This is a genomic window from Pseudotabrizicola sp. (assembly GCF_030656345.1).
Taxonomy (GTDB): domain Bacteria; phylum Pseudomonadota; class Alphaproteobacteria; order Rhodobacterales; family Rhodobacteraceae; genus Pseudotabrizicola.
Genome location: NZ_JAUSNR010000014.1, coordinates 1 through 96,017, shown reverse-complemented (window position 1 = coordinate 96,017; position 96,017 = coordinate 1). Strand labels below are relative to the sequence as shown.

Annotated in this window: 100 protein-coding genes, 3 pseudogenes and 2 riboswitches; of the genes and pseudogenes, 59 read left to right on the top strand and 44 right to left on the bottom strand. The window is 63.6% G+C overall.

What is annotated here, in order from left to right:
- The 5 genes and pseudogenes from Q7J44_RS07950 to Q7J44_RS23270 all read left to right on the top strand — a co-directional run.
- The coding region (locus Q7J44_RS07950; RefSeq protein ID WP_304878698.1) for an aldehyde dehydrogenase family protein at nt 1-1,194 on the top strand (1,194 nt) is incomplete at its 5' end.
- A gap of 9 nt (nt 1,195-1,203) precedes the next feature.
- A pseudogene (locus tag Q7J44_RS07945) lies at nt 1,204-2,376 on the top strand (pyridoxal phosphate-dependent aminotransferase); the annotation flags it as partial.
- Nucleotides 2,377-2,452: 76 nt separating this feature from the next.
- Nucleotides 2,453-2,896 (top strand): amino acid ABC transporter permease, encoded by a 444-nt coding sequence (locus tag Q7J44_RS23275; protein ID WP_370692973.1) that lies wholly within the window; start codon nt 2,453-2,455, stop codon nt 2,894-2,896.
- A gap of 11 nt (nt 2,897-2,907) precedes the next feature.
- A complete protein-coding gene (locus Q7J44_RS07940; RefSeq protein WP_304878697.1) occupies nt 2,908-3,654 on the top strand; it encodes an amino acid ABC transporter ATP-binding protein in 747 nt (248 codons plus the stop codon).
- A 183-nt stretch (nt 3,655-3,837) separates the two neighbouring features.
- Nucleotides 3,838-4,188, top strand: a complete 351-nt coding sequence (locus tag Q7J44_RS23270) for a hypothetical protein (RefSeq protein WP_370692972.1) — start codon at nt 3,838-3,840, stop codon at nt 4,186-4,188.
- Nucleotides 4,189-4,468: 280 nt separating this feature from the next.
- On the opposite strand, the pseudogene Q7J44_RS07930 reads toward Q7J44_RS23270, so the two are convergent.
- The 4 genes and pseudogenes from Q7J44_RS07930 to repA form a co-directional block, all read right to left on the bottom strand.
- Nucleotides 4,469-5,253 (bottom strand): annotated as a pseudogene (locus tag Q7J44_RS07930) (DNA-binding protein); the annotation flags it as partial.
- A 166-nt stretch (nt 5,254-5,419) separates the two neighbouring features.
- On the bottom strand, nt 5,420-6,625 hold the full coding sequence (repC, locus tag Q7J44_RS07925; protein WP_304878699.1) for a plasmid replication protein RepC: 1,206 nt from the start codon (nt 6,623-6,625) through the stop codon (nt 5,420-5,422).
- Nucleotides 6,626-6,838: 213 nt separating this feature from the next.
- Nucleotides 6,839-7,771: a plasmid partitioning protein RepB gene (gene repB / locus Q7J44_RS07920; protein WP_304878696.1), complete on the bottom strand. Its 933-nt coding sequence runs from the start codon at nt 7,769-7,771 to the stop codon at nt 6,839-6,841.
- Nucleotides 7,755-8,960: a plasmid partitioning protein RepA gene (gene repA, locus Q7J44_RS07915; RefSeq protein WP_304878695.1), complete on the bottom strand. Its 1,206-nt coding sequence runs from the start codon at nt 8,958-8,960 to the stop codon at nt 7,755-7,757. The genes repB and repA overlap by 17 nt, the downstream gene beginning before the upstream one ends.
- Nucleotides 8,961-9,909: 949 nt before the next feature.
- Between repA and Q7J44_RS07910 the strand changes: the two genes are divergently transcribed.
- The 5 genes from Q7J44_RS07910 (at nt 9,910) to Q7J44_RS07890 (ending at nt 15,475) form a co-directional block, all read left to right on the top strand.
- On the top strand, nt 9,910-10,272 hold the full coding sequence (locus Q7J44_RS07910; RefSeq protein ID WP_304878694.1) for an aspartate/glutamate racemase family protein: 363 nt from the start codon (nt 9,910-9,912) through the stop codon (nt 10,270-10,272).
- Nucleotides 10,273-10,808: 536 nt separating this feature from the next.
- The gene (locus Q7J44_RS07905; protein WP_370692971.1) at nt 10,809-11,567 is read left to right on the top strand and encodes an ABC transporter ATP-binding protein; all 759 of its coding nucleotides are present in this window, start codon (nt 10,809-10,811) and stop codon (nt 11,565-11,567) included.
- Nucleotides 11,568-12,383: 816 nt separating this feature from the next.
- On the top strand, nt 12,384-13,115 hold the full coding sequence (locus Q7J44_RS07900) for a trans-aconitate 2-methyltransferase (RefSeq protein ID WP_304878693.1): 732 nt from the start codon (nt 12,384-12,386) through the stop codon (nt 13,113-13,115).
- 22 nt (nt 13,116-13,137) lie between these two features.
- Nucleotides 13,138-13,830 (top strand): GNAT family N-acetyltransferase, encoded by a 693-nt coding sequence (locus Q7J44_RS07895; protein ID WP_304878692.1) that lies wholly within the window; start codon nt 13,138-13,140, stop codon nt 13,828-13,830.
- A 208-nt stretch (nt 13,831-14,038) separates the two neighbouring features.
- Nucleotides 14,039-15,475, top strand: coding sequence for a cell wall metabolism sensor histidine kinase WalK (locus tag Q7J44_RS07890; protein WP_304878691.1), 1,437 nt, complete (start codon nt 14,039-14,041; stop codon nt 15,473-15,475).
- Nucleotides 15,476-15,497: 22 nt separating this feature from the next.
- Here Q7J44_RS07890 and Q7J44_RS07885 read toward each other — a convergent pair whose 3' ends face one another.
- The 6 genes from Q7J44_RS07885 to Q7J44_RS07860 all read right to left on the bottom strand — a co-directional run bounded on the left by Q7J44_RS07885 (nt 15,498) and on the right by Q7J44_RS07860 (nt 20,907).
- Nucleotides 15,498-15,902 carry a response regulator gene (locus tag Q7J44_RS07885; protein WP_304878690.1) on the bottom strand — a complete coding sequence of 135 codons (405 nt, stop codon included), beginning with the start codon at nt 15,900-15,902 and terminating at the stop codon, nt 15,498-15,500.
- 305 nt (nt 15,903-16,207) lie between these two features.
- Nucleotides 16,208-16,867 (bottom strand): aspartate/glutamate racemase family protein, encoded by a 660-nt coding sequence (locus tag Q7J44_RS07880; RefSeq protein WP_304878689.1) that lies wholly within the window; start codon nt 16,865-16,867, stop codon nt 16,208-16,210.
- 4 nt (nt 16,868-16,871) lie between these two features.
- Complete coding sequence (locus Q7J44_RS07875; protein WP_304878688.1) at nt 16,872-17,708, bottom strand: ABC transporter permease; 837 nt, start codon at nt 17,706-17,708, stop codon at nt 16,872-16,874.
- The gene (locus Q7J44_RS07870) at nt 17,708-18,571 is read right to left on the bottom strand and encodes an ABC transporter permease (protein WP_304878687.1); all 864 of its coding nucleotides are present in this window, start codon (nt 18,569-18,571) and stop codon (nt 17,708-17,710) included. Before Q7J44_RS07870 ends, Q7J44_RS07875 begins: the two co-directional genes overlap by 1 nt.
- Nucleotides 18,572-18,632: 61 nt before the next feature.
- Nucleotides 18,633-19,898: a PotD/PotF family extracellular solute-binding protein gene (locus Q7J44_RS07865; RefSeq protein ID WP_304878686.1), complete on the bottom strand. Its 1,266-nt coding sequence runs from the start codon at nt 19,896-19,898 to the stop codon at nt 18,633-18,635.
- 31 nt (nt 19,899-19,929) lie between these two features.
- The gene (locus tag Q7J44_RS07860; RefSeq protein WP_304878685.1) at nt 19,930-20,907 is read right to left on the bottom strand and encodes an ABC transporter ATP-binding protein; all 978 of its coding nucleotides are present in this window, start codon (nt 20,905-20,907) and stop codon (nt 19,930-19,932) included.
- 237 nt (nt 20,908-21,144) lie between these two features.
- On the opposite strand from Q7J44_RS07860, the gene Q7J44_RS07855 reads away from it, so the two are divergent.
- The 3 genes from Q7J44_RS07855 (at nt 21,145) to Q7J44_RS07845 (ending at nt 24,418) form a co-directional block, all read left to right on the top strand.
- Nucleotides 21,145-21,858 (top strand): GntR family transcriptional regulator, encoded by a 714-nt coding sequence (locus Q7J44_RS07855; protein ID WP_304878684.1) that lies wholly within the window; start codon nt 21,145-21,147, stop codon nt 21,856-21,858.
- Entirely contained in the window at nt 21,858-22,691 is an 834-nt protein-coding gene (locus tag Q7J44_RS07850) for a GNAT family N-acetyltransferase (protein ID WP_304878683.1), read from the top strand. Before Q7J44_RS07855 ends, Q7J44_RS07850 begins: the two co-directional genes overlap by 1 nt.
- Nucleotides 22,692-22,963: 272 nt before the next feature.
- Complete coding sequence (locus Q7J44_RS07845) at nt 22,964-24,418, top strand: cobyric acid synthase (protein WP_304878682.1); 1,455 nt, start codon at nt 22,964-22,966, stop codon at nt 24,416-24,418.
- Here Q7J44_RS07845 and cobO read toward each other — a convergent pair.
- Nucleotides 24,415-25,050 carry a cob(I)yrinic acid a,c-diamide adenosyltransferase gene (gene cobO / locus Q7J44_RS07840; protein ID WP_304878681.1) on the bottom strand — a complete coding sequence of 212 codons (636 nt, stop codon included), beginning with the start codon at nt 25,048-25,050 and terminating at the stop codon, nt 24,415-24,417. The two genes, Q7J44_RS07845 and cobO, sit on opposite strands and share 4 nt — an antisense overlap.
- Nucleotides 25,051-25,086: 36 nt before the next feature.
- Nucleotides 25,087-25,295: riboswitch (cobalamin riboswitch) on the top strand.
- Between the two features lie 98 nt (nt 25,296-25,393).
- On the opposite strand from cobO, the gene Q7J44_RS07835 reads away from it, so the two are divergent.
- Genes Q7J44_RS07835 through cobJ form a run of 7 tightly spaced genes read left to right on the top strand, consistent with a single transcriptional unit; the run spans nt 25,394 to nt 33,301 of the window.
- Nucleotides 25,394-25,756, top strand: coding sequence for a DUF1636 domain-containing protein (locus Q7J44_RS07835; RefSeq protein ID WP_304878680.1), 363 nt, complete (start codon nt 25,394-25,396; stop codon nt 25,754-25,756).
- On the top strand, nt 25,753-26,814 hold the full coding sequence (gene cobW, locus Q7J44_RS07830) for a cobalamin biosynthesis protein CobW (protein ID WP_304878679.1): 1,062 nt from the start codon (nt 25,753-25,755) through the stop codon (nt 26,812-26,814). The genes Q7J44_RS07835 and cobW overlap by 4 nt, the downstream gene beginning before the upstream one ends.
- Nucleotides 26,815-26,820: 6 nt before the next feature.
- The gene (cobN, locus tag Q7J44_RS07825; RefSeq protein ID WP_304878678.1) at nt 26,821-30,051 is read left to right on the top strand and encodes a cobaltochelatase subunit CobN; all 3,231 of its coding nucleotides are present in this window, start codon (nt 26,821-26,823) and stop codon (nt 30,049-30,051) included.
- Nucleotides 30,048-31,223: a precorrin-3B synthase gene (locus Q7J44_RS07820; RefSeq protein WP_304878677.1), complete on the top strand. Its 1,176-nt coding sequence runs from the start codon at nt 30,048-30,050 to the stop codon at nt 31,221-31,223. The genes cobN and Q7J44_RS07820 overlap by 4 nt, the downstream gene beginning before the upstream one ends.
- Nucleotides 31,207-31,836: a precorrin-8X methylmutase gene (locus tag Q7J44_RS07815; protein WP_304878676.1), complete on the top strand. Its 630-nt coding sequence runs from the start codon at nt 31,207-31,209 to the stop codon at nt 31,834-31,836. The genes Q7J44_RS07820 and Q7J44_RS07815 overlap by 17 nt, the downstream gene beginning before the upstream one ends.
- The gene (locus tag Q7J44_RS07810) at nt 31,833-32,570 is read left to right on the top strand and encodes a precorrin-2 C(20)-methyltransferase (protein WP_304878675.1); all 738 of its coding nucleotides are present in this window, start codon (nt 31,833-31,835) and stop codon (nt 32,568-32,570) included. Before Q7J44_RS07815 ends, Q7J44_RS07810 begins: the two co-directional genes overlap by 4 nt.
- Nucleotides 32,567-33,301: a precorrin-3B C(17)-methyltransferase gene (gene cobJ / locus Q7J44_RS07805; protein WP_304878674.1), complete on the top strand. Its 735-nt coding sequence runs from the start codon at nt 32,567-32,569 to the stop codon at nt 33,299-33,301. Before Q7J44_RS07810 ends, cobJ begins: the two co-directional genes overlap by 4 nt.
- On the opposite strand, the gene Q7J44_RS07800 is transcribed toward cobJ, so the two are convergent.
- Nucleotides 33,277-34,023, bottom strand: coding sequence for a cobalt-precorrin-6A reductase (locus tag Q7J44_RS07800; RefSeq protein WP_304878672.1), 747 nt, complete (start codon nt 34,021-34,023; stop codon nt 33,277-33,279). The genes cobJ and Q7J44_RS07800 overlap by 25 nt on opposite strands.
- Here Q7J44_RS07800 and cbiE point away from each other — a divergent pair.
- From cbiE to Q7J44_RS07760, 8 genes are read left to right on the top strand one after another with little or no spacing between them, the layout of a single operon-like run.
- Entirely contained in the window at nt 34,022-35,203 is a 1,182-nt protein-coding gene (cbiE, locus tag Q7J44_RS07795) for a precorrin-6y C5,15-methyltransferase (decarboxylating) subunit CbiE (protein WP_304878670.1), read from the top strand. The genes Q7J44_RS07800 and cbiE overlap by 2 nt on opposite strands.
- Nucleotides 35,200-35,565: a cobalamin biosynthesis protein gene (locus Q7J44_RS07790; RefSeq protein WP_304878668.1), complete on the top strand. Its 366-nt coding sequence runs from the start codon at nt 35,200-35,202 to the stop codon at nt 35,563-35,565. The genes cbiE and Q7J44_RS07790 overlap by 4 nt, the downstream gene beginning before the upstream one ends.
- On the top strand, nt 35,562-36,344 hold the full coding sequence (cobM, locus tag Q7J44_RS07785; RefSeq protein WP_304878666.1) for a precorrin-4 C(11)-methyltransferase: 783 nt from the start codon (nt 35,562-35,564) through the stop codon (nt 36,342-36,344). The genes Q7J44_RS07790 and cobM overlap by 4 nt, the downstream gene beginning before the upstream one ends.
- Nucleotides 36,341-37,660 carry a cobyrinate a,c-diamide synthase gene (locus Q7J44_RS07780; protein ID WP_304878664.1) on the top strand — a complete coding sequence of 440 codons (1,320 nt, stop codon included), beginning with the start codon at nt 36,341-36,343 and terminating at the stop codon, nt 37,658-37,660. Before cobM ends, Q7J44_RS07780 begins: the two co-directional genes overlap by 4 nt.
- 1 nt (nt 37,661) lies before the next feature.
- Nucleotides 37,662-38,387 carry a uroporphyrinogen-III C-methyltransferase gene (gene cobA, locus Q7J44_RS07775; protein ID WP_304878662.1) on the top strand — a complete coding sequence of 242 codons (726 nt, stop codon included), beginning with the start codon at nt 37,662-37,664 and terminating at the stop codon, nt 38,385-38,387.
- Between the two features lie 59 nt (nt 38,388-38,446).
- The gene (locus Q7J44_RS07770) at nt 38,447-39,127 is read left to right on the top strand and encodes an energy-coupling factor ABC transporter permease (RefSeq protein WP_304878660.1); all 681 of its coding nucleotides are present in this window, start codon (nt 38,447-38,449) and stop codon (nt 39,125-39,127) included.
- A gap of 52 nt (nt 39,128-39,179) precedes the next feature.
- Nucleotides 39,180-39,941 carry a precorrin-6A synthase (deacetylating) gene (gene cobF / locus Q7J44_RS07765; protein WP_304878658.1) on the top strand — a complete coding sequence of 254 codons (762 nt, stop codon included), beginning with the start codon at nt 39,180-39,182 and terminating at the stop codon, nt 39,939-39,941.
- The gene (locus Q7J44_RS07760; protein WP_304878656.1) at nt 39,934-40,896 is read left to right on the top strand and encodes a phosphotransferase enzyme family protein; all 963 of its coding nucleotides are present in this window, start codon (nt 39,934-39,936) and stop codon (nt 40,894-40,896) included. The genes cobF and Q7J44_RS07760 overlap by 8 nt, the downstream gene beginning before the upstream one ends.
- A 36-nt stretch (nt 40,897-40,932) precedes the next feature.
- On the opposite strand, the gene ligD is transcribed toward Q7J44_RS07760, so the two are convergent.
- Both ligD and Q7J44_RS07750 read right to left on the bottom strand, forming a co-directional pair.
- On the bottom strand, nt 40,933-43,458 hold the full coding sequence (ligD, locus tag Q7J44_RS07755) for a DNA ligase D (protein WP_304878654.1): 2,526 nt from the start codon (nt 43,456-43,458) through the stop codon (nt 40,933-40,935).
- A 3-nt stretch (nt 43,459-43,461) separates the two neighbouring features.
- Entirely contained in the window at nt 43,462-44,298 is an 837-nt protein-coding gene (locus Q7J44_RS07750; RefSeq protein ID WP_304878652.1) for a Ku protein, read from the bottom strand.
- Nucleotides 44,299-44,438: 140 nt separating this feature from the next.
- Between Q7J44_RS07750 and Q7J44_RS07745 the strand changes: the two genes are divergently transcribed.
- The 3 genes from Q7J44_RS07745 (at nt 44,439) to Q7J44_RS07735 (ending at nt 45,751) form a co-directional block, all read left to right on the top strand.
- Nucleotides 44,439-44,615 (top strand): hypothetical protein, encoded by a 177-nt coding sequence (locus Q7J44_RS07745; protein ID WP_304878650.1) that lies wholly within the window; start codon nt 44,439-44,441, stop codon nt 44,613-44,615.
- Nucleotides 44,616-44,624: 9 nt separating this feature from the next.
- A complete protein-coding gene (locus Q7J44_RS07740; RefSeq protein ID WP_304878648.1) occupies nt 44,625-45,422 on the top strand; it encodes a Ku protein in 798 nt (265 codons plus the stop codon).
- Nucleotides 45,423-45,508: 86 nt separating this feature from the next.
- Nucleotides 45,509-45,751 carry a DUF2934 domain-containing protein gene (locus Q7J44_RS07735; RefSeq protein ID WP_304878646.1) on the top strand — a complete coding sequence of 81 codons (243 nt, stop codon included), beginning with the start codon at nt 45,509-45,511 and terminating at the stop codon, nt 45,749-45,751.
- An 83-nt stretch (nt 45,752-45,834) separates the two neighbouring features.
- Here Q7J44_RS07735 and Q7J44_RS07730 read toward each other — a convergent pair whose 3' ends face one another.
- Entirely contained in the window at nt 45,835-47,181 is a 1,347-nt protein-coding gene (locus Q7J44_RS07730) for a mechanosensitive ion channel domain-containing protein (RefSeq protein WP_304878644.1), read from the bottom strand.
- Nucleotides 47,182-47,192: 11 nt separating this feature from the next.
- Nucleotides 47,193-48,182, bottom strand: coding sequence for a DNA topoisomerase IB (locus Q7J44_RS07725; RefSeq protein WP_304878642.1), 990 nt, complete (start codon nt 48,180-48,182; stop codon nt 47,193-47,195).
- Nucleotides 48,183-48,495: 313 nt separating this feature from the next.
- Between Q7J44_RS07725 and Q7J44_RS07720 the strand changes: the two genes are divergently transcribed.
- Nucleotides 48,496-49,059, top strand: coding sequence for a type 1 glutamine amidotransferase domain-containing protein (locus Q7J44_RS07720; RefSeq protein ID WP_304878640.1), 564 nt, complete (start codon nt 48,496-48,498; stop codon nt 49,057-49,059).
- Between the two features lie 103 nt (nt 49,060-49,162).
- Here the strand turns inward: Q7J44_RS07720 and Q7J44_RS07715 are convergent, their stop codons facing one another.
- From Q7J44_RS07715 to Q7J44_RS07660, 12 genes are all read right to left on the bottom strand, one after another.
- Nucleotides 49,163-49,456, bottom strand: coding sequence for a DUF2934 domain-containing protein (locus tag Q7J44_RS07715; RefSeq protein WP_304878638.1), 294 nt, complete (start codon nt 49,454-49,456; stop codon nt 49,163-49,165).
- Nucleotides 49,457-49,570: 114 nt separating this feature from the next.
- Entirely contained in the window at nt 49,571-49,936 is a 366-nt protein-coding gene (locus Q7J44_RS07710) for a DUF1622 domain-containing protein (RefSeq protein ID WP_304878636.1), read from the bottom strand.
- Between the two features lie 65 nt (nt 49,937-50,001).
- Entirely contained in the window at nt 50,002-50,469 is a 468-nt protein-coding gene (locus Q7J44_RS07705; RefSeq protein ID WP_304878634.1) for a hypothetical protein, read from the bottom strand.
- A gap of 119 nt (nt 50,470-50,588) precedes the next feature.
- Complete coding sequence (locus Q7J44_RS07700; protein ID WP_304878632.1) at nt 50,589-51,311, bottom strand: BON domain-containing protein; 723 nt, start codon at nt 51,309-51,311, stop codon at nt 50,589-50,591.
- A gap of 124 nt (nt 51,312-51,435) precedes the next feature.
- The gene (locus tag Q7J44_RS07695; RefSeq protein ID WP_304878630.1) at nt 51,436-53,610 is read right to left on the bottom strand and encodes a xanthine dehydrogenase family protein molybdopterin-binding subunit; all 2,175 of its coding nucleotides are present in this window, start codon (nt 53,608-53,610) and stop codon (nt 51,436-51,438) included.
- Nucleotides 53,607-54,575 (bottom strand): xanthine dehydrogenase family protein subunit M, encoded by a 969-nt coding sequence (locus Q7J44_RS07690; RefSeq protein ID WP_304878629.1) that lies wholly within the window; start codon nt 54,573-54,575, stop codon nt 53,607-53,609. Before Q7J44_RS07690 ends, Q7J44_RS07695 begins: the two co-directional genes overlap by 4 nt.
- Nucleotides 54,572-55,087 (bottom strand): 2Fe-2S iron-sulfur cluster-binding protein, encoded by a 516-nt coding sequence (locus Q7J44_RS07685; protein WP_304878628.1) that lies wholly within the window; start codon nt 55,085-55,087, stop codon nt 54,572-54,574. Before Q7J44_RS07685 ends, Q7J44_RS07690 begins: the two co-directional genes overlap by 4 nt.
- A gap of 91 nt (nt 55,088-55,178) precedes the next feature.
- Nucleotides 55,179-56,723 (bottom strand): sorbosone dehydrogenase family protein, encoded by a 1,545-nt coding sequence (locus Q7J44_RS07680; RefSeq protein WP_304878627.1) that lies wholly within the window; start codon nt 56,721-56,723, stop codon nt 55,179-55,181.
- Between the two features lie 39 nt (nt 56,724-56,762).
- Nucleotides 56,763-57,194: a DUF2231 domain-containing protein gene (locus tag Q7J44_RS07675; RefSeq protein WP_304878625.1), complete on the bottom strand. Its 432-nt coding sequence runs from the start codon at nt 57,192-57,194 to the stop codon at nt 56,763-56,765.
- A gap of 208 nt (nt 57,195-57,402) precedes the next feature.
- Nucleotides 57,403-58,788, bottom strand: a complete 1,386-nt coding sequence (locus Q7J44_RS07670) for a ferric reductase-like transmembrane domain-containing protein (protein WP_304878623.1) — start codon at nt 58,786-58,788, stop codon at nt 57,403-57,405.
- A 76-nt stretch (nt 58,789-58,864) separates the two neighbouring features.
- A complete protein-coding gene (locus tag Q7J44_RS07665) occupies nt 58,865-59,548 on the bottom strand; it encodes a DUF421 domain-containing protein (RefSeq protein WP_304878621.1) in 684 nt (227 codons plus the stop codon).
- A gap of 117 nt (nt 59,549-59,665) precedes the next feature.
- Nucleotides 59,666-59,983, bottom strand: a complete 318-nt coding sequence (locus Q7J44_RS07660; RefSeq protein ID WP_304878619.1) for a hypothetical protein — start codon at nt 59,981-59,983, stop codon at nt 59,666-59,668.
- 488 nt (nt 59,984-60,471) lie between these two features.
- Here Q7J44_RS07660 and Q7J44_RS07655 point away from each other — a divergent pair, with 488 nt between their 5' ends.
- From Q7J44_RS07655 to Q7J44_RS07590, 14 genes are all read left to right on the top strand, one after another.
- Nucleotides 60,472-61,578, top strand: a complete 1,107-nt coding sequence (locus tag Q7J44_RS07655) for a hypothetical protein (protein WP_304878616.1) — start codon at nt 60,472-60,474, stop codon at nt 61,576-61,578.
- 60 nt (nt 61,579-61,638) lie between these two features.
- Entirely contained in the window at nt 61,639-62,250 is a 612-nt protein-coding gene (locus Q7J44_RS07650) for a LysE family transporter (RefSeq protein ID WP_304878614.1), read from the top strand.
- Between the two features lie 53 nt (nt 62,251-62,303).
- Nucleotides 62,304-62,405: riboswitch (TPP riboswitch) on the top strand.
- Between the two features lie 46 nt (nt 62,406-62,451).
- Nucleotides 62,452-63,261, top strand: coding sequence for a bifunctional hydroxymethylpyrimidine kinase/phosphomethylpyrimidine kinase (gene thiD / locus Q7J44_RS07645; protein ID WP_304878612.1), 810 nt, complete (start codon nt 62,452-62,454; stop codon nt 63,259-63,261).
- Nucleotides 63,254-64,219, top strand: a complete 966-nt coding sequence (locus Q7J44_RS07640; protein WP_304878611.1) for an FAD-dependent oxidoreductase — start codon at nt 63,254-63,256, stop codon at nt 64,217-64,219. Before thiD ends, Q7J44_RS07640 begins: the two co-directional genes overlap by 8 nt.
- Nucleotides 64,209-64,406 carry a sulfur carrier protein ThiS gene (gene thiS / locus Q7J44_RS07635; protein WP_304878609.1) on the top strand — a complete coding sequence of 66 codons (198 nt, stop codon included), beginning with the start codon at nt 64,209-64,211 and terminating at the stop codon, nt 64,404-64,406. Before Q7J44_RS07640 ends, thiS begins: the two co-directional genes overlap by 11 nt.
- Nucleotides 64,407-64,409: 3 nt before the next feature.
- On the top strand, nt 64,410-65,171 hold the full coding sequence (locus tag Q7J44_RS07630) for a thiazole synthase (RefSeq protein ID WP_304878608.1): 762 nt from the start codon (nt 64,410-64,412) through the stop codon (nt 65,169-65,171).
- Complete coding sequence (locus tag Q7J44_RS07625; protein WP_304878606.1) at nt 65,168-65,764, top strand: thiamine phosphate synthase; 597 nt, start codon at nt 65,168-65,170, stop codon at nt 65,762-65,764. Before Q7J44_RS07630 ends, Q7J44_RS07625 begins: the two co-directional genes overlap by 4 nt.
- On the top strand, nt 65,761-66,714 hold the full coding sequence (locus Q7J44_RS07620) for a HesA/MoeB/ThiF family protein (RefSeq protein ID WP_304878604.1): 954 nt from the start codon (nt 65,761-65,763) through the stop codon (nt 66,712-66,714). Before Q7J44_RS07625 ends, Q7J44_RS07620 begins: the two co-directional genes overlap by 4 nt.
- Before the next feature lie 11 nt (nt 66,715-66,725).
- Complete coding sequence (locus Q7J44_RS07615) at nt 66,726-67,676, top strand: ABC transporter substrate-binding protein (protein ID WP_304878602.1); 951 nt, start codon at nt 66,726-66,728, stop codon at nt 67,674-67,676.
- Nucleotides 67,673-68,347 (top strand): thiaminase II, encoded by a 675-nt coding sequence (tenA, locus tag Q7J44_RS07610; protein WP_304878600.1) that lies wholly within the window; start codon nt 67,673-67,675, stop codon nt 68,345-68,347. The genes Q7J44_RS07615 and tenA overlap by 4 nt, the downstream gene beginning before the upstream one ends.
- On the top strand, nt 68,344-69,099 hold the full coding sequence (locus tag Q7J44_RS07605) for an ABC transporter ATP-binding protein (RefSeq protein WP_304878598.1): 756 nt from the start codon (nt 68,344-68,346) through the stop codon (nt 69,097-69,099). The genes tenA and Q7J44_RS07605 overlap by 4 nt, the downstream gene beginning before the upstream one ends.
- Nucleotides 69,086-69,742: a TenA family protein gene (locus Q7J44_RS07600; protein WP_304878596.1), complete on the top strand. Its 657-nt coding sequence runs from the start codon at nt 69,086-69,088 to the stop codon at nt 69,740-69,742. The genes Q7J44_RS07605 and Q7J44_RS07600 overlap by 14 nt, the downstream gene beginning before the upstream one ends.
- The gene (locus Q7J44_RS07595; protein WP_304878594.1) at nt 69,739-70,464 is read left to right on the top strand and encodes an ABC transporter permease; all 726 of its coding nucleotides are present in this window, start codon (nt 69,739-69,741) and stop codon (nt 70,462-70,464) included. Before Q7J44_RS07600 ends, Q7J44_RS07595 begins: the two co-directional genes overlap by 4 nt.
- Nucleotides 70,465-70,553: 89 nt before the next feature.
- On the top strand, nt 70,554-71,051 hold the full coding sequence (locus tag Q7J44_RS07590; RefSeq protein ID WP_304878592.1) for a cell wall hydrolase: 498 nt from the start codon (nt 70,554-70,556) through the stop codon (nt 71,049-71,051).
- A 42-nt stretch (nt 71,052-71,093) separates the two neighbouring features.
- On the opposite strand, the gene Q7J44_RS07585 is transcribed toward Q7J44_RS07590, so the two are convergent.
- The 5 genes from Q7J44_RS07585 to Q7J44_RS07565 all read right to left on the bottom strand — a co-directional run bounded on the left by Q7J44_RS07585 (nt 71,094) and on the right by Q7J44_RS07565 (nt 76,253).
- Complete coding sequence (locus Q7J44_RS07585) at nt 71,094-71,903, bottom strand: DeoR/GlpR family DNA-binding transcription regulator (protein WP_304878590.1); 810 nt, start codon at nt 71,901-71,903, stop codon at nt 71,094-71,096.
- An 83-nt stretch (nt 71,904-71,986) separates the two neighbouring features.
- A complete protein-coding gene (locus Q7J44_RS07580) occupies nt 71,987-73,066 on the bottom strand; it encodes an ABC transporter permease (protein ID WP_304878588.1) in 1,080 nt (359 codons plus the stop codon).
- Nucleotides 73,063-74,610 carry a sugar ABC transporter ATP-binding protein gene (locus Q7J44_RS07575; protein ID WP_304878586.1) on the bottom strand — a complete coding sequence of 516 codons (1,548 nt, stop codon included), beginning with the start codon at nt 74,608-74,610 and terminating at the stop codon, nt 73,063-73,065. The genes Q7J44_RS07580 and Q7J44_RS07575 overlap by 4 nt, the downstream gene beginning before the upstream one ends.
- Nucleotides 74,607-75,251, bottom strand: coding sequence for a DUF2291 family protein (locus Q7J44_RS07570; RefSeq protein WP_304878584.1), 645 nt, complete (start codon nt 75,249-75,251; stop codon nt 74,607-74,609). Before Q7J44_RS07570 ends, Q7J44_RS07575 begins: the two co-directional genes overlap by 4 nt.
- A gap of 60 nt (nt 75,252-75,311) precedes the next feature.
- Nucleotides 75,312-76,253, bottom strand: a complete 942-nt coding sequence (locus Q7J44_RS07565) for a D-ribose ABC transporter substrate-binding protein (protein ID WP_304878582.1) — start codon at nt 76,251-76,253, stop codon at nt 75,312-75,314.
- Between the two features lie 338 nt (nt 76,254-76,591).
- On the opposite strand from Q7J44_RS07565, the gene Q7J44_RS07560 reads away from it, so the two are divergent.
- From Q7J44_RS07560 to Q7J44_RS07545, 4 genes are read left to right on the top strand one after another with little or no spacing between them, the layout of a single operon-like run.
- Entirely contained in the window at nt 76,592-78,058 is a 1,467-nt protein-coding gene (locus Q7J44_RS07560; RefSeq protein ID WP_304878580.1) for an L-fucose/L-arabinose isomerase family protein, read from the top strand.
- Nucleotides 78,059-78,071: 13 nt separating this feature from the next.
- Nucleotides 78,072-78,896 (top strand): transketolase, encoded by an 825-nt coding sequence (locus Q7J44_RS07555; RefSeq protein WP_304878578.1) that lies wholly within the window; start codon nt 78,072-78,074, stop codon nt 78,894-78,896.
- Nucleotides 78,896-79,858 (top strand): transketolase family protein, encoded by a 963-nt coding sequence (locus Q7J44_RS07550; RefSeq protein WP_304878576.1) that lies wholly within the window; start codon nt 78,896-78,898, stop codon nt 79,856-79,858. The genes Q7J44_RS07555 and Q7J44_RS07550 overlap by 1 nt, the downstream gene beginning before the upstream one ends.
- Entirely contained in the window at nt 79,855-81,309 is a 1,455-nt protein-coding gene (locus Q7J44_RS07545; RefSeq protein WP_304878574.1) for an FGGY family carbohydrate kinase, read from the top strand. The genes Q7J44_RS07550 and Q7J44_RS07545 overlap by 4 nt, the downstream gene beginning before the upstream one ends.
- Nucleotides 81,310-81,357: 48 nt before the next feature.
- Here the strand turns inward: Q7J44_RS07545 and Q7J44_RS07540 are convergent, their stop codons facing one another.
- Complete coding sequence (locus Q7J44_RS07540) at nt 81,358-81,588, bottom strand: hypothetical protein (protein WP_304878572.1); 231 nt, start codon at nt 81,586-81,588, stop codon at nt 81,358-81,360.
- A gap of 107 nt (nt 81,589-81,695) precedes the next feature.
- Between Q7J44_RS07540 and Q7J44_RS23265 the strand changes: the two are divergent.
- Both Q7J44_RS23265 and Q7J44_RS07530 read left to right on the top strand, forming a co-directional pair.
- Nucleotides 81,696-81,833 (top strand): annotated as a pseudogene (locus tag Q7J44_RS23265) (LysR family transcriptional regulator); the annotation flags it as partial.
- Nucleotides 81,834-81,975: 142 nt separating this feature from the next.
- Nucleotides 81,976-82,572, top strand: coding sequence for a LysR substrate-binding domain-containing protein (locus Q7J44_RS07530; RefSeq protein WP_304878568.1), 597 nt, complete (start codon nt 81,976-81,978; stop codon nt 82,570-82,572).
- A 77-nt stretch (nt 82,573-82,649) separates the two neighbouring features.
- Here Q7J44_RS07530 and Q7J44_RS07525 read toward each other — a convergent pair whose 3' ends face one another.
- The 8 genes from Q7J44_RS07525 to Q7J44_RS07490 form a co-directional block, all read right to left on the bottom strand.
- On the bottom strand, nt 82,650-84,221 hold the full coding sequence (locus tag Q7J44_RS07525) for a GMC family oxidoreductase (protein ID WP_304878566.1): 1,572 nt from the start codon (nt 84,219-84,221) through the stop codon (nt 82,650-82,652).
- A gap of 14 nt (nt 84,222-84,235) precedes the next feature.
- Complete coding sequence (locus tag Q7J44_RS07520) at nt 84,236-84,757, bottom strand: Twin-arginine translocation pathway signal (protein ID WP_304878564.1); 522 nt, start codon at nt 84,755-84,757, stop codon at nt 84,236-84,238.
- A gap of 60 nt (nt 84,758-84,817) precedes the next feature.
- A complete protein-coding gene (locus Q7J44_RS07515) occupies nt 84,818-85,213 on the bottom strand; it encodes a VOC family protein (RefSeq protein ID WP_304878562.1) in 396 nt (131 codons plus the stop codon).
- 99 nt (nt 85,214-85,312) lie between these two features.
- Nucleotides 85,313-85,597, bottom strand: coding sequence for a ribbon-helix-helix domain-containing protein (locus Q7J44_RS07510; RefSeq protein WP_304878560.1), 285 nt, complete (start codon nt 85,595-85,597; stop codon nt 85,313-85,315).
- Nucleotides 85,598-85,793: 196 nt separating this feature from the next.
- Nucleotides 85,794-86,189, bottom strand: coding sequence for a rhodanese-like domain-containing protein (locus Q7J44_RS07505; RefSeq protein WP_304878559.1), 396 nt, complete (start codon nt 86,187-86,189; stop codon nt 85,794-85,796).
- Nucleotides 86,190-86,366: 177 nt separating this feature from the next.
- Complete coding sequence (locus Q7J44_RS07500) at nt 86,367-86,678, bottom strand: helix-turn-helix transcriptional regulator (protein ID WP_304878557.1); 312 nt, start codon at nt 86,676-86,678, stop codon at nt 86,367-86,369.
- Nucleotides 86,675-87,643, bottom strand: a complete 969-nt coding sequence (locus Q7J44_RS07495; RefSeq protein WP_304878555.1) for a cation diffusion facilitator family transporter — start codon at nt 87,641-87,643, stop codon at nt 86,675-86,677. Before Q7J44_RS07495 ends, Q7J44_RS07500 begins: the two co-directional genes overlap by 4 nt.
- Before the next feature lie 200 nt (nt 87,644-87,843).
- Complete coding sequence (locus Q7J44_RS07490; protein WP_304878553.1) at nt 87,844-88,203, bottom strand: helix-turn-helix transcriptional regulator; 360 nt, start codon at nt 88,201-88,203, stop codon at nt 87,844-87,846.
- Between the two features lie 28 nt (nt 88,204-88,231).
- On the opposite strand from Q7J44_RS07490, the gene Q7J44_RS07485 reads away from it, so the two are divergent.
- The 5 genes from Q7J44_RS07485 (at nt 88,232) to Q7J44_RS07465 (ending at nt 91,910) form a co-directional block, all read left to right on the top strand.
- The gene (locus Q7J44_RS07485) at nt 88,232-88,456 is read left to right on the top strand and encodes a DUF2892 domain-containing protein (RefSeq protein WP_304878551.1); all 225 of its coding nucleotides are present in this window, start codon (nt 88,232-88,234) and stop codon (nt 88,454-88,456) included.
- Nucleotides 88,457-88,609: 153 nt separating this feature from the next.
- Nucleotides 88,610-90,364 carry a SulP family inorganic anion transporter gene (locus Q7J44_RS07480; RefSeq protein WP_304878549.1) on the top strand — a complete coding sequence of 585 codons (1,755 nt, stop codon included), beginning with the start codon at nt 88,610-88,612 and terminating at the stop codon, nt 90,362-90,364.
- Nucleotides 90,365-90,571: 207 nt separating this feature from the next.
- Complete coding sequence (locus Q7J44_RS07475; protein WP_304878547.1) at nt 90,572-90,838, top strand: helix-turn-helix domain-containing protein; 267 nt, start codon at nt 90,572-90,574, stop codon at nt 90,836-90,838.
- 144 nt (nt 90,839-90,982) lie between these two features.
- Nucleotides 90,983-91,111 (top strand): hypothetical protein, encoded by a 129-nt coding sequence (locus tag Q7J44_RS07470; protein WP_304878545.1) that lies wholly within the window; start codon nt 90,983-90,985, stop codon nt 91,109-91,111.
- Between the two features lie 139 nt (nt 91,112-91,250).
- Nucleotides 91,251-91,910: a YoaK family protein gene (locus Q7J44_RS07465; RefSeq protein WP_304878543.1), complete on the top strand. Its 660-nt coding sequence runs from the start codon at nt 91,251-91,253 to the stop codon at nt 91,908-91,910.
- Nucleotides 91,911-91,923: 13 nt separating this feature from the next.
- On the opposite strand, the gene Q7J44_RS07460 is transcribed toward Q7J44_RS07465, so the two are convergent.
- Entirely contained in the window at nt 91,924-92,931 is a 1,008-nt protein-coding gene (locus Q7J44_RS07460) for a GSU2403 family nucleotidyltransferase fold protein (RefSeq protein WP_304878541.1), read from the bottom strand.
- A 98-nt stretch (nt 92,932-93,029) separates the two neighbouring features.
- Nucleotides 93,030-93,929, bottom strand: coding sequence for a LysR family transcriptional regulator (locus tag Q7J44_RS07455; RefSeq protein ID WP_304878539.1), 900 nt, complete (start codon nt 93,927-93,929; stop codon nt 93,030-93,032).
- Nucleotides 93,930-94,026: 97 nt separating this feature from the next.
- Here Q7J44_RS07455 and Q7J44_RS07450 point away from each other — a divergent pair, with 97 nt between their 5' ends.
- Together Q7J44_RS07450 and Q7J44_RS07445 are read left to right on the top strand one after the other, a co-directional pair.
- Complete coding sequence (locus Q7J44_RS07450; protein WP_304878537.1) at nt 94,027-95,397, top strand: VOC family protein; 1,371 nt, start codon at nt 94,027-94,029, stop codon at nt 95,395-95,397.
- Nucleotides 95,398-95,552: 155 nt separating this feature from the next.
- The coding region (locus Q7J44_RS07445) for an aldehyde dehydrogenase family protein (RefSeq protein WP_304878535.1) at nt 95,553-96,017 on the top strand (465 nt) is incomplete at its 3' end.

The following is a 96,017-nucleotide window of genomic DNA, read 5'->3' as shown; positions in this document are numbered from 1 at the left end:
GTGCAGGAGATGATCGACATCTGCGATTTCGCCGTCGGCCTGTCGCGCCAGCTGTATGGTCTGACGATAGCAACCGAACGTCCCGGCCACCGCATGATGGAAACCTGGCATCCGTTGGGGGTGGTCGGCGTGATCTCGGCGTTCAACTTCCCGGTTGCTGTCTGGTCATGGAACACCGCGCTGGCACTGGTCTGCGGCAACCCGGTGGTGTGGAAACCGTCGGAGAAAACGCCGCTGACCGCGCTCGCCTCGCAGGCGATCCTTGACCGCGCTCTGGCCCGCTTTGGCGATGCGCCCGCGCATCTGTCGCAGGTGATCATCGGCGGGCGTGAGACGGGCGAGGCGCTGGTGGACGATCCGCGCGTGGCGCTGGTGTCGGCGACCGGCTCTACCCGCATGGGGCGGCAGGTCGGCCCGAAGGTCGCGGCGCGCTTTGGCCGCTCGATCCTGGAACTGGGCGGCAACAATGCCGGGATCGTCTGCCCGTCAGCCGATCTGGACATGGCGCTGCGGGCGATTGCCTTTGGCGCGATGGGCACCGCCGGGCAGCGCTGCACCACGATGCGGCGGCTGTTCGTGCATGACAGCGTTTATGATGCGCTGGTGCCCCGGCTGATCAAGGCCTACGGGTCGGTGTCGGTCGGCAACCCGCTGACGACGCAGGCACTGGTGGGGCCGCTGGTCGACAAACCCGCGTTTGACGCGATGCAGTCGGCACTGGTCGCGGCAAAGGCTGCGGGCGGCACCGTTCACGGTGGCGCGCGCGTGGCCGATGCGGGGCCGGAGACGGCATTTTACGTAAAGCCCGCACTCGTCGAGATGCCGTCGCAGACCGGGCCGGTGTTTGAAGAAACCTTTGCGCCGATCCTCTATGTCATGCGCTTCACCGATCTGCCTGCGGTGATCGAGGATCACAATGCCGTCGGCGCGGGCCTGTCCTCATCGATCTTCACCACCGATTTGCGCGAAAGCGAGCTGTTCCTGTCGGCTTCCGGGTCTGATTGCGGCATTGCCAATGTGAACATCGGCACCTCGGGCGCCGAAATCGGCGGGGCCTTCGGCGGCGAAAAGGAAACCGGCGGCGGGCGTGAAAGCGGCTCTGACGCGTGGAAAGGCTACATGCGCCGCGCCACCAACACCATCAACTACTCCCGCGCACTGCCACTGGCGCAGGGCGTGGTCTTTGACATCTGAGAAAGTGGCATGACCAGCACTTTCCAGCCTGCAGGCCGGATTGCAGGTCTCGGCGTGTCCGAGATCCTGGCGATCACCGCCCGCGCCTCCGCGCTGAAGCGCGAGGGGCACCCCGTCATCATCCTTGGCACGGGTGAGCCCGACTTCGATACGCCGGACCACATCAAGGACGCGGCGATTGCCGCGATCCGCCGGGGGGAGACGAAATACACCAACCTTGACGGCTCCCCCGAAATGAAGCGGGCAATCCGTGACAAGTTCGCCCGCGAAAATGGCCTGAGCTTTGCCCAGAACGAGGTGACCGCCGGGGCCGGGGCCAAGCAGATGCTTTACAACGCGATGATGGCCAGCCTGAACGACGGTGATGAAGTGATCATCCCGACGCCCTGCTGGACCAGCTATTTCGACATCGTGCAGATTGCGGGCGGTGTGCCCGTGGCCGTTCCCTGCCCCGGCGAGGCTGGCTTTCGCGTGTCGGCTGCGGCGCTGGAGGCTGCAATCACGCCCCGCACCAAATGGCTTCTGCTCAACTCACCTTCGAACCCGACCGGGGCGGCTTACGGCGAAGAGCATTACCGCCCGCTGCTGGAGGTTTTGCACCGTCATCCGCATGTCTGGCTGATGGTCGATGACATGTATGAGCATATCCTTTACGACGATTTCCGCTTCGTGACCCCGCTGGCGCTGGACCCGTCGCTGAAGAATCGCTGCCTCACGATCAACGGCGTCAGCAAGGCCTATGCGATGACCGGCTGGCGGCTGGGATATGCGGGCGGTCCGGCAGAGCTGATCGCCGGAATGGCCGTGGTGCAAAGCCAGTCCACATCCTGCCCCTGTTCGGTGACACAGGCGGCAGCCATCGCAGCCTTGGATGGCCCGCAGGGGTTTCTGAAGGACCGGCGCGCCAGTTTTTCCCGCCGACGCGATCTGGTGGTCGATGCGCTGAACCGGATCGACGGCCTCACCTGCCGTCGCCCCGAGGGTGCCTTTTATACCTATGCAAGCTGCGAAGGCATGCTCGGCCGTGTCACCCCGCATGGCAAGGTGTTGCAGGATGACCGCGACTTTTGCGCCTGGCTGCTAGAAGCGGCAAATGTCGCGGTGGTGCCGGGGTCAGCCTTTGGCCTGTCGCCCTTTTTCCGCATCTCCTATGCAACATCCGAGGCGGAACTGACCGAAGCGATGGCGCGCATCACGACCGCCTGCGCCCAGCTTCAGGAGCCTGTACATCCACATCTTCCGCTGCACGCCGCTTCTGGTGCAGATCGTGTGGTTCTTCTATGCGCTGCCAATGGTGACCGGATATACCTTGCCGGACTGGTTCGCGGCGGGACTCGGGCTGACGCTGTATATGGCGGCTTTCGCGGCCGAAATCTTCCGCGCTGGCGTGATATCTATCGAAAAGGGGCAGTGGGAGGCGTCCACGGTCCTTGGTTTTGGTTACTTCACCAAGATGCGCTACATCATCCTGCCGCAGGCGACGCGCCGGATGATCCCGCCGATCGTCAGTCAGATGATCCTTCAGCTGAAGAACACTTCGCTTCTGTCGGTCGTAGCGGTGCCAGACATCATGTATGCGGCAGGGGGTCTGACCATGTCCACCTATCGCCCGCTGGAAGTGTATACCTTTGCCGCGCTGCTCTATCTTGCGATCCTGACGCCGGTAACGCTGCTGGCGAACCGCTTTGAAATCAAACACTGACGGGGGTTGCCATGATAAAGATAAAGAACCTGCGCAAGAATTTCGGCACGCTGGAGGTGCTGCGGGGCATTGATCTGGACGTAGCAGCCGGCGATGTAGCCGTGCTCATCGGCCCGTCGGGCTGCGGAAAATCCACCTTGCTGCGCTGCCTGAACCTGCTGGAAGAGCCGACCTTGGGCAGGCTGGAAGTTGCCGGCCGCCACCTTGAATTCGACGGCAGTGCGCGCATCCGAGAGGCTCAGCGGGCGGCGTTTCGGGCAGCGACGGGCATGGTGTTCCAGAGCTTCAATCTGTTTCCACACATGACAGTGCTGGAAAACGTGATGTCCGGGCCGCTGTACAATGGCATCCTCAACAAGAAAGACGCGCGGGATCTCGCCGCCTCGCTGCTGGACCGGGTGGGGCTTGCCCACCGGCTTGACCTGTATCCGCGGCAGATCTCGGGTGGCCAGTCCCAACGCGTGGCCATCGCCCGCGCGCTGGCCCTGGACCCCAAGGTCATGCTGTTCGACGAACCGACATCGGCGCTGGACCCGGAACTTGTCGGCGAGGTGCTGGACGTCATGCAGTCGCTTGCCCGCGACGGCACAACGATGATCGTCGTGACGCATGAGATGAGCTTTGCGCGCAACGTGGCAAATCGTGTCGTGTTCCTGGATGGTGGTGTCGTTGTGGAAAACGGTCCGCCGGATCAGGTTCTGGGGGCACCAAAGTCAGACCGTTTGCGGACCTTTCTGTCGAAGGTAGGTCATGGCTGACCGTGGTCAGGTGCGGACATGACGCGCACCGGGTTTCTGGATTTCGATGAGGCCCGAGCACAGGTGCGGGGGCTCCTGGCGCGTGCACCGTTCGGCTGCATCGATCGTGGCACGAAAGCAGTGGAGTAAACCCCACCTGCCGGGCCACTGGGGGCATCGGACCTAAGCCGCCTTGCGGGCGAATTGGATTTCGAATTCCTCGGGGGATCAGTATCCGCGGCCGGAGTGTGTTCACTTGGCGTTGTAGACCTGCTTGATGTATCGGGGCACGCGGGTGGCCACATCAGCAAAGGTCTCGTATCCGTCTCGACAGACCTCGCAGACTTCTTGGCGGCCCATAACTTCGCCCAATGGCTCAAGACGCTGAACGGCCTCATGCCCTGCGAATACATCAGCAAAATGCGGACATCCGAGCCAGACCGATTCACCCTAAACCCGATTTACCAGATGCCGGGACTGCACACCCAGCGCACCGCACGGGCACACCAGGCGGATCACAAGCGCAATCATGAGCGTTTTCACAGCATGCGCTGATATTCGAATGTCCACTTTGGCAACAACATATGGGCGTCTGGTTCGACCCCTCGAGGGTTGATTTTGAGCTCGGAATACCGGGCAAGAAAGGGATGGCGCGCGGGGGATGGTTCCTCTGGCTCCCCGCGAAATCGCGGGAAGAGGTTGGGATCAATGAGAGGCCCTCACGCATTGTCCGGGGTCAGGCGGCCAGGTCCGCGCCCCCTGCCCTATCGTTGTCCTCACCGCCGACGATTTCGAGCCGCGCGTTGCGACAGCCTTCCCGTGCGATCCAGAGCTGCCGGACGTAGTCACGATAGACCGCCAACCTGCCCCCCGATCAAGCGTGAAGAACGCGTGCACGTCGGCCGGATTAAAGATCAATGGCCGCGCCTCAAATGCCTCCATCGCCATTTCAGGATCAGCGAGCCATGCGTCGATCTCTTCGGGGTGTTTCTCCTCCACCGCGCGATATTCGGTGAGCAGCGCCGCATGGGCCGCAGTTTCCTAATCGGTCATCGGCGCGGCATCACCGGCGAGACGTCGCAGACGTGGCTGTAGCCTCAGGGCATGTCTGTCGCGACCTCGACACACTTCCAGCCTTCGGCGACGAGCGCTCCGGCTTACGCCTGAAGCTTCCCGATGATGAGCTGGGCGAGCAGGGCAGGGACCACCGAGGCAAGCTTCAGGCGTTGCGTGGCCATCAGCAGCGTGACGAAGAAGGCCGCTGCAATCGCTTCCTTGCCCTGACCCTTTTCGCGCAAGGCTGCGAAAACGCGACACTGGTCGAGCGGATGCAGAGCGGCACGCTGCATGTTTTCCGCCATCGAGTCGTCCCCGGCGAGACCTTCCGGTGCCGCAACCCGCGCAACGCAGGGGATCGGCGCGGCCTTCGCCAGTCGCTTTTGCATCACCAGCAGCGACAGCAGGGATTTCGGACATGCTGGTCTGTACGCCATCAGCATCAAGCACAGGCCGGACGTTCAGACGCAGCGGCAGTCCACGCCGCACGTTGGACTGGCTTAGCATGAGCTTATCCAAAGGGCTGGACAGGCACAGGGTGACTTTCTGGGCCGCTTTGACCATCAGATCTTCTCCACGACGGATGCCGGAAGCCACTCGCCATATCTCATTCCACGTCACTCTTCACCCTTCAGCCCTTTCCCTTGGAGATACCGCCCAGCTGTCAAAACTCAACTTAACAGCTGTTAAGTCACTTCAACAGGAAGGGCGGGGACAAACTTAACAGCTGTTAAGCCGCACTTCGCCTGCCGATTAGCGCCATAACCATCGGCCCGCAGGAAAACTCACCCGCAGCAGCTTTTGATGTCAGCGCACGGAGGTACCCGCCGGGCGATCTGATGTCGGCAAAGCGTTCCAGCATCGCCACGATGACGATCGATGCCTGTTCCGGCCCCATGAAACGCTGCGCTTCTTCCCAGGCGGATGCACTGATCCCCATGGCTGGCCGCACATGACATGCCGCGTCAAAAAGATGATGCCAATGTCGGACATCGCCCTGATAGAAGGTTTTGAGCGACGGACACCCCGCGATCACCAGATGGAGCGGGATCTTTGGTATCCCTCTGGTATCAATATCTTCAAGGTCAGCCTCGGCCATATCAGGCTCAGGTGCACCGGCTACCGTCCTGCCTTGTTCTAAGGCCGGTTCAAAATCTATAGAGTCTTTATTTGAATTATGATGATGACGCTCATAACGGGCATCATTGGTGACCATTTCTTCTGTTTCAGGGCCATCAATAACGTTGCGCGCCTGATCGAGAAGAGACACAAGTTCAGTGCTATACGCCGATAGATCCTCAAGCGAAAGCTTGCGCCGAAGCGCCCGGGCAGTGAGAGCGGCCCTGTCACGGAGCTGGTCCCATAAGCCAAGACCGGGCTGTATTTCCTCGCCGAACTCCGCCAGGGCGGCCAAGTCGCGGCGCATCAGGCTCACCACCTCTCTGAGCCGCCGCACACGGTCCTCGGCCTCACGCACGGCCTCTGCGGCCCGTGCAATCTCCTCTGCCCGGCAATAAAGCGGGGAGAGATCGAAGCCGAAGGCCACGCGATCTTCACCACGCTTGCGTACATACCGCTTCCCGTTGGGGCTATCGCGCCGCACGAGCAAGCCGGCCTCTACCAACCGGGCGAGGTGACGGCGCATCGTCGAGCAGGGCATGCCATTCAGCCGTTCGCAGATCGCCTTGTTGGAGGGGAAGACGACCATTTCGGTGTTCCCGCCAAGCGCATCGTCCGGAAAGAAGCTGATAAGACCCTGAAGGACGGTCAGATCGCGTTCAGAGACCGCAAAGGCGGCCTGCGCTTTGGACAGTTCGCGAAGAAGTTGCCACTTGTTGACGGGCTTGCCCGGGACAGATGCATCGGGCCGCTCGATCACACGCAGATGCGCGTGCGATATCGGCCGCATAAACGGCGAAATCGGTGTGTACTCCATGATGTCATTCACGAAGGCAAAATTTCCCTGGTCCGCGAATCGCTTTGCGCTTGCGGGAAAGGGGCCAGATCGCTACATTCAGAGATGCGAAAACTGAAGTTTTGTAGCGGGCTGATCCCATGCGAAACCCAAGAAAGGTCTCGTGAAGCTTGCTTCTCGGGGCCTTTTTCTTTTCTGCCTGTCTCGTGCCTCCTTTTTGGTTGTTGCTCTTCCTCAGTCTTCCGAACGCTTCCAGCGCTCGTGAAGCTCGGCAATCAGCTGTGAGGCGTTGCCCTCCAGCCAGCTGACAAAATCGCTGTCCTCGGCCTTCAACTCGAGTTTGAGTTGCTTGCCACGGCGTCCGGTCGTGACAGTTGCGGCACCGACCCCCGGAATGACCGTGCCCGACCGCGCGGGCGGGCGGGACGACGATATGGAGTGTTCAGGCTTTCCAGCGGCGGAGAGGACGGACAAAAATGCCTGATCGGATTTCTCGTCAATGCCACCTTGGTGGGTGGTCTTGGCCTCACCGGCCAAGGCTGCAAGCTTGTCGCGATCAGCATCCGTAGCCCCAAGCAGCTTTTTGAGTTCTTCCCATCGGGGCCGGCCGATGCCTGGCGCGGCACCGATGGCAAAGACCAAGTTCTCCCCAACGGTACGTACCACGCTCAACAGCTGCGAAACTCCCGCCTCGGTCAGATTGAGAACTTCGGCAACACCCTTGTTCGTGCGCTCGGATGAACTCAGATGATCACCATCGAGCAACGCTGCGGCAACGAGCGCACGCTCGATGAAGCTCAGATCCCGCCGCTCCTGGTTCTCCAAAAGCTGATCGCGCAGCGCCTGATCACCCTCCACCTCTGTGACGATGGCGCGGACTTTGACTCCAAGCTCTCTGCAAGCTTCGAGTCTGCGGCGGCCATAGATCAGGCTGTAGCGATCACCCTCAAGCGGACGGACGAGGATAGGTACCCGCTGTCCATTTTTGGCAATCGACGTCTTGAGGCCCTCGATCTCGATCTGCAGCCGGTCTTCGAGCCGACCTGCAGTTTCGATATGACCGGGGTCAATTTCGAAAACGCCACCGCGAAGCCTCCGCCCTTCAAGAGCGTCAGGAGCATTGCGCAGGGTCTGCAAGGGCAGACCCAGTTTAGGTTTTCTTGCCATTGCGGCCCCCATTCTTGGCCCACGTGTTCTGAATGATCGCAGCGATCTCGTCGTTCACCGCGTTCATGGAATCAATGGCGCGATCAAAGGTCTGGCGCGTGAAGTCTTTCTTTTCGGCTTCGTAGAGGGTCTGCTTTGTGAGTCCCGCATCCGAAATCGCAGTCGATTCGACCATGTGGTTGGTCAGGACAGACCTGCCGAAAAGACCCCGGATGAAGGCAATCACTTCGGTTTGCGGGGCGTCACCCACCTTGTATCGGGTGGGCAGGAAACGCAGCCAGTCGAAGCGAAGGTTTGCGCCGGCGTCCCGGATGACGCCAAGCAGATCAGCGGTCATGCGCAGGAATTGCGACATGGACATCAGATCAAGCATTTGCGGGTGAACGGTTACAAGCACCCCAGAGGATGCTGACAGGGCGGACATGGTCAGGAAGCCAAGCTGCGGCGGGCAGTCGATGACGACGACGTCATAATCCGCTTCGACGCTGTCGAGCGCGTCTCGCACACGGGCAAAGAAGGCGCGTGCGCCACCGCGCTGGATGGCTGCCGGCGTTTCATGCTCGAACTCCATCAGTTCGAGGTTGCCGGGAATCAGGTCAAGTCCGCGGATGTAGGTCTTGCGGATCACGTCCAAAATCGGGACCGGCTCGTCATAGCGCACTGCGTCATAAAGGGTTCCACCCTCCATCAGGTCCAGTTCAGGTTGAATGCCATGCAGCGCGGAAAGGGAGGCCTGAGGGTCGAGATCAATCGCGAGCACCCGGTACCCCTTGAGCGCAAGGCGCTGCGCAAGGTGAGCCGATGTCGTCGTCTTACCCGAACCACCTTTAAAGTTCACGACAGAGATGATGTGAAGCTCGTCACCGGCACGACGGCCCGGCACGTAGGTTCCAGGCTTCTTCGCGTTTGCCTCAAGTGCGTGGCGGATTTCCCAGACATCATCCAGCGTATACCGACGGTGACTTCCCGCCGTCGTCTCGACGTCAGCAATCTTTCCTTCTCGATGAAGCTTGCGAAGGTAGGTATGATCGACACCAAGCAACTCGGCCGCTTCACCGCTGGTCAGGCTGCGCATGACTTTCTTGGCGTCGGGAGGGAAGTGGGCGGCACGTTGCGCGTGAAGGTTGGACGCGAGAAGCTCTGCGTAATGCCCGATGGCAATGTCTAGGTCCTGCTCAGCTTCGCTCATCTCTGCCTCGATCCGTGGGCGCGGTTTTTATGTGACCACGCGGTATTTTTCGAGACTATTGCCTGAGCAACCAGATTCGCGCAAGCCTTTTCCACATTTTGTGTCTTGGCGTGTAGCAAGCACAAGGAAGATGGATGTAGTTGGTCAAGCTAGCTGGCATTAGGGGGAGGTCGTCTTCACAGCGCTGGCGGTCGCGGAAGGTCAGGATCAAAGTCATGAAACGGGGCAACCCCCTGGCGTCCCGCCTGCCGGTAAGGCTCGTCAGGGAGCTTGGTCTGGCGGAAGGTGATAGGACCGACTTGATCCGTAACAATGGTGTTCTGCGGGTTCGGTGCGCGCCGCGCACCCGTGAGGTGCTGGATAGTTTGCAACAGTTCCGCAGCCGATTCCCCGCCAATGAGCGGCCTTGGCCGCGATGATGCCCACAGGCGGCGAGGGCAAGCACGGTCATCCTGACTGCTGGGGACGGGGTGAGTTAACGCCCAGCTCGACACAAACGGGCGCAGCGTCGGGACGGGCCAAGAGCTGACATCAAGCCCTACAGATTGCGCAACTGGCCCACGGCGGCAGGCAGAGGCATCGCGCGCAAACCATCGCCCGTCGGAACCTCCCGGTCATCGGCATAGACTGCCATCTTCTGATGTCCTCGACTGCCAGGTGAAACCACGCGACACCTTGGGTGCAGTGGTGCGCTTGATTCCGATCGCCCAGATCTCACCCCCGGAAAGCCGCAGAACAAGGTCAAGCTTAGCCCCGGTCGCAGTCCGGTAGAAGAACGGCTCGGTCCCCATTGGCGCGGCGGCGATCAGGGTCTCGATTCAGAACCCTTCCCAGCTCCAAGGTCTCGCCGGCCATCGGGTGATGATCCCGATGGGCTTCGTGGCGCTTGGCGGGAAGCTCAGCTGGACCCTTGCGGCCAGTTGCGCATACCTGGCGGCGCACCAGCGGCATGGTAGTGATCGTGCTGGTGGTGGTGCTTTTGCTAAATGTCACCATCTCGATGACGGCCGCTATCCAGACCCTTGCCGACAGGCGCATCGCCGAGCCGCTGGCGCTGGATCTGCTGGCGGCCAATGCTGATCATGATGCCTATGTGATGGCCTGCTTCGAAGATATCGCGCTGGTTCAGGCCCGGCGCTTTCTTCAGGTGCCGGTCGTCGGTGCGGTCCACGCTGTCGCCACAGGCGGCGTTCGGGTCAGAAGGCGGCAGCCTGCAGTAGGGCAGGGCAGGGGGGCAAGAGCGCGGATATCCAGCACACATCTCTCGTCCTCCTTTCCCGCGATCAGAGCGCTCGCGCGGCCCCGAGAGTGATTTAGCTGCGGCAGCCGTCATGGAACTGCGCGTATCTTCTTTAAGTTCGATAATGCAACCTTACCGGACATAAAAAGACCTTTCAAAGCTAGGCGGTTATGGCTATTTTTTCTGCTATAAGCGCCGCACCAGTTCAGACAGTCTGTATGAGTTTTGACCGCGACACCTGCATCAACGATCTGGTGCCAATGCCACGGATGCCCTTCTGGTGACGCGGCGCGAACCGAAACATCGGGAAATGTTGCGCTTTTTGTCACGCGCGGCGCTGGCACACCTGCATATTATGTTGGTGCAGGACTGAGGCCCCCAACCTGTGTTGCGAGAGCAGCTGGCGCTGCGCGCAGCAGGCCCGTGTGGCCCTCTCGGGGCGTTCCTAACGGGCAGGGGAGCTGCGCGACGCGGTGCTGCGTCCCGGCGATCTGCCCGTGGAGAAACCTACGTGGTTTGGCGTCGCGCGGTGGAACGTCCGGTTTCAATCAAGGCCCTCAGCCGGGCACTATCGGAACTTCAGGCCGCGCGGATCACGAGCTGGCGCGATGCAGGGCAGGGCGCACTGGTCACGGGAACTTTCCGGCGGGCAGCGACAGCGGGTTGCGATTGGCCGCGCCATCGTGCGTGATCCGCAGGTGTTCTTGTTTGACGAACCGTTGTCGAACCTGGATGCCGCCCTGCGCGCCGCGACACGGGTCGAAATTGCGCGTCTGAAGAAATCCATGCCCGATACCACGATGATTTATGTCACCCATGATCAGGTGGAGGCCATGACGCTGGCGGATCGTATTGTGGTCCTGCGCGGCGGCAGGATTGAACAGGTTGGCCGCCCCATCGACCTTTACCGCCACCCCGCCAATCTGTTTGTGGCGGGCTTTGTCGGCTCTCCGGCGATGAATGTGCTGCCCGGGCGGATTGAGCAGGCGGGCGAGACTTTGGCCCTGCGTCTGGCAGACGGGGGGCTGCGGCATCTGCCGCTTCGGCTGGCCGCCCACCGGGCCGGAACACGGGTGCATCTTGGCATCCGCCCCGAAGATCTGCATCTGGCTGCGGGGGCAGAAGAACCGCTCCTGCACGGTCGTATCCTGCTGATCGAACATCTGGGAGAGGTGCAGATCGTACATGTGGAATCGCAGGCCGCAGACGAAACACCTTTGCTGGTCAAGGTTCCCGGCACCATGCAGCTGGCCGAAGGTATGACCGTGGCCCTTGCAGCAAGTACAGATGCGATGCGCTTTTTCGACGCTGACGGCATTGCATTGCATGACTGCAGCGCACACGGATGGGCTGCGGCAAATGGCTGATCTGAACTCTGTTGGTGAGCTGGTGTTGGTCACCCCTCAGGCCAACATAACATCCTGAGATTGCTGCGTCCGGTTGCTCGCCCTCCGGCCGCTCAGGGTCGGGTATCTCTGCATCTATGAGAAAGTTGGCAGATCGTCGCGCTTACCCGCGCATTCCGCACGTTCACCACAGTCGCCGCCGTTGCTGACGGGGCGGCGTTGATGTTGTGGTGGGTTGCGATCCCAAGGAAATGCTCGACGAGATCCAGCATCGCCTGGTCGTCATTTGCCGCTACCAATCTCATCACATCTCCAAGGGCGCTGCGCCCAACCGATTCGCACTGTTGTCGCGCGGAATCGAGGTCTCAGTTTGTCGGCGCAGAGAAAGTTGTGCCCTAAATCCAACACACGTGCCTTTTTTAGGTCACATTTTGTTGCGGCACCCTTGCCAAGCTGTTGATTCAACTGGCCTGTCCTGCAAGGGTCGAAGCAGGGTTGAGTGCATCGGCAGAGACTAAGTCCCGTCGATTGTTCCACGCTACAATTAGAGATTGTTTTTTGTTGGCAAGCACATCTGGTAGTTACACCGGACCACGTACGATCAGAGAGATGTGCTTCGTATCCCCGAGTCCTCAGCGATGCTGGCCCGAAGACGGGGTGCCAATCTGGAAACATTGTGAACGGGCCGGTTTCACTGTTTCCGAAAGTCCTTGCAATGAAGGCGTCCAAGATTAACGTATTGTTAACTAATGCGTTCGCCGGAGCGGGCCACCGCCAATCAAACCCTGGAGACTTTCTTGCATGCCGTCACACATCAGTGCTGAGGGATCTGATCCCATGCCGTTTCACGCGGAACCGTCCGAACGACAAACCCTTGTCGACTGGACCACATACGCGACGGCCTATGATTTGTTGTCGCAGCATAACCCTGAATATCAGGCGCTCCTGCATGGTTTCGAGGCGTTTCTCGGTACGATAGAGACGCCACAGTTGATCTATGACATCGGGGGTGGCACCGGGAACTACACCCAGATTGCAGCCCGCGTCTTCCCCGAAAGCGAGATCCGCTTTGTCGAGCCCGACGCCGGCATGATCGGCGCGGCGAAGGCCAAAATGGCAGCCCACGCAAACATCAGTTACGACACCCTCTCGATCGAAGACCTTGATGCCACGGCCAAGGCGGATCTTGTGATCTGCGTGCACGCGCTTTACGCGATGCCCGCGCCAGAGCAGCGGCTCCGCGACCTGCGTCGGTTGCTGCGCCCGGGCGGCTGGCTCTACCTCGTTGATATCGGCCGTCATCTGGACGTTGCCGATTGGCGGACGTACCTGTTTTCTCACCTCAGAAAGCAACACGGACTTGCTGGCGCGCTCCGCATCCTGTGGCAGGGTCGGGAAATCGCCAAACAGAACAAGGCCATCTTCAGGGCGCAGCAAGAGGGCGTCTACTGGACGCACACCGGGGCAGAGCTCGCAGAGGCAGCCAGTGCCGCGGGATTCGAGATTGTAAGTCAGCAGCCCGCCTATCGTGGGTACAGCGACCTGCTCGTATGCCGTGCAAACCCGTAGTCGCGCCGTGGCAGAGAAAACAATGATGAACGACAACGTGTTCGAGGCGCTGAAGCACTCACGCTACAAGGTTTTTACCGACAAGCAGGATCTGGAGGCGATCTATCGCCTGCGCTACAAATGCTATCGCGCCGAAGGATTGGTTGCCGAAAGTGAACGCGCCATCATGACGGACGCCTTCGACCAGAACCCGAACTGCGTTCACGTCGCGATTGAGGTGGATGGAGAGATCCGCGCGGCAATGCGGCTGCATCTGTTGTCCAGGCTTTCGGCTGTTTCGCCGTCGCTGGAGGTTTTTCCCGAGATTGCAGACCATCTCAACCGGGGGAAGACGGTTCTCGATCCGACCCGTTTCGTCATTGATCCTGCTGCCCGGAAAATGCGGGTGCCATTGCACTTTCTTGCCCTGCGCATCCCGTTTCTTGCTGCAATGTTTTACGATATCGATCTGGCACTTGCCTCTGTGCGGACCGAGCATATCGCGTTCTACCGGCGGCACCTCGGCTTTGAGCTGGCGCTGCATGCACGCGACTACCCCGGGCTGAAAAAGCCCCTGCACCTGTTGACCAGCAAATTCCGGGAACAGCGCGACGCGGTTCTGGCACGCACGCCGGTTTTTGGGCCGGTGGACCAGGTTCCGCATGCAAATATTGCGTTTCCGACCCTGTCAGGAATTTATGTTGCCTCCAAGGAGGGCCGGTCCGCAGCGGCCTGAGCGCAGCATCGCGTGGATTTGTCGCCACGATGCAGCGACATCGCGGCCCAATGTCGATTGCGGCACAGGCCGCAATCTTCGGCCGCCTCTTTGCGTTTCGCTTGCGAAAGAGCATGAAAGGGGGAATCCCGCTTTTCACCCAGTTATGGCCGAATTTTGACACATTGCCGCTGTAGGAAACAATTCCACAGTAGTGTCAGAGGCATGAATGAAGTACCTGAACGCGTTTAGGGAGCCTTGGGAGAGCTGGCTCATCTCGACGGGGCGCGAGCAGCAGATCAAAGACTACGTGGTCCTCCTCAACCAGGTGGTCTGGCAGCGTCAGGCGAGCTTTTTCGCCGCAGCTTTGCTGGCGGCGTTCTACTTTGATCCGATCATGACCTTTGCATCTTACTCTGTGGTCGTCCTGACCGAAATGCTTGACCTGATGCTTGGACGCAAGTCCAAGGCGTGGGATGGGCAAGATCCGGTCGTGGGTCAACAGATTCTTAAGCGCATCGCCATTAATACCGTCCTCAGCGCGTGTGCCATCAGCGTCTTTATCGTCAGCATTGCGGTTCAGCAGACATCGGGCGGGCATTTCACGCCGCTGTTTTTCCTGTTCTCCGCAGCGCTTTTTGCTGCGATGTACAATAGCCAGATGATGGGCATCCTGCTGTTGCGTCTGGCGATCTACGGCTGTGCATTTCTCTTTATCGCGTTCCTGGATGTGGTGCGTTACTCGCCGGCGCTGAGTTCCCCGATCTGGCAGGAGTTTTTCACGATCATCTTCGTGCTGTATTTCCTGGCCGACATGTCAGTGAAGTTCTACCGGAACTACCAGGACCGGCTCAGCCAGATGACGTTGATCAAAGAGGAAAATGAGCAGACCAAGGCGGCGCTGGAAATCAAATCGCAGTTCCTGTCCACCGTCAGCCACGAGCTGCGCACACCGCTGACCTCAATCATCGGTGGGCTTGACCTTGTGAACAACGGCGTCTTCGGCGAGGTGCCAGAAACCCTCAAGCCCGTCATCAGCATTGCGGCCAAGAACGGCCATCGGCTCGGCAAACTGATAGATGACCTGCTCGACCTGCAGAAGATCGAAGCTGGCGAGATTGTGTTCCATCTCAAGCAGCTAGATGCGAACGGTCTGGTGAAAGAAGCCGTTGAATCCACCACAGGCTATGCCGACAAACTCGGCATTCAGGTCACGATCCTGCCGTGCCGTGACGATTGCCAGATCCTTGGTGACCGCAGCCGCCTGATTCAGGTGATGAACAATCTGCTGGCGAACGCCCTCAAATTTTCGGGCCCTGGCGGGACGGTCAAGGTTGGCGTAGAGACCTTTGACACCCGCGTCCGCATTTCAGTTCAGGACGAAGGCGTCGGCATTCCGGCCGGTGCAAAGGACCGGGTGTTTGGCAAGTTCAGTCAGGTGGATTCGTCCGATGTGCGCAAGGTCGGCGGGACCGGCCTCGGCCTCAACATCTCAAAGCAAATCGTCGAGCGCCATAGCGGCACCATCGATTACACAAGCGAGCTGGGCGTCGGTTCAACCTTTTGTATCGAATTTGACCGCGTGACAGACAAAGACGGCGCAAGTGTCAGCCCCGAACCGGCCGCAGAGCTGGCCAGCTGGAACAGAGTCGCGCAGGCAACGTAGGCGCGGTTGAGCACGACAGCGCTTACCCACCGTCCGATTGCAAACTCATGTGGCTCTGCCAGAGCGCACGGAGTTGATTGGCAAGGCTCATCGGATCGAACGGCTTTGGTATGACATCCAAAGCCCCATCGCGGAGAAGGGCATTGGAAAAGTCTTCGCTGACCCGCGCGGTCATGAAGACAACCGGCACATCCCTCAGGCCGGGCAGTTCGCGAAGCCGGCGCAGCGTCTCTTTGCCATCCATCTCGGGCATCATGTAGTCTAGCAGGAACATGTCCGGACGAAAGGACTCTGCCTTTTCAAGTGCACTTTTGCCCGAATCGCATTGCAACAGGTCAAACTGACCGATCAGCTTCAGCGCCACGTCGGCTATGAACAAAACGTCTTCGGCATCATCTACATGTAAGATCCGCTGCAGCTCTCTCATGACGTCGTCCTCAGCATGTGTCGGTCTTCATCCCAACTTGAGAGCAGATTGCATGGTATATACATAACTTCCAGCCGATTATCGCATCTGATTGGGCAGCGGCCTTGAAATGGTGTGCAACTGCCTGGCAGAGCGTATTTCGCTGGCAATCGAATTGGCGACGGTCGAGGGCACCTACGCCAGCGAAGTTACGTTGATTCCGACCGTTTGAAGGGGGTCTGTCGGGTGGCCTCACCCCAAGGTGCGAATGCGCTTGGCCTAGCGGGAGAAACCATCGGCGGGACACAGTCAGGATCGCGCAGCACTCAGATCCTGCGGGCCTGTGCCACCAATGACCGGGCCAGCCGGGTGGCCGCCGCGACGCCGTCAATCACGGCCATGGGCGTGCCGTGCGCAAGCTGCGTTACCAACGGTGCCATGCCGGCACAGCCCAGAACCACAGCTGAAATTCCGTCCTCGGCACCGGCCAGCAGGATTTCCTGATCAAGCCGCGCGATGGCGGCGGGGCTTGCCTCATCCACCTCGAGCACCCCCAGACCGCTGGCCCGGACCCGGGCCACCTGATCGGCAAAGCCATAGGCCGCGATGTTGGCGGCGATGACCGGCACCGACACCTGCAACGTCGTGATCACCGACACCCGGTGCCCCAGCAGGGCGGCCACGTGGAACGCGGCCTGACCGATGCCGATCACCGGGCAATGCGCCGTCGCCCGGATCTGTGCCAGCCCGGTGTCGTCGAAACAGCCGATCACAATGGCATCAGCCCCCGCCTCACGCGCCGATGGCAACATGGCCAGAAGGCCAGCCACGGCCGCCGCGCCATCCTCTGGTCCCTGAATCGCGGGGGGGCCGCCGGTGTTGGTCCAGCCGGTGATCTGTGCTTCGGGATCGGTGGCGCGCGCGACCGCGACCATGGCTTGCGTCATGGCGACGGTAGAGTTCGGGTTCAAAAACAGCAGGTTCACAAGGTTATACCGCCCGCCCTGCATCCGACCGACGCCGCGCGCGTCGCCGGTTCATGACTACCGCCGTCACCAGAAACACCCCGATGATGACCAGCGAGAACAGCGTGGTCAGCGTGCCAAGCGCAAAGATCACCGGGGTGGTCACGTTGGTGGTCATCCCGAAAATCTCCAGCGGCAGGGTGTTGTAGCTGCCGGCTGTCAGCAGGGTCCGCGCGAATTCGTCATAAGAAAGGGTAAAGCCAAACAGGCCGACCCCGATCAGCGAAGGCGCGATGATCGGCAGCACCACATGCTGCAGGGTCTGCCACGGGGACGCGCCCTGATCGCGGGCCGCCTCCTCATAGGCGCTGTCAAAGCGGTTGAAGACCGCGAACATGATCAGCAGGCCAAAGGGCAGCGTCCATGTCAGTTGCGCGCCAAAGCCCGACCCGGACCAATGCACCGGCAACCCTGCCTGACTGAACATCAGCCCCACCCCCAAGGAGATCAGGATCGACGGGATCACCAGACTGGCGATCACCAGCTGGAACAGCAGCGCCGACCCGCGAAACCGCTTGCGGAAGGCAAGCCCGCCCATCACCGACACCACCAGCGTCGTGACCATGACCATCAGCCCCAGCACCAGCGACCTCCGGAACGATCCCCAGATGTCGCCGACCTGCTGCTGTTCAAACAATTGCCGGAACCAGTGCAGCGAGGTGCCGCGCATCGGAAAGGTCAGCCCGCCCGATGGCCCCTGAAACGACAGGATGCCGATGGTGATGGTCGGGCCATACAGAAAAATCAGGAACAGGCCGAAGACCAGCGACAGCCAGTAAAACGAACGCGGGCGGCGGTCCATCACAGCTCCTTCCGGATGTCGACAAGGCGCAGCAGCGCGGTGATCACCAGCAACACGGTGACCAGCAGCACAATGGCCGTGGCCGCGGCCGAGGGGTATTGCAGCAGGGCGATATCATTCGAAATCAGCCGCCCGACATTCGCCGATTGCGAGCCGGACATGAAGCGCACGGTGATGAAGTCGCCCATCACCAGCGTCACCACAAAGATGGTGCCGATCATGATGCCGGGCTTGGTCAGCGGAATGATGACGTTCACCAGCGTCTGAAACCCGGTGGCCCCGGCATCATTCGCCGCCTCCAGCAGGCTGCGGTCAATGCGCATCATGGTGTTGAAGATCGGCACCACCATGAACAGCGTGTATAGATGCACAAAGGCAAGGATCACCGCGAAGTCGGAAAACAGCAGCCATTCCAGCGGCGCGTCGATCAGCCCCCAGTCCATCAGTGTCGAATTCGCAATGCCGTTGCGGCCCAGAAACGGGATCCAGCTGATCATGCGGATGATGTTCGAGGTCAGGAACGGGATGGTGCACAGCAGGAACAGCAGGGTTTGCCAGGTCTGGCTGCGTATGTGGAAGGCAAGGTAGTAGGCAATGGTGAAGCCCAGCGTCAGCGTGATGGCCCAGGTGATCGCGGCATATTTGAAGGTGTTGAGGAACACCCGGTAAGTCACTGAAGATCCGAACAGAAATTCATAATTCTCAAATGAAAACGCCGGGACGATGGCGAATTCGGTCGCCGTCCAGAAGCTGATGATCAGGATCATCACGATCGGCAGGATCAGGAACACCGCCAGCACCAGCGCCACCGGGCTGGCCAGCAGCCAGCCTGTCACATGCGGGGATTTCAGAAGACGCTGCATGGCGGATGCTCCGAAGGTGGGGAAAGGCAGGGGCCGAACGGGCCCCTGCCGGGTCAGCGCCTCAGGCGGCGATGAATTCGTTCCACTTGCGGACCATGTACTGGTTCTCGTCCATGACCGAGTTCCAGCAGGCCACGCGGCCCATCCGTTCGTCAAAGGCACCGCCGTCGCGCACATCGCCGGTGCTGGCCAGCACGTCGCCCGTGGGCGAGGTGATGTCACCTTCCGCCGGTTTGCCTTCGAACCAGTAGCCCCATTCGTCGGCGCTCATGAACTCTTTCGAGGTTTCGGGCACGGCCGAATAATAGCCCTGACGCATCAGATAGCCGCCGACCCAGCCCGAGAGATACCAGTTGATATATTCATAGGCCGCATCCAGCTCCAGCCCTGACAGGTTCGACGACAGGCCGATGCCGCCGCCCCAGCTGCGATAGCCTTCCTTCAGCGGCTGGTAGACGCAAGGAATACCGCGCGACTTCACCGCAGTGATCGCGGGTGACCACATCGACTGGATCACCACCTCGCCCGATGCCATCAGGTTGACGCTTTCATCGAAGGATTTCCAGAACGCGCGGAACTGGCCGGCGCGCTTGGCTTCGGTAAAGATCGCCATGGTCTTGTCGATCTCTTCCTTGGTCATGTTGCCCTTGTCGCCATAGGCGATCTCGCCCATCGCTTCGCAGACCATTGCCATGTCCATGATGCCGATGGACGAGATGTCCAGCAGGCTGGCCTTGCCCTTGAACTCGGGGTTCAACAGCTCGGCCCAGCTGTCGATGGGGCGGCCGATCAGGTCGGGGCGGATGCCGAGGGTATCGGCGTTGTAGATGGTCGGGATCAGAGTCATCCAGCCGGACTCGTTGTCCGCGAAATCAGTGCCGCCCGGCCCGGAGGTGAAGCCGACGGTGTGGGGCGCGGTACCTTGGGCGACCACCGACTCTGGCGTCAGCTTGCCATTGCGGAAAATGCCGACGATCTTGTCGTAGTTCACGATTTTTGAAGTATCCATCGCCTGAAGGTTGCCGGTAGGCCAGACCTTCTTGCAGATCCAGTATTCGATATCGGCGATGTCAAAGCTGCCCGGCTGGGTGGCGGCGCGCTGGGTGACGGCGTCACTGTCCAGCGCGGTCATTTCCAGCGTGAAGCCCAGATCTTCCTTCACCTTCATCGCCACGTCATTCAGGTTCGACACCCCGGTGCCGAACTGACGAAGGGTGATATTCTTGATGTCCTGCGCCCAGATCATTGGCGCGGGAAAGGCACTGGCTGCCACGGCGGCCCCGCCGGTCTTGAGGATGGCACGGCGGCTGTATCGCATCTTGCTCATGTCTTGGTCCCTTCGTGGTTGTGTTGTGATGTCAGGCGGTCAGCGGGTGCAGGTCACTGTCCTGCCAGCCAAGGCGGACAGTCTCGCCCGGTGATCTGGGGGCGGCGAAGAATTCTGCTTCGGGGATGACGGCCAGAATGTCCTGATCTCCGGCCGAACGGGCGGTGACCGCGACATGCGTGCCCTGATATTCGACCGCCTGCACCACGGCTTCGGTCCCCATGTCAGACAGGCGCACAGCATCGGCGCGCAGGGCGAACTGGCCCTGCGGCAGGCTGATCACATTGTGCCCGCCCATGAAGCGCGCGACAAAGGCGGTGCGCGGAGCGTTGAACACCTCGCGCGCGGGGCCGGCCTGTTCGATTTTTGCCTTGTTCATCACCACCACCTCGTCGGACAGCGCCAGCGCCTCGTCCTGACCGTGGGTGACGTGAATGAAGGTGATGCCCAGTTCGCGCTGAATCCGCTTCAGCTCTGCCCGCATCCGGATGCGCAGGAACGGGTCCAGCGCGGAAAGCGGTTCATCCAGCAACAGAACCTGCGGATTGGTGATCAGTGCGCGCGCCAGCGCCACGCGCTGCTGCTGTCCGCCCGACAGTTGCGCAGGCAGCCGGTCGCCAAAGGCGGACATATCCACCAGTTCCAGCATCTGGCCCGCCCGGGCCCGGCGCCTGGCCGCGTCCTCGCCCTTCATCTTCAGGCTGAAGGCGACGTTGTCGGTGACGGTCAGGTGGGGGAACAGCGCATAGGACTGGAACATCATTGCCGTACCGCGTTTCGCCGGCGGCAGGGCTGACACGTCTCGCCCGCCCAGAACTATGGCACCGTCCGTCACGCTTTCATGTCCCGCGATCATCCGCAGGGTCGAGGATTTGCCGCAGCCGGAGGGACCAAGCAGGCAGATATAAGTGTTGCCCCGAAAAAGATGCGTCACCGCATCCACCGCCACTGCACCGCCCGCGTAGCGTTTGGATACGTTCACCAGTTCGATATCGTCGCCACTGCGCATCACGGTTCCTTTCGGCTTTGTCTCATGATGAATAAATTCTGCGATGCAGCGTCATGAATCTGCCGTCCGCAGCGCGGGCATCAGTAAATTGATGAAAATTGACGCAGTTGCGCAAGCTGGCGATGCAGATCTGATACAAGATTGTATACGATAGCGGCGACGATCCCCCACACCGGGTGACCCTTGTCTGTGCGCGCAGAAGGGCACAGACTCAAGGCAACGACGACAGGCAGGCTGATGACCGAGGCAAGACACCAAACGCACCCCCCGCAAGAGCCATCCAATGGCGGCAGTGCCCATGTCGCCGAGAAACTGGCGCTGGCAATCCATGAACACCGGATTCTGCCCGGCACCAAACTGTCCGAGGATGAGGTGGGTGAGGTGTTCGGTGTCAGCCGCACGGTCGTGCGCGCCGCTCTGCAGCAGCTGTCGCATGACCAGCTGATCACGTTGAAACGCAACCGTGGTGCCTTTGTCGCCCAGCCCAGCATTCATGAAGCACGCGAGGTGTTCGAGGCCCGCGCCCTGCTTGAGCCGCGCACGGCACGGTCGGCGGCCGAGCGGACCACCGCAGCCGACATCGCGCGGTTGCAGACCCATATCGACGCCGAACATGCCGCACTTGCAGCGGGGGATGTCGGTCGTGCGGTCTATCTGTCAGGCCAGTTCCATATCGAAATCGCGCGCATCGCCCAACAGGACACGATCCGCGAGTTCATCACCCAACTGGTCGCCCGGTCTTCACTGATCATCGCACTGTATTGGCAGCGGCGCAGCGCGCTGTGCGAAAGTCATGCCCACAGCGCCCTGATGCGGGCGCTGGCCGCACAGAATGGATCGCTTGCGGAAGAGGTGATGCAGGGCCACCTGCTGGACCTTGTGTCCTCGCTCGACCTGCAGAACCGGGCCGCGCCGCCGCGATCCCTGCATGAGGTGTTTGGCGACCGATGATGTTACGGCAGATGACGCTTGGCGATCTGGAAACGGTGCTAGACTGGGCCGCTGCCGAGGGCTGGAACCCGGGGCAGGGGGACGCGGCGGCATTCCGGGCCGCCGATCCGCAGGGGTTTTTCATGGCTGAACAGGATGGCCGGCTTGCGGCTGCGATCTCTGTGGTCAACCACGACGCGGATAACGCCTTTCTGGGCCTTTACATCTGCCACCCGGACTTTCGCGGGCAGGGGATCGGTCTTGCGCTGTGGACCCACGCCCTGCGCCACGCCGGGAAGCGCAGCGTCGGGCTCGACGGCGTGCCCGCGCAGCAGACCAAATATGCGAGAGCGGGGTTTCTCTTCACGGGCAGCACGGTGCGGATGGAGGGCACGATGCATGTTCAGACCGGAGGTCAAAATCCCTCGCTGCGCCTGGCAGACCCGGGCGATGCTGGCGCGCTACTCGCACTGGACCGGGCAGCGGTGGGGTACGCCCGTTCCGCCTTCCTGTCCGGTTGGGTCTTGCAGACACCGGGACGCCGTACGGTCGTGGCCGACGGACCGGCGGGTCCCATCGGCTTTGCAACCGCCCGTCTGTGCCGGTCCGGTGGCAAGATCGGCCCTGTCATTGCGCCGGACACGGCAACCGCGCTGGCGCTGATCGCCGCTGCAGCCCGGACGCTGGATCTGAATCGCGTCGCACTTGATGTGCCGCAGCAGAACGCCGCATTGGTGAACGCGCTCCGCGAGGTGGGCTTTGCTGAAACGTTCCGCACCGCCCGCATGGTCCGCGGCGCGCCGCCAGGACAGACCGCCAGTCTGCAGGCAGTTGCCACGCTGGAGCTGGGATAGGAACGGGTTCAGGCCCGCATGATATGGCCCGGGGTGAGTGTCCAGACTGTTGACGCCGACACCAGCCATGCCGGGCAGGGTATCCATGTGCGTTGATGGGGTTGCAGCAGCGCATGCACGGTCTTTACGTGCCCTTTGTCCCGCTCGCAGGAACTGGCCCGACCTCTGCAATTTGCGTACCGACCTTCAGAGGATACGAAAACCCCTGACGAGTCCGTTCTGTCCGGTGGGGTGCTAAAGCGATATACCTTTGCGGAAACTAAGGGGGGCGCATGGTCCGGGCAGTGATGATCCAGGGGGCAGGCTCGAATGTCGGCAAGTCGATGCTGGTGGCCGGACTGGCCCGCCTTTTTGCGCGTCAGGGGCTGCGGGTGCGGCCCTTCAAGCCGCAGAACATGTCCAATAACGCCGCCGTCGCCGATGGTGGCGAAATCGGGCGGGCGCAGGCCTTGCAGGCACGGGCCTGCGGGGTGCGGCCTTCGGTGCACATGAACCCGGTCCTGCTGAAACCCGAGTCGGAAACCGGATCGCAGGTGATCGTGCAGGGCAAACTCTGGACCACGGCGCGGGCGCGTGACTATGCGGCGCTGAAACCGCGCCTGATGGCCCCGGTGCTGGACAGCTTTGCGCAAATGTCGGCAGAGGCCGATCTGGTGCTGATCGAAGGCGCGGGCAGTCCGGCCGAGGTGAACCTGCGGGTGGGTGACATTGCCAATATGGGTTTTGCGCGCGCCGCCGGGGTGCCGGTGGTTCTGGTCGGCGACATCGACCGGGGCGGTGTGATTGCGCAACTGGTCGGCACGCAGGCGGTGATCGACCCCGCTGATGCCGCCATGATCCGGGGGTTTCTGATCAACAAGTTCCGCGGTGACCCCCGCCTGTTCGACGACGGCTATGCCTTTGTCGCAGAGCGCACCGGCTGGCCGGGGTTCGGTGTGGTGCCGTGGTTTGCCGACGCGCATCGTCTGCCCGCCGAAGATGCGCTGGACTTGCACGGCACGCGCGGCACCGGGCCGTTCCTGATCGCCGTGCCGCACCTGTCGCGGATCGCCAATTTCGACGATCTTGATCCTCTGGCCCAGGAACCCGGCGTGCGGCTGGTCATGGTCGCGCCCGGCCAGCCGATCCCGGTTGAGGCCGGTCTGATCATCTTGCCCGGCAGCAAGGCCACCATCGCCGATCTCGCCTTTCTGCGGGCGCAAGGCTGGGACATCGACATCGCTGCAGCCCTCCGGCGCGGGGCACGGGTGCTGGGTCTGTGTGGCGGTTACCAGATGCTGGGCCGTACAGTTTCCGACCCCGGCGGTATTGAGGGGCCGCCAGCATCGGTGGCGGGTCTGGGCCTGCTGGAGGTGGACACCGTGATGACAGATGACAAGCGGGTGACTGAAACGGCGGCGCTGCACCTTGGCAGCGGTCTGGCGGTGCACGGCTATGAAATCCACATCGGGCGCACCAAAGGCCCTGATGCGGCCCGTCCGATGTTCACAACAGAGGGCCAGCCCGAAGGGGCCACAAGCGCAGATGGCCGCGTGATGGGCAGCTACCTGCACGGCATGTTTTCCGCAGACCCGTTTCGCCGCGCGTTCCTGACCGGGCTGGGAGCCACAGCGGGGACGGCCAGCTATGAAGCGGGCGTCGATGCGACACTGGACCTGCTGGCCGACCATCTGGAGGTGCATGTCGATTGCGCCGGGCTGCTGGCGCTGGCGGGGCAGGGTGTTTAGAACTCCACCCCCGGCTGCGCCTTGATACCGGACCGGAACGGATGCTTGATCAGGGTCATCTCGGTCACCAGATCGGCTGCGGCGATCAACCCTTCCTTTGCGTTCCGTCCGGTCAGTACGACATGGGTCAGGGGCGGCTTTTCATCCGCCAGAAAGGTCAGCACCTCTTCGAGGTCCAGATAGTCATAGCGCAGTGCAATGTTGATTTCATCCAGCAGAACCAACCGGATCTGCGGATCGCGGATCAGCTCTTTCGCCTTTTCCCAGCCGGCGCGGGCGGCCGCGATGTCGCGCGCCTTGTCCTGCGTTTCCCAGGTAAAGCCTTCGCCCATCGCATGAAACTGGCAGATGTCGGCGAAATGCCCGGTGATCAGCCGACGTTCACCCGTGTCCCATGCGCCCTTGATGAACTGTACCACCGCACAGGGCATGCCATGCGCGATGCAGCGCAGGATCATCCCAAAACCCGAAGAGGATTTGCCTTTTCCCGCCCCGGTATGGACGATGATCAACCCTTTTTCGCCGGTCTTGCCCGCCATATTCCGGTCACGTGCGGCCTTGATGCGGGCCATCTTGCTGGCGTGGCGGGCGAGGTCGGCAGAGTCCTCCGCCGACGATATGGGGTCGGTCATCATCATTCCTGTTCTTGACAAGAGGGGGGCTTAGGTTTTTGGTGGCCCCGTGTTGGTTCCTGTTTATGACAGGCGAAGAGGGAATGCGACAAGGGTTCCAAAGACCCCCAAGCGCAGCCGCCCCCGCGACCGTGACCGGAAAGGGTGCCCGATCCACTGGCTGAAAAGCTGGGAAGGGGGGCATCCGTTGGGAGAAATCCCTGACTCCGCAAGCCGGGAGACCTGCCAGCACAGAATTTGAACGGGCGGACGGGGTGTTCCGCGACCGGTGCAATGGTGCGGCCGGCTTTGTGCTGCCCCCTGCTCTGGCGTGTCCCCATCTGTCAAGGAAAGGGGACTGCCGATGTCGGCCACTTTACATGTCTGCACGACCTGTCGCGCCGGAGAACCCGTCGTCGATGGCCAACCCGTGCCCGGTGCGCGGCTGCACGCGGCGCTGCTAGCGCAGGGCAAGGCGGCGGGGGTGCGCATCGTTTCAGTCGAATGTCTGTCGGCCTGCAGTGCGGGCTGCGCGGTGTCGCTCAGCGCACCGGGGGCGTGGTCCTATGTCTATGGCCGCCTGACCGAAGCGGATGCACCGACCATCCTTGACGGGGCCGCGCGCTACGGTGCCACAGCAGACGGCATCGTGCCCTGGCGGGACCGCCCCGAGATTTTCCGCAAGCAAAGCCTTGCCCGTATCCCCCCGCTGGAGGCCGCCGAATGACCACGCTGACGCAAGATCTGTCGAAAATCCCCGTGACCATTATCACCGGCTTTCTGGGTTCCGGAAAGACCACGCTGATCCGCCACCTGATGGCCAATCCGCAGGGCAGGAGGCTTGCCATTCTGGTCAATGAATTCGGCACGATGGGGGTGGATGGTGATATTCTGAAATCCTGCGCCGATGAAAGCTGCCCGGCCGAGAATATCGTGGAACTGGCCAACGGCTGCATCTGCTGCACTGTGGCCGATGATTTCATCCCCACGATTGAGACGCTGATGGCGCTGCCCGTGCGTCCCGACCATATCCTGATCGAAACCTCGGGTCTTGCCCTGCCCAAGCCCCTGCTAAAAGCGTTCGACTGGCCGGCGATCCGGTCGCGCATCACGGTCGATGGTGTGATTGCATTGGCCGATGCCGAGGCAGTGGCGGCAGGCCGGTTTGCGCCGGATCTGGCGGCGGTCGATGCCCAACGCGTCGCCGATCCGTCGATCGACCACGAAACCCCGCTGTCCGAGGTGTTCGAAGACCAGATCCTGTGCGCCGATCTGATCCTGCTGTCCAAGGCCGATCTGGCTGGCGCGGCGGGGCTTGCAGCCGCCCGCGCCACCATTGTGGCCGAGATGACCCGCAGCGTGCCGATGCTGCCGATGACCGATGGCGTGATCGATCCACGCGTGGTTCTGGGCCTGAAGGCCGCCGCTGAAGATGACCTTGCCGCCCGCGCCTCGCATCACGATGGCGAAGAGGATCACGAGCATGATGACTTCACCTCGGCAATCATCGACCTGCCCGAGGTGACCGATCCCGACGCCCTGAGCGCCGCCATCGCCCGTCTGGCCGCCGAACAGCGCATCCTGCGGGTCAAGGGCTATGTCGCGGTGGCGGGCAAGCCATTGCGGCTGCTGGTTCAGGCCGTGGGCGGGCGGGTGCGTCTGCAATACGACCGGCCCTGGGGCGACACCCCGCGTGCCTCGCATCTGGTGGTGATCGCGGAACAGGCCGACATTGACCTTGCTGCCATCCGCGCGGTGCTGGTTCCCCAAGCTCCGGGGGCCTGAGCCGCAATGCATGTCATCTTCCGCGAGCAGCATGGGCTGGAGGAGACGGAAACACCGTTCGACCCGGGGCAGGACCCGGCCGATCTGGTGGTGCTGTCGTTTTCCGACAGTGACCTCGGCGCGTTTGCGGCGGGCTGGCAGCGCGGGCGCGGCAGTCTGCCGTCGCTGCGGCTGGCCAATCTGGTGGCGCTTAAACATCCGCTGTCGGTGGATACCTATGCAGAACAGACGCTTGCCGGGGCACGGGCCATTCTGGTGCGGGTGATCGGTGGTGAGGGGTATTGGCCCTATGGTCTGGCGACACTGCAGGACCTTGCCCGCAGGCGGGGCATTGCGCTTGCGGTTCTGCCCGCTGACGGACGGTCCGATGCGCGGCTGGATGCGCTGTCCACCTTGCCGGTCTCCACCCTGCGGCGGCTGAGCGTGCTGTGCGACGCGGGGGGCGCAGTAGCGGCACAGGCGGCGCTGGCGCAACTGGCACTGGCCGCCGGGCTTTACGCGGGGCCGGTCGCGGGGGCCAAATCGGTGCCTCAAATGGGGTTCTACGACCCCGACCGTGGCGTGATCGACGCGCCCTTGGCGGCGGCACGGCCGGTTCTGGTCACCTTTTACCGGTCCTACCTTACCTCTGCTGACACGGGCCCGGTGGACGTGCTGATCCGCCAGCTGCGGGCGGCGGGGCTGGATGCCATCGGCGCTTTTGCCCCCAGCCTCAAGGCCCCGGGCGTGGCCGACTGGCTGGCCAGCCACCTGACCGCCCATCCGCCCGTTGCCATCCTCAACGCCACCGCCTTTTCGGCACAGGGTCCGGGCGGTGCCACCCCGTTTGACGCAGCGCACTGTCCGGTGTTTCAGGTGGCGCTGTCCACCGCCCGCCGCCGCGACTGGGCGGCATCCGACCGGGGCCTGTCGCCCGCCGATCTTGCGATGCATGTGGCCCTGCCCGAGGTGGACGGGCGGCTTTTTGCCGGTGTCGTCAGCTTCAAATCCCCCGGAAAGCGCGACCCCGATCTCCAGTTCAGCCGGTTCGCCCACCGTGCCGACGCAGAGCGTATTGCGGCTGTGGTGGCGCGGGTCGCGGCCTGGGTCCGGCTCGCCGAAACGCCTGCTGCGGGGCGCGATCTGGTGGTGATCCTGTCCACTTATCCCGGCCGCAGCCACCAGATGGCCCATGCGGTCGGCCTTGATGCGCTCGCCTCGACCGAGGCGATGCTGAGCGACCTTGCAGCACGGGGCTATGACGTGTCCCCCGGTGCCGCTTTGAGTGTGGCACTGACGCAAGAGGCCGTCAGCTGGCCATTGGCCGATTATCTGACAGCCCTTGCAACCCTGCCAGCCCCGCTGCGTGAAGCCCTCGCCCCGTGGGGACGGCCCGAGGATGACCCCGCCTGTCGCGACGGGGCGTTTCACTTTGCTGCAACCCGCCGCGGCCGCAGCCTGATCGCGCTGCAACCCGAACGCGGCACCCCAAGCCAGCGTGACAGCGAATATCATGACATGACCCGCACACCCCGCCATGGCTATGTGGCATTCTACCTGTGGCTGCGCGGCCTTGCACCGCATGCGATTGTGCATATGGGTGCACATGGCACGCTGGAATGGCTGCCCGGCAAATCGGTGGCGCTGTCCGGCACTTGCTGGCCCGAAGCGCTGATCGGGGCCACGCCGCTGATCTACCCCTTCATCGTCAACGACCCGGGTGAGGCGGCGCAGGCCAAACGGCGCGTCGGGGCGGTCACCCTTGGCCACATGCCGCCGCCACTGGTCAGCGCGTCCCTGCCCGAAGGTCTTGCAACGCTGGAGCGGCTGCTGGATGACTATTCGACGGCTGACGGGCTGGACCCGGCGCGCCGCACCCGGCTGATCGCCGCGATCCGCGATCAGGCGCAGGCAACCGGACTTTATGCCGACCTTGACCTGCCGCCCAATGCTCCCCCGGCCGAGGTCATCCCCCGGATCGACCGCTTTGTCTGCGACATCAAGGAAAGCCGCTTTGGCGACGGGCTGCATGTGCTGGGTCAGGCCCCCGGCGAATCCGAGGGGCTGCGGGCCGCACTTGCGGGGCTGCGCGTGGTGCCCGGTCCTGCCGGGTCGCCCTATCGCGGCCGCAGCGATGTGTTGCCCACCGGGCGCAACCTGTTCGCGGTCGATCCGCGCGCCGTGCCCAGCCCCGAGGCCCATGCACAGGGCGTGAAACTCGCCGCCGAACTGGTGCGGCGCCATCTGCAGGACCACGGCGACTATCCGCGCGGGCTGGTGGTTGACCTGTGGGGATCGGCAACGATGCGCACGGCGGGCGAGGAATTTGCCATGGCGCTGCATCTGGCGGGGCTTGCGCCGTGCTGGGAAACCGGATCGGGCCGGGTGACGGGGTTCGAGGTGATCCCGCTGGCGGCTCTGGGCCGCCCGCGCATCGACGTGACCCTGCGCGTATCGGGCCTGTTCCGCGACATTTTCCCCGGACTGGCGCAGATGTTCGGGGCGGGGGTCGCAGCGCTTGCCAACCGGGACGAATGCGCCGACGACAATCCCTATAGCCAGCGCGGCCCGCATGTGTTTGGCCCCGAACCGGGGCAGTACGGGCTGGGCATGGGCATTGCCGCCGACACCTTCACCGCCGCAGCCCGGCATGAGGCAGGCGAGGCGTGGCTGGCCGCGTCAAGCTGGGCAATCGGCACCGACGGCATCTCGCGCCCCGACCGGGCCGGGCTTGAGGCAAAGCTGCGCGTGGCCGACAGCTTTGTGCATGTGCAGGACCTGCCGGAAACCGATGTGTTGCTGGCCGCCGATTATGCCGCACATGAGGCAGGCTTTGCCGCCGCCGTGGCGCGTCTGGGCGGACAGGCCCCGGCGCTCTATCATCTCGATGCCACCAGCCCCGGCACGCCCAGCGCCCGCAGCCTGACCGAGGAAATCGCCCGCGTTGTCCGCGCGCGGGCCGCCAACCCCCTCTGGGCTGACGGCATGATGCGCCACGGCTATCGCGGGGCTGCGGAAATTGCGGCGACGCTGGATCACATGGCGGCGTTTGCACATCTGGCAGGCGTGGTGCCGTCGCATCTTTTTGACCTTTATCACGATGCGACCCTGGGCCGGGACGACCTGCGCAGCTTTCTGGCCCGCGAAAACCCCGCAGCGCTGGCGGCGATAGAAAGCCTGTTTCAGCGGCTTCACGAGGCCGGCCTGTGGGCGACCCGCCGCAATTCCATCGCCGCCAGTCTGAGGAGCAGCGCATGAGCGCGATGCCGGACAGCCCGGCAAACCGGCGGCCCGTGGTCAAAGGCTGGTGCCCCGGCGCCCTGCGTCCGATGGCATCGGGCGACGGCTTGGTGGTGCGGGTGCGCCCGCCGCTGGCCCTGCTGACACCCGAACAGGCGTCGGGTCTGGCCGATCTGGCGCAGGCGCAGGGCAGCGGCATCCTGCAGCTGACCAATCGCGCGAACCTGCAGATCCGGGGCGTGACCGAGGCGCAGCTTAGTGCCTTGCAGGACGGACTTGTGGCACTGGGCCTGCTTGATCCGTCGCTTGATCCGCTGGCGGAGGCGCGGCTGAACATTCTGGTAGCACCGGGCTGGTCAGGTCAGGGCACTCCTGCGCTATGGACCGCACTGCGCCAAGCGCTGGCCGCCAAAGATGCGCCCCGGCTTCCCGGCAAGTTCGGTTTTGCACTGGATGTGTCAGGCCAGCCCTGCCTGCAGACGGAAAGCGCTGATATCAGGATTGAAAGCGCGCAAGGTCGCGTGGTGGTGCGTGCCGACGGATCTGCGCTTGGCCGCAGCACGACGCCCGGACAGGCGGTCGATCTGGTGCTGAAGATGGCGCGCTGGTTCGCCTTTTCCGGCGGAATCGGCCCGGATGGCCGGGGGCGGATGCGCGACCATCTGGCGCGCGGGGCGGTGCTGCCGCCCGCATTGGCGGGGGATACCGCGCCTGATGAGGCAGGCGCACGACCGGCCACGACCGGCTTTGACTTCGGCCTGATCGAGGCACCTGCCTTGCGCCATCTGGCCCGGAACGCGGGCGGCAACCTGCACCTGACGCCGTGGCGCGGGGTGCATCTGCCCGGCGCGCCCGATCTTGCCGCCCTGCAGGGCGACCCCGCCTTCCTGCTAAACCCCGCCGCCCCGCGCCATCGGCGCTTCGCCTGCACCGGAGTGCCGGGGTGCCCGCAGGCCATCGGCCCCACGCGCGACCTTGGCCTGCTGCCCCCGCCGGGCAAGACCCTGCACATTTCAGGCTGCGCCAAAGGCTGCGCGCATCCCGGCCCCGCCGATCTGACCCTGACCTGGACCGCAAGCGGCATTGCCGTCATCCCCGGTGGCCGCGCCTGCGACCCGGCCGCGTGCATCGTGCCACCCGCTGCTCTGGCCGCCACCCTGAAGGAATGGACCCATGCCGCATCTGTATGAAACCGACGGTGCAGCGATCTACCGGCAAAGCTTTGCGATGATCCGCGCCGAGGCTGACCTTGCCCGGTTCGCCGCAGACGAAGAAATCGTCGCGGTGCGCATGATCCATGCCGCGGGCATGGTCGACCTGGCCTCCGCGATCCGCTTTTCGCCCGGCATGGCCACCGCCGCGCGCGCCGCGTTGGAAGCGGGTGCGCCGATCCTGTGCGACGCGCGCATGGTCAGCGAAGGGATCACCCGCAACCGTCTGCCTGCAGGCAACCCGGTGATCTGCACCTTGCACGACCCATCGGTGCCGGGCCTTGCCGCCGCAATGGGGAACACCCGGTCGGCGGCAGCGCTGGACCTGTGGCGGCCGCATCTGGCGGGCGCAGTTGTTGCCATCGGCAATGCGCCCACTGCGCTGTTCCACCTGCTGAACATGCTCGAAGACCCCGCTTGCCCGCGCCCGGCCGCCATCATCGGCTGCCCGGTGGGCTTTGTGGGTGCCGCCGAAAGCAAGGCCGCGCTGATCGCCGCCCCCCCGGTGCCTGCGCTGGTGGTTGAAGGGCGGTTGGGCGGATCGGCCGTCACCGTCGCCGCCATCAACGCCCTTGCGAGCCGCAGCGAATGACCCCGGGCCGCATCATCTGCGCGGGCCTCGGCCCCGGCGACCCCGATCTGATCTCGGTCCGGGCCGATCGTGTGATCCGGGGCGCGACCCATATCGCCTATTTCCGTAAGCCGGGCCGGCAGGGTCAGGCGCGGCAGATCGTGACAGGTCTTCTGGCGGCGGATGTGACTGAATATCCGATGGAATATCCTGTTACCACCGAACTGCCCTTTGACAGCCCTGATTACATCCGCCTGCTGGCCGCGTTCTATGACGATTGGGCGTCGCGGCTGGCTGACCTGGCCAGAACCACCGAGGTTGTGGTGCTGTGTGAAGGCGACCCGTTCTTTTACGGCTCGTTCATGCATCTGCACAGCCGTCTGCAGGGCCGGGCGCAGGTCGAGGTGATTGCGGGCATCCCCGGCATGGTCGGGTGCTGGGGGGCTGTGGACCAGCCGATCACCTGGGGCGACGATGTGCTGACCGTGCTGACCGGCACCATGGCCGAGGATGTTCTGGCAGGCCACATGCAGGCCGCCGACGCTTTGGTGGTGATGAAGACCGGGCGCAACCTGCCGCGCGTGCGCCGCGCTCTGGCACGGGCCGGTCGGCTGGACGATGCCTGGCTGGTGGAACGCGGCACCATGCCCGGCCAGCGGATCATCCGGCTGGCCGAGGTCGAGGGCACCGACTGCCCCTATTTCGCGATTGTGCTGGTGCATGGCAAAGGCCGCAGGCCCGAGGCCCTGGAATGACCGGATCTGTCATCATCGCGGGTCTGGGCCCCGGCGATCCCCGCTTGGTCACGCCCGAAGTGACGGCGGCTCTGGCGCAGGCGACTGATATTCTTGGCTATATTCCCTACGTCGCCCGCATCGCCCCCCGCCCGGGCCTGACCCTGCACCCGTCTGACAACCGTGAGGAACTGGCCCGCGCCCGCGCCGCGCTGACGCTGGCGGCTGCGGGGCGTCACGCGGTCATTGTGTCGTCCGGCGATCCCGGCGTGTTCGCAATGGCCTCTGCCGTGTTCGAGGCGCTGGAGGATCGGCCCGACTGGCAAGCACTTGATATCCGCGTGCTGCCCGGAATCACGGCGATGCTTGCCGCCGCTGCGGCCGCCGGGGCACCGCTGGGCCACGATTTCTGCGCGATCAACCTGTCGGACAACCTGAAACCCTTTGCCCTGATCGAGGCGCGGGTGCGCGCAGCGGCGGGTGCCGATTTCGCCATGGCCTTTTACAACCCGCGCTCGGCCAGCCGCCCCGAAGGCTTTGGCCGGGTTCTGGCCATCCTGCGCGACACCTGCACGCCGGACCGGCTGATCACATTTGCCCGCGCGGTTTCAACTCCCGATCAGACGATCACCACCGTCACCCTGAACGACGCCAGACCAGAGATGGCCGATATGCGCACGGTTGTTCTGGTCGGCAACGCAACGACGCGCCGGGTCGGCCGCTTTGTCTATACCCCAAGGTCGGCAGAATGACCCAGCCAGCGCATCACCTCTGCAACCGACCCCGCAACCTGCCGCTGCGGCAGCGCAGGCCGATCGATCAGAATAACCGGCAGACCCAGCAGTCGCGCAGCGTCCAGCTTGGCGCGTGCCCCGGTGCCGCCGGCATTCTTGGCCACAATATGGGTAATTGCCTGCGCCCGCAGCAGCGCAAGGTCGGCTTCGGTGGTGAAGGGTCCGCGCGCGACCACAACCTGAGCCTGCGGCAACGGCAGGCTTTCCGGGCAGTCCACCAGCCGCAGCAGGTAGCTGTGCTGGGGTCTGGCGGCAAAGGCGGCCAGATGCTGCCGCCCGATCGCCAGAAAGACCCGCGCCGCGCGGTCGGGCAGGGCCGCAACAGCGGCGGCGATGTCGGGCACCGCCCGCCAGTCATCGCCCGGCCCCGCGACCCAGCCGCTGCGCTCATACCCGATCAGCGGCAGCCCCAAAGCGGCGCAGGCTGCCACCGCGTTCCGGCTCATCTGTGCGGCAAAGGGATGGGTTGCATCGACCACATGGCTGATCCGCTGGTCGCGCAGATACGCCTGCAACCCCGCCACCCCACCAAAGCCGCCCACCCTGACCGGGACCGGCTGCGCGACCGGCGCTGCGGTACGCCCGGCGTAGGAATAGACCGTGCGCAGCCCCGCATCGGCCAAAGCGCGGGCCAGAAGTCCCGCTTCGGTCGTGCCGCCGAGCAAAAGGATATGCGTCATGGCTGAGCCCTGGCTTGCAATCATCGGTCTGGGCGAAGATGGCCTTGCCGGGCTGTCCGATGCAAGCCGCGATGCGCTGGCGCGGGCAGATGTGGTGTTCGGCGGGCCGCGCCACCTTGATCTGGCGCAGGCCGGCGCACGCGGCCAGTCTTGGCCCGTTCCGTTCAGCGCGGCCCCCGTTCTGGCGCTGCGCGGGCAGCGGGTGGCGGTGCTGGCCTCAGGCGATCCGTTCTGGTTCGGCGCAGGCGGCAGTCTGGCCGCAGATCTGGCGCCGGATGACTGGGTGGCCTACCCCGCGCCGTCGACCTTTGCGCTTGCCGCCGCAAGGCTGGGCTGGCGGCTGGAAGAGGTGACCTGCCTTGGCCTGCACGCCCAGCCCCTGCCGCGCGCAAGGCGGTTCCTGACCCAAGGTGCCCGGCTGATCTGCCTGATGCGCGACGGTGCCGCGGTGGCACAGATGGCCGGGTACCTGTGCGCGCTTGGTCTTGGCCCGTCGGCGCTGACCGTGCTTGAACGTCTCGGCGGTCCGCGCGCGCGCGTGCGGCAGACCACGGCTGCCTGCAGCCCATTGGCCGACATTGCCACGCCGGTGGCTGTTGCAATCACTGTGGCGGGCGGCAGCGGCCTGCCGCGTGGCTTTGGCCTGCCTGACGATCTGTTCATCCATGACGGCCAGATCACCCGAAGCGCCGTGCGGTCGATCACACTGTCGGCGCTGGCCCCTCGGCCCGGTGCGCGGCTGTGGGACATCGGGGCCGGGTCAGGGTCGGTGTCGGTGGAATGGTGCCTTGCGGGCGGCCATGCCCACGCGGCAGAGCCCCGCACCGACCGGCTGGCCAACATCGCAGCCAATGCCGCCGCCTTTGGGGTCGATCACCGCCTGACCGTCGTGCAGGGCGCGGCCCCCGACATCTTCGGCACGCTGCCATCCCCCGATGCGGTCTTTCTGGGCGGCGGCAGTAGCGCGCCGGTGATGCAGGCGCTCTGGCAGGCCATTCCCCCCGGCACCCGTCTGGTTGCCAATGCGGTGACACTGGAGGCCGAAGCCCTGCTTGGCCAGTGGCATGCAGACAAAGGCGGCACCCTGCTGCGGATCGAGCTGGCCGCGGCGCAACCGCTGGGCCGCAAACGGGGCTGGTCCCCGGCCCGTCCCATCGTGCAATGGAGCGTCACCCGATGAAAGTCGCAGGATTCGGCTTCCGGGGTGCCGCCACGCCAGACGCGCTGCAAGACGCCCTGATCGCGGCGGGGGGAGCTGCAGGGCTGACAGCCCTTGCCACTGCCGCCGACAAGGCGACCGCCCCCGTCTTTGCGGCCCTGTCGCGCACCCTGAATCTGCCGGTGCTGGCCGTCGGATTGCCCGCGCTGCGCGCCACCCCCGCCACCCCCAGTGGCCATGCCCCTGCCCGCTATGGCCGGCACAGTCTGGCCGAAGCCGCAGCCCTTGCCGCCGCTGGCCCCGGCGCGCGGCTGACCGGCCCGCGCGCGGTGTCGGCCTGCGGCACCGCCACCTGCGCCATTGCTGAAAGGAGCACACCATGACCGTCCACTTCATCGGCGCAGGCCCCGGCGCGCCCGATCTTCTGACCCTGCGCGGGCGCGACCTGATCGCGGCCAGCCCGGTGTGCCTTTATGCCGGATCGCTGGTACCGCAAGCGGTGCTGGCCCATTGTCCGCCCGGCGCGCGGATCATCAACACCGCCTCACTCAGCCTGAATGACATCATCGCCGAGATTGCCGACGCCCATGATGCGGGGCAGGATGTGGCGCGGCTGCATTCCGGCGACCTGTCGGTCTGGTCAGCGATGGGGGAACAATTGCGGCGGCTGCGCGCCCTGCAGATTCCCTACACTGTCACCCCCGGTGTGCCGGCCTTTGCCGCTGCTGCCGCGACGCTGGGGGCAGAGCTGACCCTGCCCGGCCTTGCGCAATCGGTGGTGCTGACCCGCACCTCGGGCCGCGCCTCGGCGATGCCTGCGGGGGAAACCCTGGCCGCCTTTGCCGCCACCGGTGCCGTTCTGGCGATTCATCTGTCGGTGCATGTGCTGGACCGCGTGCTGGCCGAGTTGACGCCGCATTACGGCAGCGATTGCCCGGTCGCCGTGGTCTGGCGGGCCAGCTGGCCGGATGAGCGGGTGGCGCGCGCGACGCTTGGCACGCTGGACGCGGCCATCGCCGGGCAGATGGAGCGCACAGCGATCATTCTTGTCGGCCGGACTTTGGGCACCGAAACCTTTGAGACCTCGCGCCTTTATGCCGCCGATTACGACCGGCGGTTCCGTCCTACCGGCACCTCCCCGCGTTTTCCGGAGGGTGTATGACCCCGCAGCAATTTCCGCCCGGCCTGATGATCGCCGCCCCCGCCTCGGGTGCGGGCAAAACCACCGTGACACTGGGACTGGCGCGTGCGCTATGCGACCGGGGCCTGAGCGTGCACTGTTTCAAATCCGGGCCAGACTACATCGACCCCGGCTTTCACAGCGCGGCGACAGGGCGCGACTCGTTCAATCTGGACAGCTGGGCGATGCCGCAAGCGCTGATCAATGCCACCGCAACGACGGCAGCGGGCGCCGATCTGGTGCTGGCCGAAGGCTCGATGGGCCTGTTCGACGGCGTGGCAGCGGCGGGGGCCTGGGGCACCGGGGCCAGCTCCGAGGTTGCTGCACATTTCCGCTGGCCCGTGGTGCTGGTCATCAATCCGGCGGGACAGGCGCAGACCGCCGCCGCCGTGGCGCAGGGGCTGGCGCGGTTTCGTCCTGGGCTGGCGGTGGCGGGAGTGATCCTGAACCGCACCGCCTCACCCCGGCACGAGGCGCTGGTGCGCGCCGGGATAGAGGCCGTGGGCCTGCGCGTCTTTGGCGCGCTGCCCAGAGCGACCGACATCGCGATGCCCGAACGCCATCTGGGTCTGGTGCAGGCCGAAGAGCAGACGGGGCTGCAAGCCCTGATCCGCAACGCAGCGGCGCTTGTGGCGCAACACATCGACCTTGACGCCCTGATCGCGGCTGCCTCGGGGCAAGTGCCACACGGGCCGCCTGCCGCCCCGCTTGCCCCGCCGGGCCAGCGGATCGCGCTGGCCCGCGACGCCGCGTTTTCCTTCGTCTATCCCCACATGGTCGCAGGCTGGCGTGCGGCGGGGGCGACGATCCTGCCGTTCTCGCCCTTGCAGGACGAAGGGCCGGACCCGACGGCAGATGTCTGCTGGCTGCCCGGTGGATATCCGGAACTGCACGCCGGACGGCTGTCTGCTGCCGCCGGTTTCCGCACGCGCCTGCAGACATTTGCACAGACCCGTCCGGTGCATGGCGAATGCGGCGGCTATATGGCAATGGGCGCGGGGCTGGAGGATGCGGCGGGCCAACGGCACCGGATGGCGGGGCTTCTGGGTCTGGAAACCAGCTATGCCCGGCGGCGGATGCATCTGGGCTACCGCCAGGCCACCTTGCGGAGCCCGATGCCGGGGCTGGCGCAGGGCCATATCCTGCGCGGGCATGAATTCCACTACGCCCGCATCCTGTCGCAACCCGATGCGCCGCTGGCCGATGTTGTGGACGCCACCGGCACGCCGGTTGCTGAAACCGGGTCCTGTCGCGGGCGGGCCAGTGGCAGCTTCTTTCACCTGATCGCAGGGGCATGACATGACCGGCTTTGTCTCGTTCGTCTCGTCCGGGCCGGGAGATCCGGAGCTGCTGACGCTGAAGGCAGTGGCGCGGCTGAAAGCTGCCGATGCGGTGCTGTTCGATGACCTGTCCGCCGGGCCGATCCTGCACCATGCCCGCGACGGGGCCGATCTGGTGGCGGTGGGCAAACGGGCCGGTCGCGCCTCACCCAGACAGGACCACGTCAGCCGCCTGCTGGTGGACTATGCCCTGACCGGCGCACGGGTGGTGCGGCTGAAATCCGGCGATGCCGGTCTGTTCGGGCGGCTGGAGGAAGAGCTGACGGCGCTGAATGCCGCCGGCATCGGCTATGAGATCATTCCCGGCGTGCCGTCGGCCTGTGCCGCGGCCGCAGCGGCGGGGCTGCCGCTGACCCGGCGCCTGAACGCGCGGCGCGTGCAGTTCGTCACCGGGGCCGATGTCACAGGTGGCCTGCCAGATGAGCTGAACCTTGCCGCTCTTGCCGATCCGCTGGCGATGACGGTCGTCTATATGGGTCGCCGCACCTTTCCCGCGCTTGTTCTGCGGCTGGTCGCCGCCGGACTGTCGCCCGACACCCCGGCGCTGCTGGCCGAGGCGGTGGGCCATCCTGAACAACACCTGCTGCGCAGCACGATCACGCAACTGGCCGACCGCCTGGCCGCCGACCCCGGCAGCCACCCCGCCGTGATCCTTTACGGCCCGCTGGCGGAAGGTTTGCCATGACCGCCGCGAAGCCATCCTGACCAGACCACTGCAACCCAGACCACATAAGGAGCCTTTCCATGCATATCGAAGAACACGTCGTCTCTGGCACCAAGATCATCCTGTCCTATGCCACCGCCGCCGGGGCTGGGCTATATTCCCTGAAACTCGCCGCCGAGGCGCTGCGCGAGGCGGGGATCGGCGGGCTGGCCGCCCGGTCGGCAGCGGCAACCGCGCTGGTCTTTTGCTTTTTCGAGGTTCTGCCGCATTATCCGGTCGGCGTGTCCGAGGTTCACCTGATCCTTGGCAGCACTCTGTTCCTGCTGTTCGGCGCGGGGCCTGCGGCAATCGGCCTTGCGCTTGGCCTGCTGGTGCAGGGGCTGTTCTTCGCGCCCTTCGATCTGCCGCAATATGGGATGAATGTGACCACACTTCTGCTGCCGCTGTTCGCCATCCAGACACTGGCCAAGCGGATCATCCCGGCGCAAACGGCCTATGTTGATCTGAAATACGGGCAGGTGCTGGCGCTGTCGGTCGCGTTTCAGGGCGGCGTGGTGGCCTGGGTGGCTTTCTGGGCGATCTATGGTCAGGGCTTCGAGGCCGCCAACCTGACCGCCGTGGCCAGCTTTGGCGCGGCCTATATGCTGGTGGTGGTGCTGGAGCCGCTGGTGGATCTGGCGGTTCTGGCCGGGGCCAAGGCGCTGCGCGGTCTGTCGGGCACCGGCCTTGTGACCCGCCGCCTGCACAGCGCAGCCCCGTGATCTGAACCGCTGCGGCCCCGCGTGCCGGGGCCGCAGTCTTTGAGGACAAGCGATGATCACCCTTCACCTGATCGGCATCGGCACCGGCAACCCCGACCACCTGACCCGGGCAGCGGTGCGCGCGCTGAACGCAGCTGACCTGATCCTGTTGCCCTGCAAAGGTCCGGACAAGGCAGATCTTGCCGACCTGCGCCGTGCCATACTGGCCGAGGTGATAACCGCCCCGGTACCCGTGGCGGAATTCGACATGCCCCGCCGCGCTGCGGGGGCGGAGTATCGGCTGGCGGTGGACGACTGGCACGAGGCCATCGCGAAGGTCTGGACCGACACCATCGCCCGCCATCTGCCGCAGGGCGGTGATGTGGCGCTGATGGTCTGGGGTGACCCGTCGCTATACGACAGCAGCCTGCGCATTGCCGGTCGGCTGGGTGCAGGCGGCGGCGCGCTGAGCGTGAAGGTGCTGCCGGGCATCACCAGCCTGCAGGCGCTGACCGCCGCCCATGCCATCCCGCTGAATACTCTGGCGTCTCCCGTCACCATCACCACCGGGCGCCTGCTGCGCGCCGGAGGTTGGCCAGAGGGGGCGGTATCGGTGGCAGTGATGCTGGATGCGGGTATGGCGTATGAGGTGCTGGACCCGTGCGGCCTGCACATCTGGTGGGGTGCCTATCTGGGGCTTGCGCAGGAGAGCCTGTTTCAGGGTCCGCTTGCAGCCACGGCACCGCACATCACCGCCGAACGGGCCCGGCTGCGCGCCCTGCATGGCTGGATCATGGACATTTATCTGCTGCGACGGGAGATGCCCGATGACTGACGCACTGCGGGCGCTGTTGCCGCTATACGGTTTGCCGCCCGACGCGCCGTTGCGGCTGCTGAACCGATCGGAAAACGAAACCTGGCTGGCGGGCGAGGGCGACAGGCTGATCGTCCTGCGCCATCACCGCGCGGGCTATCACAGTCGCGCCGAGATTGCCGCCGAACTTGCATGGCTGACCGCGCTTGACGGTCAGACCGGGCTGCGCTGCGTGCGCCCGCTGGCCGACGCCGCGGGCGGGATGATCCAGATTGCAGGCGGGCGGCATGTGGTGGCATTTGCCCATATTGCGGGACGCGAACCCAAGGCCGACGACGACCTCGCCCCATGGTTCGAGACTTTGGGCGCGGCGACCGCACGGCTGCACCTCCATGCCCGGCACTGGCCCCGACCGCCCGGCTTTGCCCGTAAACGCTGGGACACCGACACCATCCTCGGCCCCCGGCCGCATTGGGGCGACTGGCGGGCAGCACCCGGGATGGACCACGCCGCGCATCCGGTGCTGATCCGGCTGGCCGCCGAGCTGACTCGCCTGCTTGCGGCCTACGGGCAAGGTGCCGACCGTTTTGGCCTGATCCACGCCGATCTGCGGCTGGCCAACCTGCTGATCGACGTGGAGGGGCTGTGGGTGATCGACTTTGACGATTGCGGCTTTGGCTGGGCGATGTATGACTTTGCCTCTGCCGTGTCTTTCATCGAAACCGATCCCCGCCTGCCGGAGCTTGCCCGGCACTGGTGTGCGGGCTATGCGCGTGTGGCCGCGCTGACAGCTGAAGACCGAGCGGTCCTGCCGGTTCTGGTGATGCTGCGCCGGGTGTTGCTGACGGCCTGGCTGGGCACCCGCGCCGACAGCGAAACCGCGCGCGAGATCGGGGCGGCACACTATACCGCCCAGACTGTGCAGCTTGCCGAGCGGTTTCTTTCTGCCGGTCCCGCGCGGTTTCTGGAAGGTTAGGCGGGCGTATCATCCGGAAAGTCTGAGGCGACGCTGCTATTTTGCACGCTGCGGCTTCAGGGGCACGGCCGCATCATGATAGCCCTGCCACGGGTCCGCCGACAGCATTGCCAGCCGGTTGCTCAGGTTGCGCACTGTGAAATGGTCCGGCCCTATGTCGGGGCCAAGCTCTTGCCAGCTCAGCGGGGCAGAGACCGCAGCCCCCGGCCTGGCACGTGTGGAATAGGCCGCCACGGCCGTCGCGCCGCGCTGGTTGCGCAGATAGTCGATCAGGATTTTGCCGCGCCGTTTTGCTTTGGCGATGGTGGCAACATAGCGATCCGGCGCATCTGCTGCCATCGCGGTTGCCACTGCTTTGGTAAAGGCCTTGACCTCGGGCCAGCGCGCATGCGGCTTCAGCGGCGCCACCACATGCAGGCCCTTGCCGCCGGATGTTTTGACAAAAGCACTCAGGCCAGCGTCTGACAGGCGTTCGCGCACCTCAAGTGCCGCGTCGATCACCTGTGACCAGCCGACCCCCTCGCCGGGGTCAAGATCCATCACAATGGTGTCGGGCCGTTCCCAATCGTCCAGCGTCACCCCCCAGGGATGGATTTCCAGCACCGCCGACTGGACCAGGGCAATCAAGCCATCCAGCGAGCTGATGCTGATCAGCGCGCCTGACCCGGGCTTGGGGTCTTTGACCTGATCAATCTTGGCGCTGATCCCCCGCCAGGCGTGTTTTTGAAAGAAGGTCTGCCCGTTGATGCCTTCGGGACAGCGCAGCAGGGCAAGCGGGCGGTTCACAACGTAAGGTGCCATTCTGGACCAGACTTCGGTGTAGTAATCGGCCAGCCCTTCCTTGGTGACACCGGTTTCAGGCCAGTACACCCTATCGGGATGAGTCAGCTTGACCGTCGGGCGCGGCAAAGCGGATTTGCCCGGCGGTTTCGTCGCAGGCTGTTCGCGCGTAATCTCGGCGGCGGGCTTGTCCTCACGCAGCCCGCGAAACGAGGCGTGGCGCAGATGGCCGTCCGCCGTCCACGCCCGGAACTCGACCTCGGCCACCAGTTCAGGGTGCACATAGCGCAACCCGCTGGCCTGCTGCCGCGTCAGCGTGTCGGCAAACGGGCTGTCAGGGGCGGCTATCGCCTCCAGCCGCGCAAACAGATCCTCGGCCACCTTTGCGGTGAACCCGGTTCCGACCCGCCCGACGTGCTGCAACGCATCGCCCTCATACACCCCCAGCACCAGCGACCCGATCGCCTGCCGCGACGTGCTTGACGGGGTATAGCCGCCGATCACGAATTCCTGCCGGGCCGAGCATTTGGATTTGATCCAGCTTTTCGCCCGCCCGCTGCGATAGGGGGCATCGGCCAGTTTCGACACGATGCCTTCCAGACTCAAGCGGCAGGCATGGCGCAGCACCAGCGCCCCGCCCTCATCGAAATGCGTGCTGTAGTGCAGAGTCTGGCCCGCCTCTGTCAGAGCCTGTTCCAACAGGGCTTTCCGGCGGACCAGCGGCACGGCGCGCAGATCAAATCCGTCCAGATAGATCAGATCGAAGGCGTAGAACCGGAACCGGTCGGCGCGGCCTTCGCTCAGATCCGCCTGCAGCGCCGAAAAGTCCGACGCGCCGGTGCCGGTTTCCACAACCAGCTCGCCGTCGATGATCGCGTTTTTCAATGGCAGAGATTTCAGGTCCTTGAGCAGCGGGCCGTCGAACCTGTCCGTCCAGTCCAGCCCGCTGCGGGTCAGCAGCCTGACACCCCCGGCTTCGATCCTTGCCTGCAGGCGATAGCCATCAAATTTGATCTCATGCAGCCAGCGCGCGCCGGTGGGGGCTGCGGGGGCGAGCGTTGCCAGCATCGGCTCGACAAACTCCGGCATCGCGGCCTTTTTTGCGCCCTTCACCTGTGCGGGGTCAGGGGTCTCACCGGGTTCATCAGCCGTTGCCGGGTCGGGTTTCGGCGCGGTCTTCCTGCGCTTTGGGTCTGGCTCTGGCGGCTGCGGTTCTGCCCCAGCCGCCACCGCATCAATCCCGCGTCCAGTCTTCACCGAGTCTGGCCGGTCGGTCAGAATATCCGGCGCGTCATCGGGTTGGGCAAAGCTGTCATCTGCCTTGATCAGCAGCCAGTTTTCGCGTTTCTCACCGCGCTTTCCCTGCATGCGCACCAGATGCCAGCGACCGCCCAGCTTTTCGCCGGTAAGCTCAAACTCCAGATGCCCTTTGGCGTACCCCTTCGCCGCATCGCCGACCGGGGCCCAGGTGCCGCGATCCCAGACGATGACCGTGCCGGCACCATAGGAGCCTTTGGGGATCGTGCCCTCAAAATCTCCGTAGTCCAGCGGGTGATCTTCGACATGCACGGCCAGCCGCTTTTCGCCCGCCACCAGACTTGGCCCCCGCGTCACGGCCCAGCTGCGCAGCACGCCGTCCATTTCCAGCCGCAGATCGTAGTGCAGCCGCCGCGCCGCGTGTTTCTGGATGACAAAGCTGTCACCGCGTTTGCGCGCCCGCTTGCCCTTCGGCTCTGAGGTTGCCGAGAAGTCGCGCTTTTGCTGATATTCCTGCAGCGCCATTGCCTAGCCCGCCTTGCGCTTTGGCGCTTCGGGCTTTTTGCTGCTGCGCGGTGCTTTCGCCTTGCCGCTTTTCTGCGCGCTCAGGCGCAGTGCCTCGCGCAGGTCGACAACGGTGTCGCGCTTGGGTTCGGGGCGCGGGGCAATCTTGCGCCCCTCAGACTTGGCCTTGACCAGATCTGCAAGCGCAGCCTCGTATCTGTCATCAAACGCTGCGGGGTCAAACTTACCGGATTTGGTTTCAATGATGTGGCGCGCCAGATCCAGCATCTCGCCGTCCATCTTGATCTTGGCGATGGATTTGAAAGCATCTTCTGCCGACCGGACCTCGTAGTCAAAATTCAGCGTCGTGGCGATCAGACCGTTCCCGTGGGCGCGGATCATCACGGTGCGCATCCGGCGGAACAGCACGGTGCGCGCGATGGCCGCCGTTTTCGTCGCCACCAGCCCATCACGGATCAGCGCAAAGGCTTCGGCAGCGGCGGCACCGGTGGGGGCAAGGTAATAGGGTTTGTCGAAATAGGTGTCATCCACTTCACCACAGGGCAGAAACGCCTCTACCGCCAGCACCTTGTCGCTGCCGGGGATCGCGGCTGCGATTTCTTCAGGTTGCAGGATGATGTGCTCCCCTTCCGACAGCTCATAACCTTTGACCTGATCATCCTTTTCCACCGGCTTGCCGGTTTCGGAATCCACGAACTCCCGATGGACCCGGTTGCCCGTGGCGCGGTTGATCGTGTGAAAGGATATCCGGTCAGACGTCGACGCCGCCGTGTAAAGGGCGACCGGGCACGCGACCTCGGCGATTTTCAGCGTGCCCTTCCAGTTTGCGCGCGGTGCCATCGGTTTTCCATGCCTGCCGTTGCCCATCCGACTTCAACCGCATGGAACGGCAAAGGTTCCCGGGGCAGCGCGCAGGCCATCTGCGGGAACAAATGCGGCGCAGCGCCGTTGCCGCTGGACAGCCAGGAAAGGACTTCGCCATGACCCCAGCAGACCGCACCCCGGAGGAAAAGGGCGTTGCGCCCGACACGCTGCGCGAAAAGGCAAAGGCGCAGGACAGCGACAAACCTGCGATCCCCGGCGGGCGCAACCCGGACTCGGCAATGTGCGAAGACAAGGTTCATCCGGGCCGGATCGACAAAAGCAACGACTGCTGAGGGCGCGCAATGGCCCCGCGCCCGTTCTGGAAAGGATACCTGAAACTATCGTTGGTGACCTGTCCCGTCACCATGACACCCGCCATCACGGCATCGGAAAAGGTAAGCTTTCACACGATGAATGCCAGAACCGGCAACCGGGTCGTCAGCCGCTATGTCGATGCGGTCAGCGGCAAGCCGGTGCGCGATGGTGACGAGGCAAAGGGCTATCCGCGCGGTGAAGACGACTATGTCGTGCTGGAAGATGACGAGCTGGACAGCGTGGCGCTGGAAAGCACCCGCACGATCGACATTGAAACCTTTGTGCCAGCGGACTCGATCGGCTGGATCTGGTACGATCGCCCGCATTTCCTGTCGCCCGCCGACCGGGTGGGCGAAGAGGCATTTTCCGTCATCCGTGAGGCGATGGCAGCCACCGGCACCGTGGGCATCGCCCGGCTTGTCCTCTACCGGCGCGAGCGCGCGGTGATGCTGAAACCGCGGGGGCAGGGCCTTATCGTCTGGACCCTGCGCTATGGCGATGAAGTGCGGGACGAGGCGGATTATTTTGGCACCGCAACTTCCGAAAAACCCGCGCCTGCGCTGATGAAACTGGTGAAGCGGCTGATCACCGAACGCAAGGCCGACTGGTCACCAGAGATGACCAAAGATCCGGTACAGGACCGGCTGCTCGAAATTCTGGCGGCCAAGAAGAAGGGCCGGAAAAAGCCCGCCAAAGCGAAGGCGAAGGCCGGGACTGCCGACAATGTCGTGAGCATCCTCGACGCCCTGAAACGCAGCTTGGCGACAGAAAAGCCGGGAGGGTGATGTGTGACCTGCGATCTCTCTGCGATGCGGGAACAATAGGCTCGCCTTGCCGGTTTCAACCAAAGTCAGTCAGAGGAGATGATGTGATGACAGAACGCGAACATCTGATCCGGGAGCGTGCCTTTCAGCTGTGGGAAGATGATGGCCGCCCCGAGGGAAAAGCGATGCAGCATTGGGAACGTGCCGAGGCGGAAGATCTGGTGCAACGTGCGACCGAAGTGCGCCCGGCCGGTGAGACCAGCATGAAAGATCCGCCGGAAGGCTGGAGCATTGTGGACGAACAATCGGATGAATCCTTTCCGGCAAGCGACCCGCCCGGAAACTACTGAACCGCCCGGCGATCTGCACCGGCTCTTCAGTCCGGATGCAGATCGCCGGACTGGCCTGCCGGCTTTTCACGAATAAACTCTGACTATTCCTGCTCCACATCAGCGGCCAGCAGGTTCGTGCTGTCATTGTCGCTGATTTCCGCATCGACGATGTGATGGATCGCATCGGTCTGCGCCATCCCTCCCATATCGCCGTCCACCTTGCCCGCGACCCCGTCGGTCTCATACAGCTTTTGCTGTCGGGCGACCTGGGCCCCGGCGGCCTCGGCGGCTGCAACCACACGCCTCAGGGCATTGCTGCGGGCACCCTCAAAGCTGACTCCGGCAGTTGTGACCCAGCCGACGCATTGAAACCGCACGCCTGTCTCGCCGATGCTGGTGGCCAGAATCGATGGCCCCGGCTCGCGCAGCACAAATTCCGCCTGCTGCAGCGCCGCAAGCATGATGGTGTCCAGCCCGCCGAGGGCGCCAGTCGAAGTGATGTCGAGGTCAAAGCGGAACCGGCGGCGGGGGTGGCGGGTGTAGTTGATGATGCGGGATTTGAACACCGTGGCGTTGGGAATGCTGATGTGGTTTCCATCCGGCGAGATCAGGATGGTCGCCCGCGACGTCAGCCTCACGACATTGCCGATATCGCCACCGATCTCGATCAGATCCCGGGGCCGGAAGGGGCTGCGCAGGCTGAGCATGATCGAGGCGATGAAGTTTTCAACGGAGTCGCGCACCGCGAAACCGACGGCAAGCCCGAAGATGCCCGCAGCCCCCAGCACAGTGCCCAAAAGTGCTGATGCGCCCAGTATATCCAGCGCGACCACTGCACCGGCAAGCACTGCCGCAACCCGCACCACCTGGCGGAACACCTCGGCCACAAATTCGTTCGGGGCCAAGCGGTTCCAGGGCTGTCTGAACTGCGCGAAACGAAAACCAACCCAGATCACCAAAGCTCCGGCCGCCACGGCGATCAGCAGAACCGGGATGATGGCGATCCATGCATTCACCCGACGCATCAGCCGGTCGAGCACGGGTGTGACGCGTTCACGGACATCGGTGGTGACTTCCACCGAATTCTGAACCGCGACGATGCCTTCGACACGGTCGGCAATCTGGTCCAGTGCCTGCAACTCTTCGTAGCTGAGCACCCGGCCAGTGAGGACGACCACGCCGCCGCGGACAGTGATGGCAACGTTCTGATACCCCTCCAGATTCAGCAGCACTTCCTGCAGGCGCTGACGGATGCGCGCGTCATCTGCCGCCGTCAGTTGGGTCGAGATCGGGGCGTCGGTCAGTTGCGGCGCGGCATCGGTCTGGGACGAGGCCGGCACGCCAAGGCCGAGCGGCAGAAGCAAGGAAAGGACAATCAGGACCTGACGCGCGAAGCCGCGCGGCCAGACTGCCGGAAGCCAAGGCCGATGATCTGTGAATGCCCGCATATCTTTTCCTTTCAAATACCCTCACCGCCCTGCGACGACAGAAAGGCCAACAGCCTTGTTTCGTTCCGACGCAGGTCGGCACGGTTTGTCGCATCGAGAGCCTCAAGCAGATTTACCCGCTTTATGGCGGGCAGGTCTGCCAAAGACAAAACCTTGGGGTGAATATAGGATTTTCGGCTGATCGCGGGCGTGTTCTGAAGCCGCTCTCCCGCAGCCTCTGCCATGAGCCGGATCGACAGCGGCTGCGTCGGCTCCAGCGCGAGGGCGGTCTCGAACGCGGCAAGGGTGCCACCCCATGTCCGGAACGTCTTGGCGGTCAGTCCTTCCCCCGCAGCATCTGCCAGATAGGCATTCACATCCGACGAGTCGACCGGGCAGGGCTTGCCTGCCGCGTCGATATAGGTGAACAGATTGCGCCCCGGCAGGCCTTCGATCTGTTGCATGATACGGTGAAGACGCTTGTTGCGCAGGGTTTGCTGAACGCGTTTGCCGCCCTTGGACCGGAAGCGCAGATGCACGGCATCGTCGCTGAGGCTCAGGTGGCGGCGCAGCAGGGTGGTGGCGCCGAATGACCTGTTCTGCGCCGCATAGGCCGCATTGCCAACCCGGAGATAGCCGCGATCAAGAAGCAGCAGCAATGCTGCAATCGTGAAGCGCTTGTCCCCCAGATCCCCGCGCAGATCGCGCAGGATCTGCCGACGTAGCCCCGGCAGCGCCTCGCCGAAACGGGGAAGCTGATCGAACTTTGTCTCGGCCTGAGCATGCGACCACAGCGCGTGATAAAGATACTGCTTGCGGCCGCGCGCATCCCTTCCCGTGGCCTGAAGATGGCCGTCCGGATGCGGACAGATCCATACATCGACATAAGCTGGCGGAATGCCCAGAGCGCTGACCCGCGCCCGCTCGGCCCCGGTCAGGACTTTTCCATCCGGTCCGATATACGCATACCCTTTGCCCGCCCGTCGGCGCAGAATTCCGGGACTGTCGTCTGTTACATGCACAAGGTTTGCCTTCCCGGAAGGTTCAGGTTGCGCGGCCTTTCCTCTGCCCACTGGTAAAACTCCCTGCGCCTTGCCCTGTGGCAGCGCCCCATTGCCAACAATGCACCGGCGGGTCAGTTCCCTGCACATCCGGTTTCTTGTCAGCTTGCCTTGCGGTCATCTCTTCCGGGTGAGGAACCCAATGGCCCGCCGTTGGTTCTACACAGACAACAGAGGACAGCGCGAGCCTGCCTAAGGGTCAGACACGCCATCGCCTCTGACTCCTCTTTGCGGCCCAGGCGGGCCAGCGATTAATCTGAAAAGGAAGCAAGCCATGACAGATATTTCCAAAGCACGGATCGCTATTCTGGCGACCGATGGCTTCGAGCAATCTGAACTGCTGGAGCCCCTGAACCAGCTGCGCGCGGCCGGTGCAGAGGTCAAAATCGTGTCGCTGGAAAGCGGCAGCATCAAGGGTTGGAACGAGAAAGACTGGGGCCAGTCCGTTGATGTTGATTTGACCGTGTCTGACGCGCGGGTCGAGGATTTCGACGCGCTGGTCCTGCCCGGCGGCCAGATCAACCCGGACATCCTGCGCGCCGATGAAACAGCGGTCGGGTTTGTGCGTGACTTTTTCAACTCGGGCAAGATCGTGGCCGCGATCTGCCATGCGCCGTGGCTGCTGATCGAAGCCGGCGTCATCAAGGGGCGCAAAGTTACTTCCTATGCGTCGATCCGGACCGATGTGCAGAACGCCGGCGGGGTCTGGGAAGACAGCGCGGTGGTGACCGATCAGGGGCTGATCACCTCGCGTCAGCCGTCGGACCTCGACGCCTTTTGCGCCAAAATCATCGAAGAGGTGAAAGAGGGCCGCCACAACCACCGCAGTGCGGCCTGAGGACCCTGTGCGCCGACAGCGGTTTCGCTGTCGGCGTGCCGGACTTAAGGCGCGGGCGTTTCGAGGGTGGGTCCCGCGCAATGCGACGGGACCCACCAGTTGTTTACATAGCGCTGTCCGAATTGCGCATTCCTTTTGACGCCAGCGGCATCCGCTTGCTGGCTTTGCCCTGCTGCGCATCGCCGTTCTGCGCGTTGCCCTGGGGCTGTATGGAATCGTCCGACATGGCCAGGTCCGTCATCGCATCCTGATCGCCGGAACCGGCAGAGCCCGCCGATGCGGCGGAGAATTCGTCACAGGCCTGTTGCCAGTGCTTTTGATCGCAACCGTCAGGATAACCTTCGGCCACCCAGATGGCATAGGCGCGTTGTCTGATCCGTTCTTCATCGTGGTCCATTGCAGTCTTCCTCAACCGGGTTACATGCGGCACTTCCGTGCCGGAACTTGGAAACCTGCAGTCACGATATTTGTTCCGGGAGGCCTTGGCCGTCGTGGCTTCGAAATCAAGCCGTCACTCGTCCCTTTTCCGGTTGCGCTGCCAGGGCCATCGGCCCTCGATCTCGACCTCCAGTGTAAAGCTCAGGAAGGTGCGGATCAGAACGATCATTGCCAGCTTGCCAAGGCTTTCCGGTGTGGGGTCTATGGTGACCGTGCCAACGATATCCGACGCGATCAGGAATTCGACGCCGATCAGGATGCTCTTGGCCAGATGGGTCCGGAACTGGTCAAAGATCTGCTTCCCATCGCGGCGCTGCAACATGCTGCGCAACGCCGACCACACCGCAAACAGCGCACCTGCCACAATTGCAAGGACTGCCGCCGCCTCCAGAAACTGGGCGAGGGCATCAAGGTATACCTGGCGCAGCTCAAGGGCCATCGGTGCGGGCCTTTCTGCGCCGGGGCGGATCATGCACCGCCCCGGCGTCAACTTCGGTTACCGGGTCAAAGGCCGGTGACAAGCCCGCACAGCTGACTCAGGTTGGCCGAAGCCTGCTCGGTGGTCAGGGTACCAGTGGCACCGGCATCACCGGCCTGCGCCGCCGCAGCCGCTTCGGCTGAACCGATGGTGCTGAGCGCGCCGTCTGCGCCTGGCTCTGGCGTCGCGGATGCCGCGTCATCCGTCCCAGCGGGGTCCGCGTTCACGATCTGGCAATGCTGACGCACGCGGTCTTGCTGTTCGGGAGTCAGATTGGCCCAGTTAGCAGAGATCTCGGCGTCACTGCGCAGCGTGCCGCTGCTGATGTCGTCAAAAAACGCCTCATTGATCGGGTCGTCCCAATCCAGCGGCGTGCCGGTGGCGGTGATGCCGGTGTCGGCCCCGCTCGCCGCGTCCTGAGCAAAAACAGCGGTGCTGGTGCCAAGCGCGACAACAAGCGGAAGCGCCAGTCCAAGGGTGATATTGCGGGTCATGTCATCTCCTTTTTAGGGAATTGGTCTGTTCCGTGAGTGCGGATTGCGACAGGTCTTGTCGGGGGTGAGGGAGTCGCAACAGCAAGCGGCGACGTTTCGCCACCTCCCGCAGGCGTATTTCAGATCTGCGACCCTGCGCCGCCCGTGCTGTCGGTGCCGCTCCGCTTCACCCGCAGATTGTTCTGCACATGACTCACGCCCGACACGGCATCCGCGCAATCTTCGGCATAGCGTTTGGCATAGCGGGAGGCGACTTCGCCCGACAGCGTGACTTCGCCCCCTTCTACCGTCAGCTCGATATCACTTGCATCAAGGCGCGGGTCGTCGCTGAGCCGGTCGCTGACATCCTCGCGGATACGCTCATCTGACCGCTGATAGCCGCGCGGGCCTTTGCCACGGTGGTCCTGATCACGCCGGCGGGCGGCGTCTTCGTCGCCGAACCACGAGGCGATTTCATCCCCTGCGCGAGCCATCACCCCGCGTTCATTGCCGCGGGCATAACCGCCGCGGGACGCGTCAGCGCGGTATTCATTCTCGCGCCAGCCCTCGGTGCCTGACACGCCTGCACCATAGCCCAGCCCGCCCGACGCCATACCGCCGCCATAGCCAAAACCGGCAACGAAAGAATCTTCTGGTTGACGCGCGCGTTGCGGGTCCATGCCAGCCGCGCGTTCATCATAGCCGCGCTGTTCTTCATACCCGCGCCGCTCAGGATTGCCGCTCCAGTCGCCTTGTTGCTGAGGACCGCGACCCTCGCCTTGCCAGTTCCGCGCATCTTCGTCGCGACTGCCGCCGCGCTGGCTGCGGTCGGATCTGCGGTCGTCGTATCGTGAATTCGCCATGTCCATTTTCCTCCTGAATGGCATCTGTTCTCATCCGCGAGCGGCGCGGAAGTCGCACAAAAGAAACCAGCGGGGGCGGCAAATGTTCCGCTTTGCGCGACGGCAACGGCGGGGCGGCGATGTGTCAGACCTCCATGTCGGCAATGATCTTGTCAGGCGTCGCAGGCAGATTGCGCACCCGGACACCGCAGGCATTGTGAATGGCGTTGAGGATCGCCGCCCCGGCTCCGCAGATGCCCAGCTCGCCCAGACCCTTGGCATGCAGCGGGCCGACAAAGGTGTCGCTTTCAGCCAGAAAATGAACCTCCAGCGGCGGAACATCGGCGTGGCAGGGGATGTGATATTCGGCCAGATCGCGTGTGACCATATGGCCATCGCGCGGGTCATGCTCGATCACTTCGGTCAGCGCCATGCCAAGGCCAAAGCTCATGCCGCCCAGACATTGCGAGCGGGCGGTCTTTTCATTGAGCACCCGGCCGCAGGCAAACACACCCAGCATCCGGCGGACCCGGACCTCGCCGGTCCAGCGGTTCACCGCGACTTCGGCCCAATGGCTGCCCCATGTGGCCTGCCGCACGGTATCTTCGGTCTTGCCGGGTTCAAGATGACCATCGCCTTGCAGGTCATCCTGCAGCAACGCGTCCAGCTGGTGTGCGACATTGCCGGCGCGGGCCTCACCGTTGTGCAGGGTGAGATCGGCCTCGTCACACCCCATCAGCGCCGCAATCTGGCTGCGGATTTCTGCGCAGGCCAGATAGACTGAGGTGCCGCTGGACGCCGCCCCAAATGACCCGCCAGACCCGGATGAGGCGGGAAGCTCGGAATCGCCCAGCCTGACCGCCACCCGGTCCACCGGCACCCCCAGCGTCTCGGCGGCAATCTGGCCAAGGATGGTATAGCTGCCGGTGCCGATATCGGTCATATCGGTTTCCACCACGGCGTGACCGTCGGCACGCAGGGTGACACGGGCGCGGGACTCGATCAGCGAATTCACCCGCACTGCAGACGCAACGCCCATGCCGATGTACCATTCCCCCTCAAGACGCTGCCGCGTCGGGCGTCGGTCGGACCAGCCAAAGCGGCTCGCACCTTCGCGCAATGCCTCGGCCAGTTTGTGGCTGGAAAACGGGCGGTTGGTGCCGGGTTCGGTTTCGGGAATGTTGAGCAGGCGCAGCTCTACCGGGTCGATTCCTGCCACTTCGGCAAGCTCGTCCATCGCGCATTCGAACACCGTCGCCCCAACCGCCTCACCGGGGGCGCGGACCGACCCGGCGCAGCTGCGGTGAATGCGGGCGATGGCATGGCCGATCTGCCGGTGTGCGGCCTGATAGGTAAAGGGCGTGGCCTGCGTGACCGGCTCGGAAAAGCTGACGCCGGGCAGATTGGACACCAGCGCATCATGCCCGATGCCGGTCAGTTTCCCTTTGGCGTCGCAAGCCAGCCGGATGCGCTGGCGGGTTTCCGACCGGCGGTGCGCCAGATCGAACACTTGCTGGCGTGACATGACGACCTGAACCGGCCGCCCCAGCTGCTGCGCGGCAATTGCTGCGGCAACAGAGTCGGCGTTGATCCCCAGTTTCGACCCGAAGCCGCCGCCGACATAGGGGGCCAGCACCCGCACCTGACCGGGTTCGATCCCCAGCGCATCGGCCAGTTGCTCGCGGCTGGACGCCAGCATCTGATACCCCGCCCGCACGGTCAGATGATCACCCGACCATTCGGCGATGGCGGCATGGGGTTCCATCGCGGCAGAGGTATGCGACGGGGTATGCCAGACCTGATCGATGCAATGCGCCGCATCGCGCATCGCGCGGTCCAGATCGCCGGTGGCGGATTGCTTTTCCTTTGGCCGCTCCGGTTCGACCGCTTCGGGGTCAACCGGCACATCGCTGGGCTCATAGGTGATGTCCAGCGCCTGTGCTGCCGCCCGCGCGGCCTCAAAACTTTCGGCCACCACGACGGCGATGGCTTGTCCCATGTATTCCACCTGATCCGGCCCCGCCGTGGGGCCTTCGCTGGCCATACCCTGCGCGGCATAGCGGATCAGGCGCGGATCGTGGATCACCGCCAGCCCGCCGGGGGCCTCGCCGATACTGATCACCTTACCCGCCGGGATCGCGGCCTGCACCAGCACGCCGTACAGCATCCCTTCCGGCCGCGCCTCGGCGGCATAGGTGGCGCGCCCGGTGACTTTCAGCGGCCCCTCCAGCCGGTTGACGGGTTTGCCCAGCACACCCTGCGCCATATGGTCGAGCGGGCTGTCGGGGATCGGGGCATCTACCTTCAGGTGGCGGGTCATGTTGCGGCCTCCAGGCCGGTGGCGTCGCGCAGGGTGGCAATCAGGGTGCGGCGCAGCAGCGGGATCTTGAAATCATTGCCGCCATGGCCTTCGGCCTGTTGCAGGATCAGATCGGCAGCTTGTCCGAACAGTGCGTCTGACGGTTGCTTGCCGGTCAACAAAGCCTCGGCCCCCGCATCGCGCCACGGCTTTGCGGCGACGCCGCCAAAGGCCAGTGCGGCGCTGGCAATATGCGTGTCTTCCATGGTGACAATCGCCGCCACCGACACCAGCGCAAAGGCATATGACGCGCGGTCGCGCACCTTGCGGTAGCGTTGCTGCCCTCCGGTTGGCGCGGGCAGAATAACGGCGGTGATAATCTCGTCCTCGGCCAGAACCGTTTCCACATCCGGCGTGTCGCCGGGCAGCAGGTGGAAGTCTGCGAGCGGCACCCGGCGGGGATTTGGGCCGTCAATCTCGACCGCCGCATCCAGCGCGCGCAGGGCAACAGCCATGTCGCCGGGATAGGTGGCGATGCAGGCAGACGAGGCACCCAGAATGGCATGATTGCGGTTGATCCCGCCAATGGCGGCGCAGCCCGTGCCGGGGTTGCGCTTGTTGCAGGGCATACGGCGGTCGTAGAAATACGGGCAGCGGGTGCGTTGCATCAGATTGCCGCCTGTGGTCGCCATATTACGCAACTGTCCGCTCGCCCCGGCCAGGATGGCGCGTGACAGCAGCGGATAATCGCGGCGGACCCCCGGATCGGCGGCCAGATCGCTGTTTCTCACCAAAGCCCCGATGCGCAGCCCATCGCCTTCTGGCTCAATCTTGTCCAGACCCGTCGCGGTGATGTCGACCAGCGCCTCTGGCATCATGACCTCGTGCTTCATCAGGTCCAGCAGATTGGTCCCCCCGGCGATGATCGTGGCACCGGCAGGCCGGTCTGCCAGCCACTGCGCACGGTGGTAGGTAAAGGGTTTCATGCCGCGTCCCCCTGCTGTTCCGCAGCTTGGCGAATGGCGTCGACGATGTTGGCGTACGCAGCGCAGCGGCACAGATTGCCGCTCATCCGTTCGGCAATTTCGGCATGGGTCAGCATCATCGGGCCGGTCAGATCCTTACTGGCATGGCTGGGCCAACCTGCGTCGATTTCCTTCAGCATGGCGGTGGCCGAACAGATCTGGCCCGGCGTGCAATAACCGCATTGAAAGCCGTCATGGTCCAGAAACTGCTGTTGCAGCGGCGACAGCGCCTCGGGCGTGCCCAGATCTTCAATGGTGGTGACCGGCTGATCCTGCACCATGCAGGCCAGCGTCAGGCATGAATTGATCCGGCGGCCATCGACCAGCACCGTACAGGCCCCGCACTGGCCATGATCGCAGCCCTTTTTGGTGCCGGTCAGCCCCAGATGGTGCCTGAGCGCATCCAGAAGAGTGGTGCGCGGATCAAGCGTCAGCTGGTGCGAGGTGCCGTTGACGAGGAGAGAGATCTGCATGGGGCCTCATGGGTCTGGCTACGGGCTGGACAGGCGTTGGCGGGCGATTGGGGCCGCGTCGGCTGGGCGCTGAAAGGAAGGCTTCGAAACGTCAGTCTTGCGGGATCGGGGCTGGTTCTTCAGGCGGGGTTTCTGTGCCGGGCGCGGCGGTATCGTCGGGGATCGGATCGTCTTCGGTGGCCTCTGCGGGCGCGCCCGTGTCTGGTTCTGCCGTGGGCGGCACAGCTGCACCCGCCGCCTGAACCCGGTCGCTGTCGACGGGGGCGTCAGTGATGCTTCCGTCCGCCGCTGCGACCCGCCAGACGGTGTTGCCGGCATCATCGGCGATCAGCAGCGCGCCGGTGCCGTCGATGCCAAGGCCCACCGGGCGGCCACGGGCCTGATCATCCTGCAAAAACCCGGTCACCACATCCTGCGCCATGCCATTGGGCACGCCATTGGCAAAGGGCACGTAAGACACTTTGTAGCCGTTGAAGGTATCACGGTTCCAGCTGCCGCGCTGACCGACAAAGGCACCGTTGGCATAGGCTTCCGGCATCGCCGCGCCGTTGGTGAACACAAGACCCAGCGCCGCCACATGGCTGGACAGAGCGTAGTCGGGCGCAATTGCCGTTTCCACCAGATCGGGCCGGGCGGGGCGCACACGCGCGTCGACATGGTTGCCGAAATAGCTGTAGGGCCAGCCGTAGAATGCACCGTCCTGCACCGAGGTCATGTAATCGGGGACCAGATCGGGGCCAAGCTCATCACGTTCATTGATCACCGCCCACAACATCCCGGAGTCGGGGTTGAAGGTCAGCCCGTTGGGGTTGCGCAGGCCCGAGGCGTAGATCCGCGCGGCACCAGTGGCGCGGTCAATCTCCCAGATCGCGGCGCGGCCCTTTTCAGCCTCCATCCCGTTTTCGGCGGCATTCGAGTTTGATCCGACCGACGCATACAGCATCGTGCCATCCGGGCTGAGTGCCAGATCCTTGGTCCAGTGATGGTTCAGCGGACCGCCGGGCAGGGGGGTCAGGACAGTTGGCGCAGCGGTGATGGTGTTCTCGCCAAGCGCATAGGGATAGCTTTCCACGCCATCCGCCGCCGCGACATAAAGCGTATCGTCAATCCAGGCGAGGCCGAAGGGCGAATGCAGCCCGGTCAGCAGATCATGGCGTTCATCGACCACGCCGTCACGATCCGTGTCGCGCAGCAAGGTGATCAGATTGGTGTCACGATCCGGCCCGCCACCGCCAGCGGCAAATCCCATCACCCAATCGCGGATATAGTCTTTCGGACGAAAGCGCGGCTTGTCTTCCGGTGCGCGCGACTGAACCACCAGCACATCGCCATTGGGCAGGGTGTGAACCGTGCGCGGATTGACAAGATCGGTGGCATAGGCGGCAATGGTCAGGCCTTCGGGCACAGTCGGAGTCTGACCTTCGGCCCAACCGACCACTTCGGCCACCTTCACGGTGGCGAGCAGATTGACGTATTGCGGTTCCGGCAGATACGGGTCGGGACCGATCTGGCGGGTGATGTCGAATTCGCCATCTGACGTCTGGGCAAAGCCCGCAAGCGGCAGGGTGAACACAAGCAGTGCCGCTTTGCCGCATAGTTTCAGCGTCTGATACGGGACATGGGCCGTTGGTGTCATCAGGTGTCGTCCTTGTTCGGCGCGGAGAAAGGGGCGTGGTCAGATATACGGGCGATGCAGGATGGCACGGCGTCGCAGGACAGCCGAGCCAAGCATCAACAGACAGGTCAGTGCCGAAAGGCCGACACCCCAAGGCACAATTGCCGTCCAGCCATCACCAGCGTGCAGCAGGCTGTTGACCACGGCACAGACCAGAACGGCAAGGTTCAGAAACACGATGGCGCCCATCGGCCGATGCCGGTGAACGGCAAGATCGATCAGCCAAAGCACACAGGCGATGCCGCCCGCGATCAGCCCGAAAAACAAAAGCCAGGACGAAAAATCTTTCCACATCAGGACAGTCGTCTGAATATAGGCAATATCCGTAAGCAGCGTCAGCGCGAAAAACGCCGCCGCAAAATAGCTGAGTGCATTCAGCCCCGGCAGCGGAAGATAGACAACGCCGCTTTGGCGGGCGTAGATCGGGGTCATGTTTGGGTCCTTTCGCAGGCGCTGTCGAAAACAAACACCGTTTGCGCCGTTTTGTTCCCTTGCACGGCTTTGTGCAGGCGCGGCAGCGCCATCAATCCGCCCCAAAAAGGGTCAGCCGTTCACAGAGAGGGCAAATCCAAGCGCGAGCGCAAAGGCAAAGGCGATCACGCAGGCGGCAAGCAGGCGGGCGTAGGTCTGACGCATGAGGTTACACCATATCAAAGACTTCGAGGTCGATCTGTCGCGCGGAAACGCCCATCTTGCGCAATGCCTTGATCACCGCTCCGGTCATCGGTGCCGGACCGCAAAGCATATGCGGCCAGCTGCGGGACCGATCCGGCAGATGGCGTTCCAACACAGCCTCGTCGATCCGGCCGGTCTCGCCGGTCCACCCATCGGGTACCTCTTCAAGGACATGCACGATGGTCAGGTCGATATCCTGCGCAATCCTGTCCAGCTCGTCGCGAAAGGCCACCACGTCCAGCGTTGCATTGGCATAGATCAGGATAACCGGGCGCGGGTCCTTGCGCGATTGCAAGGCGTGCAGATTGGCAATTACCGGGGTGATTCCGACCCCGCCGGCGACCATGACAAACCCTTCGGCTGCGGCTTCGCGGTCTATCGAGAACGTGCCGAACGGGCCGTCAACATAGGCAACCGCGCCGGGCTGGGTTTTGATCAGCCGCCCGGAATCGTCTCCAAGCGCCTTGATCGAGACTGAAATCTGGGGTCCCCGGTCCGGCGCGGTGGAAATGGTGAACGGATGTTCCTTCATCGACCACGGCGAATGCCCGATCGACAGCCAGGCAAACTGCCCCGGTCGCCAGGCCGTCAGCGGTCGGCCTTCGGGCCGCAGTGTCAGTGTGTGGACGCCGCCGCCCTCGTCTTCGTTCGAGACCACCCGCCAGGGATTGAAGGTCTGCACCAAGGGCCGCACCAGCCGCGACCACAGGATGAAACCAACCCAGACAACCGTGACGCCGATCCACAGGCTGCGCGTATCCTCCATCGCGCTGTATTTGCCCACTCCCAGCACATGCGCCACCGCCGCCGCAAAACCGATCACGGCAAGCGAGACGTGAATGACCCGCCACCAGTGATAGTCCAGTTTGACCCGTTTCCTCAGCTCCGAGGTGACAATCAGCGCCGCGAAGCACAGCAGCGCCAGTCGCCCCAGGGTCAGCTCCCAGCGGGCCTTCAGCGGGTTGAGCACGCCAAGCGCGGGTTCGTACCAAAAATAGAGCACGCCAAAATGCGCAAACATCAACGCAACCGCGCCCCAGCTGAGAAACCTGTGAAAAACATAGACGATATCGGCCCCGAACGGGCTTGTCAGCACCCTGATCCGTCCGGTCAAGGCGAACTGGATCGCGGTCAGTGACAGCGCCGCAAAGCCGCATCCCATCGAGAAATCCCACAGCACACCTATCGGGGGCGGGCGGAAATCGCCGGTCAGCAGCACAAAGAACGGCAGGGCGATCACCGCGAAACCTGCCGTCAGCCAGAACCCGGCATGCAACAGCACCACGGCCGGATGGTCAGCCGTGCGGATGAATTTTTCCGGCTTCTGGTGCAGTTGGGGCGCTTTGCTCATCTCCAACCAACGGTGATGAAGGCTGTGTCGTTCCATCGGGTCGGCATAAAATGCCCTGCGGGTCTGCGGCCCCCGGTCATGGCCGCCATTCCTCGGCCTGCATCGCAGGCGTCTGGCGCAAAGAACCGCAGGCAGGGCATCTGCCGGGATCGTCGCGCAGCAACCCGCAGCCGCAACAGCAGTTCGGCCCGTCACCGGGCGGCGGCGTGCCCAGTTCCGGCGGTGGCACAATCGCAAGGCCCAATCCCGGCGATCTTGCCGGAAAGGCTGACAGCTGGCCCGAAGGCTCGATATAGGCGTGGCTGACCGACGCCAGATTCATGACGCCCTTGAGGCGCAACATCTCCAGCAACTCGTACCCGCTGATCTTGTTGACGCTCAGACCATCGCCCCGGATATGGCCGTCACGCAGCACCTCGTTCGGCACGCCGTCGATCACCGCCTTGGCCTTGGTCCAACGCCGGATGACCACGTCAACTAACTTGTCGAGGCAGACAATCCCAAGCACTACCAGCATGGCGTGAATCAGCGGTACATCCGGATAGAACAGCGAATCCCCGACCGCTGAACCCAGCGCAATCACCAGCAGGAATTCGGTCAGCGACAGCTGCGCCACACTGCGCCCGCCGATCCAGCGCAAAAGCACCAGGGTCCACAGCCAGATGACGGCGATGCGGAATACGATTTCCAGAAGAAACAGCGGCGGCTCGTCGCCCATGAACATGCGCATCCAGTCAAACGCAACCACAGGCTGATCCATCGTCATCTCTTCTGCAGGAGGGGTTCAGACTGCGACTGGTGCGCTGTCCAGTCTTTGTTCGGCCTTATGCCGGGGCATCTGGCTGCGATATGGCAGATCTGCATCCAGCGCCAAACGTCAGCATTTTGCCATCATTGACCGCGCACGTGCGGCGGCAAGCACGGTTTCGCGGATTTCACTGGCAATCGTGCCCTGAATCAGATCCGCACTGTCCGGCACCGCCCCCGGATCTTCCTGCTGATCTTGCATCACGGACAGCGAATCCAGAACCTCTTCCAGATCGCGGCCACCCTCTTGCTGCAGCATATGGGCAAGGATCTGCGCCAGCACCTTGCGCTGCGCCAGCAGACGGCCCTCGACGGCTTCCATCGACAGCACATTGGTGTCGCCCATCGGCATTTCCGCTTTGGTCGTGTCTTCAGTGTGATCAGCCATACTGGTCTCCGTTTCTGCTCCGGGATTTTCCCCAATCACAGGTCAAACCGCGCGATGTGGGTGGTTCCGCTGTGCGCGAAACCACCCGCTATCGAAAGCCAAGGGACAGGGAGCATATTGGCTTTCGATAGCTCAGGCTGTCGCATGGACTGCCTGATTGATGGCACCGCCCGCAAGACCGGACAGCGCGTCGTTGGGTGCCGGTTCGTCTCTCATCTCTTGCCTTTCGGCATGCTGCGATCAGATTTCAGTTTCGCCATTCTGCCGGATCAACAAAGAGAAGATGGATTGGTTCCACTGCCTGAGAAACCGCGCGCGTCGCGGCCAGCACAGCCTTGTCATATTCAACGCCAAGTTCAGTGCTTCCTGCCGGACCGCGGGAGCAAAGGCTTTGGAGGTAAGCGTGGCTCCGCCGCCTTCCGTCAGCACGCTGGCGGTCAGGGCCTTCGCACTGTAGATTCAGGCTCAGGTTGCAACCCGGGTTCCAGATGCAGGACGTGACGGACCGCATTTACGAGGCCGCCTTCCAGCCCGAATGCTGGCCGGCGACGCTGAACGACCTTGCCGCAGCGTCAGGATCGCTGGGCGGGGTGCTGCAGGTCGTGCGCCGGGGCGATGCGCCGCGCTGGACTGCCTCGGCTGAGGTGCAGGGTGCCTTTGCAGCCTACGCGCAGGCAGCAGATTTCACCGCAACGCATGAGCGTGCTGCACGCTGGGTCGCCCGGGGGCAGAGTTTCCTGCGCGATATCGATGTCTTCGACCCGGCCGACCTTGTCGCCGATCCGTCGCGCAAACTGCTGGCCAGTCTGGGGCTGGGCCATCAGATCGGTGCCATCCTGCCGCTGCCGACCGGCGATACCGCCTGCTTTACCTTTGAGCGTCGTCTGGCTGACGGGCCGCATTCAACCCGCGCACAGAACATCCTGAACAGCCATCTGTCCCACCTCGCACGGGCCGGGATGATGGCGGCGCGGCTTGGGCTGGAACTGGCCCGCGCGCGGGTCGAGGCGATGACCCAGATCGGCCTGCCGGCCGCGGTGCTGCGGGCGGACGGTCAGATCGTGGCAATGAACGCTGCCCTGCGCGCCATGGATGACCTGATCCTTGCAACTCCGCAGGGCAAGGTGACGCTGGTCGCGCCGCGCCAGAGCCATCGGCTTTCCGTTGCCCTCAACGCGGTACAGGCCGAGGCTGCCGCCGCCTCTATCCCCTTGCGCAACGGCAGCAATCTGCGGCCTGTGGTGCTGCATCTGCTGCCCCTGCGCCGCACGGCGCGTGCGCTGTTTCCAGGGGGCGACATCATGCTGGTGGTGACGCCGCTGGCAGTGACGCGGATGGTCCCTTCGGTCGAGGCGCTGTGCGGCTTGTTTGACCTGAGCCTGAGTGAGGCGCGGCTTGCCGCTGCCCTTTCTTCCGGACGCACCCTCGCAGAGGCGGCCGCCGAGGCGGGAATCACGGTCAAGACCGCCCGCACCTATCTGGAGCGGGTGTTCCAGAAAACCGTCACCCATCAGCAAAGCGAGCTGGTCGCGCTGTTGAAAAGCGCGCCATGGCTGCCATCGCCCGATACCGGACCGACGATCCCCGGCATATGACGACTGACCCCCCGGCAAGCCCGTGCGACGGTCGCACTTTGTTTGCTCCGGATTGTGTTCATGTCATTGATTGCGTTTGCACTGGCCTATGCGTTGATCACCATCACGCCGGGGCCGAATTTCCTGACTGTGCTGCACTGTGCCACCACCGGCACGCGGGGCGATGCGTTGCGGGCGGCGCTGGGGGTCGGCGCAGGGGCGGCCAGCCTTGCCGCGCTTGTTCTCGCTGTAGGGCAGCACCTGCCGCTGAATGACAGCACCCAACCCTATCTGCGCCTGTTGTTTGCCGCCCTGCTGATCCGTGGCGGACTGATCTGCTTTGCGTTTCAGGGCATTCCCGGACAGGTGTCACCGCTTGTGGGGGATATAAGGCGCGGCGGCGACCCGTTTCTGCGCGGGATGACCGTCGCCATCTGCAACCCGTTTACCGGCATTTTCGTCCTGTCCGCCTCTGCCACCCTGATCAATGCGGGGGCACCAGCCACGGTACTGACCGTCGCCCTGTCCATCTTTGTGATCGCAGGGGGATGGCTGGCCGTCATCGCCGTTGCCGCAACCTCTGGCATGGCTGCGCGCGCGATCGGCGCACGATCAGAGCTGATATCCGCCTGTGTCGGCTTTGCGCTGATCGGGATGGCGGTACATGTGGTCTCGGGCCTGTGGATCAACTGAGCCAGCGCGGTTTCAGACCCTCTTGCCAGTCAGGCACGTTCCCTCTACCTTCCCCTTAACCGTTGGGGTGCCCTGTCATGGGGCTGAGAGGCGAAAGCCAACCCATCGAACCTGATCCGGGTCATGCCGGCGTAGGGAACGGTGTAGAAGGGGCGCATGTGCCCCCATTCCGTCTCCTTGCGATATTTGTGATGCAAGGAGATGACGTTGGTTCCCATCGCGTTGACAATAGCAGGCTCTGACTCCGGTGGCGGGGCCGGTATTCAGGCCGATCTGAAAACCTTTTCCGCGCTGGGGGTTTACGGTGCCAGCGTCATCACCGCCCTGACCGCGCAGAACACGCGCACCGTGAGCCTGATCGAGGCTGCAAGCCCGGCGATGATCGTGGCGCAAATGGCCGCCGTGTTTGACGATCTGGATGTGCGCGCCATCAAACTGGGCATGCTGGGCGGGGCGAAAGCGATTGCGACCGTTGCCGGGGGCCTCGCGGGTCGCGCAACGCCGCTGGTGCTCGATCCGGTCATGGTCGCAAAATCCGGTGACAGGTTGTTGCCGCAAGAGGCGCTGGCGGCGATGCGCAATCTGGTCCTGCCCCTTGCCACAGTGCTGACGCCGAACCTGCCCGAAGCCGCCGATCTGCTGGGCTGTGCCCCGGCCAGTTCAGAGCCAGAGATGGCCCGGCAGGGCCAGGCGCTGCGCGCGCTGGGGCCGCAGGCGGTGCTGATGAAGGGCGGGCATGGCACGGGGGAAACCTGTGTCGACCTGCTGATCACCGCTGACGGCATCCTCCGGCTGACCGCTCCCCGCCTTGCGACCCGCAACACCCATGGCACCGGCTGCACCCTGTCGGCCGCGATTGCGGCCGGACTGGCGCAGGGCAGGGCATTGTCAGATGCCGTGACCCGGGCGCACCGCTATCTGCAAGGCGCGATTGCCGCTGCCGAGAGCTTGGGCGTGGGCGCGGGCCATGGGCCGGTGCATCATTTTCATGCGGTCTGGTCCGATGGCTGATGTCACTGTCATCGGCGCGGGCGTTGCGGGGCTATGGGCGGCCTATGCGCTGTGTCAGGCCGGTCTGACCCCGCAACTGATCGACCGCAGCGGGGCGCCCGGTCCGCATGGGTGTTCGTGGTGGGCAGGCGGCATGCTGGCCCCCCTGTGCGAAGGCGCGGTGGCAGAGCCGGTGATCACCCGCCACGGCGCGCAGGCCGCGCAGCATTGGGCCGGGGTGACACGGGTGACGCAGCGCGGCACGCTGGTGGTGGCGATGCAGCGCGACAAGGCAGAGCTTATGCGCTTTGCCCGCCGGACCACGGGGCACCGGGCAGTGATGGATATGGCAGAGCTGGAACCGGATCTGGGCAGTGCAGGGCAGGGGCTGTTTTTTGAAGCCGAAGCGCATCTGGACCCGCGCGCAGCACTGGCGGATCTGGTGGCCGCACTGGCGGCACACGGAGTCCGCATCACTCAAGCCGAGGCTGCGCCCGAAACCATCGCGGGCCCGGTCATTGATGCACGCGGACTGGCGGCGGCACTGCCCGGATTGCGCGGCGTGCGCGGCGAGATGCTGGTGCTGCGCGCGCCCGAAATCCGTCTGTCGCGCCCGGTCCGGCTGCTGCATCCGCGCCACCCGCTGTACGTCGTGCCGCGCGCAGATGGCGTGTACATGCTTGGGGCCACCCAGATTGAAAGCGCCGACAGGCGCGGGGTATCGGCGCGGTCTGTGCTGGAACTGCTCAGCGCGGCCTATGCGCTGGACCCGCGCTTTGCCGATGCCGAAGTGCTGGAAACAGGTGCCGATCTGCGGCCGGCCTTTGCCGACAACGTGCCGCGTGTGGTGGTCCGGGGGCGCGTGCTGCACCTGAACGGGCTGTTCCGGCACGGCTATCTGATGGCCCCTGCACTGGCGATACAGGCGGTCCGTTTCCTGAACACGGGCACAAAGGGGGATCTGGTGCATGAAGATTGACGTGAATGGCGCGCCACAAGAGGTGCACAGCGCGACCCTGTCCGCGGTGCTGGCAGAGCTGGGCTGGGGTGAAGCACGGGTCGCGACCGCGCTGAACGGGGCGTTTGTGCCCAAAGCCGCGCGCGACACCACACCCGTCACCGCAGGCGACCGGCTGGAAGTGCTGGCCCCGATGCAGGGAGGTTGAAGGATGCGCGATTTTTACGGGGTCACGCTTGACACACCCCTGATGCTGGGCACGGCGCAGTACCCGTCTCCGGCCATACTGGAGGCGGCGTTTCGCAGCTCGCGCGCCTCGGTGGCCACGGTGTCGTTGCGGCGCGAGGGCGGGCAAGGGCAGGCGTTCTGGCAGATCATCCGGGGTTTTGGCGTGCATGTGCTGCCCAACACCGCAGGCTGCTACAGCGCCCAGGAGGCGATCACCACCGCCAGAATGGCGCGTGAGCTGTTCGAGACCAACTGGATCAAGCTGGAAGTCATCGGCCATGCCGACACCTTGCAGCCAGACCCGTTCGGCCTGCTGCAAGCCACGGAAACGCTGGCCGCTGACGGGTTCGAAGTGTTCCCCTATACCACCGAAGATCAGGTGCTGGCGGGGCGGCTGCTGGACGCCGGGGCGCGGGTGCTGATGCCCTGGGGTGCCCCCATCGGCTCGGGGCTGGGGCTGAACAACCGCTATGGACTGAAAATGCTGCGCGCGGCGTTTCCTGATGTGCCGATGGTGATTGATGCAGGCCTTGGCCTGCCAAGCCATGCGGCAGACGCAATGGAGCTGGGGTTTGACGCGGTGCTGCTGAACACCGCCGTGGCGATGGCGGGCGATCCGGTGGCAATGGCCCGCGCCTTTGCACTGGCGGTACAGGCGGGCGCGCTGGCGCATGCCGCCGATCCGATGGACCCGCGCGAGATGGCGGTGCCCTCCACCCCGGTTCTGGGAAAGGCATGGCTATGACACTGCCGCGTTTCTATCCGATTTTCGACTCCATCGACTGGCTGGAACGGGCGCTGCCGCTTGGCATCCGGCTGGTGCAGTTGCGGATCAAGGACCGTGCGCCCGATGATCTGCGCACGCAAATCCGGGCCGGTGTGGCACTGGCACGGGCGCATGGGGCGATGCTGGTCATCAATGACCACTGGCAGCTGGCCGTTGAGGAAGGCGCAGACTGGCTGCATCTGGGACAGGAAGATCTGGACAGCGCCGACCTGCCCGCCATCCGCCGGGCAGGGCTGCGGCTGGGCATCTCGACCCATGACCATGCCGAGCTGGACCGTGCGCTGACGCTGGTGCCGGACTACATCGCATTGGGCCCGGTTTACCCAACGATCCTGAAGCAGATGAAATGGCATCAGCAGGGGCTGGACCGGGTGACCGAATGGAAACGGCTGGTGGGTGACACGCCACTGTGCGCCATCGGTGGCATGTCGGTGGACCGGGCGGCGGGGGCGTTCGCCGCGGGGGCGGATATGGTCTCGGCGGTGACCGACATCACGCTGAACCCGGACCCGGAGCGCCGGATGCGTGACTGGCTGAGGGTGTGCCAATGACCCGCTATGCGCGTCAGACGGTGCTGCCGCAGATCGGTACGGCGGGGCAGACCCGGCTGGAGCATGCGCATGTGCTGGTGGTCGGGGCCGGGGGGCTGGGGGTGCCGGTGTTGCAGTATCTGGCCGGGGCCGGGGTCGGGCAGATCACGCTGGTCGATGGCGATGGGGTGGCGGAACACAACCTGCACCGCCAGCCGCTGTACCGGATGGACCAGATCGGCCAGCCCAAAGCGCGCGCTGCCGCCCACGCTTTGGCTGCACTGAACCCAGAGGTGCAGGTCACCCCGCTGACAGCGTTTCTGGACCCCGCCAACGCGCCGCCTCTGGTCTCGGCGGCGGATGTTGTGCTGGATTGTGCAGATAGCTTTGCCGCCAGCCTGACGCTTTCGGATGCCTGCCGCGACAGCGGCACGCCGCTGATCACAGCCTCGGCGCTGGCACTGTCGGGGTATGTGGCGGGGTGCTGCGGCCCCGCGCCCAGCCTGCGCGCGATCTTTCCCGACCTGCCCGAGCGTGGCGCGACCTGTGCGACCGCAGGGGTGATGGGCCCGGTGGTGGGGGCCGTCGGCGCGCTGCAGGCGCAGATGGCGCTGTCGGTGCTGCTGGGGCTCGACCCGTCGCCGCTGGGTCGGCTGGTCAGTCTGGATGCGATGGGCTGGCGGATGGGCGGATTTCGCTTTGACAGCGCAGACGAGCCTGAAAATCCGCTGCCGTTTATCGGGCGCAGCCAGATCCGCGCCACGGATCTGCTGATCGACCTGCGGGCCGAGGCGGCTCCGTTCAGCCCGCAGGCCCGCCATATTCCGCCCGAGGCGATGCCCGCGATGACCCCGCCAGCAGGCCGCCGTGTGGTGCTGGCCTGTGCGACCGGGCTGCGCGCGCATAACGCCGGGCAAAAGCTGCAGATCCGCTGGCCGGGCGAGATTGCCCTGCTTGCCGTTCATGACTGAAAGGACAATCCATGCGACCCCTTATTGCCGCGCTTGCGGTCACCGTCTCGCTCGCTGTGCCAGCCGCAGCACAGGACCGGATCAGCCTGATGCTGGACTGGTTCGTGAATCCCGATCACGGGCCCATCATTCTGGCGCAGGAGCTGGGATATTTCGCCGAAGCCGGTCTGGAAGTAGAGATCGTTACCCCGTCAGACCCGAATGACCCGCCGCGCATGGCGGCGGCGGGGCGCGTTGATCTGGCGGTCACCTATCAGCCCCAGCTGCATCTGAGCCGCCACAATGACCTGCCGCTGCGCCGGGTCGGCACGCTGATTGCGACGCCGCTGACCTGTCTGGTGGTGCTGGCCGATGGTCCGGTGCAGGCAATCACGGATCTGCGCGGCGGCAAGGTGGGCTTTGCCGTCGCCGGGGTGCAGGAGGGCATTCTGAACGCGATGCTGGCGCATCACGGCATGGTGCCTGCGGATGTGGAACAGATCAACATCGGCTTTTCGATCTCGCCCGCGCTGATGTCTGGACAGGTGGATGCGGTGATCGGGGCCTACCGCAATTTTGAGCTGCACCAGTTGCAGATCGAAGGGATGGAGGGCCGTTGCTTTTATCCCGAACAGGAAGGCGTGCCAGCCTATGACGAGCTGATCTATGTCGCCAATCCCGACACGATGGACAGTGCTGTGGTTGCGCGGTTTCTGGAGGCGACCGAACGGGCGACCGGGTTCATCCTGAACCAGCCGGAAAGGGCGTGGGAGTTGTTTGCGGCCACCGCCCCCGAACTGCAGACCGAGCTGAACCGGCGCGCCTGGGCCGATACCTGGCCGCGCTTTGCCAGCCGGCCCGCCGCGATGGATGCCGGGCGCTACCGGCGGTTCGAGGCGTTTCTGGCCGCGCAAGGGGCAACGCCGGGCGGGCTGCCGGTCGCAGAGCTGGCAATCGACGTCTCCGCGTCAGGCACGCCATGACCGGCCCCGGTTATGGCCGCGCCTTTGCCCTGTGGCGCAACGAAGCGCCGCAGTGGCAAAGCTACACCCACCACGCTTTTGTCGAAGGCTTGCGCCGGGGCGACCTGCCGCGCGCGACCTTCCTGCATTACCTGCGGCAGGACTATGTGTTTCTGATCCACTTCGCGCGGGCATGGGCGCTGGCGGCGGCGAAGGCTGACACGCTGGCCGAGATGCAGGCAGCCTCGGCCACGGTTCATGCGCTGGTCCATGTCGAGATGCCGCTGCATGTGCAGATCTGTGCGCAAGCCGGGATTGATGCAGCAGAGCTGGAGGCAACCGAAGAAGCGCCCGCCAATCTGGCCTATACCCGCTATGTGCTGGAGGCGGGGTATTCGGGGGATTTCCTCGACCTGATGGCGGCGCTTGCGCCCTGTGTTCTGGGTTACGGCGAAATCGGGGCGCGGCTGGCGGGCAGCGGCGGGGCCTATGCCGGTTGGATCGAGACGTATGGCGGGGCGGAATATCAGGCGCTGTGCCATGACGTCGGCACTCTGATCGACGGCGCGCTTTTGCAGCGGTTGGGGCCGGATTGGGCCGGTCTGCCCCGCTTTGCCCGGTTGACGCAGCGCTTTGCGACCGCAACCCGGCTGGAGGTCGGGTTCTGGCAGATGGGGCTGGAGGGCGCATGACCGCTGTGCACCTGCAGGGCGAGGTGTGGATGGGGTCTGCCCCGCTGATCCGCAATCTGTCGCTGCACTTTCCTGCGGGCCGGTGGTCCTGTCTGCTGGGGCCGTCGGGGGTGGGCAAATCAACCGTAGCCCGGCTGATCGCGGGCTTGCCCGGCCCCTATCGGATGAACGGGGTCGTGGCGGCAGAGGACAGTCTGCCGTTGCACGGGCGGGTGGCGATGCTGGCACAGCTGGCCCAGTTGCTGCCTTGGGCAGATCTGGTGCAGAATGTCACCATCGGCGCACGGTTGCGCGGGGCGCGGCCGGATGTGGCGCGCGCCCTTGCCTTGCTGGAAAACGTCGGGCTGGCCGGGGTGGAACGCCGCCGCCCCGACGCGCTGTCGGGTGGGCAGCGCCAGCGTGTCGCGCTGGCCCGCGTGCTGATCGAGGATTGCCCGGTTGTGGTGCTGGATGAACCGTTTTCGGCGCTGGATACGGTCACGCGGCTGGCGATGCAGGATCTGGCGGCGCGGCTGCTGCGGGGGCGCACGGTGATCCTGATCACCCATGACCCGCTGGAAGCAATCCGCCTGTCGGATGTGGCCTGGCTGCTGGACCCGGACGGGACAGAGGCGCTGACCCTGCCCGCAGCCCCCACCCCGCGCGATTTTAGCGCGCCGGAAACCCTTGCTGCGCAAGCCCGGTTGCTGGCGCTGCTTCATGCCCGGACTTTGTCACCTGACCCAAAGGATCTTTGCGATGCGCCCCACTGATCACCTGAAATCGCTGTGTGCAGCGGATTGGACCGCCGCTACCCGCCATGCCTTTACCGATGCGCTGGCGCAGGGCACGCTGCCCGCCGCACAAATGCTGGGCTATCTGCGGCAGGACTATCTGTTTGTCGAAGATTTCACCCGACTGCTGGGCGCGATGATTGCTCATGCGCCAAGTTTGGCCGATGCGGTGCCGGCGGGCCAGTTCATGGGGCTGATCTGCGGGCCCGAGAACACCTATTTCCAGCGCGCCATCGCGGCACTGGGTGGCGACCCCGCCCATCCTGCGCCGCCGCATCCGGTGACAACCGGGTTTCAGACCCTGATGCGTGAGGCGGCGCGGTCAGGGCGCTATGAGCAGATGCTGGCGGTGCTGGTGGTGGCAGAGTGGAGCTATCTGGACTGGGCCAGCCCGCACGCCGCAAAGGCCCCCACTCTGCCATTCTGGTTCGGCGACTGGATCGACCTGCATGCCGGGCCGGGGTTTGAGGGGTTTGTCGCCTATCTGCGGGCACAGCTGGATACAGTCTGGCCAAAGCTGACCGCCGCACAACAGCGCGCCGTGGAAGAGCGGTTCATCGAAGCCGCGCGGTTGGAGCGCGGCTTTTTCGATGCTGCCCTCGCCGGGTTCGAAAGCAGGTGAAACGGGTCTGCGCAGCCTTGGCCGCAGCGGCGTTGGCGATTGCGCTTTGGCAGGCGCTGGTCGTGCTGACGGGGCTGCCGCCGTTCATCCTGCCCGGACCCGGGCGGGTGGCGGCAAGCCTGTGGGCCAATGCGCCCTTGTTGACAGAGCACGCGCGGTTTACGGCGGTCAACCTGCTGAGCGGGCTTGCAGCGGGGGTATTGCTTGGGGTGGTGACGGCGCTGCATCTTGCGCTGTCGCTAGGGGCCCGGCTGCTGCTGCGCCCGATGCTGATCTTTGCGCAGGCGGTGCCGGTGTTTGCGCTGGCCCCGGTGCTGACGCTCTGGCTGGGCTATGGCGCGGCGTCCAAGGTGGTGATCGTCATGCTGGTGATTTACTTTCCCGTAACCTCCGCCTTCTTTGACGGGCTGATGCGGCTGCCGCCGCCGCTGGCGGATCTGGCGCAGCTGATGTGGGCCACGCCGCTGCGGCGGCTGTTCCTGCTGCAGGTGCCGAATGCGCTGCCTGCCTTGGGGACAGGACTGCGGCTTGCGGTGGTCTATGCACCCTTTGCCGTTATCATCGGCGAATGGGTGGGGTCGTCGCGGGGGCTTGGCTATCTGATGCTGATGGCGAATGGCAGGGGGCAGACCGACCTTATGTTTGCGGCTTTGCTGGTGCTTGCTGCACAAAGCCTTGTGCTGTTTGCAATGCTTGAGGCTTGCTGGCCGCGCAGAGACTGAACGGCCCGGATCAAGCCAGATCGGAAAACCTGCTGCGCCCGACGGCCATTTGCGCTATGATAAAGAAAAACGGCGAGCAGGATACACAGATGACCCGAACCCGAACCGCCTTGCACCTTGCCGGTGCGGGGGTCGCGCTGGCGCTGCTGGCAGGCTGCGGCGCGCGGCATTCCGAGCTCGAATGCATGGAGCGGGCAATGTATTTCGAATCCAACAGATCAAGCTACGATGGCATGGTCGCGGTGGGCAGTGTGGTGATGAACCGCGTGGAATCCGGCCAGTATCCGCGCAGCGTGTGCGGTGTGGTCGGCCAGCGCAACCAGTTTGCGCCGGGGGTTATGTCGCAGCGGATGAACACGCGGACGGCACCCATGCTGCGTCAGGCAGCGCAGTCGGTGCTGCGCGGACAACGCCATCCGATGATTGGTGACGCGCAGTTTTTCCATACGGCAAGCTATCGCGCGTCATACAACAACATGCATTATGTGCTGACCACCGGGGGCAATGCCTTTTACGAACGGCGCAACCCGGCTCTGGTCACCCAACCAGTGCCATTGCCGCCGGTTGAGGGCATACTCCGGCAATGAAGGCGGCGGGCCGGAACTCGGCCCCGCCCCTGCATAGGCACCTCAGGTGGCGATCAACACTTCGATGCCGCGGGCTTCAAACTCCTTGGCATCCCGGTCCGAGATGCCATCATCGGTGATGAAGGAATGGATCACCTCCAGCGCGCCAAGACGGGTGAACGAGCTTTTGTTGATCTTGGTCGAATCCGCCACCAGAAATACATGCGATGCAGCGCGGATCATGGCTTCCTTCAATTGCAGATCCGCAAAGCTTGGGTAGGTCAGCCCTGCATCGAGCCCCACCCCTGCGGTTGCCAGAAACAGCTTGCCGGCAAAGATGTTGCGGAAGTAGTCCACTGACTTGTCGCCCGACAGTGACAGGGTGGGCGCTTTGAACTGACCGCCGGGCATATGCACCTGAAACCCGGGCACGGCCCCCAATGTGATGGCGATGTTGAGCGCATTGGTAATGACCGTCAGGTTCTTGCGGTTGACCAGCCGCAGCGCCACCTCGGTCGTGGTGGTGCCGGCGTCGAGGATCAGGGTTTCCCCATCGGTAACCAGACTTGCCGCCAAAGCCCCGATGCGGCGCTTTTTGTCCATGTTTTCCTGATGGTGCAGCACAAGGCTTTGCACCTGTACCGGCATGGAATTCAGAAAGGCCCCACCATGTTCGCGGGTGACGTGCCCTTCCTGATCCAGCTTTTCCAGATCCTGCCGGATCGTCGCCTCTGACACCTGAAAAGCGGCGGCCAGATCGCGGACGCGGGCGGCCCCTTCCTCCTGAATCCATTCAAGGATGCGACGGCGGCGAGGTTCAGACAGCAGCCCGACCATCGAGTCGTCGCGCGCGATGGCAGGCTTTTGCTGCACGTGGGTCAGGCTCCTACACAGGAAAACAAGTCGTTGGGTCAGATCGGCTTTCTACGCCATTGCGACCCGTTGGCAAAGGGGCGTCACGTGGCGCGACTGGCTGCCGCCTCTTGCTGAAGCGCCACACGGGCCTGCAGCTTGCTTTGCGCCTGATCAATCACCACGGCGGCAATGATGACAAGCCCCTTGATCACCGTTTGCCAAAAGGAAGAAACCCCCATCATGATCAGCCCGTCTGACAGGATGCCGATGACAAAGGCACCGACAATGGTGCCACCAATCCGCCCGCGCCCGCCCGCCATCGACGTGCCGCCCAGAACGGCGGCGGCGATGGCATTCAGCTCGAAGGTCTCACCCGTGGCCGGATGCGCGGCCTGCAACTGGCTGGCGATGATGATGCCGACCAAAGCGGCACAAAACCCCGAGAAGACGTAGACGAAGATCTTGACCTGATTGACCTTGACCCCAGACAGGGCGGCCCCGCGTTCATTGCCGCCGACGGCATAGATGTGACGGCCCAACGGTGTGCGGTTGGCAAGATAGGCGGCCATCAGCGCAACACCGATCAGCAGCCAGACCATGAAAGGCAAGCCAAAAATCGTTCCCGATCCGATCAGGGGAAAGCTGTCGGACCCGTATTCCGCATTGCCTTGCAGGTTCGGAAACGTCCGCCCGCCGGATGACAGCAGCGCAGCACCGCGCGCCACATACAGCGTGCCCAAAGTTGCAATAAAGGGTGCGACGTTCAGCCGGGTGATCAGCAATCCGTTGATCAGGCCCACGAACATGCCGACAATTACCGTCAGCACTGCGACTTCAAGACTGTTGAACTGGATTGAATAGCCGATCCCCAGCATACCCAGATCAATCCCGTTCAGAATCAGCCATCCCGCCACCATGCCGCACAGCCCGACAATGGAGCCGACAGACAGGTCGATGCCGCCGGTGATGATCACAAAGGTCATGCCAATGGCCAGAAAGGCATTCAGCGAAACGTGCTTTGAGATGATGACCGCATTGGCAAGGCTGAGGAAATTCGGGGCCATCACCGCGAAATAGGTAAACACCAGAATCAGCGCGACAAAAGTGCGGGCGCGCAAAAGGAACAACAGGGCCGACGTGCCGGGGCTGATGGTGGAGGCAGAGACGGTGGCGGCGCTCATGCGGCGGGCTCCTTCTGGGGGGGCTGGGCAGGGATGGTGTTCGGGGCGGTTGCGGCAATGACCCGCGCGGCATCGGTGCCCGCCGGAAATTCGCCGGTGATCCGGCCATTGGCCATGACGATGATCCGGTCGGACAGGGCCAGAACCTCATCCAGATCTGATGTGACAAACAGGATGCCCAACCCCTGCCCCGCCAGTTTGCGCATCAGGCGGAACACCTCGGCCTTGGCCCCAATGTCGATCCCGCGTGACGGTTCATCCATCAGCAGAATCTTCGGGTTGGTCATCAGCGCCTTGCCGATCACCACCTTTTGCTGGTTGCCGCCCGACAGGCTGGACACCGGGTTTTCCGGGCTGGCGATCTTGATGGTCAGATCCTTGATAAACTGCCGGGCAGTTTCCGCCTCGGCCTTCAGGTCCAGATGAAAGAACCGGGCAAAGCGCTGCAGCGCCGACAGGGTGATGTTTTCGCGGATCGCCATGATCTGCACCAACCCGTCACGCTTGCGGTCTTCGGGGATCAGCGCGATGCCGCGTCTGATGCGGCCGGTCACATCCTTTTCGGTCAGCGCTTTGCCTTCGACAAAGAACCGGCCCCCGGAATGCGGGTGCTGGGCCATGATGCATTCGACAAATTCAGTGCGACCCGCCCCCATCAGGCCATACAGCCCGACGATTTCCCCGGCGCGGATCGACAGCGACAGATGGTCGACCGCATAGCCGCCGCCCTTGCGGGGAAGGGTGATGTTTTCGGCACGAAAAATTTCCGCTCCGAACGCCGAGTCTTCGGTGCGGCCAAACTCCTTTGAACTGCCGCCGATCATCGCCTGCACGATCCACGGGATATCCACGCCCGCCATCGCCCGCGCGCCGGTGATCTCACCGTCGCGCAGCACGGTGATATAATCGCCGACGCGGATCAGCTCTTCGAGCCGGTGGCTGATATAGACGATGCCGACGCCCTGCGTCTTCAGATCATCAATGATGCGGAACAACACTTCACATTCGGCAGCAGACAGGGCCGAGGTCGGTTCATCAAGGATCAGGATTTTCGCATCTTGTGCCAAGGCCTTGGCAATCTCGACAATCTGCTGCTGGCCGATGCGCAGGTTGCCCAGCGGGGTGTCGGGGTCGATCGGCTGTTCCAGCCGTTGCATCAGCGCGGTGGTTTCGCGGCGCTGATGGTTGCGGTCAATGTCGATGCCCGCACGGGTGGGTTCGCGGCCGATGAAGATGTTTTCGGCCACCGTCAGGTTGGGAAACAGGTTCAGCTCCTGAAACACGATGCCGATGCCCGCCGCCACCGCCTCGGCTTTTGAGCGGAACCGCACTGGCTGGCCATTCAGAAAAACCTCGCCCCCGGTCAGATCTTCGACCCCGGCGATCACCTTCATCAGGGTGGATTTGCCCGCGCCGTTTTCACCCACCAGCACATTGACGGCACCCATGCGCAGGTCGAAATCCACGTCTTTGAGGGCGCGGGTGCCGGGGTAAACCTTAACGCCGCCGCGAATGGTCAGGCCAACAGGATGGGCCTCGGTCATGGCATCACCTCGACCGAGATCGGCGTCACCAGCCAGGCTTCGGTCGGGGATTTCAGGGCGAGAACGCCGGTAAAGGCAACAGTCTTGCCGGTCGGGTCACCGTCAGGCACGGTCAGTCGCGCAACTGCGGCGTCGTTCAGGGCGCGACCCAGTTTGGCAAACTCGATCTGGTCGCGGAAGCTGGAGAAATCGTAGAACGGGGAAAAGTCGCGCAAGGCACTGCCTTTGACCACCGGACCCAGTTGCAGGGTCAGGTCTGCGGTGCCGTTCCCATCGGTATCCACTTCCAGCACCCGCGCGCGGGTGTCGAGTTTTGCCGCCGTCACCCTGCCCTCTCCGCTGACGGCAAAGTTCCATGCCGCTCCGGCCCCCGACCCGGCCTTGCCATGCGCCGTGCCCGCCGCCGCGAGCCCGTCTGCCATGGCAGTACGCAAGGCCGCAGGCGTCAGGGCGCGTTCGGTGATTGCGGGGATCAGCTTTGGCTCCCATGTCCCGGCCATCAGCGCGCCGATGCGGGCATCGTCGCCGCTGGCATCGGCTGCGGGGGCCTTGTCGGCATCACCGCCGGTCTTGACGATCTTGCAGGCGGACAGCGAAAGCGCCGCCAGCAGGCAGGCTGCGGTAAGGGCAATCTGTTTCATGAGGTTCCGTCACTGTGAAAGCTCCGGCGCACGCAACATGGCGCGCGCCGGGATCGGTCCTCACTCGGCCAGAGCAAAGGTTTCCAGTTGTGCGGCATTCTCTGCCGTGATCAGCACGCAATCCATCAGCTGCTTTTCATCCAGCCCGGTCGTGCCGGTCTTCAGAAACTGATCGGCCTGTTCAACAGCCATCTGCGCCTGGGCAAAGGCTGGCTGCAGCACGGTGGCCTTGATGCCGCCCTTGGCGATGCTGTCGCGCACATCGTTGGACCCGTCAAAGCCGACCACGATCACATCGGTCCGGCCCGCAGCTTCCAGCGCGGCCCAGGCACCCATCGCCATGGTGTCATTGCCCGAGATTACGCCCTTGATGCCGGGATTGGCCTGCAGCATCGATTCCATCACAGTATAGGCTTCGGTCTGCGACCAGTTGGCGGTCTGCTGTGCAACCATGGTCATGTCCGGATACTGGTCGATCACATCGTGATAGCCTTGGCTGCGGATGCCGGCGTTGGTGTCGGATTCCCGGCCCAGCAGTTCAGCATATTCGCCACCCTCACCCATCAGGCGCACGAATTCCTCGGCCCCCAGCTGTGCGCCTTGGTAGTTGTTCGACACGATCTGGCTGACGGCCACACCAGTCGCCGTGATCTCACGGTCGATCAGGAAAGACGGAATGCCCGCATCCTTGGCCTTTTGCACAGCAGCGACCGAGGCATCTGCACCCGCGTTGTCAAGGATGATCGCTTTGACGCCCGCGGCGATGGCGCTGTCAAACAGCTGGCTTTGCTTGTTCGCATCATCATCATGCACAAGGACCATGGCCTCATAGCCCAGCTCTGCCGCCTTGGCGGCGGCACCGTCGGCTTCGGCTTTGAAGAACGGGTTGTCATGGCTGGGCGTGATGATCGCAATGGTGCCTTCGGCTGCGGCAAAGGATGGCAGCGCCCCGGCAAAGGCAAGCGCGACAGTCGACACCAGAAGGCGGCGTTTCAGGTTCATTGGTATTCCTCCCTTGAGCCCCCGGAACTGGGGGCGACTCCTCCGTCGCATTTCTACGACTCATTTGCGTTTACCGTCAAGTGTTTTCGTTTAGAGCGTAGTAATTTCACTTACCGAGCAGTTTGGGCGGCGGTTATTCTGCAGATGCAGCAGGCAATGCTGCATCTGCAGAAGGAAAATCAGCAGGTTGCGATTCGAAAGGCAGCTTTCCGTCTTAACCGACCGCATAGCTTTCGCTTGCATCAAGAGGACGACTCGGACTAAAAACACATCAATCGAAAGTAAACGAAACTTTCGCGCGGTGGCATGAGGGGTGCGCCGCTATCCGGAGGAGCGACATGACACTTACCATCCGCCGCAAGGTCAGCCTTGGCGTGGTCATCGGCAGCCGGGCGTTCTTCAGCCCTGCCCCGTGCAAGGCCGCGCGTGATGAGGTTCTGGCCCAGCTGGAGCGCCTTGGCGTAAACGCGGTCATCCTGCCGTTTGAGGCCACGGCGAATGGCGCCGTGCAGTCGATTGCAGATGCCCAGATTTATGCCGAGCATTTCAAGAAGCACCGCGACGCCATTGACGGTCTGGTGATCTGCCTGCCGAACTTCGGCGACGAGATTGCAGTGGCAGAACTGGTCAACCGCGCCAGGCTGAACGTGCCGATCCTGCTGCAGGCCTCGAATGACGAAGTGGATAAGGTCTCGGTCGCGGAACGCCGCGATGCCTTTTGCGGCAAACTGTCGGTGTCGAACAACTTCTGGCAATACGGCATCCCCTTCACCGAAACCACCAACCACACCTGTGACACCTGGGGCGAGGAATTCGGCCACGACCTTGACCGTTTTGCCCGGGTCTGCCGCACGGTGCGTGGCTTGACGAACGCCCGCATAGGTGCCATCGGCGCGCGGACAGGGGCGTTCCAGACCATGCGCTATTCGGAAAAGCTGCTGCAGGCCTCTGGGTTGACGGTGGTGACCGTTGATCTGTCCGAGATGATGCAAAGTGCGGGCGCGATTGCCGACACCGACCCGGCGATGATCGAAAAGATGGAGCGGATCAAAGCCTACGGCACGATCCCCGCCCATATCCAGCCTGAACAGATTATCCGGCAGGCCAAGTGGACCCTCGCTGTCAACCGATGGATCGAGGAAAACGAATGCGACGCCAGCGCCATCCAGTGCTGGCGGTCGTTGCAGGACAATTTCGGCTGCGCCACCTGTGTGACCATGAGCATGATGGGCGAAGAACTGATGCCATCGGCCTGTGAAGTCGACGTGATCGGCGCGGTGTCGATGTATGCGCTGGCCTTGGCGTCCGGCGCGCCCCCGGCGCTGCTGGACTGGAACAACAATTACGGCCATGAGCCCGATCTGTGCGTCTGCACCCATTGCGGCAACTACCCGAAATCCTTCATCGGCGACACGCCCGAGATCAGCGAGCTGGATGTGCTGGGTGCCACCATCGGCAAGTCGAAATGCTTTGGCGCGGTCAAGGGCAAGGTCAGGCCCGGCCCGATGACCTATTTCCGTCTGTCGACCGATGACCGTCTGGGCATGATGAAATGCTATCTGGGTGAGGGCGAATTCACCGATCACCCCTTCCCCATGGATGGCGGCATCGCAGTGACCCGGGTGCCTGATCTGCGCCGTCTGCTGCGCTTTGTCAGCCAGAACGGGTTTGAACATCACGTCGCCATGGTGCGCGGCAATCATGCCGACGTGGTGAATGAGGCCGTCACCCGCTATCTGCGCTGGCCGATCTATCACCACGGTGCCGAACCCGAGCCGCAGCTTTTCCATCCGAACCGCTTCTAAGGCAGCAAGACACATGACCCTGGCAAATGACCCGACCGATCTGATCCGCGAAAAAGCGCTGTGGATGCGCCGCCGTGCGTTCCGGATGGTGTATGAAGCACGGCTCGGCCATCCCGGCGGCGACTTTTCCGCCATCGACATCATGGCCACACTGTACTTCGGGATTCTGCGCTATGATGCGACACGCCCCGAGTGGGCCGCGCGAGATCGGTTCATCATGTCAAAGGGCCATGCGACCGGGGCGCTTTACACCGTGCTTTGCGCTGCCGGATACTTCCCCGAAGACTGGCTGCCGACCTATATGCAGCCAAGGTCCATGCTGAACGGCCACCCGAACCGCAATTATCTGCCGGGGGTTGAGACCAACACCGGGCCGCTGGGGCATGGCTTTCCGGTGGCTTTGGGCATCGCGATTGCCGGGCAGATGTCAGGGCTCGAGTTCCGCACCTTTGTGCTGACCGGGGATGGCGAACAGCAGGAAGGCTCGAACTGGGAGGCGGCGCTGAATGCCGGGCACCGCAAGCTGGAAAACCTGACGCTGATCATCGACCGCAACCGCCTGCAACAGGGGGCGGGAACGGAAGACACCATCGGGCTGGACCCGCTGGACGACAAGTATCGCGCCTTTGGCTGGCATGTCGAAATGGTCGATGGCCATGATGTGGCCGCCCTGCACCGCTTGCTGTCAGCCCCGCCCAAGGGCCGGGGCAAGCCGCTGTGCGTGATCGCCAATACGGTGAAGGGCAAGGGTGTGACTTTCATGGAAAACAAGGCAAACTGGCACCATGGCGTGCCCAATGCCGCACAATTCGCCCAAGCGATGGAGGAACTGGTCTGATGGCTGCGCCGACACAAACCGCCGCCGGACTGTCCGATTGCCGCAACGCCTGGGCAAAAACACTTGCAGATCTGGCGCGCACAGATGACCGTATCGTCGCTGTGGTCAACGATTCCGTCGGGTCCTCCAAGCTGGATGCCTTTGCCGCCGAGTTTCCCGACCGGCTGATCAATGTGGGCATTGCCGAACAGGTGATGGTGGGCGTCAGCGCCGGGCTGGCCAATGGCGGCAAAGTTCCGTTCGTGTCGGCTGCATCGTGCTTTCTGACGGGCCGCGCGCTGGAACAGGTGAAGGCAGACATCGCCTATGCCAATTTCAACGTGAAACTGGTCGGCCAATCCTCGGGTGTTGCTTATGGCGAGCTGGGGGCGACGCACCATTCAATCGAGGATTTCGCCTGGTTGCGCCCCCTGACCAACCTGATCGTGATCGCCCCCGCCGACGCCTGGGAAACCGCCGAGGCAGTGAAATGGGCCGCCACCCACGATGGGCCGGTCTATCTGCGCCTGTCGCGCATGCCGGTGCCGGATCTGGTGGTCGAAAACCGAGTCTTCCGCCCGGGCAAGGCAGAACTGCTGCAGCAGGGTCACAATGTCACACTGATAGGCTCGGGCACCACCAGCCATATCGCCCTTGCGGCGGCGCGGGTGCTGGGGGCACAGGGTGTGTCCGCCCGCGTGCTGAACATGTCTACGATCAATCCGCTGGACGACGCGGCGGTGCTGGCGGCGGCGGAAGAAACGCGCGCTATTGTCACGGTCGAGGAAGCATCTGTGCGGGGTGGTCTGGGCGGCGCGGTGGCGGAACTGATCACCGCCAACCGCCCGGTTCCGTTAGAGCGTGTGGGCTTTCCCGGCTTTGTCGTCACCGGATCGGCGGACTGGCTGTTTGCCGAATACGGGCTGACAGCCGCCAACATCGCCGCCCGCGCCATCGCCGCGCTGGAGCGCGCAAAACGGTGAGCGATCTTGTCCTTGCCATTGATCAGGGCACGACCAACACCAAGGCGGTTCTGGTCGATGCGGCGGGCGTGATCCACGCCCGCGCCACGTCCGCGCTGACCACCGATTATCCGCAACCCGGCTGGGCCGAACAGTCTGCCGATGCGATCTGGCAGTCGGTAAAGACGGTCATTGCGGCACTGGTCCCGCAAGGCGCAGGCCGCATCGCGGCGCTTGCCATCGCCAACCAGCGCGAAACGCTGGTGCTGTGGGATGCCCGCAGCGGACGGCCAGTCGCGCCCGCGATTCTGTGGCAGTGCCGCCGCTCGGCTGCGGCCTGCGCGGACCTGCTGACAGCGGGCCATGATGCCCGCGTGGTCGGGCTGACCGGCCTGGGCATCAACCCGCTGTTTCCGGCCTCAAAATTTGGCTGGTCGATGGACCATGTTCCGGGTGTCGCTGACCTGGCGCGCGCGGGGCAACTGCGCGCGGGGACGGTGGATGCCTGGCTGCTGTGGAACCTGACAGCGGGTGCCAGCTTTGCCACCGACGCCTCAAACGCCTCGCGCACGCAGTTGTTTGACACCCAACGGCTGGAGTGGAGTGCCGGGCTGTGCGCCCTGTTCGGTGCGCCCATCGGGGCACTGCCGAAGGTCATGGCCTCGGATGCCGACTTTGGCCTGACAGCAGACACAACCGCCCTGCCCGCAGGTATCCCGATCCGCGCGATGATGGGCGACAGCCATGCGGCGCTTTACGGCCATGGCGTGCGCACGCCCGGGGCGGTCAAGGCGACCTTCGGCACCGGGTCATCCTTGATGACCCTGACACCCGCACGGGTCGCCTCGGGCCACGGGCTGTCGGGCACGATTGCCTGGCGCGACCGCACAGGCATTGCCTATGCGCTTGAAGGAAATATCACGGTGTCGGCGCAGGCCGCGGCATTCATGGCGGGCTTGCTGGGGCTTGGGGGTGCCACGGCCCTGTCCGATCTGGCGCAAACCGTGCCAGACTCCGGCGGCGTGGCCTTTGTGCCCGCGCTCGCGGGCCTTGGTGCCCCACATTGGGATGACCGTGCGACCGGGCTTGTCACCGGAATGACCCACGCCACCCTGCCAGCCCATCTGGCCCGCGCCACGCTGGAGGCGATTGCCCATCAGATTGCCGATGTCTTCGCCGCAATGGAGGCAGATACCGGCCATCCGCTGGCCGATCTGCGCGCCGATGGGGGGGCGACGGGCAACGCATTTCTGATGCAGATGCAGGCCGATCTGCTGGGCCGGCCGGTCCTGCGCGCCGAAGTGGAAGAGGTGGGTGCCCTTGGCGTCGCCGCTATGGCCTTTGCAGCGATTGGCATGGGATCTTGCGTGCAGCAAGAACGGGTGACCGTTTTTGCGCCCGATCTCTCCGCCGCCTCACGCGATGCTGCGCGCCAGTCATGGGCAGGCGCCGTTGCACGGGCGCGCAGCTAGCGCGGGCCTGAAACAGTTTCCTTTAATCAGGCCTGAACGGGTTGCAGTTTACTTTTCGCCAGCGCGCAGCCATTCGGCAAGCCGGTGCAGTGTGGATTGCTGCAGCAGCCGCTGCGCCTCATCCCGTGTGAGTCCGGCGTCTTCAATCCAATGGTCATCCGGCTTTTGCACGATATCGCGCAGCGCGCGGCGTTCGGCGGCATCGCGGTGCAGAAAGGCGCACAAGGCAGTCATCCGGCGGGGCAATTCCCCCAGTCGGCGCAGAATTTGCATAGCCATGATCCCGGCCCCACAAGGTTGAACAAGGCCCATTTGAGGTTGATTTATCCATCAGACAATCGAATAGTCGTTATGACAGACATGAAGATTTCTGATGATGGGCCAGCATGATCAACCCGCCGAGCAGTGAATTGCTGCGCGCCTTCCTGACCGTCGCCACCAGCCGCAATCTGACCCGCGCGGCCGATCTGCTTGGCCGGACGCAATCCGCCGTCAGCATGCAGATAAAGCGTCTTGAATCCGACCTGGACACCACCTTGTTCGACCGTGGGCCACGTGGCGTGCGTCTGACGGCACGCGGAGAGCAGCTTCTTCCCTTTGCCCGGCGCATCACCGGGCTGCTTGACGAGGCCACGGCCGCGATGACCAAGGGCGCTGGACGGGCCGGTGCGGATCGGCATCCCCGAGGAGTACAGCCAGTCGGTGTTGCCGCAGGTTCTGGCAGCGTTTTCAGAACGGCATCCGGCGGTCGAGGTGACGATCAAATGCGGCTATTCTGCCCAGCAGATCGCAGCACTTGACCGCAATGAGCTGGACCTTGCGGTGGTGTTCGACTGGCATCAGGAAACAACCGGCGAGGTTTTGTGCATTGATCCGACGGTCTGGGTGACATCCGGGCTGCACAATCTGCACCTGCGCAACCCGGTTCCGATTGCGGTTTACGATCCGTCGATCTGGTGCACCGAATTCGCAATCCGGTCGCTGGAGCAGCATGGGATACGCTACCGGGTGGCGTTTTCATGCGAAACCAGCAGCGGCCTGAAGATGGCCGTCTCGTCAGGTCTTGCGATCGCGGCCCTGTCCCGCAGCAACATCCCCCCGGAGTGCCGGGCGCTGACCGAAGCGGATGGTTTTCCGCTGGTCGATTCCTCCCGCGTGGTTCTGCGTCGCCGGGCTCTGCGGTCAAGCGAAGCCATAGATGAACTCGTTGACATGATCCGCACGGGTTTCATGCCGCTCAGGCACAGATCAGCAGACCTGTGACGTGGGCCAAGGGCAACTGGCCGCCTCGCCAAAGCTGCACAGACAGAGGACGGTGACCGCCACCGTCCCCCGCTGCCTCACAAAGTGCCCTTCGCCATCTCGCTGGCGATGTGGTCCGCCTGGCGGATGGCCAAAGCAACAATCGTCAGCGTCGGGTTCTCTGCGGCCCCGGTTGTGAACTGGCTGCCGTCTGACACAAACAGGTTTGCGACGTCATGCGTCTGGCCCCACTTGTTCACCACACCGTCGCGCGGATTTTCAGACATGCGATTCGTGCCGAGGTTGTGGGTCGAGGGATAGGGCGGCGTCGGGAAAACCCGGGTTGCCCCCACCGCCTTGTAAATGGCGATACCCTGATCATAGGCATGCTTGCGCATCGCGACATCATTTGGATGGTCGTTGAAATGCACGTTGGGCGACGGCAGGCCGAACTGATCCGGCTGATCCCGGTTGACGGTGACCCGGTTGGTTTCCTGCGGCATATCTTCGCCCACGATCCACATTCCGGCCATGTTCTCATAGGAATCGAGCGCCGTTGTGAACTCCCGCCCCCAGCCGCCCGGATCAAGAAAGGCCGCCATGAAGGGCAGACCCAGCGCGAGCGTCTCCAGCTCATAGCCGCCGACAAATCCGCGATCAGGATTGTGCCCGGCCTCGTCCTGAATAATCCCGGCCATCGTGGTGCCACGCCACATCCGCACCGGTTTGTCGAATACGCCATAAACCGAGCCTGTCACATGTCGCATGTAGTTGCGGCCAACCTGACCGGATGAATTGGCAAGCCCGTCGGGGAACATCTCGGAGGCCGAATTCAGCAGCAGGCGCGGGCTTTCGATGGTGTTGCCCGCAACGCAGACGATGCGCGCCATCTGGGTCTGTTCATTGCCGTCAGCGTCGAAATAGACCACGCCTGTCACCTTGCCGGCATCATCATGCAGAATACGGGCAACATGGGCGCGTTCGCGGACTTCCAGATTGCCGGTCGCCTCGCCCTGCGGAATCTCGGTATAGGCGGTTGACCATTTTGCGCCCCATTTGCAGCCCTGAAAGCAAAAGCCGGTCTGCTGGCAGGGCGGGCGGTCGCCGTCGTCGCGGGTCTGGATCGCCATGCGGCCGGTGTGAACTTCCTTGTAGCCGACAGAAAGTGCACCCTTTTCGAACACCTTGTAATTGTTGTTGCCGGGCAGGCCCGGACGGTCGCCGGTGCGGGTCACGCCCATCTTGGTTTCGGCCAGATCGTACCAAGGTGCCATTTCCGCACCGTCAATCGGCCAGTCGAGCAGGTTGGCCCCGTCAACCCGGCCATAATTGGTCAGCGCTTTCCATTCATGGTCCTGAAACCGCAGCGACGCCCCTGCCCAATGGGTGGTCGTGCCACCGACGGCCTTTACGATCCATGCCGGAAGGCCGCTGAAGTCGCGGGCGACGCGCCAGTCACCGCTGGTTGTGCGCTTGTCGAGCCAGGCCAGCTGACCAAAAGACTCCCATTCGTCGTTTACATAGTCTTCGGGCAGATAGCGCCCGCCGGCCTCAAGCGCGACAACCTTGACGCCCTTCTGTGCCAGCTCGTTTGCCAGTGTGCCGCCCCCCGCGCCGGTACCGATGATGACAACGACCGAAGCATCCGTCAGTTCAAACTTTGCAACCATGGTCCTGTCCTCCCTTACAACCAGTTGATGTCGTCAAAGCCACGGTCGACATAGCCGCCCTGGCTGAACGACTCGCCCTCATAGCCAAACAGCGGCCAGACGGCTTTCTGGTTATAAAGACCGGTCACCAGACCCCCCCGGATGCGCTGAAAGAATGCGCTTTGCTCCATCGCGCGCAGCACATCGACACGGTCGCGTTCCCATCCGATGGCAAGGTAACTGTCGTGGCCCTTGCCTTGGGCCACCCCGTTCAACGCCGCGATGCCTGCTTCGATATCGGCGGCGGTTTCGGCGGTGTCATAGCCCTTTACAGCGATCACGTAGAATTCGGTCGGCACATGGTCATGCGGATAGATGTCGCGTGCCATCTGCACGAGGGTCGCCATGGTTTCGGGTTTCAGCTCCGTCACCTCGGTTGCCCATGCGGCATCCGGCGTTGTGACAAATCCCGCTCCGACCATGAATGTCGCCCCCGCCGCGATGGCGCGCGACAGAAGCTGGCGACGGCTCAGGTGCCGCTTTTCCTGTTGTGTCATAACTTCCCCTCCCTGGGTTTAGCCTTGGGTAACCGCCCCCTCCCAGAAGCGGTGTTGCAGTCACATGTAGCGACCGCCACGCTGCAGAACCTCGATCTGATATCCGTCGGGGTCGGCAATGAAGAAAAACCGCGCGATGACCGCGCCCGCCGGGGCAAAATCGACGAGCTTGCGCGGGGCAAGTCCGGCGCTAGTCAGCCGGGCATGCTCGGCGTCTGCGTCGTCGACGGAAAACGCAAGATGACCATAGCCATCCCCGATATCATAGGCCTCGGTCCGCCCTTTGTTGACCGTCAGTTCCAGCTCGAAACCGGCCTCAGAGTTTGACATGTAGATCAGGGTGAAGCTGTCAAAATCCAGCCTGTCCGCCACCCGCAGGCCGAAGGCGGTTTCATAAAATTTGACAGAGCGCGCCTCTTCCAGCACGCGGATCATCGAATGTATCGCTTTGGCCATCAGCCCTCCCAAACTTTCCGGTCTGAAAGGAAGTTTGCGACGGTTCCGGTTTGTTTGGGTAGTAACCGATTACTACGGACGAAAATTGTCCGCCGTTGGTTACTCGGCAGCGATGGAAACAGGGGCCAGACGTTCGGTGTAGATCAGGCAGGTGCAGCGCAACACAGATGAGAAATTTGCCGACTCGCCATGCAGTTCCAAAACCTCAGAATGCAGTTTGGAGGTGAAGGCCGGCGTCGTCATGCCTTCACTTGCAGCGATTTCATCCAGAATCTGCCAGAAAGAGTTTTCCAGCCGGATCGACGTGCTCTGCCCGTTCAGCCGCAGGCGGCGGGTGGTCAGAGCATAGCGGAGCGGCTGCTGTTCAGCATAGATACGACACATATCTTTCCTCCCCCCTCGGGTCTGCACATTGCAGGAAATCAGGGTGTAGGCCGGGACAGTGCGCGTCAAGTCATAATGCTGTGCGCGCAAGCAGTGGTTCCGGCAGCGGACCGTGTGCTGAGCGAACGGAGCACCGCGCCATTGGCCATCGGCACGCCAGAATGCGCCAAGGCGCGCGGCGTCGTGTTGCGGTTGGTCAACCGTTGTGCTTTTCACGCGTGTTCACCGGCTTGCCCGATGTCTTCCACTCAGCGAAGCCACCGCGCAGAGATCGCGACTCCAGCCCCATCTCCTGCGCAAGACGCGCTGCCAGCAGCGACCGCCAGCCAGAGGCACAATAGAAGACAAAGGTCTTCGGCTCTGCAAAACGGAGTTTGTGATAAGGGCTTTCGGGGTCAATCCAGAATTCGAGCATGCCGCGCGGCGCATGAAAGGCACCCGGGATCATGCCTTCGCGTTCGAGTTCCCGCGGGTCGCGGATGTCGACAAAGACGATGCTGTCATCGTCCAGCCGGTCTGCCATGGGGCCGCACTCTACCGATTGCACCACAGCATCTGCTTCGGCCAGCATCTGCTTGTATCCCTTGGCCATGATCAGCGCTCCAATGCTTAAAATTCGTCATCCGGCCGCACATTGGTACCATTTGCCAGCCGTTTTGAAATGCCGCAATGGCGGCGATGTCCCAGATTCATCCTCGGTAAAGCCGTGGGGAAATTCGTCACGCAAATGCCGGGCTGAGCGCCGCAGGAGTCGTGCCCGGGCCAACGGTCAGCTGTCTTCCTCGATCACGTGTTCGGCCAGATCCATGATCATGTGGCTGATGTGGTGATCCGAAATGTGATAGAAAATGTGCCGTGACTGACGCTCGGCACGCAGCAGGCGCGCCGTTCGCAGCAGGCGCAGATGATGACTGACCAGCGTCTGCGACAGCTCCAGAGCGCCGGCAATGTCGCCAACCGATTTCGGGCCGTTCAGGCAGTGCATCACGATCCGCAACCGTGTCGGATCGCCCAAAAGTTTGAATGCCTCCGCGACAAGCGCCAGCTGGGTCGGGGTCAGGGGCGGGACGGTGACGGTCAATGCGCATGTCCTGTGTGGGGGTGCCCGTGGTGGTGAACAGCCAAGGCGGGGTTCAGGCTGCAACGATCCCTGATGCCATCATTCCAGTCAATCGCAACGGTTGAATGGTCGATCCCGAACTCTGATTTCAGAAAATCCGCAACCTTGCGCGACACAGATTTTGCCTTGCTATCGTCAGCCGGGCGCACGGTCAGCGTGGCCATCGCCCGGTCAGAGGTAATCTGCCACAGGTGGATATGACCAACAGCCGCCAGATCCGGCACCGCCGCAAGCAGCGCCTGTTCGATCTCGTCCGGGGCTGCATGGTCCGGAGCCCCTTCCAGCAGGATGTGAACCGACTCTGCCATCAGCGGCCAGGCCGCGCGCAGGATCAGCGCCGCCACGACAACCGACAGGATCGGGTCGATCGGCGTCCAGCCCGTGATGGAAATGCTGATCGCAGCGACAATTGCGCCGACAGATCCCAGCAGATCGCCCATCACATGCAGGATGGCGCCCCTGATGTTCACATCCCTCGTCTCGCCCCGCGTCATGATCCAGAGAACAAGGATGTTGATCAGCAGCCCTGCGACTGCAACCATCATCATCGGGCCCGCAAGAACCTCGCCCGGCTGGCGAAGCCGCTGAACAGCCTCATAAAAAATCCAGCCCACAATGCCGAACAAGGTCAGCGCATTGACAAAGGCCGCAATCACCCCAAGCCGCAGATAGCCAAAGGTGCGCCTGCTGTCCGCGACGCGCCGACCGGCACGAAAGGCGGCATAGGCCAGCGCAAGCGCCGCAGAATCTGTCAGCATATGCCCCGCATCCGCCAGCAGGGCGAGCGAGCCGGACAGGAGACCCCCCACCACCTCTACCACCATGAAGCCGGAGATCAGGAAGAAGGACAGCAGCACTTTGCGTTCATTGGCATTGGTGACTGTAGGTGTGTGGGAATGATCGTGGCCATTATGAGCGTGCGGCATGCGCTTTCCTTTAAACCAATATATCAATACTTATTTATATATGGGTAATCCAAACGCGCAAGAGGCATTGCAGCCGATATCGGGGCTTCAGCGGCAGATCCTTGCGTCACCGCCTCCAAGCAATATTGGCCGGGTGGCAGTGACCGGGGATCAATGGCTGTCTGCCAGGCTGGGTGCATGGCAGTGAGACGTCACACACCTCAGCAGTCTGTGGCGCAATACACACGATATAGCGTTTCAAGCACGGCCCGCACCTCGGCGCTGGCCAGATTGTAATTGATCATCTGTCCATCACGGCGCGTGGCGACAAGCCGCAGCGCCCGCATTTTGCCAAGATGCTGTGACAAAGCGGCGGGAGTCAGCTGAACGATCTCTGCCAGTTCCCCCGCCGACTTTTCGCCTGCCAACAGCGAACACAGCACCAACAATCGCTTGGGGTTTGCCATTGCGGCCAGAATTTCCGCCACCTCTTCGGCTTTGGCTTCAAGGGTGCTTATCGCCGCATCTGATACATTCATATTCATGATTGACAATTTAGTACTTTCGAAAGTATTAGGCAATATAGCTTTTCTGTAAATGAGGCGAAATATGACAAACGTTGGATCTCTTGATCGGTTGCTGCGCTTGATTCTGGGTACGGTTCTGCTGGCAGCGCCATTCCTGCCGGGGCTCGCCGGGGTGTCTGCGGCCTGGGGGGCTTGGAAGTTTGTCTTGGCCGCCGTGGGTGCCGTGATGATCGGAACTGCCCTGTTCCGCTTCTGCCCTGCCTATACCTTGCTTGGCATCAATACCTGCCAGATCCCGAAGAAATAATCAGAAGGCCGAGGTTGAGCGGCGGCCTGCCTGCAATGATCTCAGGTCCCCTGCCCCGCTGCTCTGTGCGGATGTGATCTTTGCAGCGCCTTTTGAAAGGCGCTGCAAGACGGGTGTCGCCAGTCAGATCCGCGCCCGCAATCGCCGAGTGACATGAAGGCCAGGCCGTTGAAACGCATCACTTCCTTATTGCCGATTCTGGGCTGGGCCCCCGCCTATACAAAAACCGATGCGCAAAGCGATCTGGTTGCGGCGGTGATCGTGACCATCATGTTGGTGCCACAAAGTCTGGCCTATGCCATGCTTGCGGGACTGCCGCCGCAGGTCGGGCTTTACGCCTCCATTTTGCCGCTGATCGCCTATGCGGTTTTTGGCACCAGCCGGGCGCTGGCGGTCGGACCGGTGGCGGTGGTGTCGCTGATGACGGCGGCGGCGGTGGGGCAAGTGGCGGCCCCGGGCAGCGCAGAGTACATCACAGCGGCGATCACGCTGGCGTTTCTGTCCGGCATCGTGCTTGTCGTGATGTCGGTTCTGCGCTTGGGCTTTCTGGCCAATTTCCTGTCGCATCCGGTGATCTCGGGTTTCATCACCGCATCGGGCATCCTGATTGCAACCAGCCAGCTGAAGCATATTCTGGGGATCAGCGCCGACGGCGACACGCTGCCGCACCTTCTGGGCGGGATCTATGCCGGTATTGGCGGGCTGAACCCGTTTACCCTCGCCATCGGCGTTGCCGCGACCGCCTTCCTGTTCTGGACGCGCAAGCACCTCAAACCGCTGTTGCTGGCGTGGGGTCTGCCTGCACGAATGGCGGATCTGATCGCCAAGGCCGGCCCGGTTGCCGCCATCGTAGTGTCGATCCTCGCCGTGATTGGCTTTGGGCTGGTGGATAAGGGCGTCAGGATCGTGGGCGAAATTTCCGCCGGTCTGCCACCCTTTGCGCTGCCGTCATTCGATCCGGGCCTGTGGCAGCAACTGCTTTTGCCAGCGGTGCTGATCAGCCTTGTCGGCTTTGTGGAATCCGTGTCGGTGGCGCAGACGCTGGCCGCCAAACGGCGCCAACGCATCGTCCCCAATCAGGAGCTGACCGCCCTTGGTGCATCCAACATCGCATCCGCCCTGTCAGGCGGCTATCCGGTGACCGGCGGCTTTGCGCGGTCGGTGGTCAACTTTGACGCCGGAGCGGAAACGCCGTTGGCGGGCGTCTTTACCGCCATGGGCATCCTTGCCGCAACCCTGTGCCTGACCCCCCTGTTCCGGTTCCTGCCGCAGGCTGTGCTGGCAGCAACGATCATCGTGGCGGTCCTGTCGCTGGTGGATTTCGCCGCCATCCGGCGCACATGGGCCTATTCCAAGGCTGACTTCGCGGCGATGGCCGTGACCATTCTGACGGTGCTGCTGGTGGGGGTCGAAGCGGGGATCACGGCCGGAGTCTCGCTGTCGCTGGCGCTGTTTTTGTGGCGCACATCGCGCCCGCATATGGCGATCGTGGGTCAGGTTCCGGGCACCGAGCATTTCCGCAACATCGACCGCCATGACGTGATCACCGACCCGCGCATCCTGTCGATCCGGGTGGATGAAAGCCTGTACTTCGCCAATGCCCGCGCGCTTGAAGACGCGATCTATGACCGCATCGCCGACCAGCCAGAGCTTCGGCATGTGGTCCTGATGTGCCCGGCCGTCAACACCATCGACGCCAGTGCGCTGGAAAGCCTTGAGGCCATCGCGCACCGCCTTGCCTCTGCCGGGATCGGCTTTCATCTGTCCGAGGTGAAGGGTCCGGTGACGGACGCCCTGAAACGGTCCGATTTCATGGAGCATTTCAAGGGGCGGATCTTCCTGTCGCAGTTTGAGGCGGTCACGACCCTGACCGGCATGCAACACCAGGATGACGCTGCGACGGGCTGAACGCCCATTGCAGGCAGCCATCAGCACCGGAGGCCAACCCGTCGCACCAGCCAATGCGCGTTCCGGGCAAGCGGCCACTGCTACCGCAAGAGATTGCGTGAGTGAGATCATCACCAGTCATGCATCTGTGATGTTTCAGATATCACAAACACCTTTTAACCATTAATTCTACATGCTAAGGAAAGATAAACGGCGGGAGTATGCACCATGATCACAGGACCTCAGATGCGGGCGGCGCGGGCCCTTCTGGGCATGGACCAGAAAGGTCTGGCCGAACTTTCCGGCGTATCCGTGCCGACGATTCAGCGCATGGAAACCAGCAAAGGCAACGTCAGGGGTGTGGTGGAAAGTCTGACGCGCATCATGGACGCCCTTGACCGTGCCGGAGTCGAGCTGATTGCTGAAAATGCCGCCAGCAGCTCAACCGGACGCGGCGTGCGGCTCAAGGCACCCTTGCCGCCCGGAACATCTTAGGCCTGCGCGCACACCACTCCCCGGCTTTCGCCCCGGTGCTTTCCAGCGGCACCGCAGCATTCCGAGCTGTGATCTTCTTCTTCGCCCAACGCACAGCTGCCCCCCGCTTTTCTGACTGGACACCGCAGAATGGATACCTTGGACATGTCACCCAGATCCGTTGCAGCCTGTATTCTTTTTACAGTGATGCTGGGTGTTTACCTGAATGCCCTTGGCGACCTGCCCGAACCGTTGGTCGCGCCGAGCTACAATATCGGGCAGCTTGGCCCATGATATCAGCAGATATCCGGGGCGATCAGGGCCATAGGTTCAGCCGGGAGGTGCACCTTTGACATCCCGCCGCCGGTTTCTGCGCCCTTTGCAGTCTGCGCGTGCCCTTGTGGCGCATCGGCGGTCGACGGCAAGTGATCTGTTGCTTGCAACGCTGCTTGCTGCCATCGCGGGTGCCGCCAACGCGGGCGGCTTTTTTGCGCTTGGCCAGTACACCTCGCATATGACCGGCTATCTGTCGCAACTGGCTGATACCCTCGTGATCGCACAGTTCAGGATCGCCTTCGTCAGCGTGCTGGCGATGTCAGCCTTCATTGCGGGTGCGGGCTTCAGCACGGTGCTTATCAACTGGGCGCGACAGACCGCGATGCACCGGCAATATGCCTTGCCGATGGCGGTTCAGGGCGCGTTCATGCTGTGCTTTTCCTGGGGCGGCATCTTCACCACGGAACCCGGGCGGCTGTTTTCGCTGACCTGCCTGTGCTTCATCATGGGCATGCAGAACGCCACAATCACCAAGATCTCCAGCGCCAGGATCAGAACAACGCATGCGACCGGCATGATCACCGATATCGGGATCGAGCTTGGCCGGATCTTCTTTGCCACCCTCCGCCCGCAAAGCGGCGTGCGACCTGATTTTGCCAAGTTGGGTATCCTGTTGCAGCTGGTGTTTTCCTTTCTGATCGGTGGGATCATCGGGGCGGTGGGATACAGTCACATCGGCTTTTTCTTCTCTATGCCACTGGCGCTGATCCTTCTGGGGCTCAGCATCCCGACCCTGCTGACCGCCAGACCAAGCTAAGAGCGGTCGCCTGTCAGCCGGGCAAGGCGGCGCGCAGCGGTGCCGGCAATTTCTCCACTGCCGCCGCCAGACGCTCGCGCCACTTTGGCCCCTGCGCCAGCGCCTCACGATAGGCCAGAGCCAGATCATCGGGCCGGTCCTGGGCCAAGGCTTCGATCAGCAGGGCAGCCTGTGCCCGGTCTTTCTGCGCCTTGATCCGGTCGCGCCCGGCGCGGCGTTCTGCCACGATCAGCTTGTGAATAGCAAAGCGCTCGGGGCGGGGGATCTGCACCAGAACACCGGAACGGTAGACCAGTGCCGCATGAACCGGCTCGGCGATCAGATAGTTCAGATGATGCAGCGCCTGCGCCGTCACCCCCAGCGCGGCCAAGGGGCGGATGCCTTCATCGCCAAAGGCCGGGGTCAGGAATTCGACCAGCGCCTGACCGCGCGTCTGCCGCCAGCGCCAGGCGGGGGCGTTGTCCAAAGCGGGCACCGGGTCAAAGGCAAAATCGCGCAGGACCTGTTGCAGCGGCGGTTCCGTCCGGTCATCCAGTGCCAGCGACAGCCTTTCAAAGCTGGCGATATCCAGGTCGCCGGTCTGCGCTGCGGCATCCAGCGCATAGGCCAGGCCCAGCTCGCCCTCGTACAGCCGGAAGGCATGGGTGCCGACGATGGTGCCGCCCAGCCGGAACACCCCCGCCTGTGCAAAGGCTGCGATCAGGCTGGCGGTGGTGGGGTCCAGACTCATGAACCGTTCCGCCCGAAGAATCCGCACCAGCCGCGCCCGTTCGGTGGCGCGGGCTTGCGCTTCGGCGCGCAGCTGCTGATGCCGATCGATCCGGGCGCGCAGCGCCTCGCTGTCTTCACCAATATAGGTTTTGCGCACCTCGCTGCCGACGCGGTAGCTGTCATACCAATAGGCCCGCGCCCCGCGCTCTACCCGGCCGGGCGTGCCGCGCAGATCCGACACACGGTCATCCAGCAACAGCCGCAACAGGTCGTGATAGGCGGCATGGGCAAGGGCGGAATGGCGGTTCATGAGTTCTGCTCAACAAAGGGTTGGTTTGTTGAACATAACGGCATGTTCAACAACTGGCAACTCCGTTGAACATCACCCGCAAGCCCGCCCGTCGCGTTTCAGTCTGGCGGGCTGGCGGGTGTCACGCAGTTTGTGATCCACGTCAGAAACGCGCTGCAGGACGGGTCCGAGGCGCGGTCATTCGGCAGCACGACGTAATAGGCGGCGTCGGTCTGCAGCGGGGCATCGCGGACGATCTGCAACGAGGCTTCGCGCAGCTCGCGCTCCACCAGATAGGTCGGCACCAAAGCCACCCCCAGCCCGGCCATCGCCGCCTCGATCAGCAGGGTGAACTGATCAAACCTGTGCCCGCGCAGCCCGTCGGCCTTGGTCTCTCCGTTTGCGGCCAGCCATTCGACCCAGAGCATTGGGCGCGAGTCCATATGCAGCAAGGGCGCGGCCAGCAGCGAGTCTGCATACTGCCGGGCCAGCCGCGGTGCTGCCACCGGCACCACGGTTTCACCACACAGATAGGCGCAGCTGGCACCGGGCCAGACCGGCTGGCCGTAATGGATGGCGACGTTCACCCCTGCCTCGTTCAGATCAAACGGCTTGGCGCGGCAGGTGACTGTGACCTGCAAGCCGGGGTGTTGCGCCAGAAAATCCGTCAGACGCGGCACCAGCCAGCGGCTGCCAAAGGTCGGCAGGGTGGCGATGGCGATATGCCCGGTCACGTCGCGCGACCCTGCCGCGCGCAGAGCCAGCATCTCGACCTGAGACAGCACCCGCATCGCATCGGGCAGCAGCCGGGCACCCGCATGGGACAGCACAACGCGCTGGCGCACCCGTTCAAACAGCGCGACGCCCAGCTGCGCCTCCAGATCCTTGATCTGACGGCTGACCGCACTTTGTGTCAGGCTCAGCTCTTCGGCGGCACGGGTAAAGCTGCCGTGACGCGCCGCTGCCGCAAAAGATTGCAGGGCCAGCAGATCGGGGACACGGCTACGGCTCAACTTCATTCCGGATCCATATCAAGTCAGTCCAAATCAGCACGTTTCATTGGGTACCCGATACGCTAAACAGATGACTACAGCAATCCACACGCGTGCAGGTATCATGTCCCCCATCTCCTCCCCGCTTTCTCCGGATCAGATCCGCGCCCGGTTTTCTTCGGCCATGTCGGCGATGTACCGTGATGAGGTTCCGGCCTATGGCACCCTGCTCACGCTGGTGGCCGAGGTGAACCGCGAGGTGCTGGCGCGTGAACCCGCGCTGGCCGCGACGCTGGCTGCCACCGATCAGCTGCAGCGCATTTCCGAAGAACGCCACGGCGCAATCCGGCTGGGCACGGCTGATGAGCTGGCCACGATGCGCCGGCTGTTTGCGGTGATGGGGATGTTCCCGGTCGGCTATTATGATCTGAGCGAAGCCGGCGTGCCGGTGCATTCCACCGCCTTCCGCCCGGTGGGCGAAGCAGCACTGCGCCACAATCCGTTCCGCGTCTTCACCTCGCTTCTGCGTCTGGACCTGATTGCCGATGCGCAACTGCGGGCTGAGGCTGCAGACTGTCTGGCACGACGGAAGATTTTCACGCCTGACTGCCTTGCGCTGATCGCGCAGGCCGAAGCCGACGGCGGCCTGTCCGAACCCGATGCCGGTCGTTTTGTGGCCGAGGCGATCACCACCTTCCGCTGGCACCCGGATGCGCTGGTGTCGATGGAGCTGTATCACCGGCTGCATGATGCGCACCGGCTGATCGCGGATGTGGTGTCGTTCAAGGGACCGCATATCAACCATCTGACCCCCCGCACGCTCGACATCGACGCGGTGCAGGAACGGATGCCGCTGGTCGGCATCACGCCCAAGGCAGTGATTGAAGGTCCGCCCCGCCGCAACTGCCCGATCCTGCTGCGCCAGACCTCGTTCAAGGCGCTGGAAGAAGCGGTGACCTTCCCCGGCGACACGGCGGTCAGCGGCTCGCACACGGCGCGCTTTGGCGAGATCGAGGCGCGGGGCATCGCCCTGACGCCAAAGGGCCGCGCCCTGTATGACAGCCTGCTGACAGAGGTGCGGGCGCGCATCGTCCCGGCGGCAGATGGATCAAACGCAGCCGCCTATGTGGCCGTGCTGGCAGAGGTGTTCACCGCCTTTCCCGACACCTGGGAAGATATCCGCAAGCAAGGCCTTGGCTATTTCGAATGGTCGGTCACCGGCACCCCGCCGGTTGAGGGCGATGCCGAGGCGCAGCTGAAAGCCGGGGCGCTGCGCTGCGACCCGATTGTGTACGAAGATTTCCTGCCGGTTTCGGCGGCGGGCATCTTTCAGTCCAACCTGGGCGATTCCGGGGTGCAGGACTTTGCGGCCAGCCCGAACCAGCAAAAATTCGAGGCTGATCTGGGCACGGCGGTGCTGGACGAATTCGCCCACTACGCCGAAATCGAGGCTACCTCGCTGACCAACAGCCTGCGAGCACTTGGGCGCGCATGACCAGGCTGAAAGACATCAGGGCGGCAAACAGCCGCCAAGCCCGTACATTCCACGAATTCAACAGCGACCCTGCCCTGCGCACGCTGTCGCACGCCATACTAGAAACCCTCGGGGGGGCCCGTCTGGGTGCCGCCCGTTTCGACTGAGGACATCACATGACCGATACCATCGCGACCGACTGCGCCGCCATCCTGACCCGTCTCGGGGTCGATCCGAAGCTCCATACCGGCGGCACGCTGGACAGTTTTTCGCCGGTGACGGGCGCGTGCATAGCGCAACTGCCGGAACAGGATGCCGCGGCGGTGCGTACTGCCGTCGACCGCGCGGCGGTGGCCTTCCGGGCCTGGCGCGACATACCGGCCCCGCGCCGGGGCGAGCTGGTGCGGTTGCTGGGCGAAGAGCTGCGCGCCGCCAAGGGTGATCTGGGCCGTCTTGTTTCGATCGAGGCCGGCAAAAGCCCGTCCGAAGGCGCAGGCGAGGTGCAGGAGATGATCGACATCTGCGATTTCGCCGTCGGCCTGTCGCGCCAGCTGTATGGTCTGACGATAGCAACCGAACGTCCCGGCCACCGCATGATGGAAACCTGGCATCCGTTGGGGGTGGTCGGCGTGATCTCGGCG

Coding starts and splice junctions, on each gene's coding strand:
- Q7J44_RS07650 (WP_304878614.1), top strand. CDS start 61,639: ATGTCATTGATTGCGTTTGCACTGGCCTATGCGTTGATCACCATCACG.
- Q7J44_RS07865 (WP_304878686.1), bottom strand. CDS start 19,898: ATGAGCAAGATGCGATACAGCCGCCGTGCCATCCTCAAGACCGGCGGG.
- Q7J44_RS07665 (WP_304878621.1), bottom strand. CDS start 59,548: ATGGATCAGCCTGTGGTTGCGTTTGACTGGATGCGCATGTTCATGGGC.
- repC (WP_304878699.1), bottom strand. CDS start 6,625: ATGGAGTACACACCGATTTCGCCGTTTATGCGGCCGATATCGCACGCG.
- Q7J44_RS07760 (WP_304878656.1), top strand. CDS start 39,934: ATGACTGACGCACTGCGGGCGCTGTTGCCGCTATACGGTTTGCCGCCC.
- Q7J44_RS07485 (WP_304878551.1), top strand. CDS start 88,232: ATGACAAACGTTGGATCTCTTGATCGGTTGCTGCGCTTGATTCTGGGT.
- Q7J44_RS07885 (WP_304878690.1), bottom strand. CDS start 15,902: ATGAGAGAGCTGCAGCGGATCTTACATGTAGATGATGCCGAAGACGTT.
- Q7J44_RS07720 (WP_304878640.1), top strand. CDS start 48,496: ATGACAGATATTTCCAAAGCACGGATCGCTATTCTGGCGACCGATGGC.
- Q7J44_RS07875 (WP_304878688.1), bottom strand. CDS start 17,708: ATGGACCGCCGCCCGCGTTCGTTTTACTGGCTGTCGCTGGTCTTCGGC.
- Q7J44_RS07655 (WP_304878616.1), top strand. CDS start 60,472: ATGCAGGACGTGACGGACCGCATTTACGAGGCCGCCTTCCAGCCCGAA.
- Q7J44_RS07520 (WP_304878564.1), bottom strand. CDS start 84,757: ATGACACAACAGGAAAAGCGGCACCTGAGCCGTCGCCAGCTTCTGTCG.
- Q7J44_RS07940 (WP_304878697.1), top strand. CDS start 2,908: ATGATAAAGATAAAGAACCTGCGCAAGAATTTCGGCACGCTGGAGGTG.
- Q7J44_RS07800 (WP_304878672.1), bottom strand. CDS start 34,023: ATGACGCATATCCTTTTGCTCGGCGGCACGACCGAAGCGGGACTTCTG.
- repA (WP_304878695.1), bottom strand. CDS start 8,960: ATGAGCGAAGCTGAGCAGGACCTAGACATTGCCATCGGGCATTACGCA.
- Q7J44_RS07460 (WP_304878541.1), bottom strand. CDS start 92,931: ATGAACCGCCATTCCGCCCTTGCCCATGCCGCCTATCACGACCTGTTG.
- Q7J44_RS07615 (WP_304878602.1), top strand. CDS start 66,726: ATGCGACCCCTTATTGCCGCGCTTGCGGTCACCGTCTCGCTCGCTGTG.
- Q7J44_RS07475 (WP_304878547.1), top strand. CDS start 90,572: ATGATCACAGGACCTCAGATGCGGGCGGCGCGGGCCCTTCTGGGCATG.
- Q7J44_RS07540 (WP_304878572.1), bottom strand. CDS start 81,588: ATGGCTATGCAAATTCTGCGCCGACTGGGGGAATTGCCCCGCCGGATG.
- Q7J44_RS07850 (WP_304878683.1), top strand. CDS start 21,858: ATGTTACGGCAGATGACGCTTGGCGATCTGGAAACGGTGCTAGACTGG.
- Q7J44_RS07590 (WP_304878592.1), top strand. CDS start 70,554: ATGACCCGAACCCGAACCGCCTTGCACCTTGCCGGTGCGGGGGTCGCG.
- Q7J44_RS07870 (WP_304878687.1), bottom strand. CDS start 18,571: ATGCAGCGTCTTCTGAAATCCCCGCATGTGACAGGCTGGCTGCTGGCC.
- Q7J44_RS07625 (WP_304878606.1), top strand. CDS start 65,168: ATGACACTGCCGCGTTTCTATCCGATTTTCGACTCCATCGACTGGCTG.
- Q7J44_RS07620 (WP_304878604.1), top strand. CDS start 65,761: ATGACCCGCTATGCGCGTCAGACGGTGCTGCCGCAGATCGGTACGGCG.
- cobO (WP_304878681.1), bottom strand. CDS start 25,050: ATGACCGACCCCATATCGTCGGCGGAGGACTCTGCCGACCTCGCCCGC.
- Q7J44_RS07510 (WP_304878560.1), bottom strand. CDS start 85,597: ATGTGTCGTATCTATGCTGAACAGCAGCCGCTCCGCTATGCTCTGACC.
- Q7J44_RS07835 (WP_304878680.1), top strand. CDS start 25,394: ATGTCGGCCACTTTACATGTCTGCACGACCTGTCGCGCCGGAGAACCC.
- Q7J44_RS07790 (WP_304878668.1), top strand. CDS start 35,200: ATGAAAGTCGCAGGATTCGGCTTCCGGGGTGCCGCCACGCCAGACGCG.
- cobF (WP_304878658.1), top strand. CDS start 39,180: ATGATCACCCTTCACCTGATCGGCATCGGCACCGGCAACCCCGACCAC.
- Q7J44_RS07570 (WP_304878584.1), bottom strand. CDS start 75,251: ATGAAACAGATTGCCCTTACCGCAGCCTGCCTGCTGGCGGCGCTTTCG.
- Q7J44_RS07860 (WP_304878685.1), bottom strand. CDS start 20,907: ATGCGCAGTGGCGACGATATCGAACTGGTGAACGTATCCAAACGCTAC.
- Q7J44_RS07910 (WP_304878694.1), top strand. CDS start 9,910: ATGGTAGTGATCGTGCTGGTGGTGGTGCTTTTGCTAAATGTCACCATC.
- Q7J44_RS07690 (WP_304878629.1), bottom strand. CDS start 54,575: ATGAAACCCTTTACCTACCACCGTGCGCAGTGGCTGGCAGACCGGCCT.
- Q7J44_RS07455 (WP_304878539.1), bottom strand. CDS start 93,929: ATGAAGTTGAGCCGTAGCCGTGTCCCCGATCTGCTGGCCCTGCAATCT.
- Q7J44_RS07780 (WP_304878664.1), top strand. CDS start 36,341: ATGACCCCGCAGCAATTTCCGCCCGGCCTGATGATCGCCGCCCCCGCC.
- Q7J44_RS07560 (WP_304878580.1), top strand. CDS start 76,592: ATGACACTTACCATCCGCCGCAAGGTCAGCCTTGGCGTGGTCATCGGC.
- Q7J44_RS07675 (WP_304878625.1), bottom strand. CDS start 57,194: ATGACCCCGATCTACGCCCGCCAAAGCGGCGTTGTCTATCTTCCGCTG.
- cobM (WP_304878666.1), top strand. CDS start 35,562: ATGACCGTCCACTTCATCGGCGCAGGCCCCGGCGCGCCCGATCTTCTG.
- Q7J44_RS07705 (WP_304878634.1), bottom strand. CDS start 50,469: ATGACCCGCAATATCACCCTTGGACTGGCGCTTCCGCTTGTTGTCGCG.
- ligD (WP_304878654.1), bottom strand. CDS start 43,458: ATGGCGCTGCAGGAATATCAGCAAAAGCGCGACTTCTCGGCAACCTCA.
- Q7J44_RS07525 (WP_304878566.1), bottom strand. CDS start 84,221: ATGGTTGCAAAGTTTGAACTGACGGATGCTTCGGTCGTTGTCATCATC.
- Q7J44_RS07495 (WP_304878555.1), bottom strand. CDS start 87,643: ATGCCGCACGCTCATAATGGCCACGATCATTCCCACACACCTACAGTC.
- thiD (WP_304878612.1), top strand. CDS start 62,452: ATGACGTTGGTTCCCATCGCGTTGACAATAGCAGGCTCTGACTCCGGT.
- Q7J44_RS07630 (WP_304878608.1), top strand. CDS start 64,410: ATGCGCGATTTTTACGGGGTCACGCTTGACACACCCCTGATGCTGGGC.
- Q7J44_RS07555 (WP_304878578.1), top strand. CDS start 78,072: ATGACCCTGGCAAATGACCCGACCGATCTGATCCGCGAAAAAGCGCTG.
- Q7J44_RS07735 (WP_304878646.1), top strand. CDS start 45,509: ATGACAGAACGCGAACATCTGATCCGGGAGCGTGCCTTTCAGCTGTGG.
- Q7J44_RS07770 (WP_304878660.1), top strand. CDS start 38,447: ATGCATATCGAAGAACACGTCGTCTCTGGCACCAAGATCATCCTGTCC.
- Q7J44_RS07855 (WP_304878684.1), top strand. CDS start 21,145: ATGACCGAGGCAAGACACCAAACGCACCCCCCGCAAGAGCCATCCAAT.
- Q7J44_RS07580 (WP_304878588.1), bottom strand. CDS start 73,066: ATGAGCGCCGCCACCGTCTCTGCCTCCACCATCAGCCCCGGCACGTCG.
- repB (WP_304878696.1), bottom strand. CDS start 7,771: ATGGCAAGAAAACCTAAACTGGGTCTGCCCTTGCAGACCCTGCGCAAT.
- Q7J44_RS07605 (WP_304878598.1), top strand. CDS start 68,344: ATGACCGCTGTGCACCTGCAGGGCGAGGTGTGGATGGGGTCTGCCCCG.
- Q7J44_RS07550 (WP_304878576.1), top strand. CDS start 78,896: ATGGCTGCGCCGACACAAACCGCCGCCGGACTGTCCGATTGCCGCAAC.
- Q7J44_RS07685 (WP_304878628.1), bottom strand. CDS start 55,087: ATGCAGATCTCTCTCCTCGTCAACGGCACCTCGCACCAGCTGACGCTT.
- Q7J44_RS07710 (WP_304878636.1), bottom strand. CDS start 49,936: ATGGCCCTTGAGCTGCGCCAGGTATACCTTGATGCCCTCGCCCAGTTT.
- Q7J44_RS07905 (WP_370692971.1), top strand. CDS start 10,809: ATGCAGGGCAGGGCGCACTGGTCACGGGAACTTTCCGGCGGGCAGCGA.
- cobJ (WP_304878674.1), top strand. CDS start 32,567: ATGACCGGATCTGTCATCATCGCGGGTCTGGGCCCCGGCGATCCCCGC.
- cobW (WP_304878679.1), top strand. CDS start 25,753: ATGACCACGCTGACGCAAGATCTGTCGAAAATCCCCGTGACCATTATC.
- Q7J44_RS07745 (WP_304878650.1), top strand. CDS start 44,439: ATGACCCCAGCAGACCGCACCCCGGAGGAAAAGGGCGTTGCGCCCGAC.
- Q7J44_RS07515 (WP_304878562.1), bottom strand. CDS start 85,213: ATGGCCAAAGCGATACATTCGATGATCCGCGTGCTGGAAGAGGCGCGC.
- cobA (WP_304878662.1), top strand. CDS start 37,662: ATGACCGGCTTTGTCTCGTTCGTCTCGTCCGGGCCGGGAGATCCGGAG.
- Q7J44_RS07890 (WP_304878691.1), top strand. CDS start 14,039: ATGAAGTACCTGAACGCGTTTAGGGAGCCTTGGGAGAGCTGGCTCATC.
- Q7J44_RS07470 (WP_304878545.1), top strand. CDS start 90,983: ATGTCACCCAGATCCGTTGCAGCCTGTATTCTTTTTACAGTGATGCTG.
- Q7J44_RS07680 (WP_304878627.1), bottom strand. CDS start 56,723: ATGACACCAACGGCCCATGTCCCGTATCAGACGCTGAAACTATGCGGC.
- Q7J44_RS07815 (WP_304878676.1), top strand. CDS start 31,207: ATGCCGCATCTGTATGAAACCGACGGTGCAGCGATCTACCGGCAAAGC.
- Q7J44_RS07715 (WP_304878638.1), bottom strand. CDS start 49,456: ATGGACCACGATGAAGAACGGATCAGACAACGCGCCTATGCCATCTGG.
- tenA (WP_304878600.1), top strand. CDS start 67,673: ATGACCGGCCCCGGTTATGGCCGCGCCTTTGCCCTGTGGCGCAACGAA.
- Q7J44_RS07730 (WP_304878644.1), bottom strand. CDS start 47,181: ATGCGGGCATTCACAGATCATCGGCCTTGGCTTCCGGCAGTCTGGCCG.
- Q7J44_RS07900 (WP_304878693.1), top strand. CDS start 12,384: ATGCCGTTTCACGCGGAACCGTCCGAACGACAAACCCTTGTCGACTGG.
- Q7J44_RS07895 (WP_304878692.1), top strand. CDS start 13,138: ATGATGAACGACAACGTGTTCGAGGCGCTGAAGCACTCACGCTACAAG.
- Q7J44_RS07480 (WP_304878549.1), top strand. CDS start 88,610: ATGAAGGCCAGGCCGTTGAAACGCATCACTTCCTTATTGCCGATTCTG.
- cobN (WP_304878678.1), top strand. CDS start 26,821: ATGCATGTCATCTTCCGCGAGCAGCATGGGCTGGAGGAGACGGAAACA.
- Q7J44_RS07505 (WP_304878559.1), bottom strand. CDS start 86,189: ATGGCCAAGGGATACAAGCAGATGCTGGCCGAAGCAGATGCTGTGGTG.
- Q7J44_RS07810 (WP_304878675.1), top strand. CDS start 31,833: ATGACCCCGGGCCGCATCATCTGCGCGGGCCTCGGCCCCGGCGACCCC.
- cbiE (WP_304878670.1), top strand. CDS start 34,022: ATGGCTGAGCCCTGGCTTGCAATCATCGGTCTGGGCGAAGATGGCCTT.
- thiS (WP_304878609.1), top strand. CDS start 64,209: ATGAAGATTGACGTGAATGGCGCGCCACAAGAGGTGCACAGCGCGACC.
- Q7J44_RS07820 (WP_304878677.1), top strand. CDS start 30,048: ATGAGCGCGATGCCGGACAGCCCGGCAAACCGGCGGCCCGTGGTCAAA.
- Q7J44_RS07845 (WP_304878682.1), top strand. CDS start 22,964: ATGGTCCGGGCAGTGATGATCCAGGGGGCAGGCTCGAATGTCGGCAAG.
- Q7J44_RS07450 (WP_304878537.1), top strand. CDS start 94,027: ATGTCCCCCATCTCCTCCCCGCTTTCTCCGGATCAGATCCGCGCCCGG.
- Q7J44_RS07750 (WP_304878652.1), bottom strand. CDS start 44,298: ATGGCACCGCGCGCAAACTGGAAGGGCACGCTGAAAATCGCCGAGGTC.
- Q7J44_RS07600 (WP_304878596.1), top strand. CDS start 69,086: ATGCGCCCCACTGATCACCTGAAATCGCTGTGTGCAGCGGATTGGACC.
- Q7J44_RS07700 (WP_304878632.1), bottom strand. CDS start 51,311: ATGGCGAATTCACGATACGACGACCGCAGATCCGACCGCAGCCAGCGC.
- Q7J44_RS07640 (WP_304878611.1), top strand. CDS start 63,254: ATGGCTGATGTCACTGTCATCGGCGCGGGCGTTGCGGGGCTATGGGCG.
- Q7J44_RS07565 (WP_304878582.1), bottom strand. CDS start 76,253: ATGAACCTGAAACGCCGCCTTCTGGTGTCGACTGTCGCGCTTGCCTTT.
- Q7J44_RS07670 (WP_304878623.1), bottom strand. CDS start 58,788: ATGAGCAAAGCGCCCCAACTGCACCAGAAGCCGGAAAAATTCATCCGC.
- Q7J44_RS07660 (WP_304878619.1), bottom strand. CDS start 59,983: ATGGCTGATCACACTGAAGACACGACCAAAGCGGAAATGCCGATGGGC.
- Q7J44_RS07695 (WP_304878630.1), bottom strand. CDS start 53,610: ATGACCCGCCACCTGAAGGTAGATGCCCCGATCCCCGACAGCCCGCTC.
- Q7J44_RS07740 (WP_304878648.1), top strand. CDS start 44,625: ATGGCCCCGCGCCCGTTCTGGAAAGGATACCTGAAACTATCGTTGGTG.
- Q7J44_RS07575 (WP_304878586.1), bottom strand. CDS start 74,610: ATGACCGAGGCCCATCCTGTTGGCCTGACCATTCGCGGCGGCGTTAAG.